The organism is Corynebacterium sp. LK31 (assembly GCF_014335015.1).
Taxonomy (GTDB): Bacteria; Actinomycetota; Actinomycetes; order Mycobacteriales; family Mycobacteriaceae; genus Corynebacterium; species Corynebacterium jeikeium_D.
The window spans coordinates 230,194-328,451 of sequence record NZ_PDGW01000013.1 but is presented as its reverse complement, the minus strand read 5'-3'; the positions used below and the strand labels follow the sequence as shown (position 1 = coordinate 328,451).

88 protein-coding genes, 1 tRNA gene and 4 pseudogenes are annotated in these 98,258 nt (G+C 60.0%); 42 read left to right on the top strand and 51 right to left on the bottom strand.

All coding sequences use genetic code 11. The features are described 5' to 3' along the window. Positions 1–774 (bottom strand): alpha/beta fold hydrolase, encoded by a 774-nt coding sequence (locus CRD18_RS06590; RefSeq protein ID WP_070653202.1) that lies wholly within the window; start codon positions 772–774, stop codon positions 1–3. A 53-nt stretch (positions 775–827) separates the two neighbouring features. After that, a complete protein-coding gene (locus CRD18_RS06585; RefSeq protein WP_187406598.1) occupies positions 828–1,220 on the bottom strand; it encodes a DUF5997 family protein in 393 nt (130 codons plus the stop codon). A gap of 40 nt (positions 1,221–1,260) precedes the next feature. On the opposite strand from CRD18_RS06585, the gene CRD18_RS06580 reads away from it, so the two are divergent. After that, a complete protein-coding gene (locus CRD18_RS06580; RefSeq protein ID WP_049172269.1) occupies positions 1,261–2,013 on the top strand; it encodes a LysR family transcriptional regulator in 753 nt (250 codons plus the stop codon). A 64-nt stretch (positions 2,014–2,077) separates the two neighbouring features. Further along, positions 2,078–2,710 (top strand): GNAT family N-acetyltransferase, encoded by a 633-nt coding sequence (locus tag CRD18_RS06575; protein WP_016423177.1) that lies wholly within the window; start codon positions 2,078–2,080, stop codon positions 2,708–2,710. 30 nt (positions 2,711–2,740) lie between these two features. Here the strand turns inward: CRD18_RS06575 and CRD18_RS06570 are convergent, their stop codons facing one another. The 5 genes from CRD18_RS06570 to glpX all read right to left on the bottom strand — a co-directional run bounded on the left by CRD18_RS06570 (position 2,741) and on the right by glpX (position 9,329). Next, on the bottom strand, positions 2,741–4,339 hold the full coding sequence (locus CRD18_RS06570) for an MDR family MFS transporter (protein WP_016423176.1): 1,599 nt from the start codon (positions 4,337–4,339) through the stop codon (positions 2,741–2,743). Then, the gene (locus CRD18_RS06565) at positions 4,329–5,024 is read right to left on the bottom strand and encodes a TetR/AcrR family transcriptional regulator (protein WP_049172273.1); all 696 of its coding nucleotides are present in this window, start codon (positions 5,022–5,024) and stop codon (positions 4,329–4,331) included. Before CRD18_RS06565 ends, CRD18_RS06570 begins: the two co-directional genes overlap by 11 nt. A gap of 192 nt (positions 5,025–5,216) precedes the next feature. Beyond that, a complete protein-coding gene (locus CRD18_RS06560; RefSeq protein ID WP_242458682.1) occupies positions 5,217–6,512 on the bottom strand; it encodes a TIGR01777 family oxidoreductase in 1,296 nt (431 codons plus the stop codon). Positions 6,513–6,739: 227 nt separating this feature from the next. Next, a complete protein-coding gene (locus CRD18_RS06555) occupies positions 6,740–8,140 on the bottom strand; it encodes a class II fumarate hydratase (protein WP_016423173.1) in 1,401 nt (466 codons plus the stop codon). A 163-nt stretch (positions 8,141–8,303) separates the two neighbouring features. Beyond that, entirely contained in the window at positions 8,304–9,329 is a 1,026-nt protein-coding gene (gene glpX, locus CRD18_RS06550) for a class II fructose-bisphosphatase (protein WP_005510610.1), read from the bottom strand. A 372-nt stretch (positions 9,330–9,701) separates the two neighbouring features. On the opposite strand from glpX, the gene CRD18_RS06545 reads away from it, so the two are divergent. After that, entirely contained in the window at positions 9,702–10,331 is a 630-nt protein-coding gene (locus tag CRD18_RS06545; RefSeq protein WP_083309521.1) for a DUF4245 domain-containing protein, read from the top strand. A gap of 118 nt (positions 10,332–10,449) precedes the next feature. Here the strand turns inward: CRD18_RS06545 and CRD18_RS06540 are convergent, their stop codons facing one another. The 4 genes from CRD18_RS06540 to CRD18_RS06525 form a co-directional block, all read right to left on the bottom strand. After that, complete coding sequence (locus tag CRD18_RS06540; RefSeq protein ID WP_049181637.1) at positions 10,450–10,740, bottom strand: exodeoxyribonuclease VII small subunit; 291 nt, start codon at positions 10,738–10,740, stop codon at positions 10,450–10,452. Positions 10,741–10,801: 61 nt separating this feature from the next. Next, on the bottom strand, positions 10,802–12,037 hold the full coding sequence (gene xseA / locus CRD18_RS06535; protein ID WP_187406597.1) for an exodeoxyribonuclease VII large subunit: 1,236 nt from the start codon (positions 12,035–12,037) through the stop codon (positions 10,802–10,804). Positions 12,038–12,144: 107 nt separating this feature from the next. Then, entirely contained in the window at positions 12,145–13,233 is a 1,089-nt protein-coding gene (locus CRD18_RS06530; RefSeq protein ID WP_242458684.1) for a DUF6542 domain-containing protein, read from the bottom strand. Positions 13,234–13,378: 145 nt separating this feature from the next. Then, positions 13,379–14,929 carry an AI-2E family transporter gene (locus CRD18_RS06525; protein WP_070605729.1) on the bottom strand — a complete coding sequence of 517 codons (1,551 nt, stop codon included), beginning with the start codon at positions 14,927–14,929 and terminating at the stop codon, positions 13,379–13,381. Between the two features lie 94 nt (positions 14,930–15,023). Between CRD18_RS06525 and ychF the strand changes: the two genes are divergently transcribed. Then, the gene (gene ychF, locus CRD18_RS06520) at positions 15,024–16,103 is read left to right on the top strand and encodes a redox-regulated ATPase YchF (RefSeq protein ID WP_070866681.1); all 1,080 of its coding nucleotides are present in this window, start codon (positions 15,024–15,026) and stop codon (positions 16,101–16,103) included. Positions 16,104–16,106: 3 nt separating this feature from the next. Here ychF and CRD18_RS06515 read toward each other — a convergent pair whose 3' ends face one another. The 3 genes from CRD18_RS06515 to merA all read right to left on the bottom strand — a co-directional run bounded on the left by CRD18_RS06515 (position 16,107) and on the right by merA (position 18,457). Then, entirely contained in the window at positions 16,107–16,496 is a 390-nt protein-coding gene (locus CRD18_RS06515) for a peptide chain release factor I (RefSeq protein WP_038626129.1), read from the bottom strand. Between the two features lie 192 nt (positions 16,497–16,688). After that, entirely contained in the window at positions 16,689–17,039 is a 351-nt protein-coding gene (locus CRD18_RS06510; RefSeq protein ID WP_038629112.1) for a hypothetical protein, read from the bottom strand. Further along, positions 17,036–18,457 (bottom strand): mercury(II) reductase, encoded by a 1,422-nt coding sequence (merA, locus tag CRD18_RS06505; RefSeq protein ID WP_070866671.1) that lies wholly within the window; start codon positions 18,455–18,457, stop codon positions 17,036–17,038. Before merA ends, CRD18_RS06510 begins: the two co-directional genes overlap by 4 nt. Positions 18,458–18,555: 98 nt before the next feature. On the opposite strand from merA, the gene CRD18_RS06500 reads away from it, so the two are divergent. Further along, entirely contained in the window at positions 18,556–18,945 is a 390-nt protein-coding gene (locus CRD18_RS06500; protein ID WP_005290994.1) for a heavy metal-responsive transcriptional regulator, read from the top strand. A gap of 46 nt (positions 18,946–18,991) precedes the next feature. Here CRD18_RS06500 and CRD18_RS11215 read toward each other — a convergent pair. Beyond that, positions 18,992–19,237, bottom strand: a pseudogene (locus CRD18_RS11215) (alkane 1-monooxygenase); the annotation flags it as partial. Between the two features lie 114 nt (positions 19,238–19,351). Here CRD18_RS11215 and CRD18_RS06490 point away from each other — a divergent pair. Continuing rightward, positions 19,352–19,639 (top strand): putative quinol monooxygenase, encoded by a 288-nt coding sequence (locus tag CRD18_RS06490; protein ID WP_048734831.1) that lies wholly within the window; start codon positions 19,352–19,354, stop codon positions 19,637–19,639. Positions 19,640–20,072: 433 nt separating this feature from the next. Here CRD18_RS06490 and CRD18_RS06485 read toward each other — a convergent pair. The 4 genes and pseudogenes from CRD18_RS06485 to CRD18_RS06470 form a co-directional block, all read right to left on the bottom strand. Then, positions 20,073–20,377 (bottom strand): annotated as a pseudogene (locus CRD18_RS06485) (cytochrome c biogenesis protein CcdA); the annotation flags it as partial. Then, a pseudogene (locus tag CRD18_RS06480) lies at positions 20,374–20,991 on the bottom strand (TlpA family protein disulfide reductase). The pseudogenes CRD18_RS06485 and CRD18_RS06480, both read right to left, overlap by 4 nt. Before the next feature lie 153 nt (positions 20,992–21,144). Then, entirely contained in the window at positions 21,145–22,626 is a 1,482-nt protein-coding gene (locus CRD18_RS06475) for a multicopper oxidase family protein (protein ID WP_048731338.1), read from the bottom strand. Between the two features lie 70 nt (positions 22,627–22,696). Beyond that, positions 22,697–23,272: a CueP family metal-binding protein gene (locus CRD18_RS06470; RefSeq protein ID WP_187406596.1), complete on the bottom strand. Its 576-nt coding sequence runs from the start codon at positions 23,270–23,272 to the stop codon at positions 22,697–22,699. Between the two features lie 403 nt (positions 23,273–23,675). Here CRD18_RS06470 and CRD18_RS06465 point away from each other — a divergent pair, with 403 nt between their 5' ends. The 3 genes from CRD18_RS06465 (at position 23,676) to CRD18_RS06455 (ending at position 25,960) form a co-directional block, all read left to right on the top strand. Beyond that, positions 23,676–24,398 carry a response regulator transcription factor gene (locus CRD18_RS06465; protein ID WP_038626116.1) on the top strand — a complete coding sequence of 241 codons (723 nt, stop codon included), beginning with the start codon at positions 23,676–23,678 and terminating at the stop codon, positions 24,396–24,398. Next, a complete protein-coding gene (locus tag CRD18_RS06460; protein WP_049171244.1) occupies positions 24,395–25,522 on the top strand; it encodes a cell wall metabolism sensor histidine kinase WalK in 1,128 nt (375 codons plus the stop codon). Before CRD18_RS06465 ends, CRD18_RS06460 begins: the two co-directional genes overlap by 4 nt. A 111-nt stretch (positions 25,523–25,633) precedes the next feature. Continuing rightward, entirely contained in the window at positions 25,634–25,960 is a 327-nt protein-coding gene (locus tag CRD18_RS06455) for a heavy-metal-associated domain-containing protein (RefSeq protein ID WP_048731341.1), read from the top strand. Between the two features lie 6 nt (positions 25,961–25,966). On the opposite strand, the gene CRD18_RS11120 is transcribed toward CRD18_RS06455, so the two are convergent. After that, positions 25,967–26,188: a hypothetical protein gene (locus CRD18_RS11120; protein WP_242458683.1), complete on the bottom strand. Its 222-nt coding sequence runs from the start codon at positions 26,186–26,188 to the stop codon at positions 25,967–25,969. On the opposite strand from CRD18_RS11120, the gene CRD18_RS06450 reads away from it, so the two are divergent. The 3 genes and pseudogenes from CRD18_RS06450 (at position 26,138) to CRD18_RS11115 (ending at position 29,597) form a co-directional block, all read left to right on the top strand. Further along, positions 26,138–28,207 carry a copper-translocating P-type ATPase gene (locus tag CRD18_RS06450; RefSeq protein WP_242458681.1) on the top strand — a complete coding sequence of 690 codons (2,070 nt, stop codon included), beginning with the start codon at positions 26,138–26,140 and terminating at the stop codon, positions 28,205–28,207. The genes CRD18_RS11120 and CRD18_RS06450 overlap by 51 nt on opposite strands. 88 nt (positions 28,208–28,295) lie before the next feature. Then, positions 28,296–28,981 (top strand): annotated as a pseudogene (locus tag CRD18_RS11210) (DUF305 domain-containing protein). Positions 28,982–29,417: 436 nt separating this feature from the next. Continuing rightward, complete coding sequence (locus tag CRD18_RS11115) at positions 29,418–29,597, top strand: hypothetical protein (protein ID WP_224784021.1); 180 nt, start codon at positions 29,418–29,420, stop codon at positions 29,595–29,597. Between the two features lie 135 nt (positions 29,598–29,732). Here CRD18_RS11115 and CRD18_RS06430 read toward each other — a convergent pair whose 3' ends face one another. The 7 genes from CRD18_RS06430 to CRD18_RS06400 form a co-directional block, all read right to left on the bottom strand. Next, positions 29,733–31,625, bottom strand: a complete 1,893-nt coding sequence (locus CRD18_RS06430) for a cation-translocating P-type ATPase (RefSeq protein WP_048733751.1) — start codon at positions 31,623–31,625, stop codon at positions 29,733–29,735. Next, positions 31,622–31,981, bottom strand: coding sequence for a helix-turn-helix transcriptional regulator (locus CRD18_RS06425; RefSeq protein WP_048733754.1), 360 nt, complete (start codon positions 31,979–31,981; stop codon positions 31,622–31,624). The genes CRD18_RS06430 and CRD18_RS06425 overlap by 4 nt, the downstream gene beginning before the upstream one ends. Positions 31,982–32,063: 82 nt before the next feature. Continuing rightward, positions 32,064–33,131, bottom strand: a complete 1,068-nt coding sequence (locus CRD18_RS06420; RefSeq protein WP_070851719.1) for an LLM class flavin-dependent oxidoreductase — start codon at positions 33,129–33,131, stop codon at positions 32,064–32,066. 314 nt (positions 33,132–33,445) lie between these two features. Next, positions 33,446–33,988, bottom strand: coding sequence for a DUF488 family protein (locus CRD18_RS06415; protein WP_042389435.1), 543 nt, complete (start codon positions 33,986–33,988; stop codon positions 33,446–33,448). 189 nt (positions 33,989–34,177) lie between these two features. Further along, positions 34,178–35,890, bottom strand: coding sequence for a SulP family inorganic anion transporter (locus CRD18_RS06410; RefSeq protein ID WP_070851720.1), 1,713 nt, complete (start codon positions 35,888–35,890; stop codon positions 34,178–34,180). 283 nt (positions 35,891–36,173) lie between these two features. Further along, the gene (locus CRD18_RS06405) at positions 36,174–36,482 is read right to left on the bottom strand and encodes a hypothetical protein (protein WP_070851721.1); all 309 of its coding nucleotides are present in this window, start codon (positions 36,480–36,482) and stop codon (positions 36,174–36,176) included. A gap of 259 nt (positions 36,483–36,741) precedes the next feature. Next, positions 36,742–37,017, bottom strand: a complete 276-nt coding sequence (locus tag CRD18_RS06400; RefSeq protein ID WP_049170663.1) for an amphi-Trp domain-containing protein — start codon at positions 37,015–37,017, stop codon at positions 36,742–36,744. A 372-nt stretch (positions 37,018–37,389) separates the two neighbouring features. On the opposite strand from CRD18_RS06400, the gene CRD18_RS06395 reads away from it, so the two are divergent. After that, entirely contained in the window at positions 37,390–37,884 is a 495-nt protein-coding gene (locus CRD18_RS06395; RefSeq protein WP_049170665.1) for a 2'-5' RNA ligase family protein, read from the top strand. 47 nt (positions 37,885–37,931) lie between these two features. Here CRD18_RS06395 and CRD18_RS06390 read toward each other — a convergent pair whose 3' ends face one another. From CRD18_RS06390 to CRD18_RS06370, 5 genes are all read right to left on the bottom strand, one after another. Continuing rightward, positions 37,932–38,816, bottom strand: a complete 885-nt coding sequence (locus CRD18_RS06390) for a hypothetical protein (protein ID WP_049170669.1) — start codon at positions 38,814–38,816, stop codon at positions 37,932–37,934. A gap of 146 nt (positions 38,817–38,962) precedes the next feature. After that, positions 38,963–40,135 carry an MFS transporter gene (locus CRD18_RS06385; protein ID WP_224784271.1) on the bottom strand — a complete coding sequence of 391 codons (1,173 nt, stop codon included), beginning with the start codon at positions 40,133–40,135 and terminating at the stop codon, positions 38,963–38,965. Positions 40,136–40,255: 120 nt separating this feature from the next. Beyond that, positions 40,256–40,780, bottom strand: coding sequence for a CBS domain-containing protein (locus tag CRD18_RS06380; RefSeq protein WP_049189374.1), 525 nt, complete (start codon positions 40,778–40,780; stop codon positions 40,256–40,258). Positions 40,781–41,075: 295 nt separating this feature from the next. Then, positions 41,076–41,948, bottom strand: a complete 873-nt coding sequence (locus CRD18_RS06375; protein ID WP_049192857.1) for a patatin family protein — start codon at positions 41,946–41,948, stop codon at positions 41,076–41,078. A 98-nt stretch (positions 41,949–42,046) separates the two neighbouring features. Further along, entirely contained in the window at positions 42,047–43,297 is a 1,251-nt protein-coding gene (locus CRD18_RS06370) for a glutaminase (RefSeq protein ID WP_070602919.1), read from the bottom strand. Positions 43,298–43,449: 152 nt separating this feature from the next. Here CRD18_RS06370 and CRD18_RS06365 point away from each other — a divergent pair, with 152 nt between their 5' ends. Both CRD18_RS06365 and CRD18_RS06360 read left to right on the top strand, forming a co-directional pair. Continuing rightward, on the top strand, positions 43,450–44,883 hold the full coding sequence (locus CRD18_RS06365; protein ID WP_070866665.1) for a GuaB1 family IMP dehydrogenase-related protein: 1,434 nt from the start codon (positions 43,450–43,452) through the stop codon (positions 44,881–44,883). 167 nt (positions 44,884–45,050) lie between these two features. Further along, positions 45,051–45,500 (top strand): YchJ family protein, encoded by a 450-nt coding sequence (locus CRD18_RS06360; protein WP_088611608.1) that lies wholly within the window; start codon positions 45,051–45,053, stop codon positions 45,498–45,500. A 12-nt stretch (positions 45,501–45,512) separates the two neighbouring features. Here CRD18_RS06360 and CRD18_RS06355 read toward each other — a convergent pair whose 3' ends face one another. Then, complete coding sequence (locus CRD18_RS06355) at positions 45,513–46,490, bottom strand: DUF808 domain-containing protein (protein WP_070642068.1); 978 nt, start codon at positions 46,488–46,490, stop codon at positions 45,513–45,515. A gap of 171 nt (positions 46,491–46,661) precedes the next feature. Here CRD18_RS06355 and CRD18_RS06350 point away from each other — a divergent pair, with 171 nt between their 5' ends. Continuing rightward, on the top strand, positions 46,662–47,369 hold the full coding sequence (locus CRD18_RS06350) for an isochorismatase family protein (RefSeq protein ID WP_150960721.1): 708 nt from the start codon (positions 46,662–46,664) through the stop codon (positions 47,367–47,369). Positions 47,370–47,431: 62 nt separating this feature from the next. Here the strand turns inward: CRD18_RS06350 and CRD18_RS06345 are convergent, their stop codons facing one another. Then, the gene (locus tag CRD18_RS06345; RefSeq protein ID WP_005510604.1) at positions 47,432–47,986 is read right to left on the bottom strand and encodes a gamma carbonic anhydrase family protein; all 555 of its coding nucleotides are present in this window, start codon (positions 47,984–47,986) and stop codon (positions 47,432–47,434) included. Positions 47,987–48,092: 106 nt separating this feature from the next. On the opposite strand from CRD18_RS06345, the gene CRD18_RS06340 reads away from it, so the two are divergent. The 4 genes from CRD18_RS06340 (at position 48,093) to CRD18_RS06325 (ending at position 51,727) form a co-directional block, all read left to right on the top strand. Beyond that, the gene (locus CRD18_RS06340) at positions 48,093–48,416 is read left to right on the top strand and encodes a putative quinol monooxygenase (RefSeq protein WP_038629105.1); all 324 of its coding nucleotides are present in this window, start codon (positions 48,093–48,095) and stop codon (positions 48,414–48,416) included. Further along, positions 48,416–49,033, top strand: coding sequence for a hypothetical protein (locus CRD18_RS06335; protein ID WP_049189381.1), 618 nt, complete (start codon positions 48,416–48,418; stop codon positions 49,031–49,033). The genes CRD18_RS06340 and CRD18_RS06335 overlap by 1 nt, the downstream gene beginning before the upstream one ends. A gap of 188 nt (positions 49,034–49,221) precedes the next feature. Further along, positions 49,222–50,088, top strand: a complete 867-nt coding sequence (locus CRD18_RS06330; protein WP_016423138.1) for a 3-hydroxybutyryl-CoA dehydrogenase — start codon at positions 49,222–49,224, stop codon at positions 50,086–50,088. A gap of 280 nt (positions 50,089–50,368) precedes the next feature. Next, entirely contained in the window at positions 50,369–51,727 is a 1,359-nt protein-coding gene (locus CRD18_RS06325) for a phosphatase PAP2 family protein (protein WP_187406594.1), read from the top strand. Between the two features lie 8 nt (positions 51,728–51,735). Here CRD18_RS06325 and CRD18_RS06320 read toward each other — a convergent pair whose 3' ends face one another. The 3 genes from CRD18_RS06320 to CRD18_RS06310 all read right to left on the bottom strand — a co-directional run bounded on the left by CRD18_RS06320 (position 51,736) and on the right by CRD18_RS06310 (position 56,885). Continuing rightward, positions 51,736–52,887 carry a MalY/PatB family protein gene (locus tag CRD18_RS06320; RefSeq protein WP_049192860.1) on the bottom strand — a complete coding sequence of 384 codons (1,152 nt, stop codon included), beginning with the start codon at positions 52,885–52,887 and terminating at the stop codon, positions 51,736–51,738. Between the two features lie 97 nt (positions 52,888–52,984). Beyond that, positions 52,985–54,568 carry a glycerol-3-phosphate dehydrogenase/oxidase gene (locus CRD18_RS06315; protein WP_049192861.1) on the bottom strand — a complete coding sequence of 528 codons (1,584 nt, stop codon included), beginning with the start codon at positions 54,566–54,568 and terminating at the stop codon, positions 52,985–52,987. Between the two features lie 622 nt (positions 54,569–55,190). Continuing rightward, a complete protein-coding gene (locus CRD18_RS06310; RefSeq protein ID WP_049192862.1) occupies positions 55,191–56,885 on the bottom strand; it encodes an FAD-binding oxidoreductase in 1,695 nt (564 codons plus the stop codon). A 224-nt stretch (positions 56,886–57,109) separates the two neighbouring features. On the opposite strand from CRD18_RS06310, the gene CRD18_RS06305 reads away from it, so the two are divergent. Further along, on the top strand, positions 57,110–58,069 hold the full coding sequence (locus CRD18_RS06305) for a diacylglycerol kinase (protein WP_049192863.1): 960 nt from the start codon (positions 57,110–57,112) through the stop codon (positions 58,067–58,069). 55 nt (positions 58,070–58,124) lie between these two features. On the opposite strand, the gene CRD18_RS06300 is transcribed toward CRD18_RS06305, so the two are convergent. The 6 genes from CRD18_RS06300 to CRD18_RS06275 all read right to left on the bottom strand — a co-directional run bounded on the left by CRD18_RS06300 (position 58,125) and on the right by CRD18_RS06275 (position 66,780). After that, positions 58,125–60,041: an ABC transporter ATP-binding protein gene (locus CRD18_RS06300; protein WP_070600905.1), complete on the bottom strand. Its 1,917-nt coding sequence runs from the start codon at positions 60,039–60,041 to the stop codon at positions 58,125–58,127. Positions 60,042–60,100: 59 nt separating this feature from the next. Next, positions 60,101–61,453: a hypothetical protein gene (locus CRD18_RS06295; protein ID WP_049170698.1), complete on the bottom strand. Its 1,353-nt coding sequence runs from the start codon at positions 61,451–61,453 to the stop codon at positions 60,101–60,103. Between the two features lie 32 nt (positions 61,454–61,485). Further along, positions 61,486–63,297, bottom strand: coding sequence for a maltose alpha-D-glucosyltransferase (gene treS / locus CRD18_RS06290; protein WP_049192866.1), 1,812 nt, complete (start codon positions 63,295–63,297; stop codon positions 61,486–61,488). Between the two features lie 108 nt (positions 63,298–63,405). Next, a complete protein-coding gene (locus tag CRD18_RS06285; RefSeq protein ID WP_070653227.1) occupies positions 63,406–64,725 on the bottom strand; it encodes a PH domain-containing protein in 1,320 nt (439 codons plus the stop codon). Positions 64,726–64,785: 60 nt separating this feature from the next. Continuing rightward, positions 64,786–65,274 (bottom strand): PH domain-containing protein, encoded by a 489-nt coding sequence (locus CRD18_RS06280; RefSeq protein ID WP_049170706.1) that lies wholly within the window; start codon positions 65,272–65,274, stop codon positions 64,786–64,788. A gap of 231 nt (positions 65,275–65,505) precedes the next feature. After that, the gene (locus CRD18_RS06275) at positions 65,506–66,780 is read right to left on the bottom strand and encodes a carboxylesterase family protein (RefSeq protein ID WP_070653265.1); all 1,275 of its coding nucleotides are present in this window, start codon (positions 66,778–66,780) and stop codon (positions 65,506–65,508) included. Between the two features lie 108 nt (positions 66,781–66,888). Here CRD18_RS06275 and CRD18_RS06270 point away from each other — a divergent pair, with 108 nt between their 5' ends. Next, entirely contained in the window at positions 66,889–68,943 is a 2,055-nt protein-coding gene (locus CRD18_RS06270) for a M3 family metallopeptidase (RefSeq protein WP_016423125.1), read from the top strand. Between the two features lie 75 nt (positions 68,944–69,018). Beyond that, positions 69,019–69,234 carry a hypothetical protein gene (locus CRD18_RS06265; RefSeq protein ID WP_042388817.1) on the top strand — a complete coding sequence of 72 codons (216 nt, stop codon included), beginning with the start codon at positions 69,019–69,021 and terminating at the stop codon, positions 69,232–69,234. Between the two features lie 359 nt (positions 69,235–69,593). Here the strand turns inward: CRD18_RS06265 and malQ are convergent, their stop codons facing one another. Continuing rightward, positions 69,594–71,813, bottom strand: coding sequence for a 4-alpha-glucanotransferase (gene malQ / locus CRD18_RS06260; protein WP_049189616.1), 2,220 nt, complete (start codon positions 71,811–71,813; stop codon positions 69,594–69,596). 154 nt (positions 71,814–71,967) lie between these two features. Between malQ and CRD18_RS06255 the strand changes: the two genes are divergently transcribed. The 12 genes from CRD18_RS06255 to CRD18_RS06200 all read left to right on the top strand — a co-directional run bounded on the left by CRD18_RS06255 (position 71,968) and on the right by CRD18_RS06200 (position 84,223). Beyond that, positions 71,968–73,800, top strand: a complete 1,833-nt coding sequence (locus CRD18_RS06255) for a long-chain fatty acid--CoA ligase (protein ID WP_016423122.1) — start codon at positions 71,968–71,970, stop codon at positions 73,798–73,800. A gap of 205 nt (positions 73,801–74,005) precedes the next feature. Beyond that, the gene (locus CRD18_RS06250) at positions 74,006–74,692 is read left to right on the top strand and encodes a hypothetical protein (protein ID WP_016423121.1); all 687 of its coding nucleotides are present in this window, start codon (positions 74,006–74,008) and stop codon (positions 74,690–74,692) included. Continuing rightward, a complete protein-coding gene (gene hemW, locus CRD18_RS06245; RefSeq protein ID WP_016423120.1) occupies positions 74,689–75,852 on the top strand; it encodes a radical SAM family heme chaperone HemW in 1,164 nt (387 codons plus the stop codon). Before CRD18_RS06250 ends, hemW begins: the two co-directional genes overlap by 4 nt. 9 nt (positions 75,853–75,861) lie before the next feature. Next, positions 75,862–76,899, top strand: coding sequence for a heat-inducible transcriptional repressor HrcA (gene hrcA, locus CRD18_RS06240; RefSeq protein ID WP_016423119.1), 1,038 nt, complete (start codon positions 75,862–75,864; stop codon positions 76,897–76,899). Positions 76,900–76,901: 2 nt separating this feature from the next. Beyond that, a complete protein-coding gene (gene dnaJ, locus CRD18_RS06235) occupies positions 76,902–78,032 on the top strand; it encodes a molecular chaperone DnaJ (protein WP_049170716.1) in 1,131 nt (376 codons plus the stop codon). Between the two features lie 44 nt (positions 78,033–78,076). Beyond that, positions 78,077–78,856 (top strand): 16S rRNA (uracil(1498)-N(3))-methyltransferase, encoded by a 780-nt coding sequence (locus CRD18_RS06230; RefSeq protein WP_070827319.1) that lies wholly within the window; start codon positions 78,077–78,079, stop codon positions 78,854–78,856. 12 nt (positions 78,857–78,868) lie between these two features. Further along, positions 78,869–79,897, top strand: coding sequence for a PhoH family protein (locus CRD18_RS06225; RefSeq protein WP_070549896.1), 1,029 nt, complete (start codon positions 78,869–78,871; stop codon positions 79,895–79,897). Between the two features lie 16 nt (positions 79,898–79,913). Beyond that, positions 79,914–80,447 carry an rRNA maturation RNase YbeY gene (gene ybeY / locus CRD18_RS06220; RefSeq protein ID WP_005511056.1) on the top strand — a complete coding sequence of 178 codons (534 nt, stop codon included), beginning with the start codon at positions 79,914–79,916 and terminating at the stop codon, positions 80,445–80,447. Then, positions 80,444–81,772, top strand: coding sequence for a hemolysin family protein (locus CRD18_RS06215; RefSeq protein ID WP_016423115.1), 1,329 nt, complete (start codon positions 80,444–80,446; stop codon positions 81,770–81,772). The genes ybeY and CRD18_RS06215 overlap by 4 nt, the downstream gene beginning before the upstream one ends. Positions 81,773–81,776: 4 nt before the next feature. After that, on the top strand, positions 81,777–82,718 hold the full coding sequence (gene era, locus CRD18_RS06210; protein ID WP_187406600.1) for a GTPase Era: 942 nt from the start codon (positions 81,777–81,779) through the stop codon (positions 82,716–82,718). 4 nt (positions 82,719–82,722) lie between these two features. Then, positions 82,723–83,472: a DNA repair protein RecO gene (gene recO / locus CRD18_RS06205; RefSeq protein ID WP_016423113.1), complete on the top strand. Its 750-nt coding sequence runs from the start codon at positions 82,723–82,725 to the stop codon at positions 83,470–83,472. Then, positions 83,456–84,223, top strand: coding sequence for an isoprenyl transferase (locus tag CRD18_RS06200; protein WP_049170724.1), 768 nt, complete (start codon positions 83,456–83,458; stop codon positions 84,221–84,223). The genes recO and CRD18_RS06200 overlap by 17 nt, the downstream gene beginning before the upstream one ends. Before the next feature lie 37 nt (positions 84,224–84,260). On the opposite strand, the gene CRD18_RS06195 is transcribed toward CRD18_RS06200, so the two are convergent. Further along, positions 84,261–84,755 (bottom strand): Fur family transcriptional regulator, encoded by a 495-nt coding sequence (locus CRD18_RS06195; protein ID WP_070607075.1) that lies wholly within the window; start codon positions 84,753–84,755, stop codon positions 84,261–84,263. Between the two features lie 190 nt (positions 84,756–84,945). On the opposite strand from CRD18_RS06195, the gene CRD18_RS06190 reads away from it, so the two are divergent. The 3 genes from CRD18_RS06190 to CRD18_RS06180 are packed head-to-tail and all read left to right on the top strand — an operon-like array spanning position 84,946 to position 87,304. Next, on the top strand, positions 84,946–86,331 hold the full coding sequence (locus CRD18_RS06190; RefSeq protein ID WP_049189626.1) for a glycine--tRNA ligase: 1,386 nt from the start codon (positions 84,946–84,948) through the stop codon (positions 86,329–86,331). After that, positions 86,331–86,900 carry a hypothetical protein gene (locus CRD18_RS06185; RefSeq protein ID WP_016423109.1) on the top strand — a complete coding sequence of 190 codons (570 nt, stop codon included), beginning with the start codon at positions 86,331–86,333 and terminating at the stop codon, positions 86,898–86,900. The genes CRD18_RS06190 and CRD18_RS06185 overlap by 1 nt, the downstream gene beginning before the upstream one ends. Then, the gene (locus CRD18_RS06180; protein WP_016423108.1) at positions 86,888–87,304 is read left to right on the top strand and encodes a hypothetical protein; all 417 of its coding nucleotides are present in this window, start codon (positions 86,888–86,890) and stop codon (positions 87,302–87,304) included. Before CRD18_RS06185 ends, CRD18_RS06180 begins: the two co-directional genes overlap by 13 nt. A gap of 8 nt (positions 87,305–87,312) precedes the next feature. Here the strand turns inward: CRD18_RS06180 and CRD18_RS06175 are convergent, their stop codons facing one another. After that, on the bottom strand, positions 87,313–89,346 hold the full coding sequence (locus CRD18_RS06175; protein ID WP_242458680.1) for a TPM domain-containing protein: 2,034 nt from the start codon (positions 89,344–89,346) through the stop codon (positions 87,313–87,315). A gap of 28 nt (positions 89,347–89,374) precedes the next feature. Here CRD18_RS06175 and CRD18_RS06170 point away from each other — a divergent pair, with 28 nt between their 5' ends. Beyond that, the gene (locus CRD18_RS06170; protein ID WP_048732682.1) at positions 89,375–90,667 is read left to right on the top strand and encodes a deoxyguanosinetriphosphate triphosphohydrolase; all 1,293 of its coding nucleotides are present in this window, start codon (positions 89,375–89,377) and stop codon (positions 90,665–90,667) included. Between the two features lie 15 nt (positions 90,668–90,682). On the opposite strand, the gene CRD18_RS06165 is transcribed toward CRD18_RS06170, so the two are convergent. Continuing rightward, positions 90,683–91,258, bottom strand: a complete 576-nt coding sequence (locus tag CRD18_RS06165; protein WP_048732681.1) for a TetR/AcrR family transcriptional regulator — start codon at positions 91,256–91,258, stop codon at positions 90,683–90,685. Between the two features lie 84 nt (positions 91,259–91,342). Here CRD18_RS06165 and CRD18_RS06160 point away from each other — a divergent pair, with 84 nt between their 5' ends. Then, positions 91,343–92,038, top strand: coding sequence for a GAP family protein (locus tag CRD18_RS06160; protein WP_083229230.1), 696 nt, complete (start codon positions 91,343–91,345; stop codon positions 92,036–92,038). 26 nt (positions 92,039–92,064) lie between these two features. Here CRD18_RS06160 and CRD18_RS06155 read toward each other — a convergent pair whose 3' ends face one another. Continuing rightward, positions 92,065–92,568: a ribonuclease domain-containing protein gene (locus CRD18_RS06155; RefSeq protein ID WP_049189621.1), complete on the bottom strand. Its 504-nt coding sequence runs from the start codon at positions 92,566–92,568 to the stop codon at positions 92,065–92,067. 119 nt (positions 92,569–92,687) lie between these two features. On the opposite strand from CRD18_RS06155, the gene dnaG reads away from it, so the two are divergent. Next, entirely contained in the window at positions 92,688–94,619 is a 1,932-nt protein-coding gene (gene dnaG / locus CRD18_RS06150) for a DNA primase (protein ID WP_080969560.1), read from the top strand. A gap of 19 nt (positions 94,620–94,638) precedes the next feature. On the opposite strand, the gene CRD18_RS06145 is transcribed toward dnaG, so the two are convergent. Both CRD18_RS06145 and CRD18_RS06140 read right to left on the bottom strand, forming a co-directional pair. Next, positions 94,639–95,271: an MBL fold metallo-hydrolase gene (locus CRD18_RS06145; protein WP_049192878.1), complete on the bottom strand. Its 633-nt coding sequence runs from the start codon at positions 95,269–95,271 to the stop codon at positions 94,639–94,641. Further along, positions 95,268–96,425 carry an S-(hydroxymethyl)mycothiol dehydrogenase gene (locus tag CRD18_RS06140; RefSeq protein WP_049170748.1) on the bottom strand — a complete coding sequence of 386 codons (1,158 nt, stop codon included), beginning with the start codon at positions 96,423–96,425 and terminating at the stop codon, positions 95,268–95,270. The genes CRD18_RS06145 and CRD18_RS06140 overlap by 4 nt, the downstream gene beginning before the upstream one ends. 347 nt (positions 96,426–96,772) lie before the next feature. Between CRD18_RS06140 and CRD18_RS06135 the strand changes: the two genes are divergently transcribed. Beyond that, positions 96,773–96,844: transfer RNA gene (locus CRD18_RS06135), tRNA-Asn, on the top strand. A gap of 762 nt (positions 96,845–97,606) precedes the next feature. On the opposite strand, the gene CRD18_RS06130 is transcribed toward CRD18_RS06135, so the two are convergent. Then, the gene (locus CRD18_RS06130) at positions 97,607–97,960 is read right to left on the bottom strand and encodes a hypothetical protein (protein ID WP_049189619.1); all 354 of its coding nucleotides are present in this window, start codon (positions 97,958–97,960) and stop codon (positions 97,607–97,609) included. Positions 97,961–98,258 lie beyond the last annotated feature (298 nt).

Below are 98,258 nucleotides of genomic sequence, written 5' to 3'. Positions count from 1 at the left end.
CTAGTCGGCAATCCCATCAATGTGCGCCAGCAGGGCCGAGTTGTAGTACTCCGGGGTTTCCTGGTTGAGCAGGTGCTTGGCCGGCGAAATGACGACCATGGTCGAGCCCGCGATGCCGTCGTGAAGCGAAGTGACGACGTCGAGAGACGTAGAGGTGTCCTGCTTGCCGGCGATGACCAGCGTCGGAGCGGTGATCTCGGCGAGGCGCTCGCGGGTGTCGAAGCGAGAGAGTGCTCCGCAGGCGCCGATGTAGCCGTCATCGGGGCAATCTGCGATCATGTCGCGGAAGCGGGCGGGGAGCTCAGGGGTAGTGTCGAAGCACTCGTCGGTAAACCAGTTGCGGACGACAGTGTCGGCGAGTGCGACCGTGCCCTTGTCGCGCACGAGCTGGGCCTTTTCCTGCCAGGCCTCTGGTGTGCCGAATTTCGGCGCCGTCGACGACAGTGTCAGGCTGACCACGCGATCGGCGTGTTCTAGTGCGATGGTTTGGGCGATAGCGCCGCCGAGAGATAGTCCCACAAAATGTGCGCGGTCAATATCCTCCTCATCGAGGACCTCGATGATGTCGGCGGCCAAGTGGCTCATGTCCCACTCACCCTCGGGGATAGGGGAATCGCCATGGCCGCGGACATCTGGCGTGATGACCTGGTACTTTTCGCTCAAAGCGGCTACCTGTGGCTCCCACATCTCCTGTGTGGTGCCCAGCGAGCCAATCAGGACAACCGTACCGTTGCCCTTGTGGTTGATTGCATGTGCGGTGTAGTCGATGGCCACGGGAGAATCCTCCTTGAAGGTGTTGGCTGTGTCAGCTGTGTCAGCTGTGTCTGCTAATTCTCGGCGTTGCGAGCAGCTTCAGCGGCAGCCCGACCAGGGCCGTCGTCCTTCTTGGTCTCTGCCTCAGCGGCTTCCACGCGCTGCTTCGCCATGGACTCACGAGCAGCCTCCAGCCACTCCGGCATCTGCTCGAGCAAATCCTTAATCTCCGCCGTTGTCAGCGGCTTGTCCATGTCGTTCTTCTTCAACGCCGTGATAGTGATGCCCAGCTTGCGGGCAACTTCTGGACGCGGGTGCGGTCCGTTGCGGCGTAGCTCAGCGAGCCATTCCGGCGGATTGGATTGCAGTTCGGCAAACTGCGCGTGCGAAATCTCACCAGTGCGAAATTCCTCGGGTGTGGCCGGGAGGAAAATGCCAAGTTTTTTGGCTGCGGTTAGGGGTTTCATGGGTTCAACGCTAGCACCCATTCGAGTAACCTTGCGGAGTATGTCGACTCCTGAACCCGCCGTCCTGCGCATCGTGTTCGCCACCGGCACCAGTCCCGAGAAGTGGTTTCGCCGCTTTAGGGATCGAATTCCGGCAACACTGCACACCCACGCCGCCGACGATCCGATGTCCGACCTGGTCGGCGGCGCCGCTGACATGGCGCTGGTTCGGTTAGAGTCCGAAAGCTCGCTGCCCGAGTCGCTCCATCGCATCCGGCTTTACGACGAAGCCTGGGGCGTGGCCTTCGAGAAAGAGCACGTGTTCTCCCTCACAGAGTCCGTGCCGGAGGAGCTGTTGGCGGACGAAACTGTGCTGTTGACCTCCGTGGATCCGGATGAGCTGCGACAGATGCTGCCCGTTGCGGCCACTGGTGCAGGTGTCGTGGTGGGACCTCGCACGATTTTGAAGGCGCTGTCGAAGAAGGCGGTGGCCTCATCGAACTTGGTGGCCGAGGAAGGCGCCACGGAACCGCTGTCTCGGACAGCTATTTGGTTGGTGTGGCCGAAAGTAGAGGACGACGAGCTCCGGCAGGAGTTCGTCGGCATTGTCCAGGGGCGCAGGGAGGGCTCGACGCGCACGCAGTTGGGGCGCAAGAAGGCTGATGAAGCTCCAAAGAAGTTGTCGGCCCGAGAAAAGACGCTTGCTAAGCAAGCCCGCCGGCAGCGCGCTGGGGCCGTCGTAAAGCATGCGCGTAGTAGCCGTAGCGGGCGTCGAAGCAGCGGTGGAAGCGGTCGACCGCGCAGGCGAAAGTAATCTTTTTACAATATTTTTGCCGTTTCGTTCGACGTGCGCGGAAAAATTAGCCACACTTGTAGTTATGGCTGAAAAGAAGCGCGATTTCACGATTCGAATGATGCGTGAAGAGGACTATCCACAGATCCAAGAGATCTACGAGATTGGCCTGGATACGGGGCACGCGTCCTGGGAGCACTCCGCTCCCGAGTGGGACGAATTCATCGCACTCAAACGAGTGGATTTGTGTTACGTCGCCGTCGACGCAGAAAACCCGGACAAGATTCTGGCTTGGGCATCGGCAGCGCCGGTATCCAAGCGCCCGATTTTCAATGGCGTCATCGAAGACTCCATCTACGTCCATCCTGACGGGCAGGGCATGGGGCTGGCGGCGACGCTGCTGCAGAAGCTTATCGACGATGCCACGGAGCTCGACTGCTGGTCGATTCACTCGTGGGTCTTCCCGGAGAATGTGGGATCGTTAAAGCTGCATCGAAAGCTCGGCTTCCGTGAAGTGGGGATTTACCACCACATGGCAAAGATGACCTACGGCCCAATGGCGGGGCAGTGGCGCGATGTCATTATTTTGGAAAAGCTCCTGGAAAAGCCAGAGGAGCGCGCACTGAAGCGCGTCCAGGAAGAAGCAGAAGCCGCCGGTGAGCCGAACCGTCCGATTCTGGACAAGCTCGACCGCGCCGACGGCCAGGTGGGGGCATAGCTGCCGGGAGCCGCGGCTCCCGCGAATTAATTATTCGACGGTTTCCTTCAACGGATCCTCGCGAACAAAGAACACAATGATTGCTGCCAGAATAATCACTGGCATTAGTACCAAGAAGATCGGCGTCAAACCATCGTTGTAGCTGGAGATCAGCGCTTCGTGGATTGGCGCCGGCATGCTATCTAGGACGTGCGGCGTCAGTGAACCAATCGACTTAGAGGAAAAGCCCTCCGGGCCCATCTGCTTTGCGAACTCTGCTGCAGCCTCCGGTGATGCGGCCTTGATCTGTTCGATAGCCGCCGGAACGCGTTCGCCTGCCAGGTCCTTCATGCGGTGGATGAAAATCGAACCCACAATGGAGGAACCGACCGCACCACCAATCTGGCGGAAGAAGTTATTCGCAGCGGTAGCGGTACCGACCATGGCGACCGGGAAGGAGTTCTGCACGATGAGAACCAGAACCTGCATGCCGGTGCCCAGGCCGAAGCCCATGATGAACAGGTAAACACCAACCTGCCACAGCGGGGTGGTGGTCTCCAGCGTGGACAGCAAGTAGAGGGAGACAGCCATAATCATCAGGCCGACGAAGGGGTAGAAGCGATACTTACCAGTCCGCGAAATAATCTGGCCAACGCCAATTGAGGTGAGCAGCATGCCGACCATCATCGGCGTCATCATCAAGCCTGCAGCGGTCGGTGACATTGAGTGCACCATCTGCAGGTAGGTCGGAATATAGGCCATAGTGCCGAACATCGCGATACCCAGAATGAGACCCGACACAGTCGTGAGCACGAAGTTCCGGTTATTAAACAAGTGCGTCGGAATCAGTGGGTTGGAAACACGAGTCTCGGTGAGGAAGAACAGCACCCAGGAAACCACGGAGGCAACGATAAGCGAGATGATGACTCCGGAGTTCCAGTCGTACTGTGTACCGCCCCACGTGGTGGTGAGAATTAGCGTCGAGGCAGCGGCAGTCAAGAACATCGTGCCGATGTAGTCGAAGTTTCCTTCACTCTGGCGTCGGGGCAGCTTCAGGAAGGCTGCAGCTGCCGATAGTGCAACCACGCCCATCGGGACGTTGATCCACAGGCCCCAGCGCCAGCCCGGGCCGTCGGTGAACCAGCCTCCCAGCACTGGTCCCAGCACGGAACTCAGGCCGAACACAGCACCCATGATGCCCATGTACTTACCGCGCTGGCGTGCGGGAATAACCTCGGCCAGGATGGCCTGTGAGGAAACCATCAATGTACCGCCAGCAAATCCCTGAAAAGCGCGGGCGGCGATGAGCAGGCTCATGGAGTTGGTGATTGCACCCATGACGGAACCGACCATGAACAGCGCGATGCCCATCATGAACAGGCCCTTGCGCCCAATCATGTCACCGAGCTTGCCGACAATCGGCATTGCCACAGTCTGTGCCAACAGGAATGCAGAAATAACCCACGACATGTGGTCAACTCCGCCGAGCTCGCCGACGATGGTCGGCAGGGCGGTGGCGAAAATCATCTGCCCCAGCGAGCTCATCAGCATAGTGAGAATGAGCGCGAAGAAAATGATTCCCAAGTGGGACTTGTTGTCAGAAACCGTGGTGTCGGTTTGATCTTGAGCAGTGGTGTTGCTAGCTGTCACTATTCCTCCTCCAGAAATTTTTAACGACGTCGGCGGCGTCGTGAAGCGGTGTATCTGTTGTGAATTCGTCCCGATGAGCCGATGAGTACAGCACGCATTCGCGGACGAAACCGACCGACAGTGCTACCTCGTGCCCGACGGGCAGCTCGGGGTGCGTGCGCGACTGTGGATTCATCTCGAAATAGCGCTCAAAGGCAGAACGGACGCGGCGCATTGAGTTGCCAAAATTCGAAATGACAACCGTCGATAGCTTTGGCTCATTGCGCAAAATCTCGCGGATACGCTCCTTGAGCAGACGGTGAAACTCTTCGGTTGCCCCCAGCTCTTTATATCGGAGTAGCTGGGATTGCTGCTTTTTCTCGATGAAATCGAGCATGTCCGCGATGGGGTCTTGGTGAATTTGGGCGAGGAATACCTCTTCATCGTCAGCATCGAATGACATGATGCCGTTGCCGAAGATGGCTTGATCCTTGGAGTCGAAGTAATTGAAGAATGTGCGTCGACTGATATTGACCCGCTGACAGATGTCTTCGATGTTGACTTGGTCGTATCCGCGATCCAACACAAGGGCGGTCGCGGCATCGGCCAAAGCGCAGTGTGTTTGAAACCTTTTGAGCTCCCGGAGACCGCACTCGGGGTGTTGGCCCGGATCCAATCTGTGATAGGTATTCTCATCAATTTGCACGAGGTGCAAAGTTACACCGAGTGCAATGTGATGGCAAGTTGATGAGTCAACAGGTGTTTAAGTACCTATGCAGAGAGCATCTTTGGGTTGTTCAGGATGCCGTGGACTCAGGCGCAGGGGGCGGGTTGTTGATAGTCGCAACGCGCCATTCAATTACACAACCTTCGTGTTTTGTGTAGGCACGGTGGAAGGCTACGTCTCCTTCAATAGCTCGTGGCGCAGGGCGTCGTTAAGCGAAGTGAAGCGGAACCTGTGCCCCGCCTTTTGCAGCGCTGCTGCCTCTACTCTCTGATTCGCGAGAGCCAACTCCGCAGCACCGCGTTTGCCCAGCAGTACTGCAGGCCCCAGTGAAGGAATCGGAACCGCCGTCGGGCGGTGCAAGACCTCTCCCAATACCCTCGTGAACTCCGCATTATTCACTCCGGAAGCCAGTGGCGCCACCGCATTGACAGGTCCGGCAAGGCCGGAATCTGCCAACGACCGGTGATAGATGTCCAACAGGTCGTCCAAAGCAATCCACGGGAACCACTGCTCGCCCGACCCCAATCTTCCTCCAAGTCCGGTGAACACCACGCCCGCTAGTAGCGGCAAGAGACCGCCGCCACCAGCAAGCACGAGACCAGTACGGACGTTTACGACCCGCTTGCCTGCATCGCGAGCGGGATCCCATGCATTTTCCCAATCGCGCACAATAGCCGAGAGACTGTCCGCGGCGGCGCTGCCGTCGTAACGCTGCGCTTCCACGCCAGGGCCAGCGTCCTCGGTGAGTACCTCTGGGCCACGATCCGCACCGTAGAACCCCACCGCCGACGCTCCAACCGCGACCTTCACGCTGTCAGTAGATGCAACGAGCTTTGCCAGAGCTCGCGTTGGTTCGACACGGGAATGGCGAACCTTTCGAAGATGCGCCTCCGTGAAGCGCCCCGCAATCGGTGCGCCGGCCAGATGGATGACCGCGTCGACTCCCTCCAGCAAATCAGCTGCGGGTGCCGCAGTATCCCAATATCGCTTGTCCACACCCGTCTGTTCACGTGAGCGCACCAGCGAAATCACCTCATGTCCGGCCGTGGTCAGTAGCGCGCGCAGCTGCGTTCCGACGGTCCCCGTAGCTCCACTGATCGCCACTGTCAGCGGCTCCGGCACATGCCCCAAATACTCCGAAAGCCTATCGACGGCCGCAAGGTCTCCAGCAACCTTCGTAGCACGGTAGGCGAACATCGAATCCAACCCGGGTACCGGAACCTTGGTGTCAACGGTGTCCTCTAAAACCGTGCCAGCGCTGCCGTCGTCAAGCGGAGTATCGGAGAGAACGTGGGTGTGCTTCCACCCCGTGATGCGGCGAAAGGGCTCGCTGGTGACTTCGTCAATGAATCTCTGGCCGGGGAGGAAACCGGCCGGGTCGTGACGTGCAATCCATTTGAGGCCAGCCGGCATGGAGAATACGGTCGTGCCGTCGGCGAGGTTGGCGGATTCGGATTTCGGTGACATCGGGAGAAGCCCCGGTGTTAGGCGGGTGACAGCGCCTGGGCGGGAGAACCACTCGGCGACGCAACGGCGAGGAAATGCGATGGTGTGGCGATAGGTGGGAATAGTTAGTCACTCTCTGAAACTTGTCCGACGTTAAGGAAAAATAGTAGACCCCGAAGTCTTTCAGCGAAGTGAGACTACGGGGTCTTATGCGTAAGGTGCTCTCACACCTTCGAGTTCAGAAAGAACTAGTCACGATCAGTGTTGGCCATTGCCAGCACGTCGAGGCGCTTGTCCAGCTCTTCCTCGGTCAGCTTCTCGCCGTCGACGAAGCCCATGTCGATAACAGTCTGACGGATGGTCTTACCTTCCTTCAGAGCAGTCTTAGCGACCTTAGCTGCGTTCTCGTAGCCGATGGCGGAGTTCAGCGGGGTCACAATCGACGGGGAGGACTCAGCCAGAGTCTTCATACGCTCAACGTTCGGCTCGATGCCGTCCACCAGCTTCTCGGCGAAGACGCGTGCGGTGTTCGCCAGCAGCTTAGCGGACTCCAGCACGTTACGTGCCATGACCGGGATGAAGACGTTCAGCTCGAATGCGCCGTTAGCGCCAGCAAACTCAACAGCGGTGTCGTTGCCCAGAACCTGCGCTGCGACCTGGGTGGCAGTCTCGCACAGAACCGGGTTGACCTTACCCGGCATGATGGAGGAACCCGGCTGCAGATCCGGCAGGTGAATCTCAGCAAGGCCGGTCAGCGGGCCGGAGCCCATCCAGCGAATGTCGTTAGCGATCTTGTTCAGGGAGACTGCGACGGTGCGCATAGCGCCGGAGAATTCGACCAGGGCATCGCGGTTAGCCTGAGCCTCGAAGTGGTTCTGAGCCTCGCGCAGCTCCTTGATGCCGGTCAGTTCGACGAGCTCAGCGGTGACCTTGGCACCGAAGTCCGCCGGGGTGTTCAGGCCGGTGCCAACAGCGGTACCACCGATTGGCAGCTCGCCCAGACGCGGCAGGGTGGCCTCGATGCGCTCAATGCCAGCCTCAATCTGGCGAGCGTAACCCGAGAACTCCTGACCCAGGGTCACCGGGACAGCGTCCATCAGGTGAGTGCGGCCGGACTTAACAACGGTCTCCCATTCCTTGGCCTTCTTAGCCAGGGACTCCTGCAGAACCTTCAGTCCCGGGACGAGGTCCTTGACAGCTGCCTCGGTTGCTGCGACGTGAGTGGCAGTCGGGAAGGTGTCGTTGGAAGACTGACCCATGTTGACGTGGTCATTCGGGTGAACCTCAACGCCGTTGGCCTTTGCGATGGACGCAATGACTTCGTTGGTGTTCATGTTGGAAGAAGTGCCCGAACCGGTCTGGAAGACGTCAATCGGGAACTCAGCATCGTGCTTGCCTTCGGCAATTTCCTTGGCAGCGGCGACGATGGCATCTGCCTGCTCAGCAGACAGCAGGCCGCGCTCCTTGTTGACGATGGCGCAAGCTGCCTTCAGCAGACCCATAGCGCGAATCTGTGCAGACTCCAGCGGACGGCCGGAAATCGGGAAGTTCTCAACTGCACGCTGAGTCTGTGCGCGCCACAGGGCGTTAACCGGAACCTTAACCTCGCCCATGGTGTCGTGCTCGATGCGGAACTGCTGCTCTGTCATTCGTTGCCTCTTTCAGTTAGGGGAACTTGAGTGCGCGCAGAACGACCCCTCATTGCGCATGCAATTTTCATGCGATGCAGAACCGTTAGCGCATTCGTCTTCAAGTATGAATCAGTTTGTTAAAAAAGTGGTGCCCTGAGGGCACCACTAAAGGGGTAGTTACTTACAGATCGATGTCAGGCATCTCGCCCTTGCCGTAGTCGATGCTGGCGTACTTGCGCAGCTTCTCCAGGGAGTGGAAAGCCTCGATGCGACGAATGGTGCCGGACTTGGAGCGCATAACCAGCGAGCGGGTCCATGCACCGTTACCGCGGTAAGCGACACCGCGCAGCATGTCACCGTTGGTGACACCAGTGGCAACGAAGTAGCAGTTGTCGGATGCGACCAGGTCATCGGTGGTCAGAACACGAGAAAGATCGTGCCCAGCGTCGAGAGCCTTCTTAATTTCGGCCTCATCGCGCGGGTGCAGTTTGCCCTGGATTTCGCCGCCCATACACTTCATGGCGCATGCGGTGATGACACCTTCTGGGGTGCCGCCGACGCCCATCATGATATCGACCGAGTTCGTGTTCTGAGCTGCGGCAACAGCGCCAGCAACGTCACCATCGCCAATCAGTCGAACCTTGGCGCCAGCTTCGCGGATGTCACGAATCATGTCAGCGTGGCGCGGGCGATCCAGCACGACAACAGTGACATCTTCCGGACGCAGCCCCTTGGCCTTAGCAACGACCTTGATGTTGTGCTCAACTGGAGCCTCGATGTCAATCTTGCCGGCAGCCTCCGGGCCAACAGCAATCTTATCCATGTAGAACACAGCCGACGGGTCGTACATGGAGCCGCGGTCTGCAGCAGCAAGAACAGCGATAGAGTTCGGGCGGCCCTCTGCCATCAGAGTCGTGCCGTCAATCGGGTCAACCGCGATGTCAACGGCCGGGCCTTGGCCGTTGCCGACCTTTTCGCCGTTGAACAGCATCGGGGCTTCGTCCTTTTCGCCCTCGCCAATAACAACGACACCGTTCATAGCCACGGTGTTGATGAGCTGACGCATGGCATCGACGGCAGCGCCGTCGCCCTTTTCCTTCTGACCACGACCGACCCACTGACCAGCCGCCAGTGCAGCGGACTCAGTAACTCGGACGAGCTCCATCGCAAGGTTGCGATCTGGTGCTTCAGGATTCGAGGCGTTCATTGACTTCTGGCCCTTCCGTCGTTTTTTTAGGAACTCTTTTGAGGTTTGAGAATGTGCTGGGAGACGCCACGCCAGGAAACTGGGGTTTGGCGCTGCAACAATTTCTATTTATCGATGTTTGGCGCGTCCTTTTGAGCGCCATTGCATCTGTTACTAGTGTTCCACCTTTTTCATCTTCGGGGGTGGACGCAGCGCCAAAGTGGGGGGAGCTTCAGGGCTAAACTCCCACATCACGTGAGTATCAGTATTTTGTTCTGAAATCCGTTCGCTTGACGACGTCGACAGCGTCCGTCATCAAGTATTGCTAGCCGCAGCTGTGCGGATGCGACTGATGACTAGGTTCGTTGCGGGGCCTTTGGCATACTTGAGCGCGTGGCGAATGAGAAACCTAGGATTTTGCAGGACAGTCGAGACATGATTCTCACCCTCGTGGTGATGTTTCTTGCGGTGGCTGTCACCATCGGCTTTACCGGCCTGTGCAGTTTTAACCCCGGGAAGCCGGAAAACGGTCCGGTGCGCGAGGTCGATGCCGCCCCATTCGTGAACATGGAGGCTCGGCGCGTGGACTATCCAGTTCGCCTGCCGAAGGTGCCTGAGGGCTGGACTTCAAACTCGACCCGCGCGGGTATGGCGGCGGGGAAGCAGACGACCATTATTGGCTATGTCACCGCTAGCGGAGCATTCGCCCAGGTCACGCAAACAGATGCGGAAGCAGGTCAGCTGCCGGATGACGGTAAGAATCGTCTCCGCGACGGTACCACTGACGTGGAAGGTACAACCTGGACTAAGTATGTGCCGGCTGAGGACAACGTGCGTCGCGTATGGGTTGGGAACCTCGGTGACTCCCGCGCAATTATCGAGGGCACTGCCAACGACGAGGAGTTCACACAGTTGGCGGCGGCTTTGCAGAAGGCCGAGCCAATCGATCCGGACGCGACAATGCCGGATCCGTCACAGCCGCAGCAGACTGCGTCCGAGACGCCGTCGGCACCAGCAAAGTAAGCTGAGTTGAGAGGTCGCCTGGGTCGATAATTCCAACTAGCGCGATAAAATAGCTGAACTCAACTATCGGCCACGAGATGAGAAACGACGTGCACTGACGATCGTTTCTCGTCTCTTTTTATTCCTCACCGCCCGCATTCTCGGCCGAAGCCGCGGCATCCTGATTCTTGCTGGCCAAGGCGGCTTCAACTTTTGCCCGTGCGCCAGCTAAATGTTCCTCGCAGCGGCGGGCCAGCGCCTCGCCTCGCTCCCACAGCGCCAGGGATTCATCCAGGCTCATCTGTCCGAGTTCTAGGAGCTTGACGGTCTCAACCAGCGCATCTCGCGCCTGCTCGTAGCTCAGGTTCTCCACCGGTACCTGTTCCTCCGAAGAGGGAGCCTGACCCGCGCCGAAAACATTGTCATTCATTAGCGAATACGTCCTTCACATCTAGTAATTAAAGCTTCAAGGTTGGAAAAGTCAGTGCTTATTAATTCGCTGGCTTCGTAGCGAGCGTTGCTGCAGAGATGGAGCCGTCACTGACGCGAATTCGCAGTTGGGAACCCATCGGAGCATCTGCAATAGAGGTCACAATCTGTGGTTCTGGCTGAGTAGCCGATTGTGCCTGCACGATGGCATAGCCGCGAGCGAGTGTGGCAGAGGGGCCAAGTGCTGAAACCTTGCCGCGCAATCCCGATACCACTGCTTCCTCGCGTTCCAGACTGCGGTGGATGAGAAAACGCAGCCGATCGACCTGCGCCGTGACAAACTCTTCACGCACGCGGATGGGAGTGAGCGGATCGCGCAGTACCGGCCGCGACGTCGAATCCCGCAGAGTAGCTACTTCACGGTCAACCCATCGCCGCAGGGATGCCGAGGTGCGTTCACGCAGCTGTGCAATTAGGCGGCGTTCCTCAGCAGCATCGGGCACTGTTTTCTTTGCTGCATCCGTCGGTGTGGCAGCACGTAAGTCAGCGACATAATCCAACAGTGGAGTATCCGGCTCGTGTCCGATCGCAGAAACCACCGGTGTTGTCGCCTTACTCACCGCACGAATCAGCGCCTCATCTGAAAAAGGCAGCAAATCTTCGACACTGCCACCGCCACGGGCGACGATGATGACGTCGACCTCCGGGTCGGCGTCGAGCTGTGCCAGAGCCTCAATAATCTCCGGAACAGCCTTGGCTCCCTGCACAATTGTGTTGATTACCCGGAAATCCACCTCAGGCCAGCGGGCACCCGCAACCGAAAGCACATCGCGTTCAGCTGCCGAACCGCGACCGGTAATCAACCCGATCTTGTTGGGGAGGTAGGGCAGAGGGCGTTTCAGCCGTGGATCAAAAAGGCCTTCCGCCGCTAGCGCTTGGCGCAGCTGTTCCAGCCGTGCCAATAGTTGCCCCAAACCTACGGGCCTCCACTCCGTAGCCCACAGGGAAAACTGCCCCCGCCCGGCATAAAACGCAGGCTTGCCCAAAACCACTACGCGGTCGCCGTTGCGCAACGGATTATTACGCAGTGCCGCAGTAGAACAAGTCACCGACACCGAAAACTCCGCGGAGGTGTCACGCAGAGTGATGTAGGAGAGCTTCCAACTCGGCTTGGAGTTGACCTGGGCGATTTCCCCCTCGACCCAAATCTGTCCAAGGCGCTCAATATAGTCCTTGACTAACTGGTTCAGGCGCCGAACCTGAACCGGTTTCTCGGCCGACGTTTCCAATTTCGACATACATCAACACTTACACGATGGGGCGGATCGCCCTGCTAATAAACGCAGGTTGCCCACAGGCTAAATTTGCCTGTGGGCAACTGTGACGGTAAAGGTGCAAGCCCGAGTTACTTGCGGTAACGAGACCTGCTATCGTGGCCGGTTATCCGCTCCTGGCGAGGGCGCTGCTGTCGCGGTGGCCACTCCTCGGTGCGGCGGTGGTTGCCCACTTGGCGTGCGGGGCTCTGTTGAGACTTTTCGGACGGAGACTCCGGCGAGGACTGTTCTCCCCACATCCGTGCCGTTCCTTCAGTTTGACGACGGGGAAACTCTGGCGTTGGCCGCTGCGGTGCGTTTGGCCTTTCAATCGGACGACGAGGCTGCTGTCTAGTCGAGTTCGGCGAAGTGGAATCCTGAGTGAACTGCGCCTGCCCCGGATGCGAGCGAGACTGCCAACGGGAGGTTGGCTGCTGAGCCCGCTGTGCGAAATTCGAGCGCTGCTGGGCACGCTCCCCAGAACGGTCAACTGGTCGCTTACGCAGTTGCTCGGCGTTGCGCGATGCCGAGTTGGCGTTCGCTGCAGGTCGGGCACCAGAACGAGAAGTCTCCTGCCGAGAGCGTGCAGCTTGCTGGCGCGCCTGGCGGCGAGCTTCGGCATCTCGGATAATGTCCGCAGCGGGACGTCGTGAAGCAGGACGTTCCTGGGTGCGAGAGGCGACCCGGCGATCAGATTCGGCGAGACGACGGCGAACCTGAGAGCTGGATTCGACAGCGGCTTCGTCACGGTGCTGGCGTTGTTTAGCGACCTTGCGCTGGGTGTTGAGGGATTTCTCCTGGGTGCGGGTGATTTCGAGGTAACGCCACACTGCGATGATGACACAGATAATCATCAAGACCAGCAGCCACGGGAACTGCTGGATGATGGGATATGCCGAGGTCACCAGGCGAGCGCGTTTAGAGGTTGTCGCGGTCGCGCCACCATTTTCAGGATCGGCGAGAGAACCGGTAAACCACGCTGTGAAAAAGGTGACAAGCGCGAACAAAATGGGGATTTGAGCGACGGTAACTACCAGACCGCGAGGAACCACCAACAGTGTTCCGGCCACAGCAGCCACGGCAAAAGCAATGAAGTAGGGCTTGCCAATCGAACCGTTGGGAACAGAAAAGAGCAAACCAATAACGCCAGCTAGAAGCATCAGCAACGGCGGCACAAACATTGGCACGCGTGGAAGCAGGGGTTTGTTTCCACTGCCTTTACGGGTTATTGCTGATCTGTTCGACACGAATGCGTATCCTACCGGTTATTAGTGATAATACGGGCAAGCCCGGTATGTGGGCTCGCCCGTGTCTTAAAATTTCGCCTTACTTCTTTTTCTTAGAGAAAGACCCGGAGACCACTTCAGAGACTTTATGGAAGGCCTTGGTCATCGTTCCCTCTTCCTGCTTGGTCGGACCAGCATCGGGGGAAACCTTACCGGCGGTGCGAGCATCTGCCTTCACGGCGCTCTCTGCAGAGCTGTCGGAGTCGTCACTGCCCAGGCGGAACGAAGCCAGTCGGTCGCGCATCGCACGGCCGGCAGCTTCAATTTGAATACCCGAGATCGATCCGGCGTCCGTGGCGAACTCGATGTCCTTTGCGGTCTTGTCGCCCGTACGCAAATCTGTGAGGTCGCCGAGGTAGCGGAACCAGACCGCGACGACTGCGGTGACTGGCACCGCCAGGAAGGCGCCGATGATGCCGAAGATACCGCCACCGAGCAGAACGACCAGCAGGACGATTGCGGCGTGCAAGTCCATAGCCTTGGCCTGCAGGATTGGGGAGAGGATGTTGCCCTCGATTTGCTGGACAGCAATGATGATGAGCAATACGAGGATTGCTGTAGTCAGGCCGTTGGCGACGAGTGCGACTACCACTGCAATGAAGCCGGCGGTGAACGCACCGACAATAGGAATGAAGCCAGCGAAGAAAGTCACCACGGCCAGAACCATTGCCAGCGGCACATTCAAAATTGCAAGACCGGCACCGATGAAGACCGCGTCGATAAGCGAAACGATAGCCTGCGTGCGGATGTAGCCCGACAGCGTGTTCCAGGAGCGGGTGAGCACCTCGGTGAGGTGCCAGCCGAGACGACGTCCGGTCAGGCGGCGGAGCCATGGCAGGAAGTCCTGGCCGTCCTTGATGAAGAAGAACGTCAGAACCAACATTGCCATCAAGGTTACGGCGGCCGAGGAGACCACCGAGATGCCTTGGAAGACTGTGTTGGCGATATCGCCGGAGCGCTCCTGAAGCCATGTGGACCCCTGGTCCAGAGCATCGAGAATCTGCTCATCCTTGACGTTAAATGGCGGGGCCTGAATGATGTTCTGGACTTCCTGAATGCCGTCGGTGAACTGGCGACGCAATTCTGGGAACTGCGACTGCACAGTCGGGGCGAGGAACGCGACAACGCCGCCAAGCACCGCCACCGCGCCTAGGATGACCGTCAGTGCGGCGAGTGCGCGGGGCCAGCGGTGTTTCATCAGGAACACGGCGGGCGGGGCCAGCACCGTGGAGACAATCAGGGCCAACAAAATCGGCAGAACGCCAGCCCAAATCTTTCCCAGAATCATAGCGCTGACGTACAGCGCCGCTGCTGTGATGAGGAAGCGCAGACACCAACCTGCGAACCACCGGGCGCCCTCGCCGATGACGTCGGCGCGGTCGATGGACTCGGAGTCGTTTTCGCTCATAAGCTCATCGAGGTTTTCAGCATCTTCCGGCAAATCCGGTTGCGTTGCCGCTGACTTATGGGCGTCGGAGGGTATAGACAGAGACTGTTCTATACGCAGAGGCTCCGATCCCATTACGTGATCGATAGCGTCTTTTTCGGACTGCGCAGTCCGCTCTTCGCCTTCATTGGGTTTATTGCTCACATATTCATTATGGGGGTTCGCAGGGGATAGGGGGCAACTTCACGAAGCTAGGGCGAGTTCAAATCTGTCTCCCCAAGCCCGTAAGATGGGCAATGTGAGTCTTACACTTGGAATCGTCGGTCTGCCCAATGTCGGAAAGTCAACCCTGTTTAACGCCTTGACACGCAACGATGTGCTGGCTGCGAATTATCCGTTCGCCACCATCGAGCCGAACGTCGGCGTTGTGGAGCTTCCCGATCCACGTTTGAATAAGCTCGCCGAAATTTACGGCTCCGAGCGTATTCTTCCGGCTACGGTGTCGTTTGTGGACATCGCCGGCATCGTCAAGGGTGCATCGGAGGGCGAAGGTCTTGGTAACAAGTTCCTCGCCAACATCCGCGAGGCTGACGCTATCTGTCAGGTCGTGCGAGTATTCAATGATGATGACGTCGTGCATGTCGACGGCAAGGTCGACCCGGCCTCTGACATCGGTGTGATTGAAACCGAGCTGATTCTGGCTGATATCCAGACTATTGAGAAGGCGCTGCCGCGTCTGGAAAAGGAAGCCAAGAAGGATAAGGACAAGGTCGGCGAGGTTGAAGCCGTCAAGCAGGCTCTTGCCGTGCTGGAAGAGGGGCGCACTCTCTTCGCTGCTTCTGATGATGTGAAGCTCTCTGCTCTGCGCGAGCTGCACTTGCTCACCGCAAAGCCGTTCCTCTACGTCTTCAATGCTGACGAGGAAGTGCTTGCCGACGAGGACCGCCGCGCGGATTTGGCCGCTGCTGTGGAACCGGCGGACTGTGTATTCCTCGATGCGAAGGCCGAGTCAGACCTGCTGGAGCTGGATGAGGAATCCCGCAATGAGCTGCTGGCCGAAATTGGTCAGACTGAGCCGGGCCTGCATTCGCTTGCTCGCGCTGGTTTCCGCACCCTGGGGCTACAGACCTACCTGACCGCTGGCCCGAAGGAGTCTCGCGCCTGGACCATTCCGAAGGGTGCTACGGCTCCGCAGGCTGCCGGCGTGATTCACACTGATTTTGAGCGCGGTTTCATTAAGGCTGAAATTGTGTCCTTCAACGACTTGGTCGAGGCCGGTTCGATTGCCGAGGCGAAGGCCAAGGGCAAGGTTCGCCAGGAGGGCAAGGACTACATCATGCACGACGGTGATGTGGTCGAGTTCAAATTTAACGTGTAGTGCTTAACCTCTGCGATGAACTCTTTGATCCCGGGACGTGATGAGGACTGGGGCTATTGTGCTCCCCCGAACGCTACGGCCCGGGGGCACGAGGCTGTGTCGCAGGTGCAAGCGAGAGGACCAGGAGCGAAACACAGACCGCTGAGTCGACGCAGTCACGGTAAAGACGGAGCCGTCTAGGCGGTGCTCGAGGTTGCGCGAGATACGGTGACGCTGGGCGTCGGTAAGCGATGCGCATTCGGCGACATCGATGGAAAGCTGGACTTTGCCGTCCGTCGTGTTGACGCCCTGGCCGCCCGGAGTCGACGATTTCGCGAAACGCTCCGCGAGATCGGCGGCGATGACCGCACCGTCGGGGATCCCCGGGCCGGGCGCTATGGTCATGTCGTTCATGCCGCCCAGCCTAGGTGCCCACAACCCTTTCTCGTCTCGGCGGAAGCGGAGACCGCGTCGCGACGGCCGGGATCCAGCCTCAGTATTATCCTCGTCACCGGTTGATTCGAACGCTTTTTGCTCCTCCTTCTCCCGTCGGGCTTCGATTTCAGCGGCCTCCGCAGGTGGCAGTGATCACTGGATCCGCTCGAACTACCGGTTCCGATCAGCGGTCGAAGGATTTTCGCAGCAGCCGGACCTGCAGCGCCGGTGCCGCCGCCGTAGCCTGACGAGCATCCCCGCCATGACGGCCATCACGACGGCGGTCCCGGCACCGATGATCCAGGGATTACCGAGGAGCCCACCGACGCCTGCGAGTGCTCCGCCCGCCGCGATGAACGGCAGGCCGCAGCAGAGCAGCGACGGAAGCGCGCAGCATGCCAGTAGGAGCAGCCCGGTCACTGCAGCGACGACGGGACCGGCGCGCCATTCGTCGCGGTCCTGATCGGCGCTCATCGTCTGCTTCTGGATGAGATCTCCCCGATTGCCTGCGTTGCCGTTCATGCGCAGCACGACAGCAGCGACGGGTCGGTGGTGAAGGCCTTCGCGGCGATCCGGATGCCCTCGGCCATGGTCAGGTAGGGGGCCCAGGCGTTGGCGACCTCGGCGACGGTCCTGCCGAGCACGTGGACGCCTGCGGCGGCGAGCTCCCCGGCGTCCTTGGCGACGGCGGTCAGGCCGAGGATCTCGCTCGTATCGGCGTTCACGACGATCTTGATGAACCCGCGGGTGTCGCGGTTCACCAAGGCGCGGGGCACGTGGTGCAGGGGCAGGACGCGGCAGTCGCAGCGGATCCCCGCGGCGAGGACGTCCTTCTCGGTCATCCCGACCGCGCCGATCGCGGGCTCGGTGAACGTCACCCGCGGCAGGCGGGCGTAGTCGACGGACCGGTCGGCGTCGGCGAACGCGTTCTCGGCGACGAGGGTGCCGTGGTGGGCGGCGACGTAGACGAACTCGGGGTGCCCGGTCACGTCGCCCGCGGCCCAGACCCGCGGGTTCGAGGACTGCAGCCGGTCGGAGACGACCACCTCGCCGGAGTCTCCGGTATTCACCCCGACCGCATCGAGGTTCAGGCCATCGGTGACGGGACGGCGTCCGAGGGCGACCAGGACCTGGTCGGCGCGGAACTCCTGCGAGCCGCCGGACAAGGCGGCGGTCACGACGGCCTCGCCTCCCGTGCCGCGGGAGACCCGGGTGGGCACTGCGCGGCTGACGACGCGGATGCCCTCGTCGGCGAACACCTCCTGGAGCGCCTTCGACACCTCCGGCTCCTCCTTCGAGGCGAGCCGGGACCGCACGAGCAGCGTGACCTGCGAGCCGAGGCGGGCGAACAGCTGCGCCTGCTCCAGGGCGACGTAGCCGCCGCCGAGCACCAGCAGCGACTCGGGGACCTCCGTCAGCTCCATCGCCGTGGTCGAGGTCAGGTATCCGGTCTCCTCCAGGCCGTCGATCGGCGGTGCCCACGGGCGAGAACCAGTCGCGACTAGGTAGTGGTGGGCCTCGATGGTCTCGACGCTTCCGTCGGCTCCGGCAACATCGAGAACCGGCGCATCAGGGGTGCCCACGAACGAGGCGTCGCCGCGGAGGACCTGCCAGCCGTAGGAGTCGGCGACGTCGGCGTACTTCTCGCCGCGCAGCGACTCCACTAACGCTTGCTTCCCAGCGATCAGCGCGGGCATGTCGACGGGATCCGCCGTCGTAGCGATCCCGGGGAACCGGGTTGCGGCGTCGACCGCGACGTGCCGCGCGCCGGCCGCGGCAATGAGCGCCTTCGACGGGACGCAGCCCGTGTTCACGCAGGTGCCGCCGAGCGTCCCGCGCTCGATCATCACCACCGACTTCCCGAGCGTGCTGGCGCGGATCGCAGCGGCGAACGCGCCGCCTCCCGATCCGATGATGGCGAGATCGTACTTCGTAGGCATCGCTGCTCCTGTCAACTCTTGGCTTTCTGCTCTGTCTCAGCCATACTGGACCTTCCAGTGCAGGGGAAGGTCAAGCGCGGCCACGGAGGGAGACAGTAATGTGGATCGGAGAACTCGCCGAGAGGGCGGGCACTACCGCGAAGACCCTTCGCTTCTACGAGGAACAGGGCCTTCTGCCCCCGACCGAGCGCACGCCGTCCGGATACCGCGACTACGCGCCCGAGACGGTCGCTCGGATCGACTTCATCCACCGCGGCCAGGCCGCGGGCCTCACCCTCGCCCAGATCCGCCAGATCCTCGACATCCGCGACGGCGGCCATGCGCCCTGCGAGCACGTGCGCGACCTGCTTGACGTGCGCCTCGCTGAGATCGAGCAGCAGATCGCGCAGCTCTCCGTGCTGCGCGACACTATCGCGGACCTTAGCCAGGACGCCGCGCACCCGGATCCTGAAACGTGCAGCACCGATCAAGTGTGTAGGTACTTGTAGACGGCGGGACTCAATGACTCAAACGCTACAACCCCGATATGCGCTAGCGCAGGTCGATGCCGCCGGTGTCCACCTCGATGATTTTGGTGGTGGCCGCGATAGCACACAGCAGCGGCATCGGGGCGGAGGCCTGCAGCGCGAAGTGGTGGACTCGGAAGGACGCGTTGTTCACGCCGATTTCGTCCGCAGCCTGGGTGATCTCCAGACGAGTCTTGGCGATCTTTTCCGCAGATGGCCCGCACTAGCTGCCGAAGGCGTAATGCCCGAAGCTTAAGAAGCCGAACGCTTTCATTGGATAACACTCCTTTTGATGGTGTTAACGAGAGGGAGTAACTTTGCAACGACATACCGTCGAGTTCAAGTTCAACGTTTAAGCGCCGCGTCTGACTTATAGCGAAGGTGTTCTATGAGCATGATCGAGCTGAACGGCATCTTGATCTGCAAAGACCACAGTGATGTTTCAATCGTTGAACGGTTCCTTCCAAAACACGTTGAGCTCTCTCGTGATGAACCCGGGTGTCTGCGCTTCGAGGTCACTCAATCCGACGACCCGCTCGTATGGAATGTATCAGAACAATTCACTGATCAAGCATCGTTCGATTCGCACCAAGCGCGGGTTAAAGCGAGCGAGTGGGGTCAGGCAACAGCGCATATTCAACGTGACTACACCATCACGGGGCCCAGGGGAGGGTGAAATCGTTGACTACCGCTAGCAAGCTTCCGCCAGTGTACCCGAGCGTAAAGGCGCTAGGCAGTCACGCGCCCAACAGCAGCGTGCTGAGCAAGGGCGCTGGTGTTCCGACGGTGTACGTCCTATTGGCTACAGCTCAACAGGCGAGATCATCCCTGCTGAGGCGGAGGCTGTACTTGGTATCTATCGTGCTATCGAACGCGGTAATTCCATGCGCGATATCGCCAGCGTGCAGTGCATTGCTGCTTCAATTGGCCCTTCTTGCGTGCTCTCTTCTGTCCCAGCCACTTTATTGACACGTAGATTGCACTATGTACTAGGCAGCCATTTCATTGACACGTTAATTAAACAGTGAAGTAGCCAGCCATTCGATTGGCACGTTTACTGCGCAATAGATTGACACCAACGCCGTGTCCTTTACTCGGGAGACACCCCCGGTGACGGTGGCCAGCACAAAGACGACGGTGAAGCCGAGAATGAACAACCCGGCCGCACCCGCTACCGCCCACTGGCGTTTGGTGACCACCGCGCCCCCCCCTCGGCGTCGTAGTCGACCTCCCCGCCGACCACACTGGCCAGATACGACATATATCCGGGTACCAGGGGTACGACGCACGGGGAGGCGAACGAGATCAGACCTGCAGCTGCTGCAGCCAGGATGCCGATCATCAGTGGCCCGGTGGCCGCGGCGTCGGCGAACTGCTGGCCAATCGCCAACTGCGCAATCACATCAACGGTCATGATGCTGGTGCCTCCTCGGCCAGCGGCAGAGCGACATCAAGGATGTCATCGGCGGTGACCTCCCTCAGGAACACCGCGGCCGGGCGGTGGCTTCGGTCCAGGACAATGGTGGTCGGGATGACCGAGGTCGGCACCTCCCAGGGCCGCAGCGATACGAAACGGCGGGTCGTAGATCGAGGGATAGGTCACCGCGTTGTCGAGTTTGAAGTCCTGGGCGATGGTCTGGTTGTAGTCACGGACGTTGATGCCCAGCACCGTGCCACCGAGGGGGTCGAGAGTCTCCTGGACAAGCTGCAGGTCATCGACTTCCGTCCGGCACGGTGCACACCACTAGCCCCAAGCGTTGAGGACGACGACCTCGCCTTCAAAATCAGACAGGCTGATCTCCTCACTTTCCTCCATCAACGACGGGCAGGAGAAGCCCGGCAGCGGCGCACATTCCTCCTCTGCGTAGATAATCTCGGTTTGGCCTCCTGGTGAGTGGAACTGGAAGGTGCCCCCCCCCCGACGGCGACGGCGTTTCGGACGCCGTCGCCTGAGGAACAGGCCACCAGGGTCACGGCGGTGAGCACCGCGGCAACCGCGATGGCGGCTCTGCGGGGTGTGCTCGGCATGGATTAGATCTCCATATTCCGGGGCGGTGGGGAAGAAGACGGTGTTCTGGTTGTCCCGGAAGACCACAACACCGAGGAAGGTCATCGTGCTGCCCGGTGGGTGGCCTGCAGCGACTCTGCCCACCTCGGCACTCAACCCTGCTGTGGGGGGGGTTACTCGTAGCGAAGCGAGCTGAGCATCCCGGTTTCCATGTGATAGGCGTTATGGCAGTGAAATGCCCACTCACCGGGGTTGTCAGCGATCAGGTCGGCAATCATGGTTTCACCGTGGCGGAGAAGGACGGTGTCCTTGCGTAGCCCGCCGCTGCCGGGCAGCGCCCACGTGTGGCCGTGGATGTGCATGGGATGGGGCATCATGGTCCTGTTGCGCATGACCATCCGCAGGCGCTGGCCCTCCTGCACGGTCGCGGAGGACGATTGGCCGTCGGTGAGAATGCTCCATTCATACGGCATCATCTGCCCGCCCAGGTCGATGCTGACTTCTCGGTCTGGTGTGCCCTCAGGCAGGAGTGCACGGTCTGCTGGCTTCAGGGAGGACAGAAGCAGTCCGGTGGATGACAACTCGGGGAAGTCGACATCGGGGCGGGGGGCCTGGCCGCCGGCGGTGCGGATGACGGCGAAGGCGCGGTCGTCCTTACCCACCGCCAAAGCCGTGAGCGGGAAGATGCCGTCGCCGAGGATGACCTCGACGTCGACACGCTCGCCCATCGACAGGTAGATCGATTCGGTCTCCCGGGGCTGGACAGGGAAGCCGTCGGTGTGGGTGACGGTCATGCGGTGACCACCGAGGGCCACCTTGAAGATGGTGTCACCGCCGGAGTTGATAAACCGCAGGCGGGCCTTGTCGCCCGGGCGAGCCTCGAAGGTCCGGTGAGCACGGGGGATACGTCCGTTGATGAGGTAGTGCGGATACATCACATCGCCGGCATCCCCGCCCAGTACCCGGTCCGGGGTGCCGTGCATCATATGGCCGTGACCTCCCATCCCCTTCTTCCCGTTATGGTCGTCCGAACCCATTCCGGTGAGCTTGTCGAGCTCATCGTCGGGAGTGCCCTGAATGCCATCGACCCAGTCGTCGAGCACGATGGTCCACTCGACGTCCTGGTCCTCAGCGTCTTGCGGGTCACGGACGATCAGTGGGGCGTGGAGGCCGCGATCAAGCTGCAGGCCGGAGTGGGAATGGTAGAAGTAGCTGCCACCGTGGGGGACTTCAAAAACATAGGAGAAAGACTCGCCAGGTTCAATGGGGTCCTGGGTCATGCCGGGCACACCGTCGGCTGCGTTGTGGAGTGCGATGCCATGCCAGTGGATGGAGGTGCTCTCAGGCAGTTCATTGGTGATATCGACCTGGAGGACGTCGCCGGCGGTGGCCTCAATGGCCGCATCCCCGGTGTCAGAGACGTATCCCCACGTCTTGGCTTCGATACCGCCGATATCCAGAGAGAGGGGCCGGGCGGTCAGTGTCCGGCGCACCGTCGGCTCACCGAGCGCAGTGGGGGTGGGAGTGGGGTGAAGGGAGGAACCTGGTGCCGAGGCAGCGGGTCCAGGATCGCTGGTGCAGGCGGCCACGGCCCCGGTGCCGGCGAGGACGAGCCCGCCGAGCAGAAACTGTCGTCGGGAAAACGCGTTCGTCATGATTTAACCTTCCTGGTGTAAGAATTCAGTGACACGGGAGACAGGCGCAGGTGAGGACCCTGCTGAGCCATCACGTCAGGCGCAGGTCTGTGACACAGGTGGCACCGTCGTCGGTGGTGGAAAACTCCGTGGTGCCGGTACGCCCCTGGTAGCTGACCTCAATCAGACCGGTGACATCATCGGGAAGCCAGAAGCCAATAAACCCGTTGTCGAAGGTGGTTGTCGCCTCGTCCACCAGCACCTCACCGGTCGCCTCATCGGTGATCGTGACCTGGATATCCTCATTGTTGAGTTCCCCCAGGCAGGTCGTGAGGCTGTGGTAGAAGCAGTCGTGGGTGGAGGTGAGATAGGGTGCGATCGAGACATACGTCTGATTGTCGGGAAGATCGACCACGACTTCCTGGTCACCGCTCGAGAACAGCAGTTCATCGGCGCGCACTGAGGCGATCAAATCCGTGGGACGCTCAGTGACCTTCTGCCGGTCGAGGTGATCAATGATCTCCACCGCGCCCATGTCGGCCAGGCCATGGGTAGTCAGGAATGTATCCTGGGACACCGTCCCGTCGGCCGTGGGTTCCGGGTCGGCGGCCGAACACCCCGTGAGGGCGAGGGCAAGGGCGGCGACTGCGATCGCTGCTCGTTTCACGTCAATCTCCTTGGATCGTGGGTAGGACCGTGAGAAGACACCGCCTCAAGGTCGATGCCATACCTTTATCTAGCACGGGTGCCTGACGGACTAGAAATCAAAAACCCTGCTCACGGCGTTATAGCAGGGCGAAAAGAGGGTGAATTCGGTGAGCTGGGTCACCACCGGGACACCACCCCACAGCCGTGGTCGATGTCCTTCTACCCGCCCCGGGTATGCGGTGCTTGCAGTGAAATCCCTGGTGGCGCCTGCTGAACCGACCAAGGGAGGTGATGCCGCCGGCCCGGGGTGGGGCACAGGGGTGACGGCGGTGAAAGGTTATGTTTGAAGATTTGATGAAGATTCCCCGCCGGGCACTGAGCGAGGATGGTATTCCCCTCTGACCGGAGCGATACTGGGGTCTATGGCTGACCACACACCGACCACCGCCACGCCCCCGGGGCGGGTGCTGGTCGTCGATGATGAACAACCCCTGGCTCAGATGGTGGCCTCCTACCTCATCCGGGCAGGCTTCGATACCCGTCAGGCGCACACCGGCACCCAGGCCGTGGACGAGACCCGTCGCTTTTCCCCCGATGTTGTGGTGCTGGATCTGGGGCTGCCCGAACTCGACGGCCTGGAGGTGTGCCGACGGATCCGCACCTTCTCGGACTGCTACATCCTCATGCTCACCGCGCGTGGCAGCGAGGACGACAAGATCAGCGGTTTGACCCTGGGGGCGGATGACTACATCACCAAACCTTTTAGCATCCGGGAACTGGTGACCCGGGTGCATGCAGTGCTGCGCCGCCCGCGCACCAGCACCACCCCACCGCAGGTGACCACCCCCTTAATCGTTGGTGACCTCATCCTTGACCCCGTCGCCCATCAGGTGCGGGTGGGGGAGACTACCGTGGAGCTCACCCGCACGGAGTTCGAGCTGCTGGTTGCCCTGGCCCTGCGCCCCGGCCAGGCGCTGACCCGCCACGACCTGGTCACCGAGGTCTGGGACACCACCTGGGTCGGTGATGAACGCATCGTCGATGTCCACATAGGCAACTTGCGTCGCAAGCTCGGCACCGACACCCGAGGCCGGGGGTTTATCGACACCGTGCGTGGCGTGGGCTACCGGGTGGGGCAGCCATGAATCACGGACCCGGCCTGACCTTCCGCTTCCTGGCCGCCCAGGTGTTGGTCGTGGTGATTAGCCTGATGGTGGCCGCGGCCGTGGCCACGACGGTGGGGCCGACCCTGTTCCATGATCATATGTTGATGGCCGGCCGGGAGGACCCCTCGCTGGAGCTGTTCCATGCCGAGCAGGCCTACCGGGACGCCAACCTAATCACCCTGGCCGTCGCCCTGCCCACTGCCTTGATCAGCGCCCTACTGGCCAGCCTGTGGTTATCGCGGCGTCTGCGCACCCCCCTGCAGGATCTCGCCCGCGCCGCTACCAGCCTGGCGGCCGGTAACTCCCGTATCCGCGTGCCCGCCGGAGAAGCAGGCCCCGAGGTCGCCACCCTGGCGGATGCCTTCAACACCATGGCCGACCGGCTGGAACACACCGAACAGGTCCGCCGCCAGATGCTCTCTGATCTGGCCCACGAAATGGGCACCCCCTTATCGGTGCTCACGGTCTACCTCGATGGTCTCCAGGACGGGGTCGTGGACTGGAATAATGCCAACCATACGATCATGGCTGACCAACTCACCCGCCTGACCCGGTTGATGGAAGACATTGACGATGTCTCCCGGGCCCAGGAACACCGGATCGATTTGGACCTGGCAGAGGAAAGGCTCGGGGATCTGCTCCATACCGCCGCTGCTGCCGCGGGGGAAGCTTATGCTGACAAAGGCGTCGATTTACAGGTCGAGACCATTACGGACACCGCCCGGGTGCTCGTGGACCGGCAACGCTTCGGCCAGGTGATGAGCAATCTCCTGTCGAACGCGCTACGGCACACCCCGGCCGGCGGGCAGGTCCAGATTAGCGTCCACCGACAGGGGGCGTCCACCGCGCTCATCCACGTCGCCGATGACGGCGAGGGCATCCCACCTGGCCAGCTCGGACACATCTTCGAACGCTTCTACCGGGGGGATGCCGCCCGCAGCCGGGACAACGGCGGGTCCGGTATCGGTCTGACCATCTCCAAGGCATTAATCGAGGCCCACGGCGGCACTCTCACCGCCACCTCCCCCGGACCCGGTCGCGGAGCGGTGTTTGCCCTCCGCCTCCCGCTGTCTCCTCCCGACAGTGAGGAGGCTGCTCGGTGAGCACACCCTGCCCCGTGTGAGGGCCGTGCCCTCCACTCCTTGAAAATATACCCCAGGGGGGTATATGCTAGCGAGCGTTACCGCATCCCACCGACCCGTAGGAGCTTTCCCATGATCACCTCCCCGCCCCGCCTCTTGCCGATGGCCTCCCACGGCTGCAGCTGTTGCGGACCTGCCTCACGTGCCGACACCGCCTCCGTCCCTGCCGCCAGCGACTCGTCAGCAGGAGGGTCCTCCCCTAGCTACCAGGTCACCGGCCTGACCTGCGGGCATTGCGCGAAAAGCGTGACTCAGGCCCTTCAGGGGCTCCCCCAGGTCGACGACGTCCAGATTGACCTCGCTGCTGGTGGTGTTTCGACCGTCACGGTCACCGGTGCCGTACCTCCGGAGATGGTTCGCCGGGCCATCGAGGAGGCCGGCTACACCGTCTTATCCTGATCAGTTTTACCCATCATCTCGACCCCGACCGGGTTGAGCGGAAGGAACGTCATGAGCACTCTCCACCATTCCGGCGATCACCATGGTGATCACCCCGCTCCGGAAACAGACCACACCCACCACCCGGATCATGCCAGCCACGAACACCACACAGATGCCGACACCCACGGCCAGGGGATGCCCCACGATCACCCGCACTCCGCCCTGGACGAAGACCACCACGTTCATGGTCACGGCGAACACGCTGGACACAGCACTGCAATGTTTCGGGACCGCTTCTGGTGGTCGCTGATTCTGTCCATTCCCGCCGTTATTTTCAGCCCCATGGTCGCCCACCTGCTCGGCTACCACCTCCCGGCATTCCCCGGATCCACCTGGATCCCCCCGGTGCTGGGCACGATCATCTTCGTCTACGGCGGAACGCCTTTCCTCAAGGGCGGATGGAAAGAACTGAAATCCCGCCAACCCGGGATGATGCTCCTGATCGCCATGGCCATCACCGTGGCGTTTGTCGCCTCCTGGGTCACCACTCTGGGGCTGGGCGGTTTTGACCTGGACTTCTGGTGGGAGCTGGCCCTGCTGGTGACCATCATGCTGCTGGGCCACTGGCTGGAGATGCGTGCTCTCGGGGCCGCGTCCTCCGCGCTTGACGCGCTGGCTGCCCTGCTGCCGGATGAGGCCGAGAAAGTCATCGACGGGACCACCCGCACCGTGGCCATCTCCGAGCTGGTCGTCGACGACGTCGTGCTGGTGAGGGCCGGTGCCCGGGTGCCGGCCGACGGAACCATCATCGACGGAGCCGCCGAATTCGATGAGGCGATGATCACCGGCGAATCCCGTCCCGTCTTCCGCGACACCGGTGACAAGGTGGTCGCCGGTACCGTGGCCACCGACAACACCGTCCGCATCAGGGTGGAGGCTACCGGCGGGGACACCGCCCTGGCCGGGATCCAACGCATGGTTGCCGACGCCCAAGAGTCCTCCTCCCGGGCCCAGGCCCTGGCGGATCGGGCGGCAGCGTTGTTGTTCTGGTTCGCGCTGATCTCCGCTCTGATCACCGCGGTGGTGTGGACCATCATTGGCAGCCCGGACAATGCCGTGGTGCGCACGGTCACGGTGCTGGTCATCGCCTGTCCGCACGCCCTGGGCCTGGCGATTCCGCTGGTCATTGCGATCTCCAGCGAGCGGGCCGCGAAATCCGGGGTGCTCATCAAGGACCGGATGGCGCTCGAGCGGATGCGCACCATCGACGTGGTGCTCTTCGACAAAACCGGCACCCTGACCGAGGGTGCGCACGCGGTCACCGGTGTCGCAGCAGCTGTCGGCGTCACCGAGGGCGAGCTGCTGGCCCTGGCCGCCGCCGCGGAGGCCGACAGCGAGCACCCCGTGGCCCGCGCCATCGTGGCGGCCGCGGCCGCCCATCCCGAGGCCTCCCGTCGGCAAATGCGTGCAACTGGTTTCAGCGCCGCCTCCGGCCGGGGGGTCCGGGCCACTGTCGATGGCGCTGAGATCCTCGTGGGCGGGCCGAACATGCTACGCGAGTTCAACCTCACCACCCCGGCCGAGCTCACCGACACCACCAGTGCCTGGACCGGGCGTGGGGCCGGTGTGCTCCATATTGTCTGCGACGGTCAGATTATCGGTGCGGTGGCCGTCGAGGACAAGATCCGCCCCGAATCCCGCGCCGCCGTGAAAGCCCTGCAGGACCGCGGGGTGAAGGTCGCGATGATCACCGGTGACGCGCAGCAGGTGGCCCAGGCGGTTGGCCAGGACCTGGGGATCGATGAGGTCTTCGCCGAGGTCCTGCCCCAGGACAAAGACACCAAGGTCATGCAGCTGCAGGACCGGGGTTTGAGCGTGGCCATGGTCGGTGACGGTGTCAATGACGCCCCCGCTCTGACCCGTGCGGAGGTCGGTATCGCCATCGGTGCCGGCACGGATGTGGCCATGGAATCTGCCGGGGTGGTCCTAGCCAGTGATGACCCGCGGGCAGTGCTGTCGATGATTGAGCTGTCCCAGGCCAGCTACCGCAAGATGATCCAGAACCTGGTCTGGGCCTCTGGCTACAACATCCTCGCCGTGCCGCTGGCCGCCGGAGTGCTCGCCTCGATCGGGTTCGTGCTGTCCCCGGCCGTGGGCGCGATCTTGATGTCTGCCTCGACCATCGTGGTGGCCCTGAACGCCCAGTTGTTGCGCCGGATTGATCTGGACCCGGCCCACCTGGCTCCCACCAGTCCGAAGGAGTAACACACCACGCCTACTCCGAAATCCACCGCCGTCCACTGATCCATCACTTCTCTCCACTGACCCCATATGACCCTGAAAGGGCTCCACCATAAAGCGCACCCTTATTCTTTCCGCTCTCGCCGTGGCCTCCACCCTGGTGCTGGCCGCCTGCGGTGAGGCCACCGACTCAGGCAACACCGACGCCACCACCTCGGCCACCAGCACTGCGACGACTACCGCTGAGACGACCGAGACCACCAGGGCGGCGACTGAGGAGGACGGGGAGATCTCCGCCGATCACAACGACGCGGACATCATGTTTGCCCAGATGATGATCCCCCATCACAAGCAGGCCGTGGAAATGAGTGAGATGCTCTTGGCCAAGGAGGGCATCCCCGCCCAGGTCGTGGAGTTTGCCTAGGGAGTTATTGACGCCCAGGGACCGGAGATTGACCGGATGAACGCCATGCTCGAGGCCTGGGACCAGCAGCCGGTCACCGACTCTGGGGCATGGGAACCATGGATGAGATAGGTGGAATGGATCACGGCGAGATGGGTAGCATGAGCGGGATGATGAGCCAGGAGGACATGACAGCCCTTGAGGAAGCCCAGGGCACCGGCGCCGCCCGCCTTTACCTGGAGCAGATGACCGCCCACCACGAAGGCGCGGTCGACATGGCCCGTGACGAGGTTGCTGACGGCCAGAATCCCCATGCAATCACCCTGGCCGAACAAATTATCAACGACCAGGAGGACGAGATTGCCCAGATGCAGCAAATGCTCACTGACCTATGACAGGTCCCCGTCTTTTTCTGATCCCGAGGACAGGAATCTGAAAAAGAGGGATAACCGTGACGATTGCCACCTGCTGCGGGCGATGGGTCGTTGTCACCGCAGCGGGTGCACCGGGGTGGATGTTTCTACTCCCTCTGGTCGCACCACTGAGGAAAGGGGAAAGCCCCTGTGTCCAGAACCTTGGAGGACTACGCATTATTGTCCGATACTCACACGGCCGCCCTGGTCTGCCGGCAGGGCAGCATTAATGTTGGGGGTGTCCCCCGAGTAGTGGACACGGCGTTGGTGTCAGTTAGGCAACGAGGCCTACGGTAGCAGCCGTCGTCGGATTCTCGGTGGCGATTCCGACCCGAACCTCGGGGACATTCTCGCGCTTCCTCATCTACGTGAGCTCCGCGACGCCGGCCAGCTCACCGCTACCTCCATCTTCGATAGCTTGAGCGAGCTCGACCACGACCATCTAATCTGGTGCACTGGTTTCCGTCCGGCCCTCGGTCCATTCCGCCACCTCATGCGTGGCCGTGAAACCGCGATGAAGAATCTCCATCTAGTTGGTTACAGCAACTGGACCGGCGACGGCTCGGCAACCCTGACGGGTGTCGAGTCCTTTTGCTAAATACGCTGCCCAGGTAGTCGCGGGTCGTGTCGATGAAGCGCGGCATCAAAAGTTTTGAGACGACGCTTGGTCCCTGAGCAGCTCGATCCTTCAAAGATCCGCGCTGGAGAGCCGCGCGCTGGGCGAAGGTGCGCGTCAGCGCTTCGCTCGCGCAGCCCGCAGGCCGTTCAAGATCACGATAACTTCAGCGACCTCGTGAACCAATACGACGGCGGCCAGACCCAGCACGCCGCTGATCGCCAGCGGCATCAACACGATGATGATGGCCAGAGACAGCACGATGTTCTGGTTAATAATCCTGCTGCCTCGACGGGCGTGCTGCAGCGCCTGCGGGATCAACCGGAGGTCGTGGCCGGTGAAGGCGACGTCAGCGGACTCGATTGCGGCGTCAGAGCCGGTCGCTCCCATTGCTATGCCCACCGTCGCGCCCGCCAGCGCAGGAGCGTCGTTGATGCCGTCGCCAATCATCGCCGTCGGCGTCTTGGAGGAGAGCTCGGCGACGATGCTTGCCTTGTCCTCTGGACGCAGCTCGGCGCGCACGTCGTCGATTCCGGCGATTTCAGCCAGCGCCCGGGCGGTGCGAGTGTTGTCGCCGGTGAGCATGCTCACTTCCACGCCGTTGGCGTGCAGGGCCTGCACAGCTTCGGGCACCTCGGGCCGCAGTTCGTCGCGGACCCCGATCGCCCCGGCGAGGGCGTCATCGACGGTGACAAGGACGCAGGTTTGACCCTCGGACTCCATGCGCTCAACGTCTGCCTTCAGTGGCCCGGCGTCGATCCACCGGGGACTGCCCACAAGTACCCGTCGACCTTCGACGGTGCCGCCGATGCCATGCCCGGCTTCCTCGCTGATGTCCAAGGCAGCGGGCGCTTCGGGCACCGCTGCCGCGATCGCCGCAGCGAGGGGGTGCGTCGATTGCTGCTCAACTGCCGCCGCGAAAGCAAGCACCTGCGCCGGATCGAATCCGTCTGCCGGGACCACGTCGGTAACCTCGGGCTGGTTGCGGGTAAGGGTTCCGGTCTTGTCCACCGCCAGGTGATGGATGCCGCCGAGTCGCTCGAACGCCGCGCCGGATTTGATGACCACGCCGAACTGGCTGGCCGCGCCGATCGCGGCCACGACCGTCAGCGGCACGGAGATTGCCAGTGCACACGGCGATGCTGCGACCAGGACCACCAACGCGCGGGTGATCCACGTCTCGGGGTCGCCCAGCAGCGAGCCAATCATGCCGACCAGCACCGCCAGGATCATCACCCCGGGCACTAGGGGTTGGGCAATCCGGTCGGCGATCCGGGCGCGGTCGCCCTTTTCCGCCTGCGCCTGCTCGACCAGGTCCACGAGTGTGGTCAGCGAGTTGTCCGTTCCAGCTGCGGTCGTCTCGACCTCCAGCACGCCGGCGGAGTTGATTGCTCCCGCGGGCACCTCGTCGCCGGGCGCAACCTCCTCCGGAATGGATTCTCCGGTGACCGCTGAGGTGTCAAGGCTGGAGCGCCCAGACCGAATGATGCCATCCGTGGCAATCCGCTCTCCGGGGCGCACGAGCATCAGCTCGCCAGCCGCGAGGTCCTTCGCTGCGACCTCAACCGCCGTACCGTCGCGCAGCACGGTCGCGGTTTGCGGTACCAGCTTCAACAGTGCCCGCAGTCCGCCTTGGGCCCGGTCCATCGCCTTGTCTTCCAGTGCCTCGGCGATCGAGTACAGGAACGCTAGCGCCGCGGCCTCTCCGACGTAACCGAGGATTACCGCGCCGACCGCGCTGATCGTCATCAGCAAGCCAATGCCGAGCTTGCGCTTTGTGACAAGGTTCCGGATAGCGCTGGGCGCGAACGTATACGCCCCTAGCAACAGGCCGATCCAGAACAGGACTGTCGCGGGTGTCTCTAGCCCGGACCAATCCAGCGCCAGGCCTATACCGAGGGCTACGCCGGAGAAGATCGGCAGTAGCAACTCGGGGTCCTTCCACCATGGCCGATCGAGATCTTCGATCTCCGTGGCTGGTTCGTGTTCGCATCCACATGCTGAACTCATGCGTCCGCTCCTTTCCCGTCGCAGCCGGGCACCGAGCACTCAGGGTCGATGCACGGGGCGTTTGCGTCGACAGCCAACGTCGCGTTCACTAGCGCGTTGAGCGCTGTCGCAAGGTGCGGATCGGCGATTTCGTAGCGTGTCTTGCGGCCCTCCGGCTCGGCGACGACGATGCCGCAGTCACGCAAGCAGGTCAGGTGGTTCGAGACGTTCGAGCGGGTCAGGTCCAGGTCGCGCGAAAGCACGGCCGGGTAGCTCGGGCCGTCGAGTAGGGTGATCAGGATTCTGGAGCGCGTCGGATCCGCCATGGCCCGGCCGAGCCGGTTCATGACGTCGAGGCGTGAAGCAATAGTCAGCATATGCTGAACTGTACAGCAATTACTGAACTTTTCAACACGCACTGAACTGACATTGAAGCGAAGAGCTTGCGAACTGGAGGAATTAGTCGATGGGATAGCCGGTAACTGGGCCTTCGTGATTCGGCTGCCAACCCAACGCGGGGGCGACATGCGTGGCGAAGTTGTCCAAGATCTTCACGTTGACGTCGACGCCCATCCCAGTGGGGATGGTGATGAGCAGGGTGTCGGCGGACATGACGGCGGCGTCGGCTTTGAGTTGCTCAATGAGTTTGTCCGGCTCGGCGGCGTAGGTGCGGCCGAAGGTGGAGGCGCCGACGTCGGGAAGCATGCCCACCTGATCGGAGCCGGAGGCCTGCATGCCGAACAACTGCATGTCCGCGCCGTCGACGATGGGGAAGACGGAGCGGGACACCGACACACGCGGCGTCCAATCGTGGCCCGCCTTCTTCCACGCGGCGCGGTAGCGGCTGATCTGATCCGCCTGGATTTCGCCCAGAATCTCGGCGGTGGTCTCGGAGACCAGGGTGGAGGACATCAGGTTGAGCCCGTCCTTGGCGGTTTGCTCGGCAGAAGCGTGGGTGCCGGAGCCGTAGAAAATGTGCTTACGCAGCTCGGGCACCATGGGGAAGACCGGCAGGGCGGAGCCGGGTTGGAACATGTTGGGGTACTGCCGGTCTAGCGGTGCGGCGGTGGCGAATCCGTTGCCGTCCACTGCAGCCATGAACGCCTCGAGGTGGGCTCGCGCCACGTCCGCGCCGTTGGGCGCTTTACCCTTGTAGCCGAAGGCCTCCCAGCCGCGGTCAGCCACCTCTGGGGCGCCGCGCGAGACGCCCAGGGCCACGCGGCCACCGGAAATTTGGTACAGCGACGCGGCCTCTTCGGCGAGGTAGAGCGGGTTTTCATAGCGCATGTCGATGACACCGGTGCCCATCTCGATGTGTTTGGTGGTGGCCGCGACAGCACCCAGCAGCGGCATCGGGGCGGAGGCCTGCGGCACGAAGTGGTGGACTCGGAAGGACGCGTTGTTCACGCCGATTTCGTCCGCAGCCTGGGTGATCTCCAGATGAGTCTTGGCGATCTTTTCCGCAGATGGCCCGCGCTGGCCACCGAAGGCGTAATGCCCGAAGCTTAAGAATCCGAACGCTTTCATTGGATACCACTCCTTTTCATGGTGCTAACGAGAAAGTAACTTTGCAACGAGATACCGTGGACTTTAAGCTCGACGTCTAGGTCCGTGGCAAGACGGTAGATCGATTTTTCGATTCGGCGCTTTGGGGCGCTACCGGAGTCCCCGGTGGTCTTCTTAGATTGAGCGGTTCAGATTTCCTAACCTAAAGCTCGTTTGAGCGTGCTATCCGCTGGTGCGCCTCCGATACTGCTGCTCATAAGGTGGCGGGCGCTCCATGAATACAAAGCGTAGGTCAGGCCGAGGAGGATGCAGCCCCCTGGGCTCTGGTGTATGCGCTAGCCCCGCTCGGGGTAGCGCACGAGGAGATCGTTGCCGATGACTGCGCCGTCGTTGAGCGTTGCCTCGCTCACCTTCGCCCCGGCTGCACCCAGGCCCATAATGTGGCCAACCTCGTCACCGTGGGCGATGAGGTGGTCGGCGATGATACGCCGGTGGCAGCGCCACCACACCGCCTCGGAGCACATGATCGCGGTGGGAGTTTCGGCTGCGTTCGCCCGTAGCTGCGAGATCGCGTCGGAGAACTCCTCGCCCAGCGCATGGTCGGCGTAATTGTGGAAACTGCGGTTACGCCAGTTGCCGTTAACCTCAAACGGCACCGAGTGGGACACGTTGCGCCGTCCGGTTAGGCCCTCGCTTCTGCTGTAAGTGATGCCACATGTGGGAAGGTGTTCGGCAAGGTGGTCGCCGTTGAACCACGGGTACTTCCTGGACCCGGGCAGCTTGCGCACATCCACGATGGATGCCACACCGGCCGCCTTGATCATTTCAGCGAAGTCCTCGAACTCGAGGTTGGAGTGGCCCACGGTGAAAATGCGCATGTCACCAATGCTACGCGCCAAGCGATTACACTCACATCGGCTTCACGAATGAGATGGTGACTTTGCAACGACACGTCGTGGAGTTTAAGTGCAACGTGTAAAGGTTTTTCAAGCGTCGCGCGATGGGGATGTGGACCCACGATTGCAGGGTCGACTGCGACGGAGTGACCATTGTCTGGCTCAGCCAAGCTATTGACTCTGCGATGCCGCGGGTGCGCCATCAGACTCTTCATGCTGAATGCGCGAGGCATGCAGTCGGGCGTGGGCGATGGCGTCGAGAGTGTTGTCGAAGACGTGATTCTCGTGCGCAAGCTGGTCGAATACGCCGAGTTCGCGCAACACCGGAATATGTTCGGGCTTCGTGGCTGCGAGCAAGACCCTGGTACCGCGGCGTTCGAGGCGCCCAATCGTGTCGGCGAGCATCTGGGCGCCGGTGGCGTCGATCGTCGTAACGTAGCGCATGCGGAGCACGACAACCTTGACCGACGAGACATCAGCGAGCTCGAGGAGGAAATCGTGCGCTGCACCAAAGAAGAGGGGGCCTTCCATACGGAAGGCGGCGATGTGCTCGTCGAGAAGCTCACGCTCCTTGTCGCGGTGGTCTCCCTCGTCTAGCGGGGCGGCCTCTAATACCGCCGTGCGGGCGGTATCGCGCAGTGCGAAGAAGCCCGCCATAACGAGGCCGATGAGCACGGCGACGACAAGATCGAACACGACGGTGGCGGCAGCCGTGATGAGCAGGGTCGCCCCGTCGCCCTTGGTGGCGCGTATCACCGAGCGGAGGTTCCGCGGGTGGATCATCTGAATCGCAGTGGCGATGAGCACGCCGGCGAGCGCGGCGAGAGGAATCTCGCCCACCCACCGAGCTGCGACGAGTACGGCGACGAGCAGGAGCAGCGAATGGAACACCGCTGCCAGGCGTGTGCCTGCGCCTGCCCGCACATTGACGGCAGTTCGGGCGATCGCGGCGGTCGCGGGAATCCCGCCGAACAGGGGCGCGACGACGTTGGCCACGCCCTGTCCGAAGAGCTCGCGGTCGGGATCGTGCCGGTCGCCAACAGTCATTGCGTCGGCAACCGTCGCAGATAGTAACGATTCCAACGCGCCGAGAGCTGCGACGGCGACTGCTGCCAACAGAAGCGAATCCAGGTGCTCCCACGGGATCTGTGGCCAGCGCGGGGCAGGCAACGTCGACGGGATGTACCCGATTGTCTTCAGGCCGCTGTCTGCCAGCATGTTGATGGCCGTCGCGGCAGCTACCAACACCAGCGCCGCGGGGAAGCCGCTACGAACGCGCGCAGCAAGCACGATTCCAGCCGCCACCGCAATGGTCATCACCGGCGCCTGCCATGCCGGAGCATCTAACCAAGCTTTGATCGAGCCCCACGCCAACCCGAGGACTTTCTCGCCGTCCACGTCAACGCCGAGTGCTGCGGGCAGCTGTTGGAGGCCGATGATTAACGCAATACCGGCGGTGAAACCTTCGACGACAGGTAACGGCATGTACTTCATCGCGCGGCCAGCGCCGGTGAACGCCAGCAAGAGCAGCATGAGCCCCGCCAGCACGCCGACGACGAGCACCCCATCGGCACCATGGTTGGCCACGATGGGGATTAACACGACGGTCATTGCGCCGGTCGGGCCGCTTACCTGGACATTGCTACCGCCGAAGACTGCGGCCAGGATACCCGCGACGATGGCCGTCGTAATTCCGGCCGCCGCGCCGACACCGGACGCAACGCCGAAGCCGAGTGCGAGGGGGAGGGCGACGAGGGCCACCATGAGGCCTGCCGAGAGGTCGCGCCCGATTGTCGCGCGGGACCAGTCCGAGCGGCGCGGTGCGAAACGCAGGGCACGGGACCGGATGCCCACCGTAGAGGCGGCGGAGGAGGGGCGGGTCATACTACTTTCTTGCTCCTTCAGGGCTCAATGACACTCAAAGGATACACAAGGTGCCATCCTCCGACGGTCACATTCCCGGTTCTGGCCGAGGCCTCATGTCGGGGGAATAAAACTTCCTGACCTGGCGGGAGTTCGCTGGAGCGTTGTCGCGGTGCTTGGAGTGACGTGCGTGAGCCGGTGTCCGAAGAGCAGGTAGCCCAGGAGAACCGGTACCAGTGTCATACAGAGCGCGACACCACTGCTCATGGGTCGGGCCTGACGGCGGGCTGGGGGCGAGGGCCGGCTACCGGATCCGGGCTTTCGCAGTGACGAGCAGCAGGGCGGCATGGTCGACTTCGCCGTTTTTGATCTCGCGATTGAGCTTGTGTAGCACCACGGGGCAGCGCAGGCAGCGGATGCCGGATTTGCAGCACTTCTTCTTCGGTGTCATCGCAGCCAGTTTGAAGGGGTCCTTGCCGGCGAGCTTTTTCGCGGCTTTGGCCTCGGCCTTCGAGTATTCGGGCAGACGTAGCGAGGTCGTTGCCGCAGCCTTTTTCGCGGCTTTGGCGGCGTCCTTCTTCTTGCCCTTGTCGCCTTTCTTGCCCTTGGCCATGCGCGTTCCCTTCGTCGCGGATTTTCCCGAATTAGGTTAGCGTCACCTCATGCGATGTGGGTAGGCGTGGGTGTATGGCGGGTGTATTCGGCGTGGTGTACGACGACCGACCAGGTTGTAGAGATTCTGCGATACGTGCTTAAGGCGTAAGGCCTGCAGAATTAAGAGCCAAGACAAAGGGCGACTTCGGAAGACAATTCCGAAGTCGCCCTTTGCTTAGTCAACACTGCGCGGACCAAACCGGACAGCAACAAGCCTGCTAGGAGATTGCGAAGCCAGATGCTGGTCCTGGCTTTTCGACGGGCTCGCCAGCCTCGTCGACCATCCAGTCAATTTCCAGCTCCAGCTCGCGCTCGATGCCAGCACGCTTTCGGGAATCGACGACTTCCATCGTGGTATTAAACGATGTCGGCATGGTCATCGTCACCGTGGACTCACCAGTGCCGAGAGTCATTTCCCCGGCGCGGATGCGAGCTGCCAGCGTCTCCAGCAAATCCGCGAGCTCATCGCGGCTGAAGCTTGCCTTGCTCTTCACCAGCTTTTGATTCTTCGGGGGGTGTAATTTTTTTAGGTTTCGGTGCCATGTCTTTACTTACCTTTCCAGCCGTGTAGGTATTTGTGCAGTGTGGAGAATCGGCCGTCACTCCACACTGTCTTTGAAGATGGTCTAGAAAGCTTTCAGGAAGCCTGTCTATCCCCATTATCCCAATAAAAAGTGGTTTTTACCGGGCTAAATAACAAGAGGCTAGAAATTTCTATAGGTAGGTTATAAATTGTGGAAAATCCCTACGCTATGCTCTGGGGTGCAAGGTCCTAAGTGCCTTAGGTTAGGAGCTCTAGTAACGGCGCCCTTGGGTAGCGCCTCAAACGTGTCGACCGACAGCAATAGGGGAGGAGTAAACGTCACATGGTGTCACCCGACAACATCCTGATGTACCTTCTGCCTGAGCAAGAGGCGCAGGTTAAAGAGATATTTGTGCAACTGGCAGAGCGTGGATTCCCGCAGCAGAATCAAAAGCCCCACATCACTGTCACCTTCGCACCGACCATGAGCCCGGAGGTAATCCAACGAGCAGCCGAAATTCTCCCACCGCTGATGCCTGCGGAATTCCGCAGGGTAGGAACGGTAGTGTTCGGCACAAAGAGTAAACAGACTGTCGCATGGTTATTAGAAACAAGCGATGAGCTGGAAGAAGCCGCTCGTGAGATCAGTCGTCTTAACCCTGAAGGTCGCGGCTCCCGCTGGATTCCGCACCTGACTATGGGGCTGCGAATCCCGCGGGATATGGTTCCCGGTTACGTCCGGGCTCTTGATGAACTAACAAGCCCGCACTTCAAAACTCTTAGTGCACCACGCGCTGCGTTCTGGAGTCCCAAAGTGCAGGAATTAACGGAGTTTTAGCGCGCCGCACGCCGCAACTTTTCAAAAGCAGCGCAGCCAAGCGGCCACTAAGCGGCGTCCATAATCTTCTTTGCCTGGGCATCGAAGACCTCCAAGGCGCGCTTCTTTGCCGCTTCCTTGGACTCTGGGGTCGCCTGTGCAAGTTCCATCGGTTGTGTCGCATTTTCCGCGCCGGTTGATGGAACGTCTGGAATCGGGGCAGCGGACACCATCACCATCACGCCATTGACAACGCCGACAATGTCGTAGCTGGTGGCATCAGTATTAGTGCCACCGGAGCTAATGTCCACAACTGTCGCGTGTGCAGTGAGCTCATCTGGCTTGACGGAAAGATCCGGCTCCCACTTTTCCCGGTGCATTTTCATGGTGGTTGTCATATCCATGTCATTGAGCATCTCCTGCGCCTCAGGAGGAAGTTCCTGGCCTTCCATGGATTCGTTTACGAGGTCGGAAGCATCCATCGAAGCGGTCACCTCAGAGCACTTGTTAAGAACATCTGTGTACTCCTGGTAGGTCTGAGGGTTCTTCAATACTGAGACAGCGATGGTGACCTTTTCCGCGTCCAAATTAGCGAAAGAACTGACAGCTCGCTCCAATTCTTCCGTTGGCTTGATGAAAGTGGCACATTCGGCCGGCTCTATATCTAAAGAATCCTCCGAAAACATCTCCATTGCGTCCTTGTACCCATTAATCCTGTTGTTGGAGAAGTCCACACCTTGAACTTCATTAGTGAGCAGGAGCTGATCTTCGGATGCAGCTGGAGCTGACCCGTCTGCCTTCGTCATCTTGCTGGTCGACTCTTTGCCTGCCTCGCCACCGGCATTGTTGCTTTCTTCTCCCGAGCCGCATGCGGTGAGCAGGGCGGCGCTTGTACAACCTGCGACGACGGTTGTCGCAATTTTCTTCCACATTCCAGAGCTGCGCTGCTTCATGATTCCTCATTCCATCGAGCTGAATTTCAACAACCTATGCAACCTGATCAGATGTCCTGAGCCGGAGCCAATCTTTTGTGAAAGAAAGAATACAAGAGCTCGCCTCAGCACGCTTCCCAATATCAAGAATTTCAGTCGCGTCTGCTTCACGACGCTCCGTCGGACCTCACCGCAGACTGTGCAACCTTTGCCACGGGGTACGTGGATACCAACGCAATAATCGCACCGAAGATGAAAACGGGCACGAATCCGAATTTCGGTGCTGCGAAAGAAATAACAAAAGGAGCGAAGAAACCAACATAGGTCAGCGAATAGTAGATAGCAGTCGCAGCGCCCAGCTCGGCTGGCGGTGCGATAATTTGCACTTCGCGGAGGCCGGAGACCATCATCACGCCGTACGCGGCACCGAGAGCTAGAGCAGCGGGGAAAACGCTCCACACATTCTGGGTGAGTGCAACGATAAGACTGAGCAGCATTCCGACCGTCGTTAAGCCAAGACCGAAAATAGCTGGCGGGATAAAGCTGCTGGAACTGATGCGAGTGACCAGTGGTTGCACCAAAACGCCGGTGCCCATCGTGATACAGGCGATGAGCCCGGCGAAGGCGATGGGGTAGCGGGATTCGGCGATTGTTGGCAGGACGACGAAGGATGTGCACGCAGCGCCGAAGACCCACGGTGCCCAAGCGGCGACTGCCCACAGGAACCTCGGGCTAAGCGTGGCGGAGGAGAAGAACCGTTGCGGAGAGTCGCTGTGCGCTGCGTTTGGAAGTCCTCCGGAAGCGTTCCATGTTATTGGTGCGATAAAAAGCAGCAGTGCGAGATGAACAAGATAGGGGATGACATCAGGGCGCGGGGTGAATTCTGCGACCAACCCGGAAGCCAGGGGGCCGAGGGAGAATCCGGCGGAGAGTGCAACGGTTGCGCGCCGGGCAGAAATTTGAGGTGCGACGGGCGCAATTTCTTTGATCCACGAGGCACCGGCGGCCATTACCATGCCCATCGAAATGCCGATGATAAGACGTCCTACCAGAAGTGATGGGAAGTGGAACCAGATGCCGGTGAGTAGGACGGCTGAGCCAACGGCAGAGGTTATGAGTGCAGGCCGGATGATGGCGCGACGGCCGAGCCGGTCGGAAAGTGGGCCGCAGATGAGTAGCGCGGGGATGAGTCCTGCGACGTAGATGGCGAAGAGAAAGGTGACCTGGGACTGGTTGAGAGCATCGGTTATTCGATACGCGGGCAGGAGTGGTGCGAAGAGGTTGGCTCCAAACGCAACCGCGAACATGCCCAGGGCTACCCGAATCCAGTCTCGTATCACGGTTGCCTCCTGAGGGCTCTCATCTGTGGGGATAGAACAGTGTGGTAACAACAATAGGCCAGCTAGCAAACGCTAGCTGGCCTATTGAGTTACTCGGGTCGTCTACCCAAGTTAGTCGCCCTAGTTATTGGCGGCGCCGAAAAACGCGGTAATCGGCGAGAAGAATCCCTTGGACTTCTTTGACTTCTTAGCTGCCTTTGTCCTGCCAAGAATGCGCTCAGAGATGCGGTCGGTGAGGACACCTACCAGCTTGCCGCTGCGGACGACGGGCAGCTCGCTGAGCGGCCCGTCAATAAGCTGGCGAGCCCTGATTGCAGCTGGATCCTCGGGCTTGACAAAGACCTTCACCGGGGCGCCGACGGTGTTCATGTAGGCATCGCGGTCGGCGTACTCACGGAGTTCCTTCAGCGTAATATCGCTGGTCAGGTAGCCTTCATCGTCGACGAGGAAGACACAGGTATCGTCATCGAGACCAGCAAATTCGGCTGCGTAGGTGCTCAGTGCCTCACCGACCGTGATGTCCTCCGGCAGCGCAATGTAAGAATCCGTCATGTGCATGCTTACGGTGTCAGGCAGGAGGCTGTACGGGCTGATTGAAGACTTCGGCTTGAAGAAGTTGGCGATGGTGTTCTGTGTCTGTGTCATTGTGGATCCTTTTCCAGGTATCCCAGCTCCTTTGCTAGGAGGGAATTTCTGTTGATTGAAAAATTATGGCTCCCCGCCTAAGAGTGTTGGCAATGTAATGCCGTAACTAAAGGTGGCCACTTGAGATGGACCCTTGCTTCGAGAGTCTTTCGAAACTCTCGATAAAGTGCAGGGCAGCGGCCTATGTGGATATAGGAGCCTTACCTAACGAGGTTGTTCGCTACGCAAAGGTTAACACAAGGTTACGTACACAGTAAAGAGGAATGAACGAAAAGCTTCCTAAAGGTGGCGGGAGTTATAAGCCCATGAACTCTCGAATTGCTGGCCATTCGGCATCGGCTTGCGCCCGGCCGAGCTCGTAGTTGTGCAGCAGCTTCGACCGCCTCCGCTCCGCCTTTGTGATGCTCATGTTATTGGCGTAGAAAACATATGCTTGGCCTTTTCGTTCAAGCTCAGCAGCCCAATCGAGAGAAGCGTTGTAGCGCTCGTGTCTAGTGATAAGCAGCTCAGCCACCACCGGGTTACTGCGGAAAATCTGGCGCAGTAGCTGTGGGCGCTTAGGGGCGGTGCGACGGAATCCTTTCGGGCGAGTCAGGACGATGAGGAACTTCTTGAAACCATCTGCTTCGGCGGCATTAATGGGAATGCCACCTGATGATCCCAGTGCACCGTCGACGAACGGAACGCCATCAATATAGGGCATACGCATGACACCCGGAATCGTCGAACTGGCGCGAGTGTACTTCATCAGCGTAGGTAGATCTGGGATATCGTCCGGCCCCCAGTTGATGGTCTCGCCCGTATCCGCTCGGACAGCAGAAATCCGGTAGGGAGTTGGATTGTTCTTAAAAGTCTCGTAATCCAGGGGCATGGCGCCGTCGGGAAGTCCCGCGTCTTCGTAGATGTACTCGGCATCGAAATAGCCCCGCCCGCGCAACATTGGGCGCCAGCCACTGCTGTCCGGCTGCGCGATGAAGTCAGTGAAGCTATTTATAGAGCGCTGGATATCCCGGGAAAGGTAATTGACCACGTGAGAGGCGCCGGCGCTTACGCCACCGACCCAGCCGACATCGATGCCCTCGCGAAGTAACCGTTCGACGAAAGGTGCCGTGTAACTATTGCGAGTCCCTCCACCCTCGAAGACTAATGCTACATCGCTGACCTGCATTTACATCCCTCCGGTTGTTCTCGCGCTGCTGCTTTTCGGGCGTTACGATCGTTCAAGACTACCCGAACGTCACCATATTGGATTTCGGTTAGCGTAGTTTACGGCGCATCCTGGAGGATGACCGGCAGCAGCCCCTCGCCCATATCTGGGTTAGGCAGTACGCCCTCCGGGTCGTAGAACAAGATCTCCTTGCCCTCGTGGCTCAGACGTCGCATCGCTTCCAGAATCAACGTGCGTCCCACCGGGTTGACAACGCCAACGCGGCTGACGTCGAAGACAACTTCGCTTTCCGACGGTGTGGAAGTCGCCAACCTGTTGAGAATGATCTCGGCCGCAGTGAAGTTGACTGGGCCCTGAATCTCGATGATCGAGCGGCCATTGCTGACGCGTGTACCGCGCAGCGCACGCGAACCAATCGCATCGGCATCCATGAGATGAAGACCCAAATCTTCGGAGAGCTTCCGGAAGATGGCAATGCTGCGGACGCTGTTGCCGTGGTCGTTCAATCGCGGCGAAAAGGCTGCGAGACCCGCCTGTCCAGGCAGCGCTCCCAGCAAGCCGCCGGCGACACCGCTCTTGGCGGGAATCCCGACCTCGGTAAACCATTCACCGGCCTCGTCATACATGCCGGCAATAGCCATCACGGACAAGACTCTGCGAACAACCGAGCGGCCGAGCACAGTCTGATTGGTGACCGGGTTAACGCCACCGTTGGCCAACACTGCGGTCATCATGGCGACATCGCGAGTGTTGACCAGCACGGAGCACTGTGCGGTGTAGCCGCGGACAGCATCGTGGGGCGTGGTTTCGATGAAACCGTAAGCTGCCAGCATATGTGCGATGGACATGTTTCGATGGGCAGTGTCCATTTCGCTTTCATAGGCATCGTAGTCAACGCGGAGCTTACGGCCAGCCAAAGTCGAGAGAAGCTCCACCATGTGCTTGGTGCGAGTCTTCCAGTTGGCACCTGGCTGGCATATGAACTGGTTGATGGCCAGTGCGCCGACATTAATCATCGGATTCTTTGGTCGGTGCGTGCCCTGCTCCAGCGACAGCTCGTTGAATGCCTCACCGGAAGGTTCGGTGCCCACAATGCTGTCGATTTTGTCTGTGCCGTGCTCGGTGATGGCTGCGGCATAAGCGAAGGGCTTGGACATCGATTGAATGGTGAATTCAGCATCGGTGTCGCCAGCGGTATAGGTGCGCCCTGACACGGTGGTCATAGCAAGGGCCAGGCGGTCGGGATTAGCTTGGGCAAGGGTGGGAATATAGTCCGCTACCTCGCCAGACTCATCGGGGCGGACGGATTCGACGATTTCGGACAAGTAATCTTTGATCGGCGTTTTCATCAGATTCTGCTAAGCATCTTTCCTGGGCTGAAAAATCCCGGTTGAGTCAATGGAGTCCCGTTCGAACCTACACCAGGCGAGGTCAGCCACTGATGCTCACCTCTATGCACTCTCACCGTGCGTGCGGGAAAAATCGGCATATCCTGGGGTGTGTGAAATTCCTCAACAATCAGTCCGCGCCCTACGAGTTGACCTACAGCGATGTCTTCATGGTGCCGTCAAAGTCATCCGTCGGCTCTCGCATGGGTGTCGATTTGGCCACCAATGATGGCACCGGCACAACCATTCCGATTGTGGTCTCCAATATGACGGCCATCTCCGGTCGCCGGATGGCCGAAACCACCGCTCGCCGAGGCGGAATTGCCATCCTGCCGCAGGACGTCCCAGCTGACATTGCCGCTGAGACCATCCGCAAGGTCAAGTCCGCTGGGCTGGTTTTCGACACTCCAATCGTCGTCAAGCCTCACCACACCGCGGGGTATGCGCGCCATCTTCTGCCGAAGCGCGCGCACGGTGCGGCAGTGGTGGTGGAAGACAACAAACCGGTTGGTCTGATTACCGGCCGTGACCTGGCGGGCGTTGACAACTTTGCGCAGGTGGGGACGCTCATGTCCACTTCGCTATTTACGCTTCCGGCCGATATTGAGCCCCGTGACGCTTTTGACCGGCTCACTGCTTCCGGGCGCAAACTCGCTCCAGTGGTGGACGCCGATGGCGCGCTGGTGGGTATTCTCACGCGTAAGGGCGCGCTGCGGGCGACGCTTTACAAGCCGGCTGTCGACGCGGAGGGCAAGCTGCGCGTCGGTGCGGCGCTCGGCATCAACGGTGATGTTGAAGGGCGCGCGAAGACACTGCTCGACGCAGGTGCCGACGTGCTCGTTGTCGATACCGCCCACGGTCATCAGGAATCGATGCTCCGTGCTTTACGACGAGTCCGCGCGCTCAACCCACCTGTGCCAATTGCCGCTGGCAATGTCGTGACCGCCAATGGTGTTCGCGACCTAGCGGAGGCGGGAGCCGACATTATTAAGGTCGGCGTCGGTCCGGGTGCGATGTGCACAACCCGAATGCAGACCGGAGTTGGGCGTCCACAGTTTTCTGCCGTGCTCGAATGCGCTGCAGCTGCCCGTGAATGCGGCGTGCATGTCTGGGCTGATGGTGGAGTGAAGGATCCTCGCGATGTTGCGCTTGCGTTGGCTGCGGGTGCGTCCAACGTGATGATTGGCTCGTGGTTTGCCGGTACTTTCGAGTCCCCAGGGGATGTCCAAAAGGACGTCGACGGGCGCATGTTCAAGGAGTCCTTTGGCATGGCTTCACACCGTGCGGTGGAGAGCCGAAATGCACAGGTAGAGGCCTTTGAGAAGGCCCGGCGCGAGATGTTCGAAGAGGGCATCTCGACTGCGAAAATCTACCTGGAGCCAGGCCGCGAAGGCGTGGAGGACCAGATCGATCGCATTATCTCGGGCGTACGTTCTTCGTTCACATACGCGGGTTCGGCCACCATCGAGCAGTTCGCTGAGCGGGCAGTGGTGGGAATTCAATCCGCTGCGGGCTTTGCGGAAGGAATGCCGAGGGCGACGCGGTAGCCGTCGTCAAGCCTCTCGGGGCTAAGCCGACTAGCGGTGCTTCGGGCCAATTGGTAGGTATGTAAAGACGTTGTTAGGACGTGTTTAGTACCACGTGCGAGATTGGGGAGGGGCTGGCGATTATGGGTCGGCAGGTAAGAGAAAACAGTGCTGTAACGGAGTCTGGATTGGTAGCAGGAAACGGTGCTAGAGCAGGAAGCGGGAACGCATTTTTCGCCCGCGCCCGCGTTACTGATTCCGATTTGTGCCCGTGTGGTGGGGGACTCTACGGGCAGTGCTGTGGCCCGCTGCACCGCGGTGAGCGGGAGGCAGTGACCGCAGCTGAGCTGATGGCCGCGAGGTACAGCGCTTACGCTGCCCACGAGGCGGACTACATCTGGCGGACGTGGCATCCGCGCTACCGCCCGGAAGTTATCAATGTCGATGACGGTGTGGAATGGGAAGGACTCACCATCATCAACGCTGTCGATGGTGGCGAGGATGACCGCGAAGGCATCGTGGAATTTGAAGCGGCCTTTCATGACCATGACGGTGTCGGCACGATGCACGAGCGTTCTCGTTTTGTTCGTCGTGCGCGACGTTGGGTCTACGTCGACGGCGAGGTCACGTACTCCTAAGCGTCAGACTTGTTAGGCAGAGGCCTCCGCTGCATTTTCCTCGTCAGACTTGTTGTGCTTGCCGTGGCCGAATGGCAGCACGGCGACAATCGCCACAATGATTGCTCCCCAGATGGCGCCGAAAATCAGTGAGCCGGTGGTGTTGGCCAACCAGCCGAGGAAGCCACCGGTAAACAGCTGCTCAAGGTTGTGGACCAGCTGGTAGGGGAGATGCCAGCCCAGCTCGTCGAGGCCGACCACCATGATGTGGCCACCGACCCACAGCATGGCAAACGTGCCGATAATACCGATTGTGTTCAAAACGATTGGCATGGCTTTGACCAGCGCCGCACCAAACTTGCTGATACCGGCTGACTTCTTGGACTGCAGGTGCAGGCCAATATCATCAATCTTGACCAAGAAGCCCACCACGCCGTAGACCGCAAGCGTGATGATGAGTGCGACCACAATAAGAATCAGCGCGCGATTGAGCAGTGGCTGATCAGCGACCTCATTGAGAGAAATCACCATGATTTCCGCAGAGAGAATCAAGTCTGTGAAAATTGCAGACTTCACCAGGGAATCTTCATTCTGTGGTGTGCGGTTGGTCGCCGCCTCCATCCGCTCCTGCTCAGTCTGATCGGGAGAGATTCGGTGCTTAATCTTCTCCCAGACCTTTTCCATGCCCTCAAAGCACAGGTAGGAGCCGCCGAGCATCAAAATCGGCGTCAGCGCCCAGGGCAGAAACTGACTTAGCAGCAATGCAATCGGCAGAATAATGACAATTTTATTGACCAAGGAGCCCTTGGCGATACGCCAAATAATCGGCAGCTCGCGTTTCGGCGAGACACCCTCGACGAATTTAGGCGTTACCGCAGCGTCGTCAACCACAACACCGGCGGCTTTAGCGCTAGCTTTGCCGGCCGCAGCCGCAATATCGTCTGTTGTTGCCGCTGCAGCACGTGCAATCGTGGCAACGTCGTCAAGCAGCGCGACAAGTCCGCCTGCCATAAAAACCTCCCGTATTGGAGGACGCGACCAGGAGCCGTCGTCGTATCAAAGAATTACCGGAGCAATTTTAACCGCTTTCCCGGATTGACTCTGTGTTGTCGCTAGGGCGTCGATATCCTGTCGATAGTTCACGTGCTCCTCTGAACGTGGGCACGTGGCAAGATATAGGCCATGAACGCTTCCTTCTCCGAAATCTACCGACAGGTCAATGCGGACAACTCGGACAACGCTGGCACCGGGGCAGACACCAGCAACGACGCCCACTCCGAGGAACAACAGCGCCCGGCGCGCCCCCGCATGGCACTGGTAGTCGTCGACGCTCAGAATGATTTTTCCGCGGGTGGCGCACTTGCCGTCGACGGTGCTGAGGCAGCGTACACCGCTACATATCTGCATGTTGCGGGCACAGCGAATAAGTACTCGGTTCTTGCGACCACCCGTGACAATCACATCGACCCAGGCACGCACTTCTCTGAAACCCCGGATTTCGTCGATACCTGGCCGAAACACTGTGTTGCAGGTACCCCGGGCGCAGAGATTCACCCCGGCATGCAGCGCGCCATCGCGTTTTTTGAGCAGCTCAACCCCGCTGCTGTGCGTATCGATGTCACAAAAGGGGAGTACGCCGCCGCCTACTCCGGTTTCGAGGGAACAACGGAGGCTGGCGTTTCGCTTGCCGACGCTCTCCGCGCCTCTGACATCGAAGAAATCGATGTGGTGGGAGTTGCGACTGACCACTGCGTCCGCGCCACAGTGCTCGATGGCCTCAAGGAGGGCTTTTCCGTTCGTGTTCTGAGCAATCAGGCCGCGGCGGTGGACCCGGAGCGCGGCAAGGCTGCACTAGCGGAATTGGCCGCGGCGGGCGCGACAGTGGTGTAGTGCTGCGACGTTGACCGTCAAACAATCCGCCTAGCCGCTTAGCTAGGCGCCTCGGCAGCCGCCTAGTTAAAAGTCACCATATCCAGGTCGACCTCGCGGAGGTGGCGGTGGTTGGACGCTGTTTCCACATAACGCCCTGCATGGGCGATGAAGCCCTCTGCTTCCTCGGCGGAGAGTTCACGACGCACCTTGGCGGGAACGCCTGCAGCCAGCGACCTGGGGTCGATAATCTGATCTTCCAACACCACGGCACCTGCAGCAATGAGGCTGCCAGCGCCGATACGGGAACGCGAAAGCAGGGTGGACTTCATGCCGATGAGGCAACCATTTTCAACCGTGGTGCCGTGGACCAAGGCCATGTGTCCGACGGTGACATCATCGCCGAGAATTGTGGGCACACCTCGGTCGACATGGACTGTGGAGTTGTCCTGAATATTGGTGCGCTGGCCGATGCGGATCGGTGCGACGTCTCCTCGGAGAACAGAACCGTAGAACACGGAGCTATCCGCACCGATTTCGACATCACCGATAATGACCGCGCCGGGCGCAATCCAGGCGCTGGAATGAATGCGTGGGGTCTTATCTTGGTAGGTGAGAATGAGCGGAGTGTTCATCATACAAACCAATATAACTGTCACCTGAGGTCAGCGTAAGAAAAATTCTCAGCGAAACTCTATTCGTCGAAGGGTGCAATTCTGCTTGGACGCGCATACAGTGGGCGACATGATTTTTATCGTTGTGAATTACCAAGTTAAGCCGGAGTTTGCCGACGAATGGATGGACCACGTCGCTGAGTTCACCGCTGCCACCCGCGCAGAGGCTGGCAACAAGTGGTTTGAATGGTCCCGCAGCGTAGAAGACCCCAACCAGTACATCCTCGTCGAGGCGTTCGATGATGACGCTGGTGAAGCCCACGTCAATTCCGAGCACTTCGCCAAGGGCCTGGAGGCGATGAAGCCGCTGCTCGCTGAGACCCCGAAGATTGTCTCGCAGGTGCTGCCTGATAAGCAGGACTGGGATCGCATGGGCGAGCTGCAGGTCGACTAATGTCCTCTGACACCATTCGCGATAGCGCAGCCGCTTCCAGCAGCGACACCTATTCTCTGATTGGGCGTGGCCTGCGTATTGGCTCCGCTGTGCTGGCCTCTGCTCTCGTCGTTGGTCTCAGTGCTTGTGGAGATAGCGATGAGGCAGCCCTCGAGGGTAGCCAGAATCAGTCAAGCCAGGAGCAGAGTGCTGTTGCCTCCACTGCCGCCATTCGGGATAACTTGGCTCAGCTGGCGGCAGATACTGCGGCGCTGAAGACAGCATCGCAGACGCTGATTGCAAAGGAATCGGTCTCGGAAGAGACTCGAAAGATTGCGCAGCAGGCGGAGCCAATCTTTGCTGAAGAGGAAGCGCAGCTAGTCAAGACTCTCGGCGTCGATGTTGATCCGTCGGAGACCAAGCTCGACACCGCCACCATGACTCGCCTCGAGAACGAGGAGGGGCCACACGCAGATATGGCTTATCTGACGTTGATGGAAGGCAGCCTGGATAAGATGCTCGGACAGTGGGAAGAGCTGGAAAAGCATGGCGGAAACGACCTGCAAGAGTTGGCACGCTCTTCTCAGCAGCAGCTGGAAGATATTCAGCAGGCGCTGGAAAAACGTATGCAGTACTAGCCGCTGCCCAAAGCTCGTGGGGGGGGGAAATTCAAGTAAAAAGTCCTGCAAAGCGTGCCCGGGGAACCGGGGAAGTGAGTAGCGTGTAAATAAAGCCAGTGCGCTGTGATCGTCGTCAAGCGAATGCGCACTCGGATGAAGCACAATGCTGGCTAATAACCCAGAGTAGAAGGTAGGAAAACACGCCAATGGCAAATAGTATCTCGCGAGTAGGTATCGTCGGCGCCGGTCAGATGGGCTCCGGAATTATTGAGGTCTGTGCGAAGGCCGGTAGCGATGTCAAGGTCTGGGAGGCCAAGGAGGAGTTCCTTGAGTCCGGTCGCGCCCGTATTGAAAAGTCGCTGGATAAGGCCGTTTCCCGTGGCAAGCTAGAGCAGTCTGCACGTGATGAGATTCTGGGGCGTATTAGCTTCACCACCAAGCTGGAAGACTTCGCTGACCGTGAGCTGGTCATCGAGGCCATCGTGGAGAACCCAGAAGTAAAGGCCAGCGTATTCTCGCAGCTCGATGAAATTGTTGAGTCGGAAGATGCCATCCTGGCTTCCAACACCTCCTCGCTGCCGATTCAGTCCATTGCTGCAGCTACCAAGCGCCCGGAGCGCGTCATGGGTCTGCACTTCTTCAACCCGGTTCCGGTTCTGCCTCTGGTAGAGCATGTCGTTACTCTGACGACCGGTGATGTTCAGTCGGAGCGTGCGTACGAGTACGCTTCCGAGGCGCTGGGCAAGACCGTCATTCGCGCTAAGGATCGCTCGGGCTTCATTGTTAACGCCCTGCTGGTTCCGTACATCCTCGGCGCTATTCGCATGCTGCAGGACGGCATTGCTACTGCAGAAGACATCGATGCCGGAATGGTCAATGGCTGTGCGCACCCGATGGGTCCGCTGACTCTGGCCGACATGGTTGGTCTGGACACCATCAAGTTCATTGCCGATGCCATGTTCGATGAGTACAAGGAGCCGACTTACGCGGCACCTCCGCTGCTCAAGCGCATGGTTGAGGCGGGTCACTTCGGTCGCAAGTCCGGCCGTGGCTTCTACGACTACTCCAAGTAGTCCACGCTTTTAGCCCCGTTTGGGGCGAGTATTGAATTCTTACCGGTTGACGGGCTTTTGTCCCGCCAACCGGTTTCTTTTATGCATTTATCAGTGAAAACCCGGAGTCTAAGGGGGAAAGTTCCCACGATTGGCCCTAGCATTTTGAAAACTTGTTTCTTTTCAACGCGCCGAAACCTCACAGTGCGCTTAACATAAGTGAAGATTTTGTCAGACCTTGGCTTATAGAGCACTTCACAACTGGTGCCTCCCACGCAGCAATCTGGAAAGGAATGCTTCAGTGTCTTCTTTGAAGCCGCACAAGCGCACTGCAACACGTACTCGCGTCGGCGCTGCTACCGCAGCAATGGCAGTTGTAATGGGGCTTACACCGGCAACGGCCGTGGCAGCTCCGGTCAACCCGTTGGCCGAGCTCGGCAACCGCCTGGACTCTGTTTCTGATCTTCCAGCTAATGTGGCAGCTCCAGATGGAATCAAGCTCCCCGGCGGTGGCTTCGAGGTCCCGGATTCCATCTCGCTGCCGTCATCTTCCGGTGAAAACACCGACCCGAATGCGCCGAAGCCAACCTCGTATCGCCCGGACCAGATTGCACGCGCGTACCCGTCGGATGCCGCCACCGATAACTGGTTCTACTTCTACGTTGTGCATCCTTTCGTGGAGCTGGAGAAGAACCACCCAGAGGTTATGGACCAGAACCTCGAAACGGTCGTCCGCATTAACAACGCTGCCAAGAATGACCCGCAGGCACAGGAACTCGCTCTTGATGACGACTACCTGGACCCACTGGCCAATATTTCCACTGCTTTCGGTGCAAACCTGGGCCAGCACTTCCGTGATGCCTACGACGAGGATCGCCTGCCGAAGGTAAAGGCCCTGCTGTCCGGCAACCTTGCTCGCGGCGGCGGTCTGGTCAGCTCGACCTTCTTCGAGAAGTACGTCTACGGCTACGATCGCCCATTTGTGGTGGCGCCGGAGCGCATCGAGCGCTACTACCGCGAAGGTCAGGACGACCCGTACTCGACCACCCCGTCCTACCCGTCGGGCCACACCAACAAGGCTGCATGGACTTCAACCATGCTGGCTATGATGCTGCCGGAGGTTGCACCGCAGATTCAGGCGCGTGCGTCCGAGGCTGGTCATTCTCGCCTTGTCATGGGCGTCCACTACCCGCTGGACGTTATGGGCGGCCGCATGATGGGCAACCAGGCCGCAGCTGATCGTTGGGCAGACCCAGAGTTCCGCCCACTCATCGAAGAAGCCATGGATGAGCTGCGTACGGAGCTCGAGTACCGCTGTAGCGACACCATCGCCAACTGCGTTGCCAAGGACACTCCGTACATGAGCACCGCAGCTGCCGTTCAGCAGTACACCGAACGCATGACCTACGACTTCAAGCAGGTTGGCCCGGCTAACGAGCCAGTTGTTGTTCCGAAGCGGTACGCAGGTTTGCTGGAGACCCGCTTCCCGCAGCTGACTGAGGAACAGCGCAGCTCCGTCCTCGCTCAGACCGCAATCCCATCCGGCTACCCGCTCGATCGCACTGACGGTGAGGGCCAGCACGTTCGCATGAACCTGGCTCGCGCTCTGGCCGCCAACGTTGTTGTCAACGCCGACGGCAGCGTCACTGTCACCAACTAAAACGTCAACTACAAGCGCAGGGCCGCGTCAAGACGGTCCAGGGCCTCACCGAGGATTTCCGGGGAGGTCGCAAAGTTAAGCCGCACATGCCCAGCCCCGCCTTCGCCGAATGCGAAGCCGGGGTTGAGTGCTATTTTGGCGTTTTCAACCAGCCACGCAGCTGGGTCCTCACTGGCAACACCAGGCACGTCACCCAAGTCCAACCACGCCAAAAATGATGCTTGCGGTGGGGTAAAGCGAGCCTGCGGCGCAATAGTGGACAAACGTGTTCGCAGAGTCTCACGGTTGGTGCGCAGGACATCGACAAAATTGTCCAGCCAGGGCACGCCATCGCTGTAGGCGGCGGTGGCCGCGGCGACACCAAGAATAGAAGCGCCTTCGCGAACAATGAAGGGCAGCTCCAGCCAGGTTTTGGCATCTTCGTCGTTAAAGATGATCTGCGCACACTTGAGGCCGGCGGTATTCCAGCCCTTCGAGGTAGCAGTCACCGTGATAGTCACGGCCGCCGCGGTATCCGACACCGACGCGGTTGGAGTGTGAGTGCCATCTAGAACAACTGGGCCGTGAATCTCGTCTGAGATAACGCGCGCACCAAAGCGAGCGGCTAAATCAGTAATCTCACGAAGTTTTTCGGGGGAGTAGGTAAAGCCGAGAGGATTATTCGGGTTACACAAGATCAGGCAACCGGCACCGTCGGCGAAGGCGCGTTCGAGGGCGCCGAGATCCGGGCCGTCGGCAAGCGTGGGAATGCACACTGTCTCGCGTCCCAGCGCGGGACCTACCTGGAAAAACGGCATGTAGGCGGGAGTGGGGACGACAATTGCGGAATCGGGGCGGGTGAAGCGTTCAACCGCGAGTGTGACACCGCGGACGACGTCAGCGACGGCAAAGATATTGTCGGGGTTCGGGCGCCATCCGTAGCGTTGTGCAGAAAAGTCCGCGGTTGCGGTCGTAAGCGCGGTGATGTCCTGCGAGAGGTATCCGAATTGTTCGCGCTGACACGCCTCGTCGATTGCGGCACTGACGGCAGGACAGGTTGTGGCATCGGATTCGGCGACCCACAGTGGCAGCACGTCCGGTGAATATGCGGTCCATTTGACTGTCCTGCGGGAGCGGAGTTCATCGAGGGAGGGGAAGGTGACAGCGTTATTTACACTCATAGTTTCCGTGTATACAGAAAAAGCGGGAAGTCCGAAGACTCCCCGCTTTATCCAGTAGCTACGGCCACATCAGAAGCAGCCGCGGCAATGGCCAGCGCTAGGCTAGCCTCAGTGCCTCCTCAGCAGCTGGCAGGGCAGCTTCGCGATCAGCTTTGACCAGCCCCAACCGTGTGCGGCGATCGAGAATATCGTCGACGCTGAGAGCTCCCTCGTGCGTCACATGCCAGGCGAACTCGGCGCGGGTGACATCGAGACCCTCCGCTACCGGGTCAAGCGCTCGGTCGAGCGGGCAGGATTCGATGACCTCGAAGGATTCGGCACCGTAGCGATTAAACAGCGGCATCGGGATACGGCCAGCAGCGGCGGCGGTGCGAGCGCGGTCGAGCTCCTCTGGCTCGGAGCCCAGCACAGGGATGGTGCGGGTGGAGCACGGAGCAAGCGAAACACCAAGCTTTTCCGCAACCTTGTCCACGGTTTGCTCAGCCATAAGACGGTACTCGGTGAGCTTGCCACCAGTAATGGAAATCAGGCCGTTCGGGGCCTCCAACAAGGCGTGCTCGCGGGAGAGGTCAGCGGTGTGTGCCTCGCCGGCGTCGATGAGCGGACGCAGGCCGGCGAAAGCACCGATGACATCGTCACGAGTGAGCGGAACCTCGAGTGCCTGGTTGATGACATCGAGCAGAAAAACGATGTCATCCTCCGGCACTTCCGGCTCGTCCGGAATCGGGCCCGGTGCATCCTCATCGGTCAGGCCAATGTAGACGCGGTTGTGCTCTGCGGGAAGGACAAAACAGAAACGGTTGGTGTGACCAGGAACCGGTACCGTGAGAGAGCCGGTAGGGTTGCCTAGCTTCGCGGCGTCAAGAACCAGGTGCGTGCCGCGAGATGGGCGAATCTTGATGTTCGTCGCTAGGTCTGCGGCCCACACACCAGTGGCATTGACCACAGCGTGAGCCGGCAGCTCGAAGGAATCGCCAGTGAGCTCGTCGATTAGTGTGGCGCTCGTTCCAGAGGCGTTCTCGCAGCGCACCCGGGTCAGAATAGTTGCACCGTAGCTAGCGGCGGTTCGAGCGATAGTGGTGACCAAGCGTGCGTCGTCACGCAGCTGACCGTCGTAGTTGACGTAGCCGAATTTCACGTCGCGCTTACGGACGGTCGGCGAAAGCTGGCTGACTCGGCGGGAACTGACAGTGCGGGACAACGGCAGGGTAGTGGCGGAGGTACCAGCGATAATGCGTAGAAAGTCACCGGCCAAGAAGCCTAAACGCGGCAAAACCCGGGTCAACGGTGCGAATTTGTCCATCACCGGTACAACCTGTGGCAGGTTATGCACCAGGTGCGGAGCGGTGACGTCGAGCAGCGCACCACGTTCAATAGCTGAGCGGCGAGCGATACCGACATTGCCACTGGCAAGGTAGCGCAAGCCCCCGTGGGCGAGCTTCGATGACCAACGAGAGGTGCCGAAAGCGAGGTCCTTCGATTCGACGAGAACGGTTTTCAAACCCCTCGACGCCGCATCTAAAGCGATGCCGACACCAGTGATACCGGCGCCGATGACCAGCAGATCTGGGATGTCGCCCTTAGCGGTTTCTTCGCGTAGACGATTCAAGTCCGCTTGCCGACGAGCCTTGTTCAAAACCGCAGCTGAGCGATCGCGCTGAGGAGCGTGCGTGGCAGTCATAGTCTTTCTTCCTCGACTTTCCCGAAGACGGTGATAGTGATGAAACTATCTGGCGTAAGTGATGAAGTTGTGGAGTGCGTAGTGAGTGTGAACTATTTCGGGCGTACCCCATTGCAAGGCGCTTAGAAATAGACTAAGTTGTTCATTATCAACGACCGGCACGGATATTGATTCAAGAGATCTTTCTTAGTTGCGAATCATTTCCCGGGATTACAAGGAAGGAGACACCTCGATGGCTATGCACCCAGCGTCCAACCGCTCTGAGTCCATGAACCGAGCTTTCGCTGCTATTGCACCATCGCTGCAAATGTGTTGCTGCTGTCTCCAGTCCGTGCCACCCCAGACAGGTCGTAACTAGAAAAGCACGCTTAGGTATTTAAAACGCCACGCTGTTTGCGGTCGCACGGACGAAATCGCACCGATTGAGCCGACCATCCCACTATCCGGGCATCTTCGCTTGGAATCCCAGGAAGAAGCGACAGCGACAATGACCGCAGCACTTGAATCTTTTACCCTTGACGATTACGTTTCACTGTTTATTTATGACGGCCCAACGTCACCGGCAATCTACGCCAGCGAACTGGTCAGTCTAGCTCGCTAGCGGAGGCTGGCGGCAACAGGGTTAAATCATGTTGCCGTCGTAACGCTCTTCCAAGGAGTGCGGACCGGTAGCCAACTTGCCCGGGTTGAGGATGCCAGCAGGGTCGAGTTCGTCCTTAATTGCACGCATGACCTTGGCGAACAACTCGGTGTTCTCCTCGTAGTACTGCGGGCTGTGATCCTGGCCAATGCCATGGTGGTGCGTGATGGTGCCGCCAAAGTTCATCATGGCCTCCGACGCCGCGGTCTTGATGTCCATCCACTGCTGGAGGATCTCGCCCTCGGTCTCGCGGAAGAAGTACGTGAAGTACAGCGAGCAGCCGGATTCGTACATGTGCGAGATGTGGCAGAAGACGTACACCGGGGTGCCGTGCTTCTCGCCAGCGGCTTCCATTGCGGAGGCGATTTCGCGGCGCAGTGTAGCGGCGTTATCCCAGGTGGTGGCGGTTTCCAGGGTGTCGACGCCGACGCGGCGAGTCATCATGACATCGCGCAGGTACGGCGAGGAGAAGCGGTGGTTAACCCAAGCCATGCCCGGGATGGAGCCCATGCGGACGCACTTCTTGGCCAGCAGGCGAGCGGCCAGGCGCTCACGGGTGACGCGGGCGCCGACCGGATCCGTCTGCGCAAAGCCAAAAATCACCATGCACGGGGTGTCGATGCCACGCAGCTTCAGGTACTTTGTGACCTTCTCGGACATGCTGGCGGAGCCCAGCTGAGTGAGGCCGAACAGCGTCTCCTTCTCGTCGGAGATGCGTGCTAGGTGCGGGATATTGCCGCTCTGCTCCAGTTTGCGCAGCTCCTCGGCGGCTTCCTCAAAGGAGTTGAAGAAGTAGGTGTCGAAGAGCATCTCCTTTTGTGGACGCTGATTCAGGGCAATCGTCACATGCGTGATGATGCCCAGGGTGCCCTCCGAACCCAGGAAAAGCTCACGCGGGTTCGGGCCGGATGCCGACGACGGCATGTCGCGGAATTCCATGGTGCCGGCTGGCGTGACGACGCGCATGCCAATCACGTTGCGGTCGATACGACCGTAACCAGAGGATTCTTGGCCTGCCGAGCGGCAGGAAACCCAACCGCCGACAGTGGAGTACTCGAAGGACTGCGGGAAGTGACCAGCGGTGAAGCCGGCCTTGGACAGCTCCTTTTCTAGGTCGGGGCCGAAAACGCCGGTCTGGGCGGTGACAGTGCCAGCGACTTTGTCGATGTCGATGATCTTGTTAAAGGCGGTCATGGACACTGCGATGGCCTTACCCATGCCTCCGTCAACAGCCTCCACGCCGCCGACGACCGAGGTGCCACCACCGAAGGGGACGACTGCAATCTTGCGCTCAGCGCATACCTTGAACAGGTCTTCGATGTGCTTTTCAGTTTTCGGTAGCACTACAGCATCTGGGGCGACATCGAGCTTGGCTGCGCGAAGGCGAACCAGGTCGGGGTAGGAGCGTCCGACCGCGTGCTTGACGCGGGTGTCGTGGTCGGTGGCGACGGCATCCGCGCCGACAACAGCGCCCAGGGCTTCGATATCCTCGGCGCTGAGGCGACTATTGGGGATGGTGACGTCGGCGATGTTGCGCGGCGGGTTGTTTGCGTCCAACGACATACCGATTTCGCGCTGCAGTAGCTTCTCGCTGGCCGTGGTGATTGGCTTGTCGTTGCCGTCAACACCCCAGCCCCACCAGCGCATGCGGTACGGAATCGTGAGCTTGTTAGACATCCTGAGCTTCTCCTTGGGCATCGGTGCTGCGAGTCTGAACTGCGGAATTATATGTAACTTGCGCGGAAGCACATCTTTACATCTTTTATTATAGCGGTATTACGTTACGTTTTCTCAAAAAATGTCAATCAATCTTGGTAAGCTTTAGTTAGATGCATTAACGCACTCCCATAAAGGCCAGTATTGACCGGTCAAAAGCCCACGTAAAAGTAGGTATTTCTTCGATGAACGCTAACGACAAGGATCTCAACTACCCGCTGGGAACAACTGAGATTCGTACCCTTGCTCTGGTCACTAACCCCCACGCGGGTCATGGCGCCTCGCAGATTGCGTCCGCCCGGGCGAGTCGGGTGTTCGCGGATCGCGGCATCGATGTCATCGCTCTCCAAGGTGCTAACCCCGACGACGCCCGCAAGCTCATTCGTGAGGTCATCGCCGACGGCCGAATTGATGCCCTGGCAGTCTGTGGTGGCGACGGCATGATTAACCTCGCACTGCAGGAGCAGGCACAGACCGGCATCCCCCTCGGTATTATCCCGGCCGGCACCGGAAACGACCACGGTCGCGAATACAATCTGCCGCGTGGCAATGCTCGCGATGCCGCTCACGTTATCGCCGATGGCTTCTGGACGACCACTGACCTCGGCCGCATCATCAATGAGGCAGGGGAGCAGCGCTGGTTCGGCACTATCATGTGTGCCGGCTTCGACTCGATTGTCTCCGACCGCGTCAATCAGATGACCTGGCCGCATGGCCGCAACCGCTACAACCTGGCTATCGTCCGCGAGTTCTTGGCTTTTCACTCGCTACCATTCCGCATCACGCTCGATGACGATCGGGTTCTCGAAGATCCAATCACGCTGGCCGCCTTCGGCAACACCCGTTCTTACGGCGGTGGGATGAAGATTTGCCCGTCCGCAGACCACTCCGACGGACTGATGGACATCACTGTCATCGGCAAAGCCGGGCGCATCAAGGCCGCCCTGGCCTTCAAGTCCGTGTTCGACGGCACCGTTGAAAAAATCGGGGAGGTCAGCACCTACCGCGCCAAGAAGGCTTACGTGGAATACATCGGCCCGCCACGCCAGATGAACGCCTACGCTGACGGCGACCTCATGTTCCCGATGCCGGTCACCGTCGAAATTGTTCCGGGCGCTGGCCGCTACATCGTTCCCCGTCCGTAAAAGGGCGCAGGGGTGCCCGTCGTCAAGCGTTTCCTGCATGCTTGACGACGGCGCGTTACCCCTTGATGCCGTACTTCTTCAGGCGCAGACGATCCGCCGCCGAGGCCGAAGCCGTCAGGCGTAGCAACTCGGCGTAGATACCGTCAGTCTGCGCCAATTCTGCGGGTGCGCCCACCTCGTCGACGTGACCGTCACGCAGCGTCACGATGGTGTCCACATCGGAAATTGTGGACAGGCGGTGGGCGATGATAACCGTTGTGCGTCCCTCCATCAGCTTGTCCAAGCCTCGCTGAACTTCGCGTTCGGCCTTGGTGTCCAGCGCCGAAGTGGCTTCGTCCAGGATGAGCAGGGGAGCATCCTTCAAAATAGCGCGCGCGATGGCGATGCGCTGCTTCTGGCCACCCGAGAGCTTCAGACCTCGCTCGCCGATAGTGGTGTCGTAGCCTTCGGCGAAGCTGCGGATGAAGTCGTCGGCGTTGGCCTTCTTCGCGGCGGCAATGATTTCTTCGTCGGTGGCGTTGGGTTTGCCGTAGGCGATGTTTTCCCGAATCGTGCCGGAGAATAGTGACGAGTCCTGGAACACGACGGCAGAGCCAGCACGCAGAGTGGAACCGGAAACCTCGGAGACATCCGACCCCAGCACGCTCAAGCGGCCTGCGGTCGGGGCGTAGAAGCCGAGCAGCAAGTTGACGATGGTGGACTTGCCGCCACCCGACTCGCCGACCAGGGCGATTTTCTGGCCCGAGTACGCCTGGAAGCTGACATTGGAGAGCACCGTCTTGTCCTCTTCGTAGGCAAAATCCACTGCGTCGAAGTCGACAATGGGAGCGCCAATTGCCTCCTGTTCGGCTGCGCGTTCCAGGGAGGAACGGTGGGCGCTGTCGACGGACTCTGCGTCTGCGGTGGAACCAACGGACGCGGAGTCGAAGTCGCCGTTATTCGCGGTCGCTGCACTGAGCAGCTCCGGCTGCGTGCGGGTCTCTGGAGTAAGCTCCATGACCTTGAAGTAATCGCGCGAACCGGCGACTGCGCGCTGGGCAGCGTCGACCAGGAAGCTCATCATGGTCACTGGTTGGCGCGCCATGTTAATCAGCTGAATGAGCATGACCATGGTGCCGATGGAGAATTCTCCCGACAGCGTACGCAGGAAAAGCAGCAGGTAAATGCCTGCGAAGATGATGTTCAAAATACCCCCGCGAAGGGCATCCATGCGGTGCCACCACGTTGACTGATCGCGGGTCAGGGAGATGGTGCGGCGGAAGCGGGAACCAAAGAAAGCGATTTCGCGCAGCTCCGCAGTGTAGGAGCGGACAACCTTGACTTGGCCGATGACCTCGGCAAAACGGCCACCGGCGATATCGATTTGTTCGTTCTTTTTCGCTTCAATCTTCTGCCAGCGCTTCGAGGTCAGCGCGGTCAGCAGGGTGTAGACCGGGAAAACGATAATCAATAGCACCGCCAGGGGCCAGTAGTGCCAGGCAGTGATGCCCAGTACCGCGCCGACGGTCAACAGCATCGGGAAGAAGTTGTTGGAAAACGCCTGGAGGAACTGCGTGATATTGCTAATCGAGCGTTCCAGGCGGGCGATAATTGTGCCGGTGACCTGACTGTCGAAATAGCGTTGCGGCAGCGACAGCAGCTTTGCATAGTAGCGGGTCGACAGAATCTCGCGCATGCGCGCAGTCATCACATCGCCCAGGTAACCACCGATGTTATGCACGATGGTTTGCGTCAGATCTGCGATTAGCAGCCCGATGACCAGCCAGATTACCGTGCGAGTGGTATCGGACATCGCCGCCTGGCTCAAGCCTTCATCGCTGGACACCGCGCCGACGATGGCGTCGGTGGCATCGCGGATGAGGAAGGGGCTAATCAACGACGCGGCGGCGGTGGCCAGCGAACAGATGATGACCCCGATATAGAAAGGCCAGAGCACTCGTGTAGTGGACAGGATTCTGCTGAGCAGACGCACGAAAGACCTCTATCTTGCGGGAGGATCACTCCCGCGATGAAATTACTGCGACAAAAGCCCTATCCTAACAGCGAGCGCACAGCACCAAGCGGCAGCGGCAGCCAGTTGGGGCGGTTCTGCGCTTCGTAAAGGCACTCGTAGATGGCCTTATCCAGTACAAAGGCCTCCAGTAGCGCCGGGTCACTGGCATCGCCATAGCCCTCCAAGAACGCATCGATATTGCGGCGAGCCCACTGCTCAACACGCTCGGTAGCTGCCTCGGTGTCTTCACGTCCGGTCAGCAGCGGGTAATGAGCGGCGTAATCGAAGGAGCGAATCATGCCGGCGATATCGCGTAGGCGGTGATCCGGCAGACGGCGCTCCTCCCACGGGCGCGACGGCTCGCCTTCGAAGTCAATCAAGCGCCAAGAGCTCGGCGTGCGCAATACCTGCCCCAAGTGCAGATCACCGTGGATTCGCTGGACGACGGCACCACCTTCCGGAACCGCAGCCTCCGCGCGATCGAAGATAGCCTGCGCTTTATCTTTGACCTCAGCAATTTGTGGCACCACACCAGCGACGAAGTCCAGGCGAGCTCGCAGTGGGGCTACCAGCTCCGCACCGGTCAGACGCTTCTTTACCGCGACAGCGGCAGCGAGGCTGCTGTGTACCGAGGCCACTGCTTCGCCGAGCGCACGCGCTTCGGATGTAAAGTCGGTGCCCAAATCTTCCAGCGGGGTCTGACTGTCGCGGATGGCATCGCGGACTGCGCCAAGAGCCAGCTCCCAGCCATCCACCGAGTTCGGTGCGAATTCCTGCAGCATGGCGGTGGTGTAGGTGTCTTCGCCAATGGTGGTCTCCACCCAGGAGTAGAGCTCAGGGACGAACTTGCAATCCGCCTGGGCCAGTGCGGCCAGCAGCTCCACATCGGCATTAGTACCGGGGTAGAGGCGACGGAAGAACTTGCACATCACGCGGTCGTCGAAAATGACCGAGGTGTTCGACTGCTCGACTCCCATGGGGCGGCCGGATTTCGGTCGGAGCTGCTCAGAGCCCGGCACACGTCGCAGTTCCATGCGGCCGAGCTTGCCTTCGTCGGAAAGCTTCTGGCCGAGTGCTGTGATGGCATCCGAATCAATCAGAGCGTCGTAGCCGACGATGCCCTCCGCGCGAACCAGCAGGGACTGCTCGTGGCCATCGGGGACGTCCTCCGCCCAAGCGATGGGCAGCTGATAGGTCGGTGCGGAATGCGCGGTGTGCACCCTCACCAATGCGATATCGACATCGGGACTGTCGGGATTGTCGCGCAGTACGGGGTCAAGCGCGAGGATCTCGACGTGGTCGATGTCAGAGACCTTGTCAGCGAAAAAGCGCATCTTGACCAGTGTGTCTGCCAGCTCTTCGGCAATGAAATCGGCGGTGGGAATAGTCATTTCAGTTCGTTCGCCTTTCGGGACTTAAAAGATCACTCTTTATTATCGGCGTTTGTGACGGCATCGGCTGCGGCATCGGCGGCGGTGCCTGAGTGCTCGCGTGATGACGTCACCGGCGCGTCCGATATCGCCTGCGCAACCGGGATTGTCGGCGCCGACATGGAGGCGCTCGATTCGAGGTTTGTCTCTGGCGGCAACTGGATTTCGAACCAGTAGAAACCGTGACCAGGAAGCGTGATCTGGTAGGGATCAGTGCCAATTGTGGGGAAGGGAACCGAACCCGTGAGCTCTACCGGGGTGGCGCCGGCGAACTCGGACAGATCCAGCGAGACGGCCGCGGGGTAGGAGGACAGGTTGTTGACGCACAGCAGCACTTCGTCGCCGTATGTGCGCAGATAGGTCAGAACAGAGGCGGTGTCGCTATTCAGCTCGCGGAAGTCACCGAGGCCAAAAGCCTCATAGCGCTTGCGGACCTGGATCAGTCGACGCACCCAATTCAACAGCGAATTGGAGTAGCTCGCTTGGTTCTCGACATTGACCGCCTGGTAACCGTAGGTCGCATCCTGAATGGTCGGCAGATAGAGCCGACCGGGGTCGGCCTTGGAGAACCCGGCGTTGCGGTCGGGCGACCACTGCATCGGTGTGCGCACGCCATCGCGGTCGCCGAGCCAAATGTTGTCGCCCATACCAATTTCGTCCCCGTAGTAGAGCACCGGCGAACCCGGCAGGGAGAGTAGCAGGGCATTGAAAAGCTCGAGCTGTGTGCGGTCATTTTGCAGCAGTGGCGCTAGACGACGGCGAATGCCGATGTTGGCCTTCATTCGCGGATCGTGCGCATACTCGGCGTACATGTAGTCGCGCTCGGCATCGGTGACCATTTCCAGCGTCAGCTCATCGTGGTTGCGCAGGAAGATTCCCCACTGAGCCGAAGACGGAATCTCTGGCGTAGACTCCAGGATCTCCGAGATGGGGAAGCGGGACTGCTTTCGCACCGCCATGAAAATGCGTGGCATGAGCGGGAAGTGGAAAGCCATGTGGCATTCGTCGCCGCCGACCTCCGGGTCGCCGAAGTATTCCACCACATCGGAGGGCCACTGGTTGGCCTCCGCCAGCAGGACGCGACCCGGGTATTCCTCATCCATGACCTTGCGGCAGCGCTTCAGAAAAGCGTGGGTCTCGGGCAGGTTCTCGCAGTTAGTGCCTTCGCGCTCGAAGAGGTAGGGCACAGCGTCGAGGCGGAAGCCATCGATGCCGAGATCGGACCAGAAGCGCAGCACATCGAGCATCGCTTCCTGCACCGCCGGATTGTCATAGTTCAAATCCGGCTGGTGGGAGAAGAAGCGGTGCCAGTAGTACTGGCCACGCACCGGGTCATAGGTCCAGTTGGAGTCCTCGGTATCGACGAAGATAATGCGTGCGCCCGAGTAGGTGTCCGGGTCGTCAGTCCAGACATAAAAATCGCCGTAGGGGCCATCGGGGTCAGTGCGCGACTGCTGGAACCACTCATGGCTATCGGAGGTGTGGTTCATCACCAGGTCAGTAATAACGCGGATACCGCGCGCATGGGCCTCGTCGAGAAGCACCTTAAAATCCTCGACCGTGCCAAACTCGTCGAGCACGGCGCGGAAGTCGCGGATATCGTAACCGCCGTCGCGCAGCGGGGAGTCGTAGAAAGGCGGCAGCCAGAGGCAGTCAACGCCCAGCCATTGCAGATAATCGAGCTTCTCCGTCAGCCCTTTGAGGTCGCCGGAGCCGTTGTTGTCGGAGTCGAAGAAGGCCCGGACGAGCACCTCATAGAACACCGCGCTGCGGTACCACTCGTAATCTTCCTTGGCGATAGTCATGCATCCCAGCGTAATGACTATGCCACTAGCCTGCAGAGAGAGTTTTCCTGCGAGATCCCACAAGACCGTGCGAGATGGCCGTCCTGGGAGACCTCATTAAACAGCATTCTAAACAGCCTTGTGTTCCTGAATTAACGCAGCGAGCTGGTACGCATCATCCAACTTCAACTCCGTTGCCACCGGAGTGACCGCTCCCGGCACCATGTCGATCCGCACGTTCGCCACTCCCGCCGCTTTCTTCAGCGGAGAAATGGTTAGTGTATGCCCCTGGATGCGCTGCCAGGGGGCCATGAACCGCGTATGCCAGAACCGACCCTTGGTCACTAACAGCCCCCGCTTCGTGGCCTGCACCTTTTGAAATTTCCAGTCAATTGGGCTGAGCCACCATGCCGTGCGTGGAGTCTGCCAGGAGCCCAGCAGGTCATCGGTAGAGGCCGGTCCCGCAATCTCAGTCATCAGGTAATCGACAATCGTGTCCGTCTCCGGTGTCGGCGCCACTGGCACCAGTGTGTTGTTCGACTGTGTGCTGTCCAGGCCATAGCCCGCCACCGAGACATCCGCACGGGACCATCTCCACGGACGCCACCAGAGCGGTTGCACCACTTTAAAGCCATGAATGCGATCAATGGGAATGGTCTGAGCGCGCGTCGACAACAGTCCGGCGGTAATCGCCAGACGCCTGCTTTCCGACGATACCTTCAGCGTGAAATCCCACGACTGATTTAGTACCCCGAAAAGGCCGACAGCGAAACTGCCAATCACAATCAGAGTAGTGATGGTTACTCCGCTGAGGATTTCTACGATGAGGTCGGTAAACAGCGCAGAGACAACGGCGAGGAGGATGAGAGCTATGCCGACGAAAAGACCGGGTCCAATGGCCACGGATGCAATCAGCCGTCCGACATCGACCGGGCCAAAGATGGTCTTCGCTTCGGGCATGCGAGAGGACATGTGAGCGCCGGAGTCGAGGGGCGCGGTGGAGCTGTCGCCGTCGTAAAGCGAACGTGCCAGCTCGGTGTCCAGCTTTTCTACCTCACCCAACACGTCAGCGCGGAACTGTTCGCACTGCGGGGGAGTGAGGTATTTGATTGTGAAGTGTGAATCGGAGCCGCCGGCTGTTTCAATGACAATTTCGGCGAGCCCGAAAATGCGCGCCAACAATGGTTGGTTGATATCCACCGCCTGCACGCGGTCGAGCCGTGCCGCGCGTCGAGAACGCAGTAGCCATCCGGAGCCGTAGCGAACCTCATCGTCGGTGAGCTCGTAGAACGTATACCGCCAGGACAGCCACGAGAAAAATGCAATCAGACCAATAATTATGGCGACCGCACCGGTACCGACAAGGAGACCGAGCCATGCCCAGTCGTAGAGCTGAGTCACGACCGCAACGGCCAACTGCCACTGATTCGCGACTGCGAATGCAGTCACCGCAGCGATTGTGGCAAAGCTTTTGAGCAGCGGAGATAGGGGATGAACTCTATGCCTCATTTAGAGACCCGCCATCCGGTCGTGGGCGCGCTGAGATAGACGAGCGCGCAGGGCGAGCGCTTCTTCACGTGGCAAACCGTGGACGGCTGCATCCGAGCTCGCCGATGCTGTGTTGAGCTTCAGCGTTGCCAGTCCGAATAGTCGAAGGAGAGGTCCTTCATCGATGTCGATGAACTGGATTCGTCCGTAAGGGACGACAGTGACCGAGCGCCACCAGCGTCCGGACGCAACAATGAAGTCGTTGTCCTCTTCGAGGTATCGGTGGGCACGAACTCGTCGACCGATGAGCCAGTAGATATATGCGAAGTAGAGCACGCAGGCGAGGACGCCCAACCACATCCACGGAGTCCACATCACAGCGGCGACGACGGATGCAATCGTGATAACTAGCAGGGGAGCGGCGTGCGCGACTCGCTTCACCTTAGCCAGCGCGGGGTCGACCGGCTGCAGCGCGGAATTCTCGGGGACTAATAAATCAAGCGGCTCCATAGTTGACAGTTAACCACAGAGGGTAAAGCTTGCGTCTGGCCTGGTGCTTCGGTAAGAACGGTGGCTATGGATCGCAGGAAACTCATAGCAGTACTTATCACGCTGATCACCATTTTGGTCTGCGTCGAGATTTATCGGTACATGCAGACTTTGCCAGCTTAAGTCGCTGGGCTCAGTTGTTGAGCACAACAGCACAGCGCTAACCAGCGCAAGCCTCACCCGCCTTATGCCTTATGCGCCAAAGAGCTGGCGCGGAGCCGCCCACGCATCGATGGCAATGTCCTCGACTGCCTGGGCGTCAGCGCCAGCAAAGGTGGTCACCTTGCGGTCATTGTTGTAGCGGGGCATGTGTGAGGTGCCTTCGCGGATGAACTCGACCGCCACTTGGTGGAATGGATGGTTGGGTTCCTTCATACCGAAGAAGCGTGCAATGTCGATGCAGTGCGGAGCACCACTGGTGCGGCCAGCAGGTGCATAGCCCAACCCTTCTCCCGGTTCGAACTGTGCCGCCCACACATCCAGCTCAGCCGCCACGGACCGTTCGGCGACTTTAACAGCGTATGAGCGAATCGCTGAGTCAGAAATGACATTCCCCATCGGACGTTCGGCATAGGCGGTGGCCGGAAATTCGCCGTGGCCGCGATGCCCCTTGGCGTAGCGCCGAGCCATCCACTCCCGCATGGGCAACTTGTCCATCGCCACAACCGGCGGTTCTGAGAAGAACTCTTCGCTGGTGGCAGTCACCATCGTTGGCAGTGTGGGAGCAAAGCTGTCAAAGCGAGGCCCAATTGCCGGATCCGAAGGTGAGGATGCCGACACCAATTTCTGGGCTCGAGCGACCCTGCGTTCGTCGGCACGCGAAAAGATGTCGGTGGACGGCGCACGTCCCACACCGATGCCCGCCAACGTGCGGCGGAGACGCGAGCCCGACAGCAGCGAGAAGGCCGGCGACATGGCGATGGTGCGCTGGATCTGGCCGCGAGTGCGTTCGTCGGCAGCGAGAGTGAGCGCCAGCGCCGCACCCGCCGATTGCCCCGAGATAGTGATGTTGTCGATATCGCCGCCGAAGGCAGGCGCGTTACGACGAGCCCACTGCAGCCCCAGATACAGGTCATCAATGGCCCGGTAGGTCTCTGTTTCACTGTCGCGCCAGAATCCCTCGAGGCCCTTGCGGTATCCGAGCGAAACGGTGACGATGCCTGCCTGTGCGAAGGCCGTCGCGTCCGTCCAGGGCTCGGAGGGATGCCCAAACTCGTAGCTACCACCGTGGATCCACAGCAATACGGGATAGGAAGCGTCCGCGGGCTCAGCCGGTGCGGTGACGGTGAGAACTAATTCGCGCTCGGGTTCACAGCGCCGAGTGCCTGACTGTGGCCCGTCAGCCACCGGTGCCGACGCGGCGAACGGAGCAGCATCTGCGTAATCGATATTGAAAACTTGTATTGCGTCATCGTGAATACGGCCGGTTAGCCTCCCACAGGGAGCGGAAATAGTCGTCTCTGTCATGGCGGAAAACGCCTCCTCGTCACGGTTGGTCCTGCCAGAACGGCGGGGAGCCTGTTTCAGACGGTAGGCGCACTCTGGTTTTTCGAGCACGCTACAGTTGAATTCACTATGACCAATGATGCACGAAATCCACTGTTGACACCGTCAGAATTGTTCTGCGAATTGCCAGATTTTGCGGCAATCGATGACAGCCACGTCCGCGAGGCCTTTAGCGAAGCAATGCGCAGCCATGCACGCGAGATCGACGCCATCGCCACGTCGTCGGAGGCGCCGACCTTTGTTAATACCATCGAGGCAATGGAAAAGGCGGGCCAGGATCTGGACCGCGTCGCTGCTTATTTCTTCAACGTTGCCGGCACGGACGCCACCGATGTCCGCATGGAAATTGAAGCCGAGATTGCCCCGCAGCTCACTGCACACCTGGATCAGATTCGCATGCGCAGTGACCTGTGGCAGCGCATCAATGCCATCGACAGCGTTGAGGATGCCGCCAATCCGGAAGAGGCGAAGCTGCTGCTGAAGAAAGTCCGCGAAGACTTCCAGCGCGCCGGTGCGGACCTCAGCGACGAGGACAAAGCCGAGCTCAGCCGCATCAATTCCCGTCTCTCTGAGCTCTCCACGGCTTTCGGTGAAAACCTACTGAAGGACACCGTCGCGCGCGCCGTGGAGATCTACGACCGCGAGGAACTCGCCGGGCTTTCCGACGACGCCATTGCGTCCTTCGCCGCCTACGCGAAAAAGGCCGACACCGATGCGCCGTGGCTGATTCCGCTGGACCTACCGTCAACTCCGGCACAGCTGGCTGACCTGGATAATCCGGCTACTCGCGCCAAGCTCTATGAAGCCTCACTGGGGCGTGCGGGTGCTGCCTCCGGCACGTTCGACAACTCCGGCATTGTGCTGGAAATGGCGCGCCTGCGTGCCCGCCGTGCCAAGCTGCTCGGCTACGACACGCATGCGGATTACGTCATTGCCAAGGAGACGGCAACCACCGCAGAGGCTGCTCGGAAGCTCATTGCAGACCTGGCGCCAGCTGCCATTGCCAATGCTGAAGGCGAGTACAAGCGGGTCGCTGATCTGGCTGGCGGTGAGACGGTCACGGGCGCTGACTGGCCGTATTGGGAGCGCCGTCGTAAAGCGGAAGAATTCGCAGTCGACACGGAGGAACTCAAGAACTACTTCGAGCTGCACCGTGTCATCGAAGACGGCGTGTTCTACGCTGCCCGCAAGCTCTACGGCATCGAGGTAGTCAAGCGCGAGGACCTGCAGGGATACGCGCCGGGCACGACCGTGTGGGAGGTACGCCAGGGCGGAGGCGAGACCATCGGCCTGATTATTACGGACTACTTCTCGCGCCCGACTAAGCGCGGTGGTGCATGGATGAGCTCGTTTAGGGACCAGTCCCGTCTGCTGGGGCGCCTGCCAGTCGTGGTCAACGTGATGAACATCGCCGAAACCGAGCCGGGAACCCCGGTGCTACTGACGCTCGACGAGGTCACCACTGCTTTCCACGAGTTCGGGCACGCCCTCCACGGTCTGCTTTCCGACGTCACGTACCCGACCTTCTCGGGCACTAACGTCCCGCGCGACTTCGTGGAATTCCCCTCCCAGATTAACGAGAACTGGGCACTTGAGCCATCCATTCTGGCCAATTACGCCGTCCACGTTCGTACCGGTGAGCCGATCCCGGCCGAGCTAGTCGAGTCTGTGAAGAAGGCCCGCACCGCTGGTGAGGGATTCGCCACGGTTGAGTACCTCGCCGCGTGCGCCATCGATCTGGCCTGGCACAGCCTCACCGAGGAGGAAGCAGCTCAGGTCACTGATGTTGATGCCTTCGAAGCGGAAGCACTCGCTGAACTCGGCCTCGACGTTCCCCACCTGGCTCCGCGTTACCGCTCCCGCTACTTCAACCACATCTTCGCCGGCGGTTACTCGGCGGGCTATTACTCCTACCTGTGGGCAGAGGTGCTCGACGCGGACGGTTTCGGTTGGTTCACCGACAACGGCGGTGCCACAATCAGCGGCGGCAGCCACTTCCGCGAGGAGATTCTCTCCCGTGGTGGCGCCATCGACTTCATGGCCGCCTACCGTGCCTTCCGAGGTCGCGATAAGGACATCCAGCCGCTCCTCGAACGCCGCGGGCTGTCGGGCACTGATGCCTAGCTTCACGCTTTACGACGAGCCCCGCGACCGCCGCCCACTGGTTATTCCGGTCACCGGCAGGGTAGGTTGACACTCATGGCAGAAGCATTCGACAGAGTAGGGCAGTGGCTTATCCAATTGCCACTGCTTGCGCAGGTCAGCGTGCTATGCGTGGTTCTCCTGGTAGTCGGAGGGTTTCTTGCTTTCGTTCTCGTTGGCGCAATCGATGTTGTCAGCGGACGTCTGTGGCAGAGGTCGGTGCATCGGCGGGAGCGTTCGCAGGAGCGTCGAGGAGCGGGCAGCGAGAGCTAGCCGAAGAGGTAGTGGCCTTGCGGATAGCTCACCGAGAGACCCGATGAATTGAGCTGGGAGAAGCCCCCTTTAAGTGTTGGGTCGCTATCGCTGCCCTAAGGTATGTCTTAAAGTATTAGGAAATTTGCCCAACAGGCTAGAGTTGGGTAGTTCGCAAATATTTCGCAGTAGGGAGCTGAGTTAGCATGCATCGGTCGAGGCACTCGAAGGTCCTACTTGCCCTAATCGTTTTGCTTCTTCTCATCCTCATCGCTGGTGCAGTCACCGATTTCCAGTTTTAGCCTCGGTTTTAGTGCCGGGCATATAACCTGAAAGATCGGTGAACAGCAAAAATGAGGGATTAGTCGCTCACGAACCAATTAACGCTTGAATCCGGGGAAGCGAGGCAGGTCCTCGACAAGCACGGCCTTGCCCTCGGCATCGGTTAGCGGAATGCACCAGTTCGGGTACTGGTCGTGGCTCGTGCCCGGCTGGTTCTGAGTACGACGATCGCCGACCATGTCCACCAAGGCCTCACACTTCAGCGCGGATGGCGTCTGGTCGAGGAAGCGGTGCAGCCCCGTGACCAGTGCGTCAATTGGTGGCAGATTATCGCGGGTAAGGGAATGAACATCCATGTCCGCCGCAGCCGTGTCACCAAAGCAGCCGGCTTCCTTGGCCGCACCCAAAACCTTTCGAATCCACTCGAAGTCCCGGCGGTCTTCCTCCGCGACGTCGGAAAGCAATAGTCTCAGGCGTTCCCGTAGCTTGATGTGCTCGCCTGCGAGGTAGCCTGCCGTCGGCGGCAGATCGTGCGTGGTGACGGAGGACAGGCACAGGCTGCGGTAAGCGCTTGGTGGTTTCGGCTGGTCGCCCTCGGATTCAAACCACACGATCGAGGTGCCCATGATGCCCCGCGAGGCCAGGTAGTCCTGCACCCACGGCTCGAAAGTGCCCAGGTCTTCGCCTACGACGACGGCCCCAGCGAGCTCGGCCTCAAGTGCGAGAATGCCGACCATTGCCTCGTGGTCGAAGTACAGGTAGGTGCCATTGACGGGGGACTCCATCCGCGGCATGACCCAGAGGCGGAACATACCCAGCACGTGGTCAACACGAATGCCACCTGCGTGGCGAAGGATTGTGCGCAGCATGTCGCGCCAGGGGCGGTAGCCGGCCTCGGCTAGCTTGTGCGGGTTCCACGGCGGCTGCGACCAGTCTTGGCCGCGCTGGTTAAAACCGTCTGGCGGTGCGCCAACAGAGATAGCAGGAGCGAGCCAATCCGCAAGGTTCTCGGCATCCGCGCCGCCAGGGTGCACGCCGACGGCAAGGTCGGCCATGATGCCGATGCGCATACCCGCATCCAGGGCTGCCTCTTGTGCCTGGCCGAGCTGCTGATCGAGAATCCACTGCACCCAGAGGTGGAACTGGAAGATTTCCTCCCGCAGAGATTCGACACTGGCGTGGTTACCCAACGGTGGAACCAACTCGATATCGTTCTCGGTTACGGCACCAGAATCGGAAGTGGCAGCGCGTGCAGCATCGCGGGCAGCAGCGCGATCCGCGAGCTCGCGCTCGGTGCACCACGACGCGTAGTCGTATATGCCACGGCCCTCGGCCTCCAGCCAACGGTCAAATTCCGCCTGGCGTGCGCTGGACAGGGGGATCTTGTGAATTGCCCGCAATACCTTGAGCTTTGCAGCGTAGATGGGGTTGCGGTCAATCTCATCAGGGCTGTGATTGAGCTGGTGGAAAGAGTTCGCTAGCGCACGGGCTTCATCGGCCTCGTCCTTGTCCAGGTACCCGAACTCGTCGATAAGCTCTGGGCGCGCGTACAGCGGATTGACATAGCGGCGCGTGGTGGGCAGGTACGGCGAGTCTTCTACCGGAGGCAGTGGCTCTGCGGCGTGCAACGGATTGATGAGGACGAAATCAGAGCCCGCGTGCTCTGCACTGACCTGTGCCAAGTCGCCGAGGGTAGCGAAATCGCCAATACCCCAGCTGCGGCTGGAGCGTACCGAGTACAGCTGTGCCATGACACCATGCGCAGGATTCTGCACGTACTTGTCGGCAGTGGCGAGACGGTTGGGGGTTACGGCCACATCGCACTCAGCGACGTTGTCATCGTTGACTGCGCGCAAGCGATGCCAACCAAGTGGCAGATCCTCTGGAATTGCGAAGGCGGCTTCACCCATCAACACATCGCCGACCTGGCGTGGCGGTACCAAGTGGTGCACCTGAGCGCAGGGCCATTCTGCGCCGTCCTCCAGTTTCACAGTCACGCTGACATTGCTGCCGTGCGGTACGTGAACCAGAACTCGGTGGAAGATGCCCTGGCGGGTAACTACCACGGGCGGGAGAAGGCGAGACCACTGCGTGTCTGCCCACTCACGACGGGCGTCGTTGATGTCGGCATCGCTGGGATCTGGGCCCAGATCGATGTCGAGAGCAGCGAGAGTTTTTAGCACTGTCTCACGAGAGACGTGCACGAGTTGGCCCTCGGTGGAGTAGTAGGAAACCCCAACTCCGACATCTTTAGCGAGGTCGGCGAGTGGAGAGGAAAGGGGAGGATTGGAAGCTGCCTGTGTCACCCTTTCCATCATGCCAGTTTAGAAAAACTTTGCCAGTAGTAAGGTAAATCACTTCGTTATCGAAATATTTACTGAAATCACAACGGCGCAGGGTTTGATGTTCTAAGTTGATTCCTAACGAAACCAACGACGGACAGAACTACCGAAAGTAGGGGTTTGTAACTCGATGCGTGAATATACTACCGAGGCGAAATACGTCATCGGCGAGGACGAAACGATTATTACCTCGCTGCAGGAGCTGGTGCAGAAGCGCCCGAAGCTGGTGCTTTTCACTCGCCCCAAGAACTTTGAGTGGGTAAATGTCACTGCTCAGGAGTTCTATGACGAGGCAAAGGGCGTCGCTAAGGGGCTAATTGCCAACGGTGTTCAGCCGGGCGACCGCGTAGCGCTGCTCAGTGAGACTCGCTACGAGTGGAACCTGATCAATACCGCTATCTGGATGGCAGGCGCTGCTGTTGTCCCGATTTACGGCTCTTCTTCGTCTGGCCAGATTCGTTGGATTATTGAAAACTCCGGTGCTGTTTTCGCATTTACCGAGTCGCGTGAGCACACCGACCGCATGAAGCCTCTGCTGGTCGAAAAGGGCACCGAGAACCCGGAGGGCGAGTCTCAGCTGCGTCGTGTACTGGAGATTAACGCTTCCGCTACTGACACCATTAGCTACGAAGGCCGTGACATTGACGGCGACGAGGTCGAGCGCCGCATCAAGGACACCAAGGCCGACGACCTGGCAACCGTGATTTACACCTCCGGTACCACTGGTCGTCCGAAGGGCTGCGTGCTCCTGCACAGCAACTGGCTGGCGGAGGCCCGCGCCATCCTCACCAACGAGATTGGCCTGATTGCCCGTCCGGGGAACCGCATTCTGACCTTCCTGCCGTTGGCGCACGTGTTGGCTCACGCAGTGTCCCTGGCTTCGATGATTTCCGGTGCTACCCAGTCTCACTGGGCTGATACCAAGACCGTCACCCTGGAGTTCCAGCGTTCCCGTCCGCACATGATTCTCGGTGTGCCGCGCGTGTTCGAGAAGGTTCGTGACTCCGCCTACGCCTCCGCTAAGGAGAAGGGCGCATTCGGCCTGGCCATGTTCGAGCGTGCTGAGGCCACCGCCATCGAGTACTCCAAGGCACTGGATACTCCGGCAGGTCCGTCGCGTGTCTTGAAGCTGCGTCGCCAGCTCTACGATCGCCTGCTGTTCTCGAAAATTCGCGCAGCTATGGGTGAGGCCGTGCAGTACACCATTTCCGGTGGTTCGGCTCTGTCCTCTGACCTCGGGCACTTCTTCCGTGGTCTCGGTGTGCCTGTCTACGAAGGCTACGGTCTGACTGAGTCCACGGCTGCCGTCACCGTGAACAACCCGAGCGAGCAGATTATTGGTACCGTTGGTCGTCCGGTCGGTGGTTGCTCCGCCGCTATCGCTGATGACGGCGAAGTTCTGCTCCGTGGTCCGGTTGTGTTCGACCGCTACTGGAAGAACGAAGAGGCAACCAAGGAAGCCTTCATCGACGGCGAATGGTTTAAGACTGGTGACCTCGGTGAGCTGACCGAAGAAGGCCACCTGAAGATCACCGGCCGCAAGAAGGACCTCATTGTCACCGCAGGTGGTAAGAATGTCGCGCCGGGCCCGATGGAAGACCGCATGCGTGCGCACCCGCTGGTGTCCCAGGCAGTCGTCATCGGCGATGGTCGTCCGTTCGTCTCCGTGTTGGTCACTCTCGATGAGGAGGCACTGGAGAAGTGGAAGATTGAGCACTCCGTCCCCGAGCACACCTCGATCCGTGAACTCGCTGCCTCCAGCGCAGTTTTGCGCGCCGAGATTCAGGACGCCGTCAACTCCGCTAACGAGCTGGTTTCTCACGCAGAGGCCATTAAGAAGTTCCATATTCTGGACAGTGACTTCACCGAGGAAAGCGGCGAGCTGACCCCGACCATGAAGGTCAAGCGCAACATTGTCATGGACAACTACTCGCGTGACATTGAGGCTCTCTACCAGCGTTAATTCACGGTCTACCCGCTGCCGATAGAAAACGGCAGCGTGTTGTTACCGCGCTAGCGCCCCTCACCCCATTAAGGTGAGGGGCGCTAGAAATTTTTAAGGAGTTTTCAGTTTTCGAAAGTCGGCATTCGTCAATGTTCGTCGATATTCGAAAGCGGAAGACTGCAATGATGTCACCGGCGCCGAAGATGTCGTGGGAGGGCGGGCAATGATTAACCACTTCGATGCTCGGCTACGCCTGCGCGAAGTGACCCAAGAGCTCTACGACATTGGTGACGAAGTTGCCGAACACATCGAGCACCTTGCTCAGGCGGTTGCTGATGTAGATCGTGAGCTGGTGGACGAATGTGTCCTCGAGCTCGCTGACATCGTCGACGAGGCCGTTGAGGACTGCCGCCCTCTGATTGGTGAGCTTGATGGTCTACGCCAAGCGTTTACCTCCGGCATTCGCTCGGGGCGCATCGGTACTCTTTCCTCCGCTTCGACACCGCGTCGACACCCGCATCCGGCACCGAAGTCGCCGGATGTGCAGTCACTGTCGCTCATTCCGGCTCCTTTGAAGCATCCGGTTGCAGTCCCTACGGTCACGCAGGCAATGATTGCTCGCTCCGATGCCGTGGCTTCTTACCTGGAGGAACTCGCCGACTGGGTTTCCGCCGAAAACATCCGAGGCGTGGAAAAGCTCGGTAGTGTGGTGCTTCCGCAGCTTTACGCACAGTCTGGCCGCCGTGCACTGTCCGCTGCCGCCGCTTGGTGTGTTGCTGTTCCCGAGACTCATCCGGCAGTTGCCAATGCGCTGCGCGGCCGTAGGCCTCCGGAGTTCCTGATGGAACGTGCCCGCATCGATGAAATTGTCCGCCGCGTCAAGCAACGTCGAGCCAAGGAGCATGCGTGAGCGAAGCCTCCGCACACACCGATTCCTTCGGTGTCTACTTACACGTCCCATTCTGTGCCACCCGTTGTGGCTACTGTGATTTCAACACGTACACGCCAGGTCAGCTGGGCAGTGGCGCAACGCAGGGAGACTACCTCGATGCCATCGTGGCTGAGCTCGAGATGGCCGTCGTAAAGCACCCCGAACTAGCGCGTGGCGCCGATACCGTATTCGTCGGCGGTGGTACGCCGTCGATGTTGGGGGCGAGTGGTCTTCGTCGCCTGCTCGACGGTGTGCGCAACAGCTTTGGGCTTGCCGACGACGCCGAGGTCACCACCGAGTCGAATCCCGAGTCGACCTCCCCGGAGTTTTTCGAAGGCTTGGCCGAGGCAGGGTTTACCCGGGTGAGTCTGGGCATGCAGTCGGCTGTGCCGCATGTGCTGGCCACTCTGGATCGTACGCACACGCCGGGGCGTCCTGCGGCGGCAGTGGCGGAGGCACGCGCTGCCGGTTTTGAGCACATCAACCTCGACGTTATCTATGGCACGCCAGGGGAGTCGATGGCGGATCTCGATACGACGTTGGAGGCGGTCCTGGCCACGGAGGTCGATCATGTTTCGGCGTACTCGCTGATCGTCGAACCGGGTACCGCGATGGCGCGTAAGGTTCGTCGCGGTGAACTGCCCATGCCTGACGACGACGATCTCGCCGACCGCTACGAGCGCATCGATGCCGCACTGAGTCAAGCCGGTTTCTCCTGGTACGAGGTGTCCAACTGGGCGAAACCGGGCGGCCAATGTCGTCACAATATGCTCTACTGGCGCGATGGAAATTGGTGGGGTGCGGGCCCCGGTGCCCATTCGCATCTGGATGGCACGAGGTTTTACAACGTCAAGCATCCGGCTCGCTACGCGGCGACCATTTCCGGCGGAGAGTTGCCGATTAAGGATTCAGAAGGGCTAACGGCCGAGAATCGGCACACTGAGAAGATTATGCTGGGCCTCCGCTTGGCCGAGGGTATCGATGCCAATCTGCTCGGAGAGGATGAGCTGGGCAAGGCACGTCGGCAAGCGGAAGCGGGCATGGTGGAGTTTGTTTCCGTCGATTGTGGCCAGCGGATTCAGCTGACCAATCGCGGTCGTTTGCTGGCCGACGCAATAATTGTTGACATCCTTAGTTAAACTATCCGCATGTCATCTCAGACGGATAAGCGCAGGCAGGAAGTTCTTCGGGCAATTGTCTCGGATTACGTAGCTTCCCAGGAGCCAGTCGGCTCGAAGGCTCTGGTGGAGCGCCACAATCTGGGTGTGTCCTCGGCGACCATTAGAAATGACATGGCGGTGCTGGAGGCCGAGGGCTATATCCAGCAGGAACATGCATCGTCCGGGCGTATCCCGACTGAGAAGGGCTACCGCCTTTTTGTGGACAATCTTTCGCAGATTAAGCCGCTGTCCCGGGCTGAGCGCCGAGCTATCCTCGAGTTCCTCGAAGGCGGCGTCGATTTGGAGGACGTTCTGCGTCGCAGTGTGCAGCTGCTGGCCCAGCTAACCCGTCAGGTCGCAGTGGTGCAGGTACCGACGCTGGAGGTCTCCCGCGTCCGGCACTGCGAGGTTGTCCAGCTCGCCGACGCGCGATTGTTGCTGGTAGTCATCACTGACACCGGGCGCGTGGAGCAGCGCAATGTTGAGCTGCCAGCACCGATGGATCCCGATCTCGTGCCGCTCTTGCGTGAGCATTTCAACCGTGCAATGTCGGGGCACACGCTTGCCGACGCGTCGATTGCGATTTCCGATCTTGCGGCTAACGCCCCGCGTGATTTGCGGGATGTGCTTATTCGCTGCTCGACGGTGCTGGTGGAGTCGTTGATTGAGAAGCCGAATGACAGACTCATCCTGGCCGGGGCATCGAATTTGACCCGTGGTAATATGGCCGGTCGCTTACCTTCTACGTTGCCCATGGTTCTTGAAGCTCTCGAAGAACAGGTGGTCGTGCTGAAACTGCTGTCGGCCGCGCAGGATTTGCACCACGTTCGCGTTTCCATCGGTGAGGAAAACGAGGACGAGGAGCTGCGCGCTACCTCAGTTGTTTCAACTGGCTATGGCACCGGCACCGAAATTTTGGGTGGCATGGGCGTAGTTGGCCCCACATTTATGGATTATCCGGGAACAATTTCCTCGGTTGCTGCTGTTGCACAGTACGTTGGCCGGGTATTGAAAGGAAGTAGCTAAAGTTGGCACGCGACTATTACGGCATCCTCGGAGTGGAGAAGGACGCTACGGACGCTGAGATTAAGAAGGCGTACCGAAAGCTGGCGCTCAAGTACCACCCAGACCGTAATCCGGGTGATGAAGAAGCTGCGGAGAAGTTCCGTGAGGCATCTGAGGCGAACGAGGTCCTGCTGGATCCTGAAAAGCGCCGGATTGTGGATATGGGAGGAGATCCTCTCAATCCGCAGGGCGGTATGCCAGGCGGAGGTTTCGGCGGTTTCGGTGGCGGCGGAGTCGGCGATATCTTCGAAGCATTCTTCGGCGGTGCCGGCGGTACCCGCCAGCGCCGCTCGCGTGTACAGCCAGGTGCAGATGCGCTGCTGCGTATTTCGCTGGGCCTCGATGAGGCATTCACCGGTGTCCGCAAGCCCATCACGGTGGACACCGCGGTGCTGTGTGAGCAGTGCGAGGGAACTGGCTCGAAGTCCAAATCCAAGCCGAAGATGTGTACCAGCTGTGATGGCACTGGCGAGATTCAGCAGGTCCAGCGTTCCTTCCTGGGCAATGTGATGACCTCGCGGCCGTGCCCGACTTGTGAGGGCACCGGCGAGATCATCCCCGATCCGTGTAACAACTGCGGTGGCGATGGCCGCGTCCGTGCTCGCCGTGATCTGACGGTCAACGTTCCGGCAGGTATCTCTGATGGCATGCGTATTCGCATGGCAGGGCAGGGCGAGGTCGGTCCGGGCGGTGGCCCGGCGGGTGACCTCTACGTGGAAGTTGCCATGGACCCGCACCCTGTATTCGAGCGTGAGGGCGATGATCTGCACTTTAACGTGCAGGTGCCCATGGCTGATGCCGCACTTGGTACCGAGTTTGAGGTCGACGACCTGCTCGGCGAACCAATGACCATCAAGGTTGATTCGGGCACCCAGCCGGCAGAGCAGATTCGTCTGTCGGGTAAGGGCATGCCGCATCTGCGCGGCGAGGGCAACGGCGACGTGGTCGCACACGTCGATGTCACGGTGCCGACGAAGCTGGACCGCAAGTCCCGCGAGCTGCTGGAGAAGCTACGCGAGCACCGCGATGATGATGCCAAGGTGGCAGACTCGAGTGAGCGCAACGGTTTCTTCTCCCGATTCCGCCGCCGTTAGAACACGCCATCCCCAAAGCCCCCTCCAGTGAGTGTGAAGCACACATGAGTTTGCCCGTATTCCTCGGTGAGTTCACCGAGCTGCCGCGCCCGGAAGAAATCATTCGAATCCTCGGGTCGGAGGCAAAGCACATCAGCGTTCGCAGGCTGAAGGAGGGCTCGGAGATTCTTCTTGCCAATGGTGCGGACAAGGTGGTGCGAGCACAGCTTATGCATGTTGACCCGCGCGAGGTTCACGTCCGCGTAATCGCTGCCGAGAAGCGTGCACGTCCAACGCCGCACGTCACGGTAGTGCAGGCGTTGCCGAAGTCGGATCGTGCCGAGCTCGCTGTTGACTTGATGACCGAGGCTGGGGTTGACGAGATTATCCCGTGGGCGGCAGTGAACTGTGTGGCCCGTTGGCAGGGTGCAGCAAAGGTCACCAAGGCGCGCGCAAAGTGGCAGTCGGCTGCGCGCGAGGCAGCCAAGCAGGCTCGTCGTGCATGGATTCCGCCGGTCGCTGACCTGCATAGCTCCGCCGATATTGAGCAACTCATCCAGGAAACCACGTCAGCAGGTGGTGTGGCAGCAGTTTTGCACGAGGAGGAAACAGCTCCGTTCGTGGACTTCGCCGCGCAGGCAGCAAACGCTGACAAGGTTCTTTTCATCGTCGGCCCAGAAGGGGGAGTCAGCCCTGGGGAACTCGAGGCCTTCCGCGCCGCAGGTGCTAGCTCGGTAGTACTCGGCCCGACAGTTCTCCGCAGCGCCCTCGCGGGAGCTGCTGCTCTTTGCGCACTGGGCCCGTTGACAAAGCGCTGGGGCGGCGCACCCACGCCTGGTCAGTAGGATAGACGCATAATGACAAAGTATTCAGTAACTGCTCGTACCACTGCCGTCGTCGAGCTCGATGACAATCTCGCGCCGATTGTGGTCGGTCATGCGGATCAGAACCTACGTCTGCTGGAATCTCTGCTGGCAGCGGATATTCATGTCCGCGGCGGAGTTGTGACAATCAAGGGTGCTCCGGCGGATGTTTCGTTGGCTGTCCGCGCGTTCAAGGAGCTAGAGGCAATGGCCCGTCGTGGGCACGAGCTCTCCCCGGAGTCGGTGCGGCACGCGGTGGGCATTGTGGATCGCGGGGAGAAGTCCGCCAGCGAGGTGCTCGGTGGCGGCATCGTGACACATCGTGGCAAGACCGTGCGTCCCAAGACCGAGGGACAAAAGAACTACGTCGATGCCATCGACCGCTATAACGTTGTTTTCGGTATCGGCCCAGCCGGTACGGGCAAGACCTTCTTGGCCATGGCCAAGGCGGTTGCTGCACTGAAGAATAAGCAGGTAGAACGCATTATTCTGACTCGCCCCGCAGTGGAGGCGGGTGAGAACCTGGGCTTCCTGCCGGGTACTCTGCACGAGAAGATTGACCCCTACCTGCGCCCATTGCACGATGCGATGCGCGAAATGCTTGAGCCAGAGCTGATTCCAAAGCTGATGGAAACTGGGGTAGTGGAGGTCGCACCGCTGGCGTACATGCGCGGTCGTACCTTGAACAATGCGTTCATCATTCTCGACGAAGCACAGAACACTACTCCGGCGCAGATGAAAATGTTCCTCACCCGCCTGGGCTTCGGTTCGAAGATGGTCATCACCGGTGACGCCAGCCAGGTCGACCTGCCTCGAGGGCAGAAGTCCGGTCTAGCTGTCGCCCGTGAGGTGCTGCGCAGTGTGCCGGGAATCGCTTTTCCGGCGCTGGCGGCTGCGGATGTGGTGCGCAACCCGCTGGTAACCGCAATTGTCGAGGCCTACGATGACTACGATGCCTATAACGAAGGTATTGAACAGGGCGCCGAGTCCCCACAAAAGCGACAGTCCGCCACAAAGCGATAAAGGACGCTGAAATTACATGAGCATTGAAGTTTTCAACGAGTCCGGTCAGGGCGTCAATGAAGAGTCGCTTATCGACGTTGCCCGTTATGCGCTGGGCCGCCTGGACGTGCATCCGGCAGCTGAGCTGAGCATTCACATTGTCGACTTGAAGACGATTGAAGATCTCCACGTGCGCTGGCTGGACCTGCCGGGGCCGACGGATGTGATGAGCTTCCCGATGGATGAGCTCACTCCCGGCTCTGGTCGCCCCGATGCTGCCAGCCCAGGACCTGCCATGCTTGGCGACATCGTGTTGTGCCCCGAGTTCGCTGCGGGCCAGGCTGAGCGCGCAGGCCACCCTCTGAGCCACGAGCTGGTGCTGCTCACCGTGCATGGTGTGCTGCACCTGTTGGGCTATGACCACGTCACTGCTGAGGAAGAGCGCCAGATGTTCTCCCTGCAGAATGGTCTGTTGGCGGACTGGTACGACGACATCGATCGTCGTGGTGTCAGTTTTTCCGAAAAACCGATTAACCCCAATGCGTTCCCGGAACGTTCTAACGAGCGATGATCACTTTGATAATTGTCGCCGTTGTGGCGATGATCTGCGCTGGCGGACTTAACACAGTCGAAACTGCGGTCGCAGGCATTTCCCGTGCACGCGTGGCTGAGCTGCAGCGTGACGAGGTCGCGGGTGCTAATGCGCTTCTCAAGGTCGTAGAAAATCGCGCTCGGCACGTCAATGTGCTGGTGATTTTGCGGACGCTGTGCGAGTCAATCGGTGCAGTGACGCTGGCGGCGGTCTGTCTCAAGCTTTTCGAGCCGGAACGCTGGGCCATTGTGGCTGCAGTGGTGTTGTTGGCTCTGTTCACCTTCCTGGTCCTCGGGGTGTTTTCCCGCACGATGGGTCGGAAGAATCCGTACTCGATTTCCCTCGCCACCGCGGTCGTTCTGAGTTTTATGGCCAAGGTGTTGGGGCCACTGGAAAAGTTGCTGATTTGGTTCGGCAACATCATCACCCCTGGTGGTGGCTTCCGCGATGGCCCGTTCGCCACTGAAGTCGAGTTGCGCGAGATGGTCGATATCGCCCAGGAGCGCGGCATTGTGGAGCACGATGAGCGCCGCATGATTCAGTCTGTGTTCGATCTCGCGGAAACGTCGGCACGCGTTGTTATGGTTCCGCGCCCAGAGATGGTGTGGATTGAGGCGGATAAGCACTGTGGTCAGGCAGTGGCCCTATGCGTGAAGTCGGGTCACTCGCGACTGCCGGTGATTGGCGAGAGCGTTGAGGACATCGTCGGCGTCATTTACTTGAAGGACATTGTCCAGCAGACGTACTCGCGTACTGATGGTGGCCGCGGTGTTCGCGTCTCCGAAGTCATGCGCGACTGCGTTTTTGTTCCCGACTCCAAGCCACTGGATGATCTGCTCGATGAAATGCAGCGCACCCGCAATCACATCGCCATTCTCATCGACGAATACGGATCGGTCGCCGGTCTTATCTCTATTGAGGACATCCTCGAGGAGATTGTCGGTGAGATTGCCGACGAATACGACGAGGCCGAGCAGGCCCCCATCGAACCACTGGGGGATGCCTCCTACCGCGTGCAGGCGCGCCTCAGCTTGGGCGAGCTCATAGAGCTTTACGACGAAGCCCACGGGCGCCAACTCGTCTTCGATGACGAGGTCACCGATGAGGTGGATACGGTCTCCGGTCTGTTGGCATATGAGCTTGGACGTGTGCCACTGCCCGGTTCGTACGTAGAATATGCAGGACTGAAGTTTACCGCCGAGGGCTCGCGTGACCGTCGTGGTCGTATGCGGGTACGCACTGTGGTGGTGGAGCCGACTGCGGAGTTTTACTCCGAGGAAGAAGATACTGATGGGCAATCTTGATGACATGCTGGCCAATGCTGGACTTGGCGGAGATGCTGATGATTACAGTGCGCCGGAGGGCTTTCGCTCTGGGTTCGTTTCCATTGTGGGGCGTCCGAATACCGGTAAGTCCACGCTGACCAATTCCCTGGTGGGCGAGAAGATCGCTATTACCGCTAACCAGCCGGAAACCACGCGTCATCCAGTCCGAGGTGTAGTCCACCGCGAGAACTGTCAGATCGTTGTCGTGGATACGCCAGGTCTGCACAAGCCACGCACGCTGCTCGGTGAGCGCCTGAATGACATGGTTCAGGAGACCTACTCCGATGTGGACTTGGTCGCGATGGTCGTGCCTGCCGACGAGAAAATTGGCCCCGGTGACCGCTGGATTTACGAGAACGTCTCCAAAGGTTGCAAGAACATCATGGGCATTGTGTCCAAGGTGGATAAGGTCTCGCGCGACACCATTATTGAGCGCCTTATCGAGCTGCAGGAGTTGCTCGGTTCGGATGCCGAGCTGGTGCCACTGTCGTCGAAGTCCGGCGAGAACATCAACACGCTGATTGATGTCATGGCTTCCCAGTTGCCGGAGGGACCGCGCCTGTACCCGAAGGGGCACATCACCGATGAGGATCTGCACACCCGGATGGCAGAGCTCATCCGCGAGGCGGCCCTCGGCGGTCTGCGCGATGAGTTGCCGCATTCCGTGGCAGTCCAGATCGATGAGGTGCTGCCAAACCAGGATCGCGAAAGCGTCCTGGATGTCCACGCCGTTATCTATGTCGAGCGTTCGGGGCAGAAGTCCATCCTCATGGGGCGCGACGGTCGACGCATGGGCACCACCATTCACAAAGCTCGTAAGGAACTCATTGCGCTGCTCGGTCAGAATGTTTACCTTGACCTGCGCGTGAAGGTGCTGAAGGACTGGCAGTCGGACCCGAAGCAGCTGGGCAAGTTGGGATTCTAAAAAGTTGGTCGAGCCGTATCGCGACCGTGCGCTGGTCGTACGCCGCTACGACCTCGGCGAAGCCGACCGCATCATCGTCCTTTTCACCCGCGACCACGGCCTAGTCCGCGGTGTCGCCAAAGGCGTGCGCCGCGCGAAGAGCCGCTTCGGCTCCCGCCTCTCACCATTCGTCGACGTGGATGTCAACATCTACCCACGCCGAGGACTGTCCACTATCGCAGGCGCAGATACCGTGCGCACGTGGGCAGCACCGCTTGTCGACGACTATGCGCGCTACACCTGTGCGTGTGCAGTCCTGGACGTCGCCGAACGCATTGTCGGCGAGGAGCAAGTGCCGGCTCCCGAATTGTGGGATCTCACCACCCAATCGCTCGACGACGTTGCGGCCGGTCGCCATCGCCCCGATTTGTTGCTGACCTCCTACATCCTGCGAGCAATGGCGCAGGCAGGTTGGCAGCCAAGCCTCTTTGAATGCGCAGGCTGCGGCAAAGCCGGCCCTCACCACGCGTTTTCTCCCGCACTGGGCGGAGCAGTGTGCACCAACTGCAGGCCACCGGGTGCAGATACTCCGCCGACCGAGGTTCTGCATCTGATGTGGCAGCTTGCTCATGAGCAATGGGCGGGCATCGATACGTCGTCAAGCGAATTCGAGGGACGAATGGCGACGGCGCGTACCCTAACGGCGAAGTACCTGCAGTACTACCTGGGCCGCCGGGTGCCGGCGCTGGAACATGTGGATGCTTTTTGGCAGTAAACGTCAGCGGTGGGGCACAATAGGAAGCGTGTTGAATCCTCCTGTACCGCAGCAATTCGTGCCCAATCACATCGCGCTCGTGATGGACGGCAATGGTAGATGGGCCGAACAGCGTGGGCTCAAACGCACCGAGGGGCACAAGCGTGGTGAGGCCGTGCTGATGGAGTGCGTCGATGCTTGTTTGGAGATGGGCGTCAAGCACCTGTCGGCTTACGCATTTTCCACTGAGAATTGGCGTCGTTCGGTCGATGAGGTCCGATTCCTCATGGGCTTTAATCGCGATGTGCTGCGTCGACGTCGTGATGAGCTGGATTCGAAGAACGTTCGCGTGCGTTGGGCAGGGCGTCGTCCGCGACTGTGGCGCTCGGTGATTAAGGAACTTGAGATTGCCGAGGAACAGACGAAGGACAATGACGCGCTAACTCTGTATATGTGCGTCAACTACGGTGGTCGCGCTGAAATTGTTGATGCTGCTAGAGAGATTGCTCGTCAGGCAGCAGCGGGGGAGCTCAGCGAATATGACTTGACCGAGAAGTCTTTCGCACAGTTCCTGGATGAGCCGACTATGCCGGATGTTGATCTGTTCTTGCGTCCGTCGGGCGAGCAGCGCACGTCCAACTTCTTGATCTGGCAGTCCGCCTATGCGGAGATGGTCTATCAAGACAAGCTTTTCCCGGATTTCGGTCGGGATGACATGCGCGCCGCAGTGGTGGAGTACGCAAAGCGCGACCGTAGGTTCGGCAAGGCCTAGAGCCGATATTTTTTTAGGGGGGGGGAGGGAGCCCGGGCTACTTCTTCTGGCAGTCCCTGCACAGGCCGAAGACCTCAGCAGTGTGCCCGGTCAGATTAAAACCGTGCTCCTCCGCAAGGCTGTGCGCCCACTGCTCGACAGGGCCGCCGGCGACTTCAACGGTGCTGCCGCAATCGGTGCAGACCAGGTGATGATGGTGGTGGTCACCGCACAGCCGGTACAGAGCCTCTCCGGAGGCATTGTGCAGAACATCGACAATGTCCATTTCTGCAAGGGACTGGAGCGTCCGATAGACCGTCGTCAAGCCGACCTTGTCCCCACGTTCCGTCAGCGACTTATGAATGTCAGCAGCGGAGCGAAAATTAGGGGCCTCACTCATAATCGACACGACGGCGCGGCGTTGGCGAGTACTGCGCTGGCCGATGCGGGTTGCGGCCGGCCGCGCGGAGGCTTGTGTTCCGGTGCTAGCGGGGGAGCCCGTACCACGTGGGTTTTCGCCAGAACTAACTTCGTGCATATCTTCGCCAGCCATGTAACCGACACTACCCGGTATCGGTTGGACAAGATGCGCTAGAGTATAGGGGAACTTTTAACTGGCCTGTTGGGGTCAGTACATTTTGCTTTTCATTATGTCGTTCGCCGCACGGAACGGGCTGAATTGTGTGCCCGGAAAAGGCGTGTGGTGTGCGATGCGAAGCCATTTATAAGGAGTGGTCTAGACCGTGGCACCTAAGTCAGTTGTCGATACCGTCGCCAACCTGTGTAAGCGCAGGGGGTTCGTTTACCCGTGTGGTGAAATTTACGGCGGTACCCGCTCGGCATGGGATTACGGTCCCCTGGGTGTGGAGCTGAAGGAAAACATCAAGCGCCAGTGGTGGAAGACCTTCGTCACCGGTCGTAAGGATGTCGTCGGCCTGGATTCCTCCATTATCCTGCCGCGCCAGGTCTGGGAAGCTTCCGGCCACGTCGCTACCTTCACCGACCCGCTGGTGGAGTCCCTGCACACCCACAAGCGCTACCGCGCTGACCACCTGCTGGAGGCCTACGAGGCCAAGCACGGTCACCCGCCGGCCAATGGTCTGGCAGATGTTCCGGACCCGGAGACCGGTCAGCCGGGCAACTGGACCGAGCCGCAGATGTTCTCCGGTCTGATGAAGACCTTCCTCGGCCCGGTCGACAATGAGCAGGGCCTGCACTACATGCGCCCGGAGACCGCTCAGGGTATCTTCGTCAACTTCAAGAACGTTATGACCACGGCTCGTATGAAGCCACCGTTCGGTATCGGCCAGACCGGTAAGGCATTCCGTAACGAGATCACCCCGGGCAACTTCATCTTCCGTACCCGCGAGTTCGAGCAGATGGAGATCGAGTACTTCGTCGCACCGAACGAGGCGGAAGAGAAGTTCGATGAGTGGGTCGACGCCTGCTGGAACTGGTTCATTGACCTGGGCGTTAACCCGGAGAACATGCGTCAGTTCGACGTTCCGAAGGACGAGCGCGCTCACTACTCTGCACGCACAATCGACTTCGAGTACCGCTTCCACTTCCAGGGCAACGAGTGGGGCGAGCTGATGGGTGTCGCCAACCGTACGGACTACGACCTCGGCTGCCACATCGAGCACTCCAAGGAAGACCTGCGTTACCACGACCAGGTCACCGGCGAAAAGTACGTTCCGTACGTCATTGAGCCGTCCTTCGGTCTGACCCGCGCCTTGATGGCCTTCCTGTGTGATGCCTACACCGAGGAAGAGGTGCCGAACGCAAAGGGCGGCACCGACACCCGTACCGTGCTGAAGCTAGACCCGCGTCTGTCGCCGGTTAAGGTTGCTGTTCTGCCGCTGTCGAAGAAGGACACCCTGACTCCGACCGCTGAGGCTGTCGCGGACAAGCTGCGCCAGTACTGGGCCGTCGATTACGACACCTCCGGTGCTATCGGCCGTCGTTACCGTCGCCAGGATGAGATCGGTACTCCGTTCTGTGTCACCGTTGACTTCGATACTCTCGAGGACAACGCTGTGACCGTCCGTGACCGCGACACCATGGAGCAGGAGCGCGTCAAGATTGACGAGCTGGAAGGCTACCTCGCAGCTCGCCTGGTGGGCTGCTAATGGCCGAAGAAGTTTTTTGGGAATCCTATAGTCTCGGCGACGGCTCTCGGGAAAAATCCGAGCAAACCTGGCCGATTCTGAAGGAAAGCACCGAAGTCGGCACGTACATCCGTGATGAGCAGGGCGATCGCCTCAACACCCCGGAAGGGGAGTGGGTCATTGATGCCTCTGCTAATCACCGTGTTTCCGCCACGCTTCCCAACGGCCGCGTGTTCTCGACCGTTGCTGCTGACCGTGACAAGATTTCGCGAGCCAAGCAGCTTTCAGTGACCTTTGGGCCGGATCGTCCTGAAGGCAAGCTGGTGTGCGAGGGATCGACGAACTACGTCATCGAGAATGCGAAGACCGGCGAGAAGTGGGGTCAGTTTACCGGTGCGTCCCGTGGCGTGCGCCACGCAGAGGTGCAGTTCGACACCGATGAGGGCCGTGCGCTGCCGGAAGAGGAGAAGATCTTCCTGGTCTACAGTGCTCGTCGAGTGCTGGAGTCCCGCATGGTTTCCTCTACCTGGATTCTCACTGTCTGCTTGCTCTTGCTGATTGCCTATATGATTTGGGTGTGGATCGTGTAGCAACTATTGCAGACGGCGTCGTTTACGACGAGAACCAAAAGGCCCTGTCCGACGGCTGGAGCTGTCAGGACGGGGTCTTTAGTGCTTTCTGGATCACCTCGTCACAAGGGCGTGGCTGGCAGGTGAAAGCCCGCTTTTTTAGCACGAACGCGCTAGTGATGACGAATCCGGATGAGGGGGATTCTTTCGTCCTAAACAGAGAAGGACGGGGAATTCGCACGGTCTTCGACATCGAGCGGCCAGGCTATGAGCTCGCCCGAATCGTCAGAGAGGACAGTCTAGGCCGAGGGGTATTTGGTGTCTATGCCCAGAAAGGAGACTTCCGGGGGAGTTTCGAAGACTGGCTGATTGCCGCCGCTCTGGCGACGTGGTCTGTGGATGGACCACGCCAGATGCGAATTTAGGCGGGAATCTAGAAGCCCATTGTGCTGCCGGAGCCGCCTGGTCGGCTCGAACCTCCGCCGAAACCGCCGAAGCCACCGATGCTGCCACCAAAGCCGCTGTTGTTGCTGAGCATGCTTCCCAGCACCATGCCGGCGACCATCGATCCGTTGCTGCCGCCACCGCGGCGCTGATCCTGGTAGCGGCGGATGTCACGGCGGGCCAAGTCAGCGGCCTCAGCCGCGAGCTTGCGCGCACGACGTGCGTAGGCCAACGCCTTTCGCGGATCGTCGTTGGCCAAGCCCTGAGCAGAGCCGTAAGCACGCTGCGCCTCCGCGAGGCGAGTGCGAGCCTCAGCGCCAACCACACGGCGGCGGGTAGCAATTAAGTCAGCCGCGGCGCGAATGTGATTGTCGGCATCCTGCATGCTGTGCTGCAAAGTAGCGGTAGCGCGGGCGAACGACGCGGCCTTGTCTCGAGCGGAGTCGAGGGCTTCGTCGAGTAGCTCATCGGCATCGGTCAGTGCGGTCCAGGAACTCAGTGGATCCACTTCGGACTTATTGGCTGCCACACCGAGTGCTTCACGGCCTGCTTCGATGGCCGCATTGAGACGCTCGCGGTTGATGTTGGCGCCTTGCGGTGCCGACATCAGGTGCGAGGCCTCATCGATTTCACCGCGGACCTCGGCGATAAGGGAAGCCAGTCCAGCGACTGCAGCGTGAATATCGCTATCGGCGTGTTCAATGGCCTCCAGAAGACTCTCTGCCTGTGTGAGCGCAAAGTCGGTGGCCGACAGCGCATCAATCAGACCACCTTGCTCACCGGCAGGTAGGTCCGCGATGCGGCGGGCCTCAGACATTGACTGGTCAGCCTGATTCAGGTGCTCCGTGGCCATGTCGATATTGTCGGTCACAGAGCTGAGCATCTGCTCTTCGTAACGTGCGCGCAGACCATCGAGAATTTCGCCGGCACGCGGCATACGTGAACGCAGCTCGACACTTCGCTGAGTGAGCTTCGAAATCGTCGCTTCAGCATTCATCAACTCCTGGCGGAGTTTCTGGAAGTTTGCGGCCTCGCCGTCGAGCTGGTCATCCGCAACACCACAGGTGGAGATAATCTCCAGCAGGACACTGCGGCGCTCGATTTCGTCGGACACGGAGCCGTCGTCAAGCTGTTGGCGAAGTGCAAACGCACGCTCGAGCGTGGACTGAGAGTGCTTCAGTGCGTTGTCGAAGCTGCGGATGCGTTCGGTGCCGAACTCAGCGCGGGCGAGGTCGAGCTCGGTGCGGGCTTTGCGAATGGACTCATCGGTACTGACAATCTCATCGTGCGCAAGAACATCGAGCGAGCTGGTGCTCAGCGAGTCCAGCGAAGAGACATCCTTGGGGTCGATGTTGCGGCCACGAGCGATCTCCTCCTCATCGCGCTTCTTCTTATTGCGGCGGCCCACGGCCCAGGTGGCGCCACCGACAACGGCAGCACCACCGAGGCCGGCACCGAGCGCCCACCCACCGGCGGAGCCGCTGCCACCGCCTGCCTCGGCGATGGCAGCTTCACCCGCAGCTGCCCAGTTGTCATCCTCTAACAACTGCCCTTGAGCTGCCCTGTTGATGGCCTCCGCGTTGCGGGGGAAGGAGTCTCCGACGAAAGCGCCGAGGTTTCGGTCTTCCACAGCGACGACGATGACACCGCGGTTGTCGGCAGCTCCGAGGTGTTCCCAGGCCTGCTGTGCCCACTGCTGGCCCTGAATGCCGTCGAAGCTCTTGATATAAAACACCGAGAACAGGAGTCGCTTCTCTGTCTTGAGCTGCTGAATCTGCTCCTTCAGACGAGCTTCATCGCCGCCGCTCAGCACACCTGCGAGATCAGCCACCTCGCCCGACACATCCGCCGGTGCCTCGGCGTGCGCCAGGGATGCTGACGGTGCGAGTGCCAGCAGCGAAGCAGGTGCGTGAACCGGTGGCTGTGCCGGTAGTGCGGCAGTAATTAGCGGCATGCTCAGGCCGAGAAAAGCACCCGATGCGGCAAGGTAAAGGGGGCGAAACACGCGATTCCTGTCAGACATATCTACAAGGATACGTAACAATAATTACGTGGCCGGTAAATTTTCGTATTCATCTTTTGAACTCGCTCGTATTGTCGAGGAGTCTCCGAAGCAGTCATTGCTGCCTGGGGTGCAGTCCTTGGAAACCCACCGGGCGGCGTTTGCACGAGATCGCGCCCGCGTCCTGCACTCCGCAGCGCTGCGCAGGCTGGCTGACAAAACCCAGGTTGTGGGGCCAGGGGAGGGCGATACTCCCCGCACACGCCTGACTCACTCGCTGGAGGTCGCGCAGATTTCCCGCGGAATCGCCAGCGAGTTGGGTGCAGATGAGGATCTCGCAGAGCTGGCCGGCCTGACCCATGACATCGGGCATCCGCCGTATGGCCACAACGGCGAGCGCGCCCTCAACGAGATTGCCGCTGGGTGCGGCGGGTTTGAGGGCAACGCGCAGACGCTGCGTATTCTCACTCGCCTCGAGCCGAAGGTGCTCGATGGTACAGGTGAGCCCTGCGGACTCAATCTCACTCGGGCGGCGCTCGATGCGGCTTGTAAGTACCCGTGGACGCCAATCGGTCCCGATGGTCAGCTCCGCCACAAGTACGGGGCCTACCAGGAAGATGCCGCAATTCTGCAGTGGATTCGCCAGGGCGTTCCGCACGGCAAGCAGTGTCTTGAGGCGCAGATCATGGACTGGTCTGACGATGTCGCCTATTCCGTCCACGATGTCGAGGATGGCATCGTCTCTGGCCGCGTTGACCTGGGTGTTCTGTGGGACACGGTGGAACTGGCCGCACTCGCTGACAAGGGCGCTGCCGCATTTGGTGGCGATCCAGCGGAGCTCGTCGAGGCTGCCGGGCGTCTTGCCAGCTTGCCGGTGGTATCAGCTGCGGCGTCCTATGATGGTTCGCTGCGCTCGCTGGTCGCGCTGAAACGGATGACCTCGGAGCTGGTCGGCCGTTTCGTCACGGCTTCCGTCGCGGGTACGCGTGCTGCCTCCGGGTCGACGCTTCCGCTCGGGCGTTACGACGCGGACCTCGCCGTGCCCAGCTCGATTCTGGCGGAGGTCACCATGCTGAAGACCATCGCCGTGCTGTATGTGATGGATCTTCCGCGTCATATTCGCCGTCAGGAGCGTGAACGCGATCGTCTTTTCCGGGTGGCCGAGTATCTGCAGGAAGGTGCTCCAGGGACGCTTGATCCGATGTTCCAGTGGCTCTATTCCCGGGCGGAGAGTGACCAAGCGCGGCTGCGGGTTATCGTTGATCAGCTAGCGTCGATGACGGAATCGCGTGTAGAGCGGCTTGATCGCCAGATTGCTGGTGTGGCTGCGGCGTGGGGGTAGTGCTGTCAGCGATTACTATTTTTGAAGTATCCGCTGAAGGCTACTACTGAGGTCATCGGAAAGCGCCTTCGTAGTCTCTGCGTCGGGCTTCGCATGCATGTAATCGAGGGCTAGTCCATTTACGATAGCTGTGATGAGCCGGGCCGTCTGAGCTATATCTCCAGGGACGTCTGCGGCGGACAGTGCTGAAATGAGATGGTCCTGGAATCTACTGAGTTCGTTCTGGTACTCCTGGGCCAGAACTTTGCGTGTTGATGCAGCGGCACCGAGGATAACCCACAGTGCTGCGTCTTCGCGCTGTATTGGGCCGATGGGGAGTAGTTCGAGCAGGGAGCGGTGGAGCTGTTCTAGCGGCGAGGTATTCGATTGAAAGCGTAGCGACGAGACTCTTTCATGCTGTCGTGCTGCCGAGCGCAGAAGTGCCCTGCTGAGTAGTTCGTCTTTCGTGCCCATAAAATACTGCACTGTTCCAGGGGCTACGCCCGCCTGTTGAGCCACTTTTCGAACGCTGACAACGTCGAACCCCTGGTTAACAATCACTTTGATTGCTGCATCGGAAATGGCTTTTTCTTGAGGTGACATCATGCTCATATCCTAAAACTCCTTTGGGGTTTCATTCGCGCCACTTCCCGTACGACTGTATGATAGTTTACTATACGAATGTACGAGGGAGTGATGGAGATGGACTATCTTGTTCTTGTGGGGCTTGCGCTTCTTGACAGTCTCAGTGCTGGAACCCTGCTGATTCCAGTAGTGCTGCTCATCGTCTGGCGGAGGATGAGAGGTGCCGAATACGTTACTTATTTAGGGACAATTGTCTTGTCCTACTTTGCGGTTGGCATCGCGCTCTTTTTCGGCCTGCGTCAGGCTTTAGACGCAGTCTCGGGCATTGCATCCAACACTTGGTTCAGTTGGGTGATGATGGTGTTGGGTATTTTGTTAGCTGCTTACGGAATCCTGGCACCGAATCCCAAGAAACGGACCGTCGAAGAGGTAATTGAATCTCGGTCGGAGGACACTAAGAAAGGTTCTGCCGGTCTCCCAGCGATGGTGGGTTTAGCCTTAGCTGCAGCAGTTGTCGAGGTCGGTACGATGTTGCCGTACTTGGCGGCAATCGGAATTATTGAATCGATGGCAGTGCCTTTCGCAGTGCAACTGCTTATCCTCGCGCTCTACTGTGTAGTGATGATTTTGCCCGCAGTCATTGTTGGAGTGCTCTTCGCAGCCTTTGGAGATAAGGTCTACAGCCGGGTAGTGAGCGTTATCCCCCGGTTGGAATATGAAACAAAGGTCACTGTTTTGTGGGTGGCAGCAATAATTGGCATCGTTCTTGTTGCCCGGAGCGCAAATCAACTCGGTTTTATCGGGTAGCGCTAATTCCGCAGTGATACTTTGGCTCAGTCCTCCGCGTCAGGAATCTCGCAGAAGCTCTCGTAGTGGTCGTCGGTGTAGTACCAGACATCCGGATCGTTTTCGGAACCGCCGCCGACAACGATGCGGCGTGCACCGCGGCTGGAATTACCCGGGGTGGTCACGGTGTATTCGCGGTAGTAGTCACCGCGCTCCTTCGGCAGGCGTCCCTCGTAGTTACCGAAGTGCTTGCCGTCGTGCTGCGAATAGATGTGGTCCTGGTCGGTCAGGATGCGGTCGATAACATCGTCGGCCTCCTGCGGCAGGGTATCTACTGCGCAGGTGGCACCCTTTGCACCCGACTTGTTGCTGCTCGAGTTAGGACCCGGCTTGGGATTCGACTTCGCGCTAGAGGCAGCGGAACTCTGCGACCCCTGTGAGTCCTCCGACCCCGATGCGTTCTGATCTCCGCCATCGAGTCCCAGGTAACTACCAGCCAGCACCAGGGCGGCAGCGCCGACGCCGCTCGCAATCTTCTTCCACTCAGCCATGGCTAGTATCTTTCCATATCGGTCGCCGCCGGCACGTTATGGGCTGGGCGCGGGCGGCTCGTCGGCATGCGAAACCTCTACGGCGGAGTCGATTGGACGGTTTGGGTAAGGTTATTTTCATGGCTAGGGGAAGAATTCCGGACTCCGATATCGCGGCAATCCGCGAACGGACTCCGATTGAGGAGATCGTTGCAGAATACGTGAACCTCAAACCGGCTGGCGCGGATTCTCTGAAAGGGCTTTCGCCTTTTAAAGACGAGCGCACGCCGTCGTTCCACGTACGCCCCAATCATGGCTACTACCACTGCTTTTCCACCGGCAAGGGCGGTGATGTATTCAGCTTCCTCATGGAGATGGAACACCTGTCTTTCCCGGAGGCTGTCGAAGCCTGTGCGGAGAAAATTGGCTTCCACATTAACTATGAGGGCGGCGGCACGGGCCGTCGCGAGGAACCGGGAACTCGCCAGCGTCTCATCGCCGCAAACCGCGAGGCACAGAAGTTCTACCGCGAACAGTTCTCCACGCCTGCAGCAGCGCCAGCGCGCGAGTTTCTGGAAAACCGCGGCTTCACCGCCGAGCACGCGGCCCAGTTCGGCTGTGGCTACTCGCCGGCCGGCTGGGACACACTAACCAAGCACCTGCAGCGCCTGGGCTTTAGCTTCGAGGAGCTGGATAAGGCAGGTCTTTCCAAGATGGGGCGCATGGGGCCGATCGACCGTTTCCACCGTCGTCTCATGTGGCCGATTCGCAATATGTCCGGCGATGTCATCGGCTTTGGTGCCCGCAAGCTTTTCGACGATGACAATCTGGGCAAGTACATGAACACGCCCGAGACCATGCTGTACAAGAAGTCCAAGGTCCTCTTCGGCTTGGATCTGGCAAAGAAGGACATTGCCGCTGGTCATCAGGCTGTAATCGTGGAGGGCTACACTGACGTCATGGCCATGCACGCCTCAGGCGTGACCACGGCCGTCGCGTCCTGCGGTACCGCTTTCGGCGAGGAACACCTCCAGCTGCTGCGCCGTCTCATGCTCGACGACAACTTCTTCCGCGGCGAACTCATCTACACCTTCGACGGCGACGAGGCAGGGCAGAAGGCCGCCATGCGCGCCTTCGAGGGCGAGCAGAACTTCACCGGCCAGTCCTACGTCGCGGTCGCGCCGGACGGCATGGATCCGTGTGATCTGCGCCAGAAGAAGGGAGAGGCCGCAGTCCGCGATCTCGTCGCTTCACGACGGCCATTGATCGAATTTGTCCTCCGCACACTTCTGGCCGACTATGACCTGACCACCGCTAATGGCAGGGTCTCCGGGCTGCGCCGAGTGGTGCCTGTCCTGGCCCAGCTCAAGGACGCGGCGCTGCGCGATGAGTATGCCCGCGAAGTTGCCGGCTGGATTGGCTGGAATGATGAAGCCGAGCTTGTGCAGCGCGTCCGCGAGGAGGCCAGTCGGCCACAGAATGAAAAGCGCACTCCCTACCAGCGTCGCCAAGAAGAGGCCCGGGCCCGCGAAGAGGCGGAGGAAGCGCGGCGCCGGCGCAACCCGGCACTGCCGTATCCAAACCCGCGGGACCCTGTGCTTTATGCGCAGCGTGAGGCCCTCAAGCTGGCAATTCAAGAGCCCGCTACCACCGGCCCGGTATTCGATGCGCTCGCACCTGAGACCTTTGGGCATCCGACATACCGAGCGGTATTCGACGCCATCATGGCTGCCGGGGGCGCCTGTGGGGAGGCGGCCACACAGCCACATAGCTGGGCGACCGCAATTATGGATCAGGCGCGGGAGGACGTCGTCAAGCATCTCGTGACTGAGCTGGGCGTGGAGCAAATCGCCGTCGATGCAGAGACGCTGCGCCCGTATGCGCAGGCGATTCTGGCGCGGTTGCAGGAGGTGTGGGTCGGTGACCAAATTGCACAGCTGAAGGCGATGCTCTCGCGAATGCGGCCCTCAGATGACGAAACCGCCTACAACTCGCTGTTCGCGGACCTGCTCGCGATGGAGCAGTACCGCCGCGAACTGCAAGCAGAGGCGGTCAAGGTCGTGTTTGAGTAGCTAGCGACTAGTAGGGCGGCTAGTAGCCGCGGCGAATCCACTCTTCCAAGTGCGGAGCCTCGCGGCCAATCGTCGTGTGATCGCCATGACCCGTGCGGACAGTCGTTTCCGCAGGCAGAGTCAGCAGGTTGTCGCGGATGGAGTTAATAATCGTGTCGAAATCCGAGTAGGATCGACCGGTCGCTCCAGGACCGCCGGAAAACAGCGTGTCACCCGAGAACAGCTCCGCGGCCTCCGGCACGTACAGACAGCACGAGCCAGGGGAGTGGCCCGGAGTGTTAATAATGACAACCTCCATGCCCGCAATCTCCAGGCGCTGACCGTGTGCGAGGTCCTCGTGCGCCAGGTTCGGCCAGGACTGCTCCCACAGCATCTGGTCGCCCGGGTGGACCAGCAGGGGAGCGTCGAGCTTTTCCTGCAGCTCAGGTGCCACAGTGATGTGGTCGTTGTGTGCGTGGGTGCACACGATGGCCTTTACCTTGCGGCCATCCACCGCATCAATAATCGGCTGCGCCTCATGCGCCGCATCGATGACAATGACCTCACGGTCATCGCCGAGCACCCATACGTTGTTGTCTACGTCCCACGTGCCACCGTCGAGCGAGAACGTGCCCGACGTGAGAACGTGGTCGACCCTCAAATCCTTGTTCACAGCGTCACCACCGATCGCAGTACCTTACCGGCCTTCATAGTTTCGAAAGCCTCATCAACATCCTCAATGCCAATGCGCTCCGTTACGAAGCCCTCCAACGGCAGGCGGTTTTGCAACGACAGATCTACCAGCATCGGGAAGTCCCGCTCCGGCAGGCAGTCGCCGTACCAGGACGACTTCAGCGCACCACCGCGGCTAAACACATCCGCCAGCGGGATGTCCAGCTCCATCGTCGGCGCCGGAACACCGACCAGCACAACACGTCCAGCCAGGTCACGGGCGTAGAACGCCTGCTTGTAAGTTTCCGGACGGCCGACCGCATCAATCACGACGTCAGCACCGAAACCGTCGGTCAGCTCACGCACTCGCTTAACGACGGGATCCTCTTCCCCGGTGCCCTTATCGCTCTTAGCCAGCTCCGCAGAGTTAATGGTCTCGGTCGCGCCGAATTCGCGGGCGGTATCCAACTTCTCGTCCGAGATGTCGATGGCAATAATCTTGCTAGCGCCGGCCAGCTTGGCACCGGCGATAGCGGCCGTACCAACGCCACCGCAGCCGATGACGGCTACCGATTCACCGCGCTTGACCTCGCCGGTGTTAATAGCCGCACCGATGCCGGCCATGACACCGCAGCCCAGCAGGCCCGCAACGGCCGGATCGGCTGCCGAATCGACCTTGGTGCACTGGCCCTCGTGGACGAGGGTGGCATCCGCAAAAGCGCCGATTCCCAGTGCTGGGGTGAGGACGGTGCCGTCGGCAAGCGTCATGGGCTTGGAGGCGTTGAAAGTGCTAAAGCAGTACTGTGGCTCACCGCGCTTGCAGGCGCGGCACTCGCCACAGACGGCGCGCCAATTGAGGACAACGAAATCGCCGACGGCAACATGCGTGACCTCTTCGCCAATCTCGGAGACCACGCCTGCGGCCTCGTGGCCGAGGAAGAACGGGTACTCGTCGGTGATATCGCCGTCGCGGTAAGCCAGGTCTGTATGGCAGACGCCGCAGGCCTGGATGTCAACAATGACATCGTTCGGGCCCGGGGACGGGATGTGGATATCAGTAAGTTCTACAGGTGCGCCTTTTTCGCGGGCGATAACGCCGCGCACAACGCGTGCGGTTTGCTCGGTGTTTTCGGTTCCGTTGGTTTGTTCAGACATAAGCCCCATCGTATGAGCGCGGTATGAAAAGTGCATGATGGAAAGCGTTTTCAGTACTGCTGGGGGCTTCGTTGGGCTGTGTGAGATTGCGTGGATTGCACGGATTGCACGGATTGTGTGGATTGCACGGATTGCACGGATTGTGTGGATTGCGTGGATCATGTGGATTGCACGGATTGTGTGGTTTCAAGAACTCACAACAATGTCATGGCCGATGGGTATGAGATGCCTAAATTAACCTTTGACCTGGCGATTTGTGAGTTTCAGGGGGTCTGGGTAAAGTATCTATCCGTCGCAAGGAACGGCGTGGCCGAAGTATGGGTTAGCTGGTTCTTGGCGGTGAGTATTCCTCCATAGCTCAATGGCAGAGCATTCGACTGTTAATCGAAGGGTTGCTGGTTCGAGTCCAGCTGGAGGAGCAATTAGGCCAGGTCAGGGAGTTTTTCTCTGGCCTGGTTTTTTATTCGCAGTGTTAATCCACTAAAACAATCATTAAATATTCGGGCCAAAGGACAAAATTCGTGTCTTTCCCCGACGCGCCCCGGCTGGTTATTGAGGGGTTGGGCCGTGGGAGTGAGCGGTCTATTTTCTATTCCGCCACTTATGGCCAAGTTTCGGGGTCTTGTCGATGGTGTCGGTGACTTGTCGATGGTTTTTCGGCACTTATGCGCACGGTATTGGCTGGGTCTCTCACATGTCGATGAGGTATTCACTTATGGCCACGCTCCAGCGCATCGATAGGTGAATACCTTGGCCACAAGTCGCTGGAGTCTTGGGCCAGAGCGCTGGAGCCGAAAGCTTGCCACTTACTCGCCACTTATGCGGGGGTTCTAGAATCCCAATAGCGCAATGACAAGTGAAGAGGAGCCATCACGGCATCGCGGCAGCACGCCACGTATGGCTCGAAGATGACGTATGGCTCGACAGTAACGTTTGGCTCTGTATACGCGACCATATGTACACATTGGCGCAACAGGTCACTTTTGGGCCATAGGCGGACAGTTAAGCCATAAATGGACAGGCGCATAGGAGGCGATGGAGCACTTTTTTTGGGGGGGCACAAAGCTGCCCGAGCTAGCCAGTACCTGAGTACTTAGAGACGTGGGCGCTATGAGTTCCCCAGCCGAAGCCGCAGGTGGCGCGGTTGGGCTGGGGCGCGGGGACCGTCGTAAAGCTAAAGGTTAGACCTGATCTAGGAGGTCCCAGAGTGTCGAACTGTGGATAATCTGCAGGTCGTGGGCTTCGGGCGCGACGTTGACGTGGCCAGGCATGAGCGTCACGGACGAATGCGTGTGACCGTGAACGATGCCGGTCCAACGATTAGCGTGCGGAGCCCAGCGGACGGCATTCTTGGACGCGGTCCGATCCATCAGCGCGGGGTAGTGGTTGACGAGATAGGCCTTCTTGCCCTGTTTAATCTGGAGATTCAGGCTGATGAGGTCAAAGACGTTCTGGTAGGCGCCCATCCATTCCATCTGCACCGCAGGCTGGAACTTGGGGTGAATCTGATCGTGGTTACCAGGAGTCAGAATCATGGTGAGGTTGCACGCTGACTTGACCTCGGCCAGCTTCTCCAGCGCGTAGGTATCTTCGTGAACCGAAATATGGGGGTAAGTAAAGAAAAGCGTGTCTGGGCGGTGCGTCGCCGGTGGGCACCTTTCGCCACTTACCCCAGTGCGAGTTACTGACTGCGTTTATGGCTGATGGCGTTGGGTGGATGCGAGTTACTGACTGCGTTTATGTCAAAAATGGCACGAAAAATGCCCTGAAAGTGTCATAAACTCACACAGTTTCACATTTGCAGCCCATAATTTTTCGGGGTTGTCAGTTTTG

What these genes read in the sequence shown, in the direction of transcription:
- CRD18_RS06585 (WP_187406598.1), bottom strand. Translation starts at nt 1,220, where the DNA reads ATGAAACCCCTAACCGCAGCCAAAAAACTTGGCATTTTCCTCCCGGCC.
- CRD18_RS06580 (WP_049172269.1), top strand. Translation starts at nt 1,261, where the DNA reads ATGTCGACTCCTGAACCCGCCGTCCTGCGCATCGTGTTCGCCACCGGC.
- CRD18_RS06575 (WP_016423177.1), top strand. Translation starts at nt 2,078, where the DNA reads ATGGCTGAAAAGAAGCGCGATTTCACGATTCGAATGATGCGTGAAGAG.
- CRD18_RS06560 (WP_242458682.1), bottom strand. Translation starts at nt 6,512, where the DNA reads ATGTCACCGAAATCCGAATCCGCCAACCTCGCCGACGGCACGACCGTA.
- CRD18_RS06555 (WP_016423173.1), bottom strand. Translation starts at nt 8,140, where the DNA reads ATGACAGAGCAGCAGTTCCGCATCGAGCACGACACCATGGGCGAGGTT.
- glpX (WP_005510610.1), bottom strand. Translation starts at nt 9,329, where the DNA reads ATGAACGCCTCGAATCCTGAAGCACCAGATCGCAACCTTGCGATGGAG.
- CRD18_RS06540 (WP_049181637.1), bottom strand. Translation starts at nt 10,740, where the DNA reads ATGAATGACAATGTTTTCGGCGCGGGTCAGGCTCCCTCTTCGGAGGAA.
- xseA (WP_187406597.1), bottom strand. Translation starts at nt 12,037, where the DNA reads ATGTCGAAATTGGAAACGTCGGCCGAGAAACCGGTTCAGGTTCGGCGC.
- CRD18_RS06530 (WP_242458684.1), bottom strand. Translation starts at nt 13,233, where the DNA reads ATGTTTGTGCCGCCGTTGCTGATGCTTCTAGCTGGCGTTATTGGTTTG.
- CRD18_RS06515 (WP_038626129.1), bottom strand. Translation starts at nt 16,496, where the DNA reads ATGAACGACATGACCATAGCGCCCGGCCCGGGGATCCCCGACGGTGCG.
- CRD18_RS06510 (WP_038629112.1), bottom strand. Translation starts at nt 17,039, where the DNA reads ATGAACGGCAACGCAGGCAATCGGGGAGATCTCATCCAGAAGCAGACG.
- merA (WP_070866671.1), bottom strand. Translation starts at nt 18,457, where the DNA reads ATGCCTACGAAGTACGATCTCGCCATCATCGGATCGGGAGGCGGCGCG.
- CRD18_RS06500 (WP_005290994.1), top strand. Translation starts at nt 18,556, where the DNA reads ATGTGGATCGGAGAACTCGCCGAGAGGGCGGGCACTACCGCGAAGACC.
- CRD18_RS06490 (WP_048734831.1), top strand. Translation starts at nt 19,352, where the DNA reads ATGAGCATGATCGAGCTGAACGGCATCTTGATCTGCAAAGACCACAGT.
- CRD18_RS06475 (WP_048731338.1), bottom strand. Translation starts at nt 22,626, where the DNA reads ATGACGAACGCGTTTTCCCGACGACAGTTTCTGCTCGGCGGGCTCGTC.
- CRD18_RS06465 (WP_038626116.1), top strand. Translation starts at nt 23,676, where the DNA reads ATGGCTGACCACACACCGACCACCGCCACGCCCCCGGGGCGGGTGCTG.
- CRD18_RS06460 (WP_049171244.1), top strand. Translation starts at nt 24,395, where the DNA reads ATGAATCACGGACCCGGCCTGACCTTCCGCTTCCTGGCCGCCCAGGTG.
- CRD18_RS06455 (WP_048731341.1), top strand. Translation starts at nt 25,634, where the DNA reads ATGATCACCTCCCCGCCCCGCCTCTTGCCGATGGCCTCCCACGGCTGC.
- CRD18_RS06450 (WP_242458681.1), top strand. Translation starts at nt 26,138, where the DNA reads ATGCCCCACGATCACCCGCACTCCGCCCTGGACGAAGACCACCACGTT.
- CRD18_RS11120 (WP_242458683.1), bottom strand. Translation starts at nt 26,188, where the DNA reads ATGAACGTGGTGGTCTTCGTCCAGGGCGGAGTGCGGGTGATCGTGGGG.
- CRD18_RS06430 (WP_048733751.1), bottom strand. Translation starts at nt 31,625, where the DNA reads ATGAGTTCAGCATGTGGATGCGAACACGAACCAGCCACGGAGATCGAA.
- CRD18_RS06425 (WP_048733754.1), bottom strand. Translation starts at nt 31,981, where the DNA reads ATGCTGACTATTGCTTCACGCCTCGACGTCATGAACCGGCTCGGCCGG.
- CRD18_RS06420 (WP_070851719.1), bottom strand. Translation starts at nt 33,131, where the DNA reads ATGAAAGCGTTCGGATTCTTAAGCTTCGGGCATTACGCCTTCGGTGGC.
- CRD18_RS06415 (WP_042389435.1), bottom strand. Translation starts at nt 33,988, where the DNA reads ATGCGCATTTTCACCGTGGGCCACTCCAACCTCGAGTTCGAGGACTTC.
- CRD18_RS06410 (WP_070851720.1), bottom strand. Translation starts at nt 35,890, where the DNA reads ATGACCCGCCCCTCCTCCGCCGCCTCTACGGTGGGCATCCGGTCCCGT.
- CRD18_RS06405 (WP_070851721.1), bottom strand. Translation starts at nt 36,482, where the DNA reads ATGGCCAAGGGCAAGAAAGGCGACAAGGGCAAGAAGAAGGACGCCGCC.
- CRD18_RS06395 (WP_049170665.1), top strand. Translation starts at nt 37,390, where the DNA reads ATGGTGTCACCCGACAACATCCTGATGTACCTTCTGCCTGAGCAAGAG.
- CRD18_RS06390 (WP_049170669.1), bottom strand. Translation starts at nt 38,816, where the DNA reads ATGAAGCAGCGCAGCTCTGGAATGTGGAAGAAAATTGCGACAACCGTC.
- CRD18_RS06380 (WP_049189374.1), bottom strand. Translation starts at nt 40,780, where the DNA reads ATGACACAGACACAGAACACCATCGCCAACTTCTTCAAGCCGAAGTCT.
- CRD18_RS06375 (WP_049192857.1), bottom strand. Translation starts at nt 41,948, where the DNA reads ATGCAGGTCAGCGATGTAGCATTAGTCTTCGAGGGTGGAGGGACTCGC.
- CRD18_RS06370 (WP_070602919.1), bottom strand. Translation starts at nt 43,297, where the DNA reads ATGAAAACGCCGATCAAAGATTACTTGTCCGAAATCGTCGAATCCGTC.
- CRD18_RS06355 (WP_070642068.1), bottom strand. Translation starts at nt 46,490, where the DNA reads ATGGCAGGCGGACTTGTCGCGCTGCTTGACGACGTTGCCACGATTGCA.
- CRD18_RS06350 (WP_150960721.1), top strand. Translation starts at nt 46,662, where the DNA reads ATGAACGCTTCCTTCTCCGAAATCTACCGACAGGTCAATGCGGACAAC.
- CRD18_RS06345 (WP_005510604.1), bottom strand. Translation starts at nt 47,986, where the DNA reads ATGATGAACACTCCGCTCATTCTCACCTACCAAGATAAGACCCCACGC.
- CRD18_RS06340 (WP_038629105.1), top strand. Translation starts at nt 48,093, where the DNA reads ATGATTTTTATCGTTGTGAATTACCAAGTTAAGCCGGAGTTTGCCGAC.
- CRD18_RS06335 (WP_049189381.1), top strand. Translation starts at nt 48,416, where the DNA reads ATGTCCTCTGACACCATTCGCGATAGCGCAGCCGCTTCCAGCAGCGAC.
- CRD18_RS06330 (WP_016423138.1), top strand. Translation starts at nt 49,222, where the DNA reads ATGGCAAATAGTATCTCGCGAGTAGGTATCGTCGGCGCCGGTCAGATG.
- CRD18_RS06320 (WP_049192860.1), bottom strand. Translation starts at nt 52,887, where the DNA reads ATGAGTGTAAATAACGCTGTCACCTTCCCCTCCCTCGATGAACTCCGC.
- CRD18_RS06315 (WP_049192861.1), bottom strand. Translation starts at nt 54,568, where the DNA reads ATGACTGCCACGCACGCTCCTCAGCGCGATCGCTCAGCTGCGGTTTTG.
- CRD18_RS06310 (WP_049192862.1), bottom strand. Translation starts at nt 56,885, where the DNA reads ATGTCTAACAAGCTCACGATTCCGTACCGCATGCGCTGGTGGGGCTGG.
- CRD18_RS06305 (WP_049192863.1), top strand. Translation starts at nt 57,110, where the DNA reads ATGAACGCTAACGACAAGGATCTCAACTACCCGCTGGGAACAACTGAG.
- CRD18_RS06295 (WP_049170698.1), bottom strand. Translation starts at nt 61,453, where the DNA reads ATGACTATTCCCACCGCCGATTTCATTGCCGAAGAGCTGGCAGACACA.
- treS (WP_049192866.1), bottom strand. Translation starts at nt 63,297, where the DNA reads ATGACTATCGCCAAGGAAGATTACGAGTGGTACCGCAGCGCGGTGTTC.
- CRD18_RS06280 (WP_049170706.1), bottom strand. Translation starts at nt 65,274, where the DNA reads ATGGAGCCGCTTGATTTATTAGTCCCCGAGAATTCCGCGCTGCAGCCG.
- CRD18_RS06275 (WP_070653265.1), bottom strand. Translation starts at nt 66,780, where the DNA reads ATGACAGAGACGACTATTTCCGCTCCCTGTGGGAGGCTAACCGGCCGT.
- CRD18_RS06270 (WP_016423125.1), top strand. Translation starts at nt 66,889, where the DNA reads ATGACCAATGATGCACGAAATCCACTGTTGACACCGTCAGAATTGTTC.
- CRD18_RS06265 (WP_042388817.1), top strand. Translation starts at nt 69,019, where the DNA reads ATGGCAGAAGCATTCGACAGAGTAGGGCAGTGGCTTATCCAATTGCCA.
- malQ (WP_049189616.1), bottom strand. Translation starts at nt 71,813, where the DNA reads ATGATGGAAAGGGTGACACAGGCAGCTTCCAATCCTCCCCTTTCCTCT.
- CRD18_RS06255 (WP_016423122.1), top strand. Translation starts at nt 71,968, where the DNA reads ATGCGTGAATATACTACCGAGGCGAAATACGTCATCGGCGAGGACGAA.
- CRD18_RS06250 (WP_016423121.1), top strand. Translation starts at nt 74,006, where the DNA reads ATGATTAACCACTTCGATGCTCGGCTACGCCTGCGCGAAGTGACCCAA.
- hrcA (WP_016423119.1), top strand. Translation starts at nt 75,862, where the DNA reads ATGTCATCTCAGACGGATAAGCGCAGGCAGGAAGTTCTTCGGGCAATT.
- CRD18_RS06230 (WP_070827319.1), top strand. Translation starts at nt 78,077, where the DNA reads ATGAGTTTGCCCGTATTCCTCGGTGAGTTCACCGAGCTGCCGCGCCCG.
- CRD18_RS06225 (WP_070549896.1), top strand. Translation starts at nt 78,869, where the DNA reads ATGACAAAGTATTCAGTAACTGCTCGTACCACTGCCGTCGTCGAGCTC.
- ybeY (WP_005511056.1), top strand. Translation starts at nt 79,914, where the DNA reads ATGAGCATTGAAGTTTTCAACGAGTCCGGTCAGGGCGTCAATGAAGAG.
- CRD18_RS06215 (WP_016423115.1), top strand. Translation starts at nt 80,444, where the DNA reads ATGATCACTTTGATAATTGTCGCCGTTGTGGCGATGATCTGCGCTGGC.
- era (WP_187406600.1), top strand. Translation starts at nt 81,777, where the DNA reads ATGCTGGCCAATGCTGGACTTGGCGGAGATGCTGATGATTACAGTGCG.
- CRD18_RS06200 (WP_049170724.1), top strand. Translation starts at nt 83,456, where the DNA reads ATGCTTTTTGGCAGTAAACGTCAGCGGTGGGGCACAATAGGAAGCGTG.
- CRD18_RS06195 (WP_070607075.1), bottom strand. Translation starts at nt 84,755, where the DNA reads ATGGCTGGCGAAGATATGCACGAAGTTAGTTCTGGCGAAAACCCACGT.
- CRD18_RS06185 (WP_016423109.1), top strand. Translation starts at nt 86,331, where the DNA reads ATGGCCGAAGAAGTTTTTTGGGAATCCTATAGTCTCGGCGACGGCTCT.
- CRD18_RS06175 (WP_242458680.1), bottom strand. Translation starts at nt 89,346, where the DNA reads ATGTCTGACAGGAATCGCGTGTTTCGCCCCCTTTACCTTGCCGCATCG.
- CRD18_RS06165 (WP_048732681.1), bottom strand. Translation starts at nt 91,258, where the DNA reads ATGAGCATGATGTCACCTCAAGAAAAAGCCATTTCCGATGCAGCAATC.
- CRD18_RS06160 (WP_083229230.1), top strand. Translation starts at nt 91,343, where the DNA reads ATGGAGATGGACTATCTTGTTCTTGTGGGGCTTGCGCTTCTTGACAGT.
- CRD18_RS06155 (WP_049189621.1), bottom strand. Translation starts at nt 92,568, where the DNA reads ATGGCTGAGTGGAAGAAGATTGCGAGCGGCGTCGGCGCTGCCGCCCTG.
- dnaG (WP_080969560.1), top strand. Translation starts at nt 92,688, where the DNA reads ATGGCTAGGGGAAGAATTCCGGACTCCGATATCGCGGCAATCCGCGAA.
- CRD18_RS06140 (WP_049170748.1), bottom strand. Translation starts at nt 96,425, where the DNA reads ATGTCTGAACAAACCAACGGAACCGAAAACACCGAGCAAACCGCACGC.
- CRD18_RS06130 (WP_049189619.1), bottom strand. Translation starts at nt 97,960, where the DNA reads ATGATTCTGACTCCTGGTAACCACGATCAGATTCACCCCAAGTTCCAG.